The sequence below is a fragment of the Pseudomonas sp. BSw22131 genome, assembly GCF_026810445.1.
Taxonomy (GTDB): Bacteria; Pseudomonadota; Gammaproteobacteria; order Pseudomonadales; family Pseudomonadaceae; genus Aquipseudomonas; species Aquipseudomonas huanghezhanensis.
The window spans coordinates 571,828-687,170 of the sequence record NZ_CP113949.1 but is presented as its reverse complement, the minus strand read 5'-3'; the positions used below and the strand labels follow the sequence as shown (position 1 = coordinate 687,170).

At 58.8% G+C, this 115,343-nt stretch carries 84 protein-coding genes and 3 pseudogenes (1 of these 87 running past the window's edge); 45 read left to right on the top strand and 42 right to left on the bottom strand.

Features of this window, described 5'->3' with window-relative positions; translation table 11 throughout:
- The 12 genes from OYW20_RS03035 to glnE form a co-directional block, all read right to left on the bottom strand.
- A protein-coding gene (locus OYW20_RS03035; RefSeq protein ID WP_268799265.1) for a PIG-L deacetylase family protein crosses the window boundary here: on the bottom strand, nucleotides 1-352 show its beginning. 1,058 nt of this gene lie to the left of the window's left edge; only the first 352 of its 1,410 coding nucleotides appear in the window; it begins with the start codon at nucleotides 350-352; the stop codon falls past the left edge of the window.
- Nucleotides 349-1,245 carry an antimicrobial resistance protein Mig-14 gene (locus tag OYW20_RS03030; RefSeq protein WP_268799264.1) on the bottom strand — a complete coding sequence of 299 codons (897 nt, stop codon included), beginning with the start codon at nucleotides 1,243-1,245 and terminating at the stop codon, nucleotides 349-351. Before OYW20_RS03030 ends, OYW20_RS03035 begins: the two co-directional genes overlap by 4 nt.
- Nucleotides 1,245-2,375 carry a glycosyltransferase gene (locus OYW20_RS03025; protein WP_268799263.1) on the bottom strand — a complete coding sequence of 377 codons (1,131 nt, stop codon included), beginning with the start codon at nucleotides 2,373-2,375 and terminating at the stop codon, nucleotides 1,245-1,247. The genes OYW20_RS03030 and OYW20_RS03025 overlap by 1 nt, the downstream gene beginning before the upstream one ends.
- Nucleotides 2,359-4,116 carry a carbamoyltransferase family protein gene (locus OYW20_RS03020; RefSeq protein WP_268799262.1) on the bottom strand — a complete coding sequence of 586 codons (1,758 nt, stop codon included), beginning with the start codon at nucleotides 4,114-4,116 and terminating at the stop codon, nucleotides 2,359-2,361. Before OYW20_RS03020 ends, OYW20_RS03025 begins: the two co-directional genes overlap by 17 nt.
- A gap of 243 nt (nucleotides 4,117-4,359) precedes the next feature.
- Complete coding sequence (locus OYW20_RS03015; RefSeq protein ID WP_268799260.1) at nucleotides 4,360-5,811, bottom strand: lipopolysaccharide kinase InaA family protein; 1,452 nt, start codon at nucleotides 5,809-5,811, stop codon at nucleotides 4,360-4,362.
- Nucleotides 5,812-5,986: 175 nt separating this feature from the next.
- Complete coding sequence (locus OYW20_RS03010) at nucleotides 5,987-6,739, bottom strand: lipopolysaccharide kinase InaA family protein (protein ID WP_268799259.1); 753 nt, start codon at nucleotides 6,737-6,739, stop codon at nucleotides 5,987-5,989.
- Entirely contained in the window at nucleotides 6,736-7,470 is a 735-nt protein-coding gene (locus OYW20_RS03005) for a lipopolysaccharide kinase InaA family protein (protein ID WP_268799258.1), read from the bottom strand. Before OYW20_RS03005 ends, OYW20_RS03010 begins: the two co-directional genes overlap by 4 nt.
- Nucleotides 7,470-8,276, bottom strand: coding sequence for a lipopolysaccharide core heptose(I) kinase RfaP (gene rfaP, locus OYW20_RS03000; RefSeq protein ID WP_268799257.1), 807 nt, complete (start codon nucleotides 8,274-8,276; stop codon nucleotides 7,470-7,472). The genes OYW20_RS03005 and rfaP overlap by 1 nt, the downstream gene beginning before the upstream one ends.
- On the bottom strand, nucleotides 8,273-9,397 hold the full coding sequence (locus tag OYW20_RS02995) for a glycosyltransferase family 4 protein (RefSeq protein ID WP_268799256.1): 1,125 nt from the start codon (nucleotides 9,395-9,397) through the stop codon (nucleotides 8,273-8,275). Before OYW20_RS02995 ends, rfaP begins: the two co-directional genes overlap by 4 nt.
- Nucleotides 9,397-10,461 (bottom strand): lipopolysaccharide heptosyltransferase I, encoded by a 1,065-nt coding sequence (waaC, locus tag OYW20_RS02990; RefSeq protein ID WP_268799255.1) that lies wholly within the window; start codon nucleotides 10,459-10,461, stop codon nucleotides 9,397-9,399. The genes OYW20_RS02995 and waaC overlap by 1 nt, the downstream gene beginning before the upstream one ends.
- A 1-nt stretch (nucleotide 10,462) precedes the next feature.
- Nucleotides 10,463-11,497 carry a lipopolysaccharide heptosyltransferase II gene (gene waaF / locus OYW20_RS02985; RefSeq protein WP_268799254.1) on the bottom strand — a complete coding sequence of 345 codons (1,035 nt, stop codon included), beginning with the start codon at nucleotides 11,495-11,497 and terminating at the stop codon, nucleotides 10,463-10,465.
- 288 nt (nucleotides 11,498-11,785) lie between these two features.
- Nucleotides 11,786-14,734, bottom strand: a complete 2,949-nt coding sequence (gene glnE, locus OYW20_RS02980) for a bifunctional [glutamate--ammonia ligase]-adenylyl-L-tyrosine phosphorylase/[glutamate--ammonia-ligase] adenylyltransferase (protein ID WP_268799253.1) — start codon at nucleotides 14,732-14,734, stop codon at nucleotides 11,786-11,788.
- A gap of 381 nt (nucleotides 14,735-15,115) precedes the next feature.
- On the opposite strand from glnE, the gene aceE reads away from it, so the two are divergent.
- The 4 genes from aceE to msrA all read left to right on the top strand — a co-directional run bounded on the left by aceE (nucleotide 15,116) and on the right by msrA (nucleotide 23,458).
- Nucleotides 15,116-17,761 carry a pyruvate dehydrogenase (acetyl-transferring), homodimeric type gene (aceE, locus tag OYW20_RS02975; RefSeq protein WP_268799252.1) on the top strand — a complete coding sequence of 882 codons (2,646 nt, stop codon included), beginning with the start codon at nucleotides 15,116-15,118 and terminating at the stop codon, nucleotides 17,759-17,761.
- 153 nt (nucleotides 17,762-17,914) lie between these two features.
- Nucleotides 17,915-19,582, top strand: coding sequence for a dihydrolipoyllysine-residue acetyltransferase (aceF, locus tag OYW20_RS02970; protein WP_268799251.1), 1,668 nt, complete (start codon nucleotides 17,915-17,917; stop codon nucleotides 19,580-19,582).
- 417 nt (nucleotides 19,583-19,999) lie between these two features.
- Entirely contained in the window at nucleotides 20,000-22,693 is a 2,694-nt protein-coding gene (locus OYW20_RS02965) for a sensor domain-containing phosphodiesterase (protein ID WP_268799250.1), read from the top strand.
- A gap of 105 nt (nucleotides 22,694-22,798) precedes the next feature.
- Nucleotides 22,799-23,458: a peptide-methionine (S)-S-oxide reductase MsrA gene (msrA, locus tag OYW20_RS02960; protein WP_268799248.1), complete on the top strand. Its 660-nt coding sequence runs from the start codon at nucleotides 22,799-22,801 to the stop codon at nucleotides 23,456-23,458.
- 195 nt (nucleotides 23,459-23,653) lie between these two features.
- On the opposite strand, the gene OYW20_RS02955 is transcribed toward msrA, so the two are convergent.
- Nucleotides 23,654-24,496, bottom strand: coding sequence for a 23S rRNA (adenine(2030)-N(6))-methyltransferase RlmJ (locus tag OYW20_RS02955; RefSeq protein ID WP_268799247.1), 843 nt, complete (start codon nucleotides 24,494-24,496; stop codon nucleotides 23,654-23,656).
- Between the two features lie 286 nt (nucleotides 24,497-24,782).
- On the opposite strand from OYW20_RS02955, the gene OYW20_RS02950 reads away from it, so the two are divergent.
- Nucleotides 24,783-25,046, top strand: coding sequence for a hypothetical protein (locus OYW20_RS02950; protein WP_268799246.1), 264 nt, complete (start codon nucleotides 24,783-24,785; stop codon nucleotides 25,044-25,046).
- Between the two features lie 112 nt (nucleotides 25,047-25,158).
- On the opposite strand, the gene gbdR is transcribed toward OYW20_RS02950, so the two are convergent.
- Together gbdR and OYW20_RS02940 are read right to left on the bottom strand one after the other, a co-directional pair.
- The gene (gene gbdR, locus OYW20_RS02945) at nucleotides 25,159-26,262 is read right to left on the bottom strand and encodes a choline metabolism transcriptional regulator GbdR (protein ID WP_268799245.1); all 1,104 of its coding nucleotides are present in this window, start codon (nucleotides 26,260-26,262) and stop codon (nucleotides 25,159-25,161) included.
- A 634-nt stretch (nucleotides 26,263-26,896) separates the two neighbouring features.
- Entirely contained in the window at nucleotides 26,897-28,273 is a 1,377-nt protein-coding gene (locus tag OYW20_RS02940; protein ID WP_268799244.1) for an L-serine ammonia-lyase, read from the bottom strand.
- Between the two features lie 485 nt (nucleotides 28,274-28,758).
- On the opposite strand from OYW20_RS02940, the gene OYW20_RS02935 reads away from it, so the two are divergent.
- The 13 genes from OYW20_RS02935 (at nucleotide 28,759) to yccS (ending at nucleotide 46,812) form a co-directional block, all read left to right on the top strand.
- The gene (locus tag OYW20_RS02935; protein WP_268799243.1) at nucleotides 28,759-29,706 is read left to right on the top strand and encodes a choline ABC transporter substrate-binding protein; all 948 of its coding nucleotides are present in this window, start codon (nucleotides 28,759-28,761) and stop codon (nucleotides 29,704-29,706) included.
- Nucleotides 29,707-29,774: 68 nt separating this feature from the next.
- Nucleotides 29,775-30,620 (top strand): choline ABC transporter permease subunit, encoded by an 846-nt coding sequence (gene choW, locus OYW20_RS02930; RefSeq protein ID WP_268799242.1) that lies wholly within the window; start codon nucleotides 29,775-29,777, stop codon nucleotides 30,618-30,620.
- Nucleotides 30,617-31,795: a choline ABC transporter ATP-binding protein gene (gene choV, locus OYW20_RS02925; protein ID WP_268799241.1), complete on the top strand. Its 1,179-nt coding sequence runs from the start codon at nucleotides 30,617-30,619 to the stop codon at nucleotides 31,793-31,795. The genes choW and choV overlap by 4 nt, the downstream gene beginning before the upstream one ends.
- Nucleotides 31,796-32,063: 268 nt before the next feature.
- On the top strand, nucleotides 32,064-32,657 hold the full coding sequence (gene betI / locus OYW20_RS02920; RefSeq protein WP_268799240.1) for a transcriptional regulator BetI: 594 nt from the start codon (nucleotides 32,064-32,066) through the stop codon (nucleotides 32,655-32,657).
- An 86-nt stretch (nucleotides 32,658-32,743) separates the two neighbouring features.
- Nucleotides 32,744-34,216 (top strand): betaine-aldehyde dehydrogenase, encoded by a 1,473-nt coding sequence (betB, locus tag OYW20_RS02915; protein WP_268799239.1) that lies wholly within the window; start codon nucleotides 32,744-32,746, stop codon nucleotides 34,214-34,216.
- Between the two features lie 145 nt (nucleotides 34,217-34,361).
- The gene (gene betA, locus OYW20_RS02910) at nucleotides 34,362-36,074 is read left to right on the top strand and encodes a choline dehydrogenase (RefSeq protein WP_268799238.1); all 1,713 of its coding nucleotides are present in this window, start codon (nucleotides 34,362-34,364) and stop codon (nucleotides 36,072-36,074) included.
- A 177-nt stretch (nucleotides 36,075-36,251) separates the two neighbouring features.
- On the top strand, nucleotides 36,252-36,947 hold the full coding sequence (locus tag OYW20_RS02905; protein ID WP_268799237.1) for an RraA family protein: 696 nt from the start codon (nucleotides 36,252-36,254) through the stop codon (nucleotides 36,945-36,947).
- A gap of 159 nt (nucleotides 36,948-37,106) precedes the next feature.
- On the top strand, nucleotides 37,107-38,549 hold the full coding sequence (locus OYW20_RS02900) for a TldD/PmbA family protein (RefSeq protein ID WP_268799236.1): 1,443 nt from the start codon (nucleotides 37,107-37,109) through the stop codon (nucleotides 38,547-38,549).
- Nucleotides 38,549-39,874 (top strand): TldD/PmbA family protein, encoded by a 1,326-nt coding sequence (locus tag OYW20_RS02895; protein WP_268799235.1) that lies wholly within the window; start codon nucleotides 38,549-38,551, stop codon nucleotides 39,872-39,874. Before OYW20_RS02900 ends, OYW20_RS02895 begins: the two co-directional genes overlap by 1 nt.
- 142 nt (nucleotides 39,875-40,016) lie before the next feature.
- Nucleotides 40,017-41,459 carry a multidrug transporter subunit MdtD gene (gene mdtD / locus OYW20_RS02890; RefSeq protein ID WP_268799234.1) on the top strand — a complete coding sequence of 481 codons (1,443 nt, stop codon included), beginning with the start codon at nucleotides 40,017-40,019 and terminating at the stop codon, nucleotides 41,457-41,459.
- A 200-nt stretch (nucleotides 41,460-41,659) separates the two neighbouring features.
- Nucleotides 41,660-43,039, top strand: coding sequence for an ATP-dependent RNA helicase DbpA (gene dbpA, locus OYW20_RS02885; RefSeq protein ID WP_268799233.1), 1,380 nt, complete (start codon nucleotides 41,660-41,662; stop codon nucleotides 43,037-43,039).
- A 150-nt stretch (nucleotides 43,040-43,189) separates the two neighbouring features.
- A complete protein-coding gene (locus OYW20_RS02880) occupies nucleotides 43,190-44,368 on the top strand; it encodes a BaiN/RdsA family NAD(P)/FAD-dependent oxidoreductase (protein WP_268799232.1) in 1,179 nt (392 codons plus the stop codon).
- Between the two features lie 227 nt (nucleotides 44,369-44,595).
- Nucleotides 44,596-46,812, top strand: a complete 2,217-nt coding sequence (gene yccS / locus OYW20_RS02875; RefSeq protein WP_268799231.1) for a YccS family putative transporter — start codon at nucleotides 44,596-44,598, stop codon at nucleotides 46,810-46,812.
- Here the strand turns inward: yccS and OYW20_RS02870 are convergent.
- A complete protein-coding gene (locus OYW20_RS02870; RefSeq protein WP_268799230.1) occupies nucleotides 46,793-47,530 on the bottom strand; it encodes a substrate-binding periplasmic protein in 738 nt (245 codons plus the stop codon). The genes yccS and OYW20_RS02870 overlap by 20 nt on opposite strands.
- 335 nt (nucleotides 47,531-47,865) lie before the next feature.
- Here OYW20_RS02870 and OYW20_RS02865 point away from each other — a divergent pair, with 335 nt between their 5' ends.
- On the top strand, nucleotides 47,866-48,324 hold the full coding sequence (locus tag OYW20_RS02865; RefSeq protein ID WP_268799229.1) for a GNAT family N-acetyltransferase: 459 nt from the start codon (nucleotides 47,866-47,868) through the stop codon (nucleotides 48,322-48,324).
- A gap of 18 nt (nucleotides 48,325-48,342) precedes the next feature.
- Here OYW20_RS02865 and OYW20_RS02860 read toward each other — a convergent pair whose 3' ends face one another.
- The 3 genes and pseudogenes from OYW20_RS02860 to OYW20_RS02850 form a co-directional block, all read right to left on the bottom strand.
- The gene (locus OYW20_RS02860; RefSeq protein ID WP_268799228.1) at nucleotides 48,343-48,639 is read right to left on the bottom strand and encodes a winged helix-turn-helix domain-containing protein; all 297 of its coding nucleotides are present in this window, start codon (nucleotides 48,637-48,639) and stop codon (nucleotides 48,343-48,345) included.
- A 30-nt stretch (nucleotides 48,640-48,669) separates the two neighbouring features.
- Nucleotides 48,670-49,173, bottom strand: a complete 504-nt coding sequence (locus tag OYW20_RS02855; protein ID WP_268801024.1) for a M48 metallopeptidase family protein — start codon at nucleotides 49,171-49,173, stop codon at nucleotides 48,670-48,672.
- Nucleotides 49,174-49,226: 53 nt separating this feature from the next.
- Nucleotides 49,227-51,364 (bottom strand): annotated as a pseudogene (locus OYW20_RS02850) (putative bifunctional diguanylate cyclase/phosphodiesterase).
- Between the two features lie 315 nt (nucleotides 51,365-51,679).
- Between OYW20_RS02850 and OYW20_RS02845 the strand changes: the two are divergent.
- Nucleotides 51,680-52,351 carry a polysaccharide lyase family 7 protein gene (locus tag OYW20_RS02845; RefSeq protein ID WP_268799227.1) on the top strand — a complete coding sequence of 224 codons (672 nt, stop codon included), beginning with the start codon at nucleotides 51,680-51,682 and terminating at the stop codon, nucleotides 52,349-52,351.
- 67 nt (nucleotides 52,352-52,418) lie between these two features.
- Here OYW20_RS02845 and putP read toward each other — a convergent pair whose 3' ends face one another.
- The gene (gene putP, locus OYW20_RS02840; RefSeq protein ID WP_268799226.1) at nucleotides 52,419-53,903 is read right to left on the bottom strand and encodes a sodium/proline symporter PutP; all 1,485 of its coding nucleotides are present in this window, start codon (nucleotides 53,901-53,903) and stop codon (nucleotides 52,419-52,421) included.
- A 341-nt stretch (nucleotides 53,904-54,244) separates the two neighbouring features.
- Here putP and putA point away from each other — a divergent pair, with 341 nt between their 5' ends.
- Together putA and OYW20_RS02830 are read left to right on the top strand one after the other, a co-directional pair.
- Complete coding sequence (gene putA, locus OYW20_RS02835; protein WP_268799225.1) at nucleotides 54,245-58,198, top strand: trifunctional transcriptional regulator/proline dehydrogenase/L-glutamate gamma-semialdehyde dehydrogenase; 3,954 nt, start codon at nucleotides 54,245-54,247, stop codon at nucleotides 58,196-58,198.
- Nucleotides 58,199-58,326: 128 nt separating this feature from the next.
- Nucleotides 58,327-60,129: an acyl-CoA dehydrogenase gene (locus OYW20_RS02830; protein ID WP_268799224.1), complete on the top strand. Its 1,803-nt coding sequence runs from the start codon at nucleotides 58,327-58,329 to the stop codon at nucleotides 60,127-60,129.
- 8 nt (nucleotides 60,130-60,137) lie between these two features.
- Here the strand turns inward: OYW20_RS02830 and OYW20_RS02825 are convergent, their stop codons facing one another.
- Nucleotides 60,138-63,548, bottom strand: a complete 3,411-nt coding sequence (locus OYW20_RS02825; RefSeq protein WP_268799223.1) for a dermonecrotic toxin domain-containing protein — start codon at nucleotides 63,546-63,548, stop codon at nucleotides 60,138-60,140.
- A 273-nt stretch (nucleotides 63,549-63,821) separates the two neighbouring features.
- Here OYW20_RS02825 and OYW20_RS02820 point away from each other — a divergent pair, with 273 nt between their 5' ends.
- From OYW20_RS02820 to selO, 3 genes are read left to right on the top strand one after another with little or no spacing between them, the layout of a single operon-like run.
- Nucleotides 63,822-65,564 carry a potassium/proton antiporter gene (locus OYW20_RS02820; RefSeq protein ID WP_268799222.1) on the top strand — a complete coding sequence of 581 codons (1,743 nt, stop codon included), beginning with the start codon at nucleotides 63,822-63,824 and terminating at the stop codon, nucleotides 65,562-65,564.
- Nucleotides 65,565-65,599: 35 nt separating this feature from the next.
- Nucleotides 65,600-68,989 (top strand): mechanosensitive channel MscK, encoded by a 3,390-nt coding sequence (mscK, locus tag OYW20_RS02815; protein ID WP_268801023.1) that lies wholly within the window; start codon nucleotides 65,600-65,602, stop codon nucleotides 68,987-68,989.
- A 48-nt stretch (nucleotides 68,990-69,037) separates the two neighbouring features.
- Nucleotides 69,038-70,501: a protein adenylyltransferase SelO gene (gene selO, locus OYW20_RS02810; protein WP_268799221.1), complete on the top strand. Its 1,464-nt coding sequence runs from the start codon at nucleotides 69,038-69,040 to the stop codon at nucleotides 70,499-70,501.
- A gap of 28 nt (nucleotides 70,502-70,529) precedes the next feature.
- On the opposite strand, the gene OYW20_RS02805 is transcribed toward selO, so the two are convergent.
- The 4 genes from OYW20_RS02805 to OYW20_RS02790 form a co-directional block, all read right to left on the bottom strand.
- Entirely contained in the window at nucleotides 70,530-71,417 is an 888-nt protein-coding gene (locus OYW20_RS02805) for a hypothetical protein (RefSeq protein WP_268799220.1), read from the bottom strand.
- Between the two features lie 27 nt (nucleotides 71,418-71,444).
- Nucleotides 71,445-72,272 carry a hypothetical protein gene (locus OYW20_RS02800; protein WP_268799219.1) on the bottom strand — a complete coding sequence of 276 codons (828 nt, stop codon included), beginning with the start codon at nucleotides 72,270-72,272 and terminating at the stop codon, nucleotides 71,445-71,447.
- Nucleotides 72,273-72,355: 83 nt separating this feature from the next.
- Nucleotides 72,356-72,796 (bottom strand): hypothetical protein, encoded by a 441-nt coding sequence (locus OYW20_RS02795; RefSeq protein WP_268799218.1) that lies wholly within the window; start codon nucleotides 72,794-72,796, stop codon nucleotides 72,356-72,358.
- 246 nt (nucleotides 72,797-73,042) lie between these two features.
- On the bottom strand, nucleotides 73,043-73,741 hold the full coding sequence (locus tag OYW20_RS02790) for an aspartate/glutamate racemase family protein (protein WP_268799217.1): 699 nt from the start codon (nucleotides 73,739-73,741) through the stop codon (nucleotides 73,043-73,045).
- Between the two features lie 160 nt (nucleotides 73,742-73,901).
- On the opposite strand from OYW20_RS02790, the gene trxC reads away from it, so the two are divergent.
- Nucleotides 73,902-74,336: a thioredoxin TrxC gene (trxC, locus tag OYW20_RS02785; RefSeq protein ID WP_268799216.1), complete on the top strand. Its 435-nt coding sequence runs from the start codon at nucleotides 73,902-73,904 to the stop codon at nucleotides 74,334-74,336.
- Nucleotides 74,337-74,482: 146 nt separating this feature from the next.
- On the top strand, nucleotides 74,483-74,866 hold the full coding sequence (locus tag OYW20_RS02780; protein WP_268799215.1) for a PAAR domain-containing protein: 384 nt from the start codon (nucleotides 74,483-74,485) through the stop codon (nucleotides 74,864-74,866).
- A gap of 19 nt (nucleotides 74,867-74,885) precedes the next feature.
- On the opposite strand, the gene OYW20_RS02775 is transcribed toward OYW20_RS02780, so the two are convergent.
- Together OYW20_RS02775 and OYW20_RS02770 are read right to left on the bottom strand one after the other, a co-directional pair.
- The gene (locus tag OYW20_RS02775; RefSeq protein WP_268799214.1) at nucleotides 74,886-75,662 is read right to left on the bottom strand and encodes a ParA family protein; all 777 of its coding nucleotides are present in this window, start codon (nucleotides 75,660-75,662) and stop codon (nucleotides 74,886-74,888) included.
- Nucleotides 75,663-75,852: 190 nt separating this feature from the next.
- Nucleotides 75,853-76,743 carry a LysR family transcriptional regulator gene (locus OYW20_RS02770; RefSeq protein WP_268799213.1) on the bottom strand — a complete coding sequence of 297 codons (891 nt, stop codon included), beginning with the start codon at nucleotides 76,741-76,743 and terminating at the stop codon, nucleotides 75,853-75,855.
- Nucleotides 76,744-76,859: 116 nt separating this feature from the next.
- Between OYW20_RS02770 and OYW20_RS02765 the strand changes: the two genes are divergently transcribed.
- Nucleotides 76,860-78,134, top strand: a complete 1,275-nt coding sequence (locus tag OYW20_RS02765) for an MFS transporter (RefSeq protein WP_268799212.1) — start codon at nucleotides 76,860-76,862, stop codon at nucleotides 78,132-78,134.
- Nucleotides 78,135-78,388: 254 nt separating this feature from the next.
- Here OYW20_RS02765 and hemE read toward each other — a convergent pair whose 3' ends face one another.
- The 11 genes from hemE to OYW20_RS02710 form a co-directional block, all read right to left on the bottom strand.
- Nucleotides 78,389-79,453, bottom strand: coding sequence for a uroporphyrinogen decarboxylase (gene hemE, locus OYW20_RS02760; RefSeq protein ID WP_268799211.1), 1,065 nt, complete (start codon nucleotides 79,451-79,453; stop codon nucleotides 78,389-78,391).
- Nucleotides 79,454-79,666: 213 nt separating this feature from the next.
- A complete protein-coding gene (locus tag OYW20_RS02755; RefSeq protein WP_268799210.1) occupies nucleotides 79,667-81,085 on the bottom strand; it encodes an FAD-dependent oxidoreductase in 1,419 nt (472 codons plus the stop codon).
- A gap of 119 nt (nucleotides 81,086-81,204) precedes the next feature.
- On the bottom strand, nucleotides 81,205-85,653 hold the full coding sequence (gene gltB / locus OYW20_RS02750; RefSeq protein WP_268799209.1) for a glutamate synthase large subunit: 4,449 nt from the start codon (nucleotides 85,651-85,653) through the stop codon (nucleotides 81,205-81,207).
- A 358-nt stretch (nucleotides 85,654-86,011) separates the two neighbouring features.
- Nucleotides 86,012-87,625 (bottom strand): SPOR domain-containing protein, encoded by a 1,614-nt coding sequence (locus OYW20_RS02745; RefSeq protein ID WP_268799208.1) that lies wholly within the window; start codon nucleotides 87,623-87,625, stop codon nucleotides 86,012-86,014.
- A gap of 10 nt (nucleotides 87,626-87,635) precedes the next feature.
- Nucleotides 87,636-88,739 (bottom strand): 3-dehydroquinate synthase, encoded by a 1,104-nt coding sequence (gene aroB, locus OYW20_RS02740; RefSeq protein WP_268799207.1) that lies wholly within the window; start codon nucleotides 88,737-88,739, stop codon nucleotides 87,636-87,638.
- Nucleotides 88,740-88,871: 132 nt separating this feature from the next.
- A complete protein-coding gene (aroK, locus tag OYW20_RS02735) occupies nucleotides 88,872-89,390 on the bottom strand; it encodes a shikimate kinase AroK (RefSeq protein WP_268799206.1) in 519 nt (172 codons plus the stop codon).
- Nucleotides 89,391-89,394: 4 nt separating this feature from the next.
- Nucleotides 89,395-91,476, bottom strand: coding sequence for a type IV pilus secretin PilQ (gene pilQ, locus OYW20_RS02730; RefSeq protein ID WP_268799205.1), 2,082 nt, complete (start codon nucleotides 91,474-91,476; stop codon nucleotides 89,395-89,397).
- Nucleotides 91,477-91,529: 53 nt separating this feature from the next.
- Nucleotides 91,530-92,057 (bottom strand): type 4a pilus biogenesis lipoprotein PilP, encoded by a 528-nt coding sequence (gene pilP / locus OYW20_RS02725; RefSeq protein WP_268799204.1) that lies wholly within the window; start codon nucleotides 92,055-92,057, stop codon nucleotides 91,530-91,532.
- A complete protein-coding gene (gene pilO / locus OYW20_RS02720) occupies nucleotides 92,054-92,677 on the bottom strand; it encodes a type 4a pilus biogenesis protein PilO (RefSeq protein ID WP_268799203.1) in 624 nt (207 codons plus the stop codon). Before pilO ends, pilP begins: the two co-directional genes overlap by 4 nt.
- Entirely contained in the window at nucleotides 92,674-93,240 is a 567-nt protein-coding gene (locus OYW20_RS02715) for a PilN domain-containing protein (protein ID WP_268799202.1), read from the bottom strand. The genes pilO and OYW20_RS02715 overlap by 4 nt, the downstream gene beginning before the upstream one ends.
- Nucleotides 93,240-94,304: a pilus assembly protein PilM gene (locus OYW20_RS02710; protein ID WP_268799201.1), complete on the bottom strand. Its 1,065-nt coding sequence runs from the start codon at nucleotides 94,302-94,304 to the stop codon at nucleotides 93,240-93,242. The genes OYW20_RS02715 and OYW20_RS02710 overlap by 1 nt, the downstream gene beginning before the upstream one ends.
- Before the next feature lie 209 nt (nucleotides 94,305-94,513).
- Between OYW20_RS02710 and OYW20_RS02705 the strand changes: the two genes are divergently transcribed.
- A complete protein-coding gene (locus tag OYW20_RS02705) occupies nucleotides 94,514-96,988 on the top strand; it encodes a penicillin-binding protein 1A (protein ID WP_408005496.1) in 2,475 nt (824 codons plus the stop codon).
- A gap of 135 nt (nucleotides 96,989-97,123) precedes the next feature.
- Here the strand turns inward: OYW20_RS02705 and OYW20_RS02700 are convergent, their stop codons facing one another.
- The 3 genes from OYW20_RS02700 to rpmE form a co-directional block, all read right to left on the bottom strand.
- The gene (locus OYW20_RS02700; protein WP_268799199.1) at nucleotides 97,124-98,392 is read right to left on the bottom strand and encodes a malic enzyme-like NAD(P)-binding protein; all 1,269 of its coding nucleotides are present in this window, start codon (nucleotides 98,390-98,392) and stop codon (nucleotides 97,124-97,126) included.
- A gap of 180 nt (nucleotides 98,393-98,572) precedes the next feature.
- The gene (locus tag OYW20_RS02695) at nucleotides 98,573-99,376 is read right to left on the bottom strand and encodes a thermonuclease family protein (RefSeq protein WP_268799198.1); all 804 of its coding nucleotides are present in this window, start codon (nucleotides 99,374-99,376) and stop codon (nucleotides 98,573-98,575) included.
- 23 nt (nucleotides 99,377-99,399) lie between these two features.
- Complete coding sequence (rpmE, locus tag OYW20_RS02690; RefSeq protein ID WP_268799197.1) at nucleotides 99,400-99,630, bottom strand: 50S ribosomal protein L31; 231 nt, start codon at nucleotides 99,628-99,630, stop codon at nucleotides 99,400-99,402.
- A 168-nt stretch (nucleotides 99,631-99,798) separates the two neighbouring features.
- On the opposite strand from rpmE, the gene OYW20_RS02685 reads away from it, so the two are divergent.
- The 6 genes from OYW20_RS02685 to OYW20_RS02660 all read left to right on the top strand — a co-directional run bounded on the left by OYW20_RS02685 (nucleotide 99,799) and on the right by OYW20_RS02660 (nucleotide 107,535).
- Complete coding sequence (locus OYW20_RS02685) at nucleotides 99,799-102,018, top strand: primosomal protein N' (protein WP_268799196.1); 2,220 nt, start codon at nucleotides 99,799-99,801, stop codon at nucleotides 102,016-102,018.
- Nucleotides 102,019-102,242: 224 nt separating this feature from the next.
- A complete protein-coding gene (gene argS / locus OYW20_RS02680; RefSeq protein WP_268799195.1) occupies nucleotides 102,243-103,979 on the top strand; it encodes an arginine--tRNA ligase in 1,737 nt (578 codons plus the stop codon).
- A 1-nt stretch (nucleotide 103,980) separates the two neighbouring features.
- On the top strand, nucleotides 103,981-104,670 hold the full coding sequence (locus tag OYW20_RS02675) for an SPOR domain-containing protein (protein ID WP_268799194.1): 690 nt from the start codon (nucleotides 103,981-103,983) through the stop codon (nucleotides 104,668-104,670).
- A gap of 451 nt (nucleotides 104,671-105,121) precedes the next feature.
- Nucleotides 105,122-105,652, top strand: a complete 531-nt coding sequence (gene hslV / locus OYW20_RS02670; RefSeq protein WP_268799193.1) for an ATP-dependent protease subunit HslV — start codon at nucleotides 105,122-105,124, stop codon at nucleotides 105,650-105,652.
- A gap of 69 nt (nucleotides 105,653-105,721) precedes the next feature.
- The gene (hslU, locus tag OYW20_RS02665; RefSeq protein WP_268799192.1) at nucleotides 105,722-107,053 is read left to right on the top strand and encodes an ATP-dependent protease ATPase subunit HslU; all 1,332 of its coding nucleotides are present in this window, start codon (nucleotides 105,722-105,724) and stop codon (nucleotides 107,051-107,053) included.
- Nucleotides 107,054-107,157: 104 nt separating this feature from the next.
- Nucleotides 107,158-107,535 (top strand): DUF971 domain-containing protein, encoded by a 378-nt coding sequence (locus OYW20_RS02660; protein WP_268799191.1) that lies wholly within the window; start codon nucleotides 107,158-107,160, stop codon nucleotides 107,533-107,535.
- A gap of 112 nt (nucleotides 107,536-107,647) precedes the next feature.
- Here OYW20_RS02660 and OYW20_RS02655 read toward each other — a convergent pair whose 3' ends face one another.
- A complete protein-coding gene (locus OYW20_RS02655; protein ID WP_268799190.1) occupies nucleotides 107,648-107,926 on the bottom strand; it encodes a polyhydroxyalkanoic acid system family protein in 279 nt (92 codons plus the stop codon).
- 143 nt (nucleotides 107,927-108,069) lie between these two features.
- Between OYW20_RS02655 and ubiE the strand changes: the two genes are divergently transcribed.
- The 10 genes and pseudogenes from ubiE to OYW20_RS26425 form a co-directional block, all read left to right on the top strand.
- Entirely contained in the window at nucleotides 108,070-108,840 is a 771-nt protein-coding gene (ubiE, locus tag OYW20_RS02650; protein ID WP_268801022.1) for a bifunctional demethylmenaquinone methyltransferase/2-methoxy-6-polyprenyl-1,4-benzoquinol methylase UbiE, read from the top strand.
- Nucleotides 108,840-109,463 (top strand): ubiquinone biosynthesis accessory factor UbiJ, encoded by a 624-nt coding sequence (locus tag OYW20_RS02645; RefSeq protein WP_268799189.1) that lies wholly within the window; start codon nucleotides 108,840-108,842, stop codon nucleotides 109,461-109,463. Before ubiE ends, OYW20_RS02645 begins: the two co-directional genes overlap by 1 nt.
- A complete protein-coding gene (gene ubiB / locus OYW20_RS02640; protein ID WP_268799188.1) occupies nucleotides 109,460-111,079 on the top strand; it encodes a ubiquinone biosynthesis regulatory protein kinase UbiB in 1,620 nt (539 codons plus the stop codon). The genes OYW20_RS02645 and ubiB overlap by 4 nt, the downstream gene beginning before the upstream one ends.
- Before the next feature lie 56 nt (nucleotides 111,080-111,135).
- Nucleotides 111,136-111,528: a phosphoribosyl-AMP cyclohydrolase gene (gene hisI / locus OYW20_RS02635; RefSeq protein WP_268799187.1), complete on the top strand. Its 393-nt coding sequence runs from the start codon at nucleotides 111,136-111,138 to the stop codon at nucleotides 111,526-111,528.
- A gap of 2 nt (nucleotides 111,529-111,530) precedes the next feature.
- The gene (locus OYW20_RS02630) at nucleotides 111,531-111,863 is read left to right on the top strand and encodes a phosphoribosyl-ATP diphosphatase (RefSeq protein WP_268799186.1); all 333 of its coding nucleotides are present in this window, start codon (nucleotides 111,531-111,533) and stop codon (nucleotides 111,861-111,863) included.
- A 44-nt stretch (nucleotides 111,864-111,907) separates the two neighbouring features.
- Nucleotides 111,908-112,183 carry a twin-arginine translocase TatA/TatE family subunit gene (locus OYW20_RS02625; protein WP_268799185.1) on the top strand — a complete coding sequence of 92 codons (276 nt, stop codon included), beginning with the start codon at nucleotides 111,908-111,910 and terminating at the stop codon, nucleotides 112,181-112,183.
- A 10-nt stretch (nucleotides 112,184-112,193) separates the two neighbouring features.
- A pseudogene (gene tatB, locus OYW20_RS02620) lies at nucleotides 112,194-112,607 on the top strand (Sec-independent protein translocase protein TatB); the annotation flags it as partial.
- A 98-nt stretch (nucleotides 112,608-112,705) separates the two neighbouring features.
- Entirely contained in the window at nucleotides 112,706-113,500 is a 795-nt protein-coding gene (tatC, locus tag OYW20_RS02615; protein ID WP_268799183.1) for a twin-arginine translocase subunit TatC, read from the top strand.
- Nucleotides 113,497-114,204, top strand: coding sequence for a 16S rRNA (uracil(1498)-N(3))-methyltransferase (locus tag OYW20_RS02610; protein WP_268799182.1), 708 nt, complete (start codon nucleotides 113,497-113,499; stop codon nucleotides 114,202-114,204). The genes tatC and OYW20_RS02610 overlap by 4 nt, the downstream gene beginning before the upstream one ends.
- A 106-nt stretch (nucleotides 114,205-114,310) precedes the next feature.
- Nucleotides 114,311-115,324: pseudogene (locus tag OYW20_RS26425) on the top strand (methyl-accepting chemotaxis protein); the annotation flags it as partial.
- Nucleotides 115,325-115,343 lie beyond the last annotated feature (19 nt).

Sequence of the window (115,343 nt, the reverse complement as noted above, 5' to 3'; positions counted from 1 at the left end):
TCTCCGGGTCGAGAAAACGCCCCAGCCATGTGCTTTTGATCGGCAGCGACAATACCAAGGTCTCGCCGCCGGCCAGCAACAAAGGAGCGTCCAGCCGCAGTGCTTCCCCGTCCAGACGGACACCGGCGACTTCGTTGTCGGCCGGGAAACGATACAGATAGTCGTCGGCAGGGGAGTAAAACAGGTGGTCGGAAAACCAGGCTTCATGCGCGATCCAGGCCAGTACAGCCAGCGGCAAGGGCAACCACCACGCGACCAGAACGCCAATGAGCATCAGCAACAACAGCCCGGCCAGCAGCGCCATCCGCTTGTTGCGACGATGGCGTTTGAGCAACGCTTGTTTGCGGCTCAAAGCTGGAATACCGGCACAGGGTTGCACCAGCGGTCTTTGTACTCACGATCCGCACGACCGAAGGAAAACCGCAGCGGCTTGCCCAGCCCACGGGCGTGTTCCCAAGCGCTTTGTGTGTTGAGAAAACTCAGCACACTGCCGGGGCTGAACTCGCGGGTCTGCGGGTCGACGCCACCGTTGATGTACTCGACACTGATCCATTCAGGTGCTTCGACGCGGTACACCAGCTGTATTGCGATGGGTGCGTCGTTGAGAAAGATCACCGAGCCGATGAGCAGATCGCGTAGCAACTCGACCACCTCCGCCATGCGCTCGGCGCCGGTGGCAGGGAAATCCCAGCGTCGTTGAAAAAGATCACAGTAAATCGTCGCCAGCTCGGCGCTTGAAAAGTCGCTCACCGGGCGTACCACGCCGCCCGCCTCTTCCAGAAGACGCAATTCCCGGCGCTGGTTGTAGCGAAACTTCTTCGACCATTCTTCGGGCGTGCGGGCCATGGCCAGCGACTCAGTCTGCGGCTTGAGGGTCGACACACGTCCCTCGTTAAGTGCAGACAGGTAGCGTCCACGATGGCGAACCGGGACCTGAACATCAGCGGCGACCGGCAGGATCAGCTCGGCATTACCCAGATCGAACAGCCCCTTCTTGCCGTGGTTTTTCAATACGTCCTTGGACAGCGCGAGTGATCGGCCCCAGGTTGCAATGGCGGCTTTCACGTCGCCACCCTGCTCCCACGCCAGGTAGCGCACAGGAATACCCGCCAGTGCGGCCAGTCGCTCCACCACCAATGGATGGGTGGCAACACTGCCGCCGTAACGCTGCCAGGTCTGGCCGTAGACTGACGCGTCGATCTGCGTCCAGCCACGCTCACGAACGCTTTGAAATCGATTGAGCATCAAGACTCCGCAGTCAGGTCGGTCACTTGCGGTAAGCGCCAAAACACGTCACGCACCGCGGAGTCGGAGAACTTGTCGCTCAAGCGTTGCAGCATGAGGTCCGCGCACGCCTGACGCTGTTCCGCATCCAGCCCGGCCAAGTGTTTAAGCCCACCGGCCAGACGCGCATCATCGCCCAACGGGAACAACAGGCCGACGCCTTCAACCACTTCCTTCGCACCACCGCACGCAGTGGCCACCAGCGGCACGCCAGCGACCATGGCTTCAAGCAGCACCATGCCAAAGGGCTCATGGTCAGAGGTCAGCGCGAAGACGTCGAACGCTTTGAAGTAGCGACTGGCCTGGGCAATCTGGCCGAGCAACAGCACCTGGCCGCCAATCCCCAGCTCCATCGCCAACTCCTTGAGGTCTTGCTCCAAACGGCCTTTGCCGAGAATCACCAGTTGGCTGCTCTCGGGCAAATCTGGCAGGGCGAGGGCAAAACCGCGCAGCAACGTCGCCTGATCCTTGTCGGGATGCAGACGGCCGACATTGCCGACAACCCAGGCGTCTTGAGACAGGCCCAGCTCTTCGCGGGCCTGATCACGCGATAGCAGGCTGGACTGGATCTGATCGACGTCGATGCGGTTGTAAAGAGTTTGAATACGGCCGGTTGGCCATTTGGGCAGGCTTTTGCGCATGTCATCGCGCACGGCATCAGACACCCCCAACAGGCTCAGACGCCAGCGGAACAGGTGGGCGAAAAGCTTGCGGCTACGGCGCTGATAATCGCCAAACGCATGGTGCACACCGATCACTGGCAACTGCGTGGCGAGCAGCGCGATATACACCGGCTTGAAGCGATGGGCGATACAGAATGTGAAGTCACGCGATGCGGTGATTTTGCGCAGCTCACGGATGGCACCCAGCTTGAGCCCGCGAATGGCCTTGGAGCTGTACTCCATGAACAGCACCTCGTCCGAAGCACACCCTGCGGCGACGTCGGCGTCGGCGGCGCCGGTCAGAAATACCGTGGTGACGCGGTATCCCTTGCCGGCGAAGAGGCTGGCGTACTGACGGGCGCAGTCGAGAAACGGCCCGTCATAGCCGTGACAGAACTGCAACACATGGCGCTCAGCCGAGCGTGTCATAGGTGTCCGCGCCGTCTTTTACCACCAGGATGTCTTCCATGATCAGGTACTGCAGGTCGGAGCCGAAAAACATGTTCAGCGCGTCGGTCGGCGAGCAAATCATCGGCTCGCCCCGGCGGTTGAGCGAGGTATTCAGCGAGACGCCATTGCCCGTCAACTCTTCCAGCGCTTTCATCATGTCGTAGTAGCGCGGATTGTATTCGCGCTTGAGTACCTGGGCGCGAGACGTACCGTCTTCATGGACGACTTCCGGCACTCGGGTTTTCCACTCTTCGGCCACTTCAAAAGTAAAGGTCATGAAGGGTGCAGGATGGTCGATCTTGATCATCTGTGGCGCGACGGTGTCGAGCATCGACGGGCAGAAAGGCCTCCATCGCTCGCGGAACTTGATCTGATGGTTAATGCGATCAGCCACGCCAGGAATGCTCGGGCAGCCAATGATCGAACGACCGCCCAACGCGCGCGGGCCGAACTCCATACGGCCCTGAAACCAGGCCACGGGGTTGCCTTCGACCATGATTTTGGCGATGTGCTGCGGGGTGTTTTCGATTTTGCGCCACGCAGGCTTGCTCGGGTGACGGGCACATGCCGCGATCACGTCTTCGTTGCTGTACGAAGGGCCGAGGTAAACGTGCTCCATCTTCTCGACTGGCACGCCGCGCGCATGCGACACATATGCCGCCGCACCGACAGCTGTGCCCGCATCACCCGAGGCCGGCTGCACGAACAGCTCTTTGACGTGGGGAAGCGCGATGATTTTCTGGTTCAGCTTGACGTTCAGCGCACAACCGCCGGCGAAAGCGATCTTCCCGGTTTCCTTGAGGATGTCACCCAGGTAGTAATCCATCATTTGCAGCGCGAGTTTTTCAAACAGCGCTTGCATGCTGGCGGCGTAATGGATGTAGGGCTCGTCGGCGATGTCGCCTTCACGTTTCGGCCCCAGCCACTCGATCAGCTTCGGCGAGAAGTAGAACCCCTTGCCCTTCTCTTTGTAACGGCGGATGCCGATGACGTTGGCGTATTCGGTATTGATCACCAGCTCGCCATTTTCGAAGGTGGCCAGACGCGAAAAATCGTACTTGCTGGCATCGCCGTAAGGCGCCATGCCCATGACTTTGAATTCGCCATCGAGCATTTCAAACCCGAGAAACTCAGTGATCGCGCCGTACAGGCCGCCCAGTGAGTCGGGGTCGAAGAATTCTTTGATTTTGTGGATCTTGCCGTTCTCGCCGTAGCCGAAGAACGTGGTGGCGTACTCGCCTTTACCGTCGATGCCGAGGATCGCGGTTTTTTCTTTGAAACCGGAACAGTGGTAGGCACTGGAGGCGTGAGCCAGGTGGTGCTCGACCGGTTCGATCTTGATTTTTTTTGGATCGAAGCCCAGTTGCTCAAGGCACCAGACGATCTTGTTGCGATAGCGCTTGTAGCGGCGGTTGCCCATCAGGATGGCGTCGAGCGCACGGTCCGGGGCGTACCAGTAACGCTTGGCGTATTTCCAGCGGGCTTCACCGAACAGGCTGATCGGCGCAAATGGAATCGCGACCACGTCGACGTCTGAGGGCTTGATGCCGGCTTGCTCAAGACAGAACTTTGCCGACTCATAGGGCATGCGGTTCTTTGCGTGCTTGTCGCGAACGAAACGTTCTTCTTCGGCGGCCGCGACCAGTTTGCCGTCGATATACAGGGCCGCGGAAGGATCATGGCTAAGGGCGCCGGACAGGCCAAGGATCGTCAATGCCACTAGGGTCTAGCCTCTTTAGTCTGCATGCAGGCGGCGTGCGCCTGATAAAAAAGTGTGCCTCGCGCCGGGGCGGTGGGCAGCTAAAGGGCGGGATTATAGCGTAATGCGTTCGGATTTGGTCGGGTGGAAATGAAGGGGAGGAGAGACATTCCCAGGAATGAATCCGAATCTCGAACGCACCGAGGATCAGCTTCTGCCGCAGGCGTAGGAGCCTGCGGCCAGAATCAGAAGCACGCATGCTGACTAATCTGCTGACCTGGCAACCCTCGGAATGCGGGCATCCAGTAGCAGATACAACGCGCTGTCCATGGGCCAGTTGCGCATGAAGCGTGCGCGATCTTTGGCAAATGCGTCGACGAAGGATGCGAGTGAGCTGTGCTGACACATGGCGTCCAGGTCGATCAGCGCCCAGCGATCCCTATGCCAGAACACGTTATGCCCCTTCAGATCGCCGTGGCTGATGCGCTCGCGAACCAGTTGCGCGAACAACAGATCCAGCGCCTCCAGCTCCGCTTCGGGTACGTCCGCAGACGCCACATACGGGCTGAATCGCTCAATGATGTCGGGGCCGGGCAGGTACTCCGTCACCAGATAGGCTTTGCGACGCAGCCAGAAAAAACGTTGTTCCAGCAGGGCCAGCGGCTTGGGTGTGGCGATGCCGAGGAACATCAGGCGATTGCCCTCGCGCCACGAATGCCAGGCCCGGCTTGGGCGCCAGAAGCGTTTCAGCCAATGGGCAAAGTTCTTGATGTTGTAGCGTTTGATCACCAGCGGCCGACCCGCCACATCCACTTTCGCCACGCTTGCGGCACCGCCGGTCTTGTACAAATGCCCTTGATCGACCAGCACATCGGCGTTTGCCAGGACGGGAGTCATGGCCGCTTGCTCCTCGCGGCGAACGGCACTTAATGCAAACGCACTGTCCTTGACGCTGAACAGGCTGCAATCTCGCCCGACTTTTGCCAGGAAGTCCCTCAGCCGCCAGGCGCGCACTTTGTCGATCTGCTTCTGCAACGCTTCCATGGGCAAACCATGCTCGCCGTTGCTCAACAGATAATGCACCAGCAGCTCTTCAGTAAAAGCTTCGAGGGACTTGGGCAGTTGCGCGAAAAACACGCCCAGGTTTTCGAGCACCTTCTGACGTGACAGCGGCTTACCCGCCTGCTCTGCCCGAATCCCCGCACCGTCGATCAGGTACAGTTTGCCGCCGTGACGCAGCAGGTTGTCCAGGTGCAAGTCTTCCTGCCACAAGCCTTTGCTGTGCAGTTGAGCGATGGCCGCCAGCGCTTCGCCCAACACTGCCTGCTGCTCATCCGCCAGCGGAGCCAGATCAGACACCGCAGCCCAAGCATCGCCAAGGCTTTCAGCATTTTCGAGCAGCTCGAACAACAGCCAGCCACCCTCGCCTTCTTGCAGGCCATCGGCCAACAGCAGCGGTGTGGTCAGACCTTGCTCGGCAAGCAATCGCACCCCTGCCAACTCGCGCTGAAAATGGCGTGGTGCCTTTTGTCCGACCAGCAGTTTGGCCAGCACCGGACGCCCGCGCCAAATGCCCGCGCCCACGTAACGCTGCCCCGGCAGAACGCGCAGCAGGCTCAGCAACTGAAGCTCGGCAGGACCGGCTGAGTCGGCGAGCGCAATGTTCAGGGGTAACGTCGGTGCACGCCCGGCGTTTTTCAGTTCAGACAAACGCATCGATGCCCTCTTTATTCATCAGCCTTGAGTCAGACCCTTGATCCAACCCGCAACAAGTTACTTGTGGGAGGGAGCTTGCTCGCGAAGAGGGTATTACACCCAACAAACTTCTATGGTTTGTACCGGCGCATTCGCGAGCAAGCTCCCTCCCGCGGGTCCATGTTTGCAAAAACGCTTATCGACCGCGCTTATGGCTGCCGCGTCGAGCCAGCCGCTGCCACCAGGCATCAACGTGCGGCCCGTTGCTGTCGGCTTGCAGATAAGCGCCGAGCATTTCGCGTATTTCGGCCTCGTTCCAGGCGGGCGCCCGGCGCAGCAGCGGTTCCAGATCCTTGACGCGATCACGATCGCCAAACAGCGTTTTACGGGTCTTTTCCAGGTCAATCAGTTGAGCCTGCCAAGCCCCGGCGCGCGCCCGCAGAAAAATATGCTTTGGATAAAAACAGCCATGCACCTGCCCGGCCTGATGAAGGGTGCGGGCCAGTTCGCCGCACGCCTGCAGAATCGACAGCCGCTGAGTAGCCGACAGTTCGGGCCATTGCTGCAACAGCGTGTCCAGATCGGTCCAGCTATCCAGAGCGCGGGTCATCAGGATCGCGCGACGCTCGCCCTCGACCTTCTTTTCGCCGTAGAACACGGCATGCAGCGCCGGTATTCCAAGCTTCTGGTACAGGCTGATGTTGCGAAACTCCCGGGAAAACGAAGGTTCGCCCAGAGGATGGTGCAACGTGCGAGTCAGGTAGTTGCTCTGACGCTTGAGGTAATAGCCGGAGCCTTCCAGCTCCAGCCGGAACACACTGCTCCAGCCGCCGCGCCCGGTGTTGGGCTCGTCGACCGCATCAAGCTCAACCTCCCACAATGAATCGAAATCGGCCAAACCATGACGCTCAAGCAACGCCAGGTCGGCGTCTGCGATGAACACACTCATTCGCGCCCCTCAAAAAAGCTGACGATGTGACGGATGCGTTTCTTGTCGGAATCATTCAAGCGTTCACGCCCGCGATATTGCAGATAAAAGCGCAGTCGCTGGGTGGCTGACAGGTGGTATTTAGCGACCTTGTCCAGGCAGGCCAAATCCTTGGTGATCCGGTAACGCAGCATGAAACTGACCCAGAACGCACCATTGGGACAGTCAATGAAAAACAGCTTCGCTTGATCGTCAACCAAGAGGTTGCGCCACTTCAAATCGTTATGCGTGAAGTGATGGTCATGCATTGTGCGGGTATAGCGGGCGACCTGTCGGCTGATGCGGTCTACCCATGAGCGGTCGTTGAGACGCGCATCGTGGGCCAGGGCCAGCGCCGACAAATCCTCGGTGCGTGGTAGCTCGCGGGTAATCAACGCGCCACGATCATAGGTGGCGCCGTTGCGCTCAAGGCCCCAGGCAACAACTTCGGCGGTGGGAATTCCCCACTTGGCGAAACGCTTGAGGTTTTGCCACTCGGACTTCACCCTTGGCCGCCCGAGGTAACGACGCAGCCCCTTGCCGGCGCCGACGTAGCGCTTGACGTAGTAGTTCACCCCGTCGCGCTGCACGCGGATAACCTCGGACAGCGGGTCAAGTGTCAGCCGCTCGCCCTGCAAGGCAAAGACGGCTTCAAGACTGCCAAAGTCTTGCGCCAGCTCGGCGTAAGCCGGTTCGAGCTTCCAGCCCGGCATCAGAGCGCATCCCCGTAACGCAATTTGCGCTGATAGAGCTTCTCGGCACGCGCTTGCAGCCAGCTGAGCAGCGCCGATTCCTGCGCCAGAATCTGACGCAACGGCTGCTGAAAATAGTCTTTGAGAAAACGCAGTTTGTCGCGCCGCGTCAGGCCGATGTCCAGCGCCGAAAAGTACAGCGCGGCCAGGTCCTTGTTGCGCCAGCGTTGAGTAATCGCCGGCCGCACTTGAGCGCGATGCAGGTCGATCACCGACAACCGGAAATCATCAGCCGTGACCGGCTTATCGGTGTGCAGCAGGAAGTGGCAGATGTAGCAGTCGCGGTGATTGACGCCCGCACGGTGCATGCTCCCGATCATGCGCGCCACTTCAGCGATGAAGGCGCGCTTGAGGCGTGGGTCGGGCGGATCGTTGCGCCAGTTGATGCTGACGTCTTCCAGGCTCTCGGTCGGCGCCAGCTCTTCGGTGATGATGAATGAATGCTGCGCCGCAGGGTTATTGCCCCGCTCGCCGAATGCCACGGCGGTCATCGTTGCCACGCCGACCTCATGCAAACGGTTTACGGCGTCCCACTCCTGCCCGGCGCCGAGGACCGGCAGCTTGGCGGTCAGCAGGTTTTTAGCCACTTCCCCCCAGCCAATACCGCGATGGATCTTGACGAAGTAACCGCGTCCGCCGACTTCCGTACGCAACGTGCGCCGGCCTTCGAGTTCGCGATAAACCTGACCGTCCAGCGCCTCGACGGCCTCGAACGCATCGCGTCCGGCCCAGAGGGTTTTGAACGGTTCAGCGAGGATCAATTTCATCCGTGTTGCTCCGCCAGAATCACATCCGCAGCGTGTTGCGGCATGCTGTAAAGATCGGCCGCGTCGGCAAATGCCAACCCGTTTCGGCCCCAGGTGCTGCGTGCAGCATCGTCTTTTAGCATGCGTTCAAGACAGGCGTTGAGTTGCGACTGCTCGAAGGGCTCATCCAGCACCAGCCCGCTATCGGCCTCCGCGATGTAATGGGCGTATCCACACACCGCGCTGACCAACACCGGCAGGCCCGCGACCAGCGCTTCAAGCAACACTGTGCCGGTGTTTTCGTTGTACGCCGGATGGATCAACACATCAGCACCCAACAGAAAACGCGGAATATCACTGCGGCCCTTCATGAACGTCACGTGCTCGTTCAGACCCAACGCACTGCTTTGCAGCTGGAATACTTTGGGGTCGTCCTGACCGATGACAAACAGCCGGGTGCGTTTCTTGAGGTCGGGCGGGAGTGCCGCAAGGGCCTTCAGGCTGCGATCCACACCTTTGGTCTTGAAGCCCGAGCCGATCTGCACCAGCAGCAGGTCATCGTCAGCCAGCTTGAACTCGCGACGAAACCCGGCACGAATCTCAGCAGCGTTTTCAGGTGCGCGACGATCCTGGGAAATCCCCGGCGGCAGCAAATGAAAGCGCTCAAGTGGCGTGTGGTAATGCTTGATGAACAGCGGCTGCTGAACTTCAGAAATCATCAGCACTTCAGTTTTGGCGTCTTTGGCGAACACCGAACGCTCGTACTCGGCGAAGTGGCGATAGCGGCCCCAGTGCTTGTAAAGCGCGTGACGAAGAGTTTGCGCTTTGTCTTCAAAGCAACCGTCGGCGGCGTAGTAAACGTCCAGGCCGGGCATTTTGTTGAAACCGATCAGCCGATCAACCGGACGCTTGGCCAGGTCGGCGTTCATCCAGTCCGTGAGCTTTTCGTTGCGCCGGTGGTTGAAGACGGCCTTGACCGGTACGACATGCACTTCAAATCCTGGGGGCACGTCCCCTTCCCAGATCAGCGTGTAGACGCGGATGCTGTGGCCGCGCTGCTGGCACTCCAGCGCAATGCGCATGAAGTCGCGTTGCAGGCCGCCAAACGGGAAATATTTGTACAGCACGAATGCCAGTTGCATCAGTCGTGTTCCTTTGCCAGCGCAAGCGTGACCAGTTGGCCCGCCACCCGCTCGGGATTCAGGCGAGTGAAGCACAGCGGCCACTCGCGTTCGAGATCAAATTGACGCTGATCTTCAGGCGTCGGTTGGTACGTACATTTTTTCTGCAGGCACGGCGCACAGGCAGGATAGTCGCCTGCCATATGGATTTGCGACTTGCCATAAGCACCTGTAAGGCCGGGATTGGTCGGGCCGAACAGCGAAAGCGTCGGCACGTCCAGCGCGGCTGCCAGATGACCGAGCCCGGTGTCGACGGCGACGCAGGCCTGCGCGCTGGCCAACACTTTGGCGACGCCAGCAAGGTTCAGCTTTGGCAGCACGACGGCTTTATCCAGGCCTTGGGCGATACGCTCGGCGCGGGCTTTTTCTGCCGGGTTGCCCCACGGCAAACGTACTTCCAGCCCTTGCCCGATCATCCGTTCCGCCAGTTGCCGCCAGTACAGTTCGGGCCAGTGCTTGGTTGCCCACGTGGTGCCGTGCAGAAACAACACGAACGGCGCGCCATCTGAAGCATTCAGCAAACGGCTGCGGTCCAGGCCGTAATCACCCAACCCTTCAGGCACTTGATAGCCGAGCGCCTGAGCGAATAACTGGCGCAGACGCTCGACGGCATGCTGCCCACGCGCGACAGGGTAAGGACGGTCGTAAAAACGTGCGGCCAATGGCTCGCGTGCAGAGTCCTTGTCCAGCCCGACGACCGGCGCTTTGACGTAGCGAGTGAGCCAGGCGCTTTTGAGCAGGCCTTGGGCATCGATCACCAGATCGTAACGCCCCTCACGCAAACGCTGCTTGAACCCGCGCCACTCGCCATTTTTGAAGGTCTGCCACAGGTTTTTGCGCCAGCGACGAATCGCCACAGGAATCACACCGGCCACCGCCGGGTGCCAGGTCGGGATCTCGGCAAAGCCCTCTTCCACCACCCAGTCGAATTGAATGCCGGGCACGGCGCGAGCCGCATCGGTCAGCGCAGGCAGGGTGTGAATCACGTCCCCGAGAGACGAAGTCTTGATCAGCAGTACCCGCAAGTCAGGCGACCTCGACCGGCGTGGCGCCAAGACGACTCAGCGCATCGACCACCGGAGCTGGCTCAAGCAGGCGCAGGCAGTTGTAATGGCCAAAACGGCAGGTGCGCTCAAAGCATGGGCTGCACTCGATCCCCAACTGGACGATTTCTACGTGATCGGCCAGCGGCGGTGTGAAGCCTGGGGAAGTAGAGCCGTAGACCGCGACGAGCGGGCGATTGAGTGCGGCGGCAACGTGCATCAGCCCGGAATCGTTGGAGACCACAGCATCGGCGCACGACAGCAGATCAATCGCCTCGGCCAGCGATGTTTCGCCGCTGAGGTTGACGGACTCTTCGCGCAGCCCCGGGATCAGTCGTTCACGGATGCTTTCGCCCACCGGGTGATCGTTTTTCGAACCGAACAGCCAGACCTGCCAGCCTTCGCGAATCTTGGTTTCAGCGACTTTCGCGTAATGCTCGGCAGGCCAGCGCTTGGATTCACCAAACTCGGCGCCGGGGCAGAGCGCCAACACCGGACGATCCAGCGACAGGCCAAATTTGGCGAGCGCAGCGTCGCGGCTGGACGGTTCGATTTGCAGGCTGGGTTTTGGATAAGGACGTGATAGATCGGCGCCCTTGTCGTAGGCGAGGGCCATGAAGCGCTCGATCATCAGCGGGTAGCGCTGTTTATCCAGCGTGCGCACATCGTTGAGCAAGCCGTAACGAAACTCACCCCGCCAGCCGGTGCGCTTGGGTATGCCAGCGAAAAACGGCACCAGCGCTGACTTCAACGAATTGGGCAGCAGGATCGCCTGGTCGTATTGGCCCTTGAGCGACTTGCCGATACGGCGACGCGTCGCAAGCTCCAGCGCGCCATGGCCGAGCGGAAAGCTCAAGGCCGTGCGCACCTCGGGCATGCGCTCAAGAATCGGTCGGCTCCACTCGGGCGCCAGCACATCGATTTGGCATTGCGGGTGACGCTGCTTGAGGCACTGGAACAGCGTTTGCGCCATTACCATGTCACCGACCCAGCTGGGTCCAACGATCAGAATTCTCATGCTCAATCCAAAAACGACCAGAAACGAGCAGGGAGGCTTTCAGGCTGCGTGAAGCTTGCACACAACCTGACGCCTCCCTGTCATAGCTTTATATAAGTGCCCACAAAACCCTGGGCCTTTTGCGGCGTTATCCCCTAAGCCATCGCGGGCAAGCGCGCTCCTACAGAGGATGATTACCACTGCAGGAGCGAATTTATTCGCGAAGGGCCGCTTCAGACGACGAAGCATCGGCGGGCAATCCATCGCTCGCGAATAAATTCGCTCCTGCAGCGGGTAATACCGGTCAGATCAACTCAACCCCAACTCACCCCAGATCCGCATCACTTCACGCCTTTGCGCTTGAAACTGGTCGCCGCGCACCACGCCGGCGTCTTTCTGCAACGCCTGTCGGTGAGCGGCTGAGCGGTAGGCTTTGTACACTTCGCGTAGCAGGCTGGCATCGGCAGCCGGTATCAGGCCTACCTCTTCCAACCCTTCGAGAATCCGGATGTTATCGGTGTAACGCAGCAGTTCAGAATGCTTCCTGGACCACGCCAAGGCCGCGTATTGCACCATAAATTCAATATCGACGATACCTCCGGCGTCCTGCTTGAGGTCAAAGGGCGATGAGACTTCAAAGGCATTTGCGCCTTTCCCGGCACTGGTGATTCGGCTGCCGAGGTTGTCGCGCATCTTGGCGCGCATGTCGCTCACCTCTTGGCGCAACACCGTCAAATCGCGCTCATGCGCCAACACCGAGGCGCGCACGCCGGCAAAACCCGCGCCCACATCACGACTGCCCACCAGCACTCGCGCACGCACCAGGGCCTGATGCTCCCAGGTCCAGGCCTCGTTCTCCTGATAACGCGAAAACGCACCCAGCGAACTGACCAACAGCCCCGACGCACCCGACGGCCTCAGGCGCATGTCCACTTCATAAAGCTGACCCGAGTTGGTCTGCGTGGTCAGCAGATGAATGATGCGCTGCCCGAGCCGGGTGAAAAACTGCGCGCCATCGATGGGTCTGGGGCCATCGGTTTCCGCCTGCGGGTCGCCGTCGTGGATGAACACCAGGTCCAGGTCCGATCCATGACCCAGCTCGATGCCACCGACCTTTCCGTAACCGACGATCACAAAGCCCGGATCACACAAACTGCCGTCCGGACGTCTCGGCGCACCGTGACGCGCAACGGTGTGGCGCCACGCCAGCGCCAGCACTTGCTCCAGAATGGCCTCGGCCAGCCAGGTCAGGTAGTCACTGACTTTCATCAGCGGCAGGCTGCCGGTGATCTCTGACGCAGCGACACGCAGCCGGTGCGCCAGCTTGAAGTGGCGCAAGGCTTCCATCTGCTGCTCGAGATCGTCCTCGGGAATGCGCGTCAGGCGCTCACGCAGCTCAGCCGCCAGCTCCGGTGCCTGAGGCGGGCTGAACAGGCGGCCTTCGTTAAGCAACTCATCGAGCAACAACGGGAATTTGGCGATCTGTTCCGCAATCCAGGGGCTTGCCGCGCACAAGGTGAGCAAGCGACGCAAGGCATCCGGGTTCTCCGTGAGCAACACCAGATACGCCGAGCGACGCGCAACCGCCTCAACCAACGGCAACACGCGCTCAAGCACCAGATCGGGGTTTTCATGCTCCACCGCTTGTGCCAGCAAACGCGGGATGAAGGCATCAAGCCGTTCACGGCCCAGACGCTGCATCGAGCGCAGTTGGGAACTGTTACGCAGATCCGCCAGATGCTTCAGCGCTTTCTTGGCATCCGCGAAGCCACCTTCCATCAACTGACGGCAGGCGCTTTCTTCGTTTTGCGATTCCTCCCACAGCGGCAACCATTCACCGCCTACAGGTAAATCGGTCTCTTCCTGGCCCAGCTCTTCATCCGGATCGGCAATGACCTGACGGAAGTGCCAATCCACTCGCCCGCGCCAGTACATCAGTTTGCTGTGGAAGCTCGCCCAGCCTGCAAAGCCCATCATGAAAGCAATGCGCGCCTGATCCTGATCGCCATCCGGCAGCATCTGGGTCTGGCGGTCTGCGATGGCCTGAATGGCATGCTCGGTGTAACGCAAGAACTCGTAACCCTCGCGCAGTTCATCGGTCACTGCCGCTGGCAAGTAACCCTGCCCTTCCAGCGTGCGCAGCACCTTGAGCAATGGCCGCTGTTGCAAGCTGAGGTCGCGCCCGCCATGGATCAGTTGAAACGCCTGGGCAATGAACTCCACTTCACGAATCCCGCCGGAGCCCAGCTTGATGTTCTCGGCCATGCCCTTGCGCCGGACTTCCTGCTGGATCAGCTGTTTCATGGTCCGCAGCGCTTCGATGGCCGAGAAATCCAGATAACGGCGGTAGACAAAAGGCCGCAGCATTTCCAGCAATTCCTCGCCCTGACGCTGATCACCGCCCACCACCCGGGCCTTGATCATCGCGTAGCGCTCCCAGTCACGACCCTGGTCCTGATAATACTGCTCCAGCGCATTGAAGCTCAGGACCAGTGCGCCGGATGAGCCATAGGGCCGCAGGCGCATGTCAACGCGGAACACGAAACCATCAACGGTCACCGGGTCCAGCGCCTTGATCAGACGCTGACCAAGCCGGATGAAAAACTCCTGGTTATCCAGCGGGCGTTTGACACCTTGGGTTTCACCCCCTTCGGGGTAGGCAAAAATCAGATCGATATCAGATGAGAGGTTGAGCTCAACGGCGCCCAGCTTGCCCATGCCGAGGATGACCATCTGCTGCGGCAAGCCACTGCGACGCCCGGTCGGCGTGCCGAACTGCTGGCAATGGCGTTCGTACAACCATTGATAGGCAAGGTCGATACTGCCATCGGCCATGTCGGAAAGGTCGCGACAGGTTTCAACCAGATCTGCCTGGCGCGTGAGGTCGCGCCAGATAATTCGCACTTGCTGGCGCGTGCGTTGGCGACGTAGATTACGCCCCAGTTCTTCTTCGCTGGTTGCGCCGGACACCGCCAGTGCCATCTGCTCACGCAACTCGCCGGCCGCAAAACCACGCTCCAGCTCGCCACTTTCGGCCAGTTGGAGCAGCATTTCGGGATCACGGGAAACTTGCTGGGCAACAAAATCACTGGCAGCGCACACCCGGTCGAAGGCACTGAGGCGCGACGCAGGCCATGAGTCCATCGCCGCGGACGAACCGTCCGGCAGCGCAGCAAGGGATGCACGAAACGATTGTTGCGCGCGACTGACCAACGGCAGAAGGATGGCCGGCAGTTCAGCCAGCAAAGGTAGGCTCATGGTCTATCCTGATCGGCGTTCAAAAGACTACCTGCCCACGCATTGGAAGCACGCGACCGGACAGACTGTCGAACAAAGGTAAAAAATTGCTGGCGATCTTTGATTGTTGGCAGCCAGCTTGGCGTTTACGGCAATCCGTATAATTCCTAACCAAAATTAACGATTTACCTCACGACGCAACATCAGAGAAAAGCTCGCAAAACTGTAGTTTTACTACTGTATATACAAGTTGAAAAGCTGAAATGGCTCACGATTTGTAGTAAAACTACACGACCGGGTACATCACCGGTCATCCAAGAATTTTACGTCGTCTGCCCACAAGGCCAGTCGCAACAAACTCAGGCAACCGATTCTGGAAGCCTTTCCGCCCTGGAGCAAGCCATGCAAGACCTCGATCCCGTCGAAACCCAGGAATGGCTGGACGCCCTGGAATCGGTTCTCGACAAAGAAGGCGAAGACCGTGCTCACTACCTGATGACCCGTATGGGTGAGCTGGCCACACGAAGTGGTTCGCAGCTGCCTTACGCCATCACCACGCCTTACCGCAACACCATCCCCGTTACCCACGAAGCACGCATGCCTGGCGACCTGTTCATGGAACGCCGCATTCGCTCGTTGGTGCGTTGGAACGCGTTGGCCATGGTTGTCAAAACCAACATCGGCGACCCGGATCTGGGCGGTCACATCTCCAGCTTCGCCTCCAGTGCGACCCTGTATGACATAGGCTTCAACTACTTCTTCCAGGCCCCAACCGACGAGCACGGCGGCGACCTGATCTACTTCCAGGGTCATGCATCGCCGGGCGTTTACGCCCGTGCATTCATGGAAGGCCGCATCACCGAAGAGCAAATGAACAACTTCCGTCAGGAAGTAGACGGCAAAGGCCTGTCTTCTTATCCACACCCGTGGCTGATGAAAGACTTCTGGCAGTTCCCGACCGTTTCGATGGGTCTGGGTCCAATCCAGGCGATCTACCAGGCGCGTTTCATGAAGTACCTGGAACATCGCGGCTACATCCCGGAAGGCAAGCAGAAGGTCTGGTGCTTCCTGGGCGACGGCGAGACCGACGAGCCAGAATCCCTGGGCGCAATCGCCCTGGCCGGTCGCGAGAAGCTGGACAACCTGATCTTCGTGGTCAACTGCAACCTGCAACGTCTCGACGGTCCTGTTCGCGGCAACGCCAAGATCATCCAGGAACTCGAAGGCGTGTTCCGCGGTGCTCAATGGAATGTGACCAAAGTCATCTGGGGCCGTTTCTGGGACCCACTGCTGGCCAAGGACGTCGACGGCATACTGCAACGCCGCATGGACGAAGTCATCGACGGCGAGTACCAGAACTACAAAGCCAAAGACGGCGCGTTCGTGCGTGAACACTTCTTCAACTCGCCAGAACTCAAGGCGATGGTTGCTGATCTGTCCGACGACGAGATCTGGAAGCTCAACCGTGGTGGCCACGACCCGTACAAAATGTACGCGGCCTACCACCACGCGGTTAACCACAAAGGTCAACCGACTGTGGTACTTGCCAAGACCATCAAGGGTTATGGCACCGGCGCCGGTGAAGCGAAGAACACAGCCCACAACACCAAGAAAGTCGACGTGGACAGCCTGCGTCACTTCCGTGACCGCTTTGACATTCCGGTCAAAGACGACCAGCTCGAAAATCTGCCGTTCTTCAAACCCGAAGAAGGCAGCGCCGAAGCACGCTACCTGGCAGAGCGCCGTGCCGCACTGGGTGGTTTCGTGCCTCAGCGTCGCGCCCAAAGCTTCAGCCTGCCGACCCCGCCACTGGAAACCCTCAAGGCCATTCTCGACGGTTCCGGTGATCGCGAAATTTCCACCACCATGGCTTTCGTGCGCATCCTGGCGCAGTTGGTCAAGGACAAGGAAGTCGGTCAGCGCATCGTGCCGATCATCCCGGACGAAGCCCGTACCTTCGGTATGGAAGGCATGTTCCGTCAGTTGGGCATTTACTCTTCTGTCGGCCAGCTTTACGAGCCAGTCGATAAAGAACAAGTGATGTTCTACCGCGAGGACAAGAAAGGTCAGATCCTCGAGGAAGGCATCAACGAAGCAGGCGCCATGTCCTCCTTCATCGCGGCCGGTACGTCGTACAGCAGCCATAACCAGCCGATGATTCCGTTCTACATCTTCTACTCGATGTTCGGCTTCCAACGCATCGGCGACCTGGCATGGGCCGCAGGCGACAGTCGCACCCGTGGCTTCCTGATCGGCGGCACCGCCGGTCGGACCACGCTGAACGGCGAAGGCCTGCAGCACGAAGACGGTCACAGCCATATCCTGGCCTCGACCATCCCTAACTGCCGCACCTTCGACCCGACTTACGGGTACGAGCTGGCTGTGATCATTCAGGACGGCATGCGCCGCATGTTTGAAGAACAGCAGGACGTTTTCTACTACCTGACCGTGATGAACGAATCCTACGTGCAGCCAGCCATGCCGGCCGGTGCCGAGGAAGGCATCATCAAGGGCATGTACCTGCTGGAAGAAGACACCAAGGAAGCGGCGCATCACGTGCAGCTCCTGGGTTCGGGAACCATCCTGCGTGAAGTACGTGAAGCGGCGAAGATCCTGCGCGATGAGTTCAACATCGGTGCTGACGTCTGGAGCGTCACCAGCTTCAACGAACTGCGTCGCGATGGCCTGGCCGTCGAGCGTAGCAACCGCATGAAGCCGGGCCAGAAGCCACAACTGAGCTACGTTGAAGAGTGCCTGAGCGGTCGCAAAGGTCCGGTCATCGCTTCGACCGACTACATGAAACTGTTCGCTGACCAGATTCGTCAGTGGGTTCCGACCAAGGAATACAAAGTACTGGGCACTGATGGCTTCGGCCGCAGTGACAGCCGCAAGAAGCTGCGTCACTTCTTCGAGGTGGATCGTCACTTCGTCGTGCTGGCAGCGCTGGAAGCCTTGGCCGATCGCGGCGATATCGAACCAAAAGTCGTGGCGGAAGCCATCGTCAAGTTCGGCATCGACCCTGAAAAACGCAACCCACTGGACTGTTAAGAGTCTGCGTCGAGATCGCATAGAGCGCTGACCGACTGCGCGAAACAACCGAGGATGCGGAATTTACGTCTGTAAATGAGCATCCGACGTTGTTTTCGTGGCAGCGAAGGCAGCGCAATCGAGAAAGAACAGGTTCTCCGAAGGAGAGACATTGTGAGTGAGCTAATTCGTGTACCCGACATCGGCAGCGGTGAAGGTGAAGTCATTGAGTTGATGGTCAAGGAAGGCGATCGTATCGAAGCCGACCAGAGCATCCTGACGCTGGAATCCGACAAGGCGAGCATGGAAATACCTGCGCCAAAGGCCGGCGTTATCAAAACCATGAAAGTGAAGCTGGGCGACCGCCTGAAAGAAGGCGACGAACTGTTCGAGCTGGAAATCGAAGGCGATGCGCCGGCTGCTGAAGCTGCGCCTGCCGCCGCCGCACCTGCCGCCGCTGCTGCTGAAAAGCCTGCGGCCGAGAAGCCGGCCGCCGAGGCAGCTCCTGCTCCAGCGGCTGCACCTGCCGCCACTGCTGAGACTGTCCAGGATATTCATGTCCCTGACATCGGCTCTTCGGGCAAAGCCAAGATCATCGAGCTGATGGTCAAGGTTGGCGACAGCATCGAAGCTGATCAATCTTTGATCACCCTCGAATCCGACAAAGCCAGTATGGAAATCCCGTCTCCTGCAGCAGGCGTCGTCGAAAGCATCAGCGTCAAGCTGGACGACGAAGTGGGCACGGGCGATCTGATTCTGAAGCTGAAAATAGCAGGCGCTGCGCCTGCTGCTGCCCCGGCTCAAGCTGCCGCGCCGGCCAAGGCTGATGCGCCTGCCGCTGCTGCCCCCGCCGCAGCCCCCGCTCCGAAAGCGGAAGCTGCACCGGCGCCTGCTGCCGCTGAACCAGCGCCTGTCAAAGACGGCGCCAAAGTCCACGCAGGCCCGGCCGTGCGTCAACTGGCCCGCGAGTTCGGCGTCGAGCTGAGCGCTGTTTCGGCCACCGGCCCACATGGTCGCGTGCTAAAAGAAGACGTCCAGGTTTACGTCAAAGCCATGATGAACAAGGCCAAGGAAGCGCCAGCATCAGGCGGCGCTTCTGGCGGCATGGGCATCCAGCCGATCCCGGAAGTCGATTTCAGCCGTTTCGGCGAAATCGAAGAAGTACCGATGACCCGCCTCATGCAATTGGGCGCCACCGGTCTGCATCGCAGCTGGCTGAATATTCCGCACGTCACGCAATTCGACCAGGCCGACATCACCGACCTGGAGGCTTTCCGCGTCGCACAGAAAGCGGTGGCCGAGAAGGCTGGCGTCAAGCTGACCATCTTGCCGCTGCTGCTGAAATCTTGCGCCTTCCTGCTCAAGGAACTGCCGGACTTCAACGCATCGCTGGCGCCAAGTGGCAAAGCGATCATCCGCAAGAAGTACGTGAACATCGGCTTTGCCGTGGACACTCCGGACGGTCTGCTGGTCCCTGTGATCAAGGACGTCGACAAGAAAAGCTTGCTGCAACTCGCCGCCGAAGCCGCTGTACTGGCCGAGAAAGCGCGCACCAAGAAGCTATCGGCCAATGAAATGCAGGGCGCTTGCTTCACGATTTCAAGCCTTGGCCACATTGGCGGCACCGGCTTTACGCCCATCGTCAACGCGCCGGAAGTGGCCATCCTTGGCGTGTCCAAGGCGACCATGCAACCGGTTTGGGATGGCAAAGCGTTCCAGCCGAAACTGATGCTGCCATTGTCTCTTTCCTACGATCACCGCGTGATCAACGGCGCTGCCGCTGCTCGCTTCACCAAGCGCCTGAGCGACTTGTTGGCGGACATCCGTACCATCCTGCTGTGAGGCAAAAAGGGGGCTGATCTTATTTACAGCGTTTCACCGTAAATGAATCTGTCCCCTTTCAAGCTCCCCCAGCGACGCTTCACGAGTGACCTGTTTCTCGAGCTGCCACGCTCGTACCTCAACCCCGCCCTCTGGCGGGGCTTTTTTTGCCTGCCATTCATGCAACTTCGAGGGCTTGAAACTTCGTCGAATTGGATCCAACTCGTCCGCAAAACGGCCAATTACAACCACTTAGCAGTGATTGTCGATAAAATCGACCAGCCACCTTCAGTTAGTGCCTCTTTTGCCGACAGATTTGTAGCACTAAGCCATCGCGTTCACTTGTCAGTGCGCGCTGCATGATGCAACCTTGCGACACGCGATTTAACGATGGGCTTTTTGCCCATGCGCAATCAGTACTCTGGAAGTAGGTCCTTCATGAAAAGCCAGCCTGATGCTGCCGGTAGACCGGCGGCCGAGGTAGTCACGCAATTGCCGGTGCCGTCGCGGCTCGGCATGCTGCGTTTCGAGCGGCTTAACGAACCCAATTGGGCGCTTCTGTACCTGGACCCCAATTGCGAGAAGCAATTTGGCATGGCCGCCGTCGAGCTTTGCGCTCTGGTGGGCTCGCCGTATGCCAGCCTGATGGAACCAGAGGCGCGCTATCAGTTGCACGATGCTGTGCAGGCGCAACTGATCGGCAGCCCGCATTACCTGATCCGCTACACCCTTCATACCGCTCGCGGCCCAATGGGGTTAGTGGAGGTGGGCGAAGGTTACAAACAGCATAATCGCCACCTGCTGCGTGGTTACTTGATGATTGTCGACGACGCTCTCCAAGAGACCGACATCGGCCTGACCCCTGATCTGGAAACCCAGAACAGCCGGTTGCAGATCGCGCTTGAGTTGAATCAACGCGCTCAGTCCGAACAGTTGCGACATCTTGAGCGTGTCCGGGCACAGCAAAGCCTGATTCTGCGATTGGCGCGTCATCGCTACAGCTCAAGCAATTCACTGCAGGAAGCGGCCGAACTGATCACCCAGAGTGCCTGCGAGATCTATGACATCTCTTGCGCAAGCATCTGTAACCTCAACAACAAAACGCTCGAGCCGATTGCCGAGTATCGCCGTTGCACCGACGTGTATCAAAAACGCGGGCCTATCGACATCAGCTGTTTCCCCAGCTACCTCGAAGCGCTGCACACAAGCAGGGCCATTGATGCCAGCGACGTGGCCCGCGACCCACGCACCCGAGAGCTGGCAGAAAGCCTGCGCGCTCGGAACGTCAACGCCATTCTCGACGCCAGTGTGCGTATCGACGGGCAGGTCGTGGGTGTGCTGTGCCTTGAACAATCAGGCACGCCGCGTGAGTGGCAGTCCGATGAAATCGCTTTTGCCGGCGAGCTTGCGGACCAGTTTGCGCAAGCGATCAACAACCACAACCGCCGTACCGCCACAAACGCGCTGCATCTGTTCCAGCGGGCCGTCGAGCAGAGCGCTAACGCATTCCTGCTGGTCAACTGTGATGGTGTGGTCGAGTACGTCAACCCTAGCTTCACCGAGATCACCCAGTATTGCGCTGAAGAAGTTCATGGCCGCAAGCTGTCCGAACTGCCAGCGCTGGAGAATCTCAATGCGCTGCTGCTCGATGCCAATTCCAGCCTGGTCAGCGGCAACAGCTGGCAGGGCGAATTCAAGAGTCGTCGCAAGAACCTGGAACCATACTGGGGCCAGCTGTCCATTTCCAAGGTCTACAGCGACGACCGCGAACTGACACATTACATCGGCATTTACGAAGACATCACTCAGGCCAAGATGTCGCAACAGCGCATCGAGCGCCTGGCTTACACCGACAACCTGACCAATCTGGGCAACCGACCAGCGTTCATTCGCACCCTTGACGAGCATTTCGCCAGAGACGTCGAAACGCCGATCAGTCTACTGTTGGTGGACATCGACAATTTCAAGCGCATCAACGACAGCCTCGGCCATCAGACGGGCGACAAGTTGCTGATCAGCCTCGCACGTCGTTTGCGCAACAGCCTGAGCCCGACCGGGATTCTGGCGCGCTTTGCCAGTAATGAATTTGCGGTGCTGCTCGACGATACCAATCCCGAGGAAGGCCACCGGATCGCCACCCAAGTGCTGACGACCCTCGACAAGCCGATGTTCGTCGACAACCAGCTGATCAGCGTGACGGGTTCCGTGGGCCTGGCCTGCGCCCCGCTGCACGGCCGCGATCCGCAAACCCTGATGAAAAACGCAGGCCTGGCGCTGCACAAGGCCAAGGCCAACGGCAAACATCAGGTGCAAGTGTTTACCGAAGCACTGAACGCCGAAGCCAGCTACAAGCTGTTCGTCGAAAACAACCTGCGCCGCGCGCTGACTCAAAACGAACTTGAAGTCTTCTATCAGCCCAAGCTGTGCCTGCGCACGGGCCGGCTGATAGGCATGGAGGCCTTACTGCGCTGGAACCATCCGGAAAAAGGCATGATTCGCCCGGATCAATTCATCAGCGTGGCGGAAGAAACCGGCCTGATCATTCCGATCGGTAAGTGGGTAGCGCGACAGTCATGCCGGATGAGCAAACAACTGACGGCCGCCGGTTACGGCAAGCTGCACGTGGCGATAAACGTTTCTCCCAAGCAGTTCTCGGACCCGGAACTGGTCGGCTCCATCGCGACCATCCTGAAGGAGGAGAATCTTGACGCATCGCTACTGGAGCTTGAGCTGACCGAAGGCTTGTTGCTGGAAGCCACCGAAGACACTCGCCAGCAACTGGACTCGCTGAAAATGCTGGGTCTGACACTGGCGATGGACGACTTCGGCACGGGGTATTCGTCATTCAGTTACCTGAAAAAATTCCCCATCGATGTGATCAAGATCGACCGCAGTTTCATCCGTGACATTCCGGATGATCAGGACGACATGGAGATCACTTCGGCCGTGATCGCAATGGCTCACAACCTCAAGCTCACTGTAGTGGCCGAAGGCATCGAGACTGCTGCGCAACTGGCATTCCTGCGACGTCACCGATGCGATGTTGGCCAAGGCTATCTGTTCGACAAGCCCATTCCCGGCGAAGAGCTGATCGACAAACTGCGTCGTTACCCCCGCGGCACCCTCGCGTAAGTTATCTTCGCGTTCTCCGCCCTTGCGGCTGATTTTTCTGACCCCATATACAGACTCTTACTGACAACACCTGTCGGTTGTCCTGCCCTCTGGAGGATTTGCCCCATGGTTTTGCGCTCGGAAATTCTTGTGCACAAAAACGTTCTTCCTACTGCCCAGCAAGCACTGCCCGGTCGCGAAACGCCGATGCAACTGCCGGAGCAGCACTTCGTCAACGGCAGTCCGCTGCTGGGCCCGTTCGTCACTAACGTAGATTTTGCGATCTTCGGCCTCGGTTGCTTCTGGGGTGCCGAGCGGCGTTTCTGGCAAAAGGAAGGTGTGGTCAGCACTGTTGTGGGTTACGCAGGCGGCTTCACGCCTAACCCGACTTACGAAGAGGTGTGTTCGGGCCTGACCGGCCACAGCGAAGTGGTGCTGGTCGTCTATGAACCCGAGAAGGTGAGTTACAACCAATTGCTGTCGATGTTCTGGGAGCTGCACAACCCGACGCAAGGCATGCGTCAGGGCGGCGACCTCGGCACTCAGTATCGTTCGGTGATTTACGCCACCAACCCCGAACAACTCGCCGCGGCCAAAGCGAGCGCAGCGGTTTACCAGTCGGAGCTGACCAAAGCGGGGATGGGTGAAATCACTACAGAAATCGACGAAGCGCCAACGGTGTATTTCGCCGAGGCCTATCACCAGCAGTACCTGGCCAAAAACCCTGAAGGTTATTGCGGGATCGGCGGGACTGGGGTTTGTATGCCGGCGAGCCTGGCAGGCTGATGACGCATTTGTAGGAGCGCGCTTGCCCGCGCTGGAGCGGTGCCAGCAGGATCGCTTCGCAGCCTCGCGCTGCTCGTCAGCGCCTACAGGATCATCGGTGTTTTCGCAAAACCTGTAGGAACTGACGAGGCGCCAAAGGCTTCGAAGCGGCCTTCCTGACACGCCGCCAACGCAATCGCGCCCCGTCAGGGCCTATCAGGACTCGGCAATCAACCAATCCATCTTCCAGTCACCCTGGGTCTGGCCCAGCGTCTTGGCCAGCCATGGCATCAACTCGCGCAGCTCTTCTTCCAGGCCCCACGGCGGGTTGGCGATGGCCAAGCCTGAGCCGTTGAGGCTGTTCGGCGTGTCCAACGGGTGCACCAGCAACTCAACGCGAAGCAGTTTAGGCGCGCCGGTTTCGGCCAGATCCTGATAGAAACGCTTGAGCAAACGTTGATCCTTGATCGGGTACCAGATAGCCGCAACGGTCTGGCGCATGCGGCTGATGGCTTCTTTGAGCGCAATCGAACAGCGCTTCATTTCGTCAAGCTGTTCGAAAGGCGGGTCAATCAACATGACGGCGCGCTTTTCATGCACCGGCAGCAGCGCCCGGGGAACGTGCCAGCCTTCGCCCAGATGTACAGCGACCCGACGGTCAAATTTCATGTTGTCTTTGAGCAGCGCGCCGTCTTCCGGGTGCTTCTCGTTAAGCAGTACCCGGTCTCGCTCGCAGGTGGAGCGGCGGGCCAACTCCGGGGAGCCTGGGTAATAACGCAGCTCGCCGGTCTTGCGGTTCATATGCTTGAGGACGTCCATGTAGTCTGACGCCAGCTCGGGCACATCGGTTGCGTCCCACAAACGGCCGACCCCTTCGATCCATTCCCCGGTGCGCGTGGCCTGATCGCCCTGCAGGTCGTACAGACCAATGCCCGCATGCGTATCGAGGTAGGCGAACGGCTGCTCTTTGCGCGACATCAGGGCGAGGATGCGAGTCAGGACGATATGTTTGAAGACGTCGGCGTGGTTGCCGGCGTGGAAGGCGTGACGGTAATTCATGGCAGCTCCTGGAAGGCTGCCGAGTTTAGCAAAACAGACAGCCTTTGGCAGACCGCTTGATAGGCGAGCGCAAGGCAGTGCTTACTTAACCGAAAACGACCTGCTCATAGGCATGCCAGCCATTGGCGACAAGAGCGCTTGCCGAGGTCGACGGGCGATACGAGAATCGAATCAACAGTAGAAACGGAACTGGAAACGGGGACAGATTGATTTACGGTGAGGCGTCGTAAATAAATCAGTCCCTTGCGCAGTTCCCTTGCGCACAGCCAGTAAAGGAGCGAGCGTCATGATGCATGCGGACCTGATTGACCAGGAAGACCTGCTCGGCCAACTCAGATCACTGGGTTTTGAAATGCCAGCCGGCGCCACCGCCGAACAAGCCTGCGCACATGCGGTCTGCGGCCTGAACGACGACCGCGCCCGGGCGCTACGACAGTTGGTCGAGAAGATGCTGATGGGCAGCGCGACAATCCTACCCGCCGTGCGCCAGGCGATTGACCAGCAGTTGTTGCCGGCTCTGGCAGCTTACAAACAGAGCCGTAGTGCGTAACCCATTGTGCGGCCTGTAGGAGCGCGCTTGTACGCGATTGCGGTGTGTCAGCAAACAGCTTTGTCGCTGACAGACTCCTATCGCGGGCAAGCGCGCGCCTACAAATAACGATCTACAACCGCACACTCGCAAACGTCGATTCATTACGAGCTTGGCTGAGCGCGGACAGCGGCCCAGACAACGGCGCCAAGACCAACGCCTGTGGAATCGGCATCATCGCCACTTGTTGCGCCGTGTTGGACCCGACGCGCTCATCGCGTGGCGGAATGCCGAAATATTCCCGATAGCACTTGGAGAAGTGCGGGGTGGAAACAAAGCCGCAAACCGAAGCGACTTCGATAATCGACATCGGCGTCTGCTTGAGCAACTGACGCGCGCGAATAAGACGCAGCTTGAGGTAGTAGCGCGACGGCGAGCAGTGCAGGTATTTCTGAAACAGCCGCTCCAGCTGACGCCGGGAGACCGCGACGTAGACGGCCAGCTCATCCAGATCAATCGGCTCTTCGAGGTTGGCCTCCATCAGCGCCACGATTTCCTGAAGCTTGGGCTGGTTGGTGCCGAGCATGTGTTTGAGCGGCACACGCTGGTGATCCTGCTCATTGCGGATACGCTCGTAGACGAACATTTCCGAGATGGCAGCAGACAGTTCGCGTCCGTGATCGCGGCTGATCAGGTGCAACATCATGTCCAGAGGCGCCGTGCCGCCGGAGCTGGTGAAACGGTTACGGTCGAGGGTGAAGAGGCGCGTGCTCATGGCTACGCGGGGGAATGCTTCCTGCATCGCGGCCAGACACTCCCAATGCACGCTGCAATCGAAACCATCGAGCAAACCGGCGCAGGCCAGCGCCCAACTGCCAGTACACACCGCGCCCAAGCGACGCGACTGACGCGCTTGGCTTTGCAGCCAGCTGACGTGTTCGCGGGTAACGGTGCGTTGAATGCCGACACCGCCACAGACGATAACGGTGTCCAGCACCGGAGCCTTGTGCATGGCAGCATCAGGCGTGATTTGCAGACCGTCGCTGGCCCAGACCTGCCCGCCATCGACACTCAGTGTGGTCCAGCGGTACAGCTCACGGCCCGACAGCTGGTTAGCCATGCGCAGTGGCTCAACCGCCGACGCGAGGGATATCAGCGTGAAATTATCCAACAGCAAAAAGCCGATGGATTGCGGCGTACGGTTCTGGGGTTGAGCCCCGGAGTTGAACGAAGTCATCACGGTATCTCCTCTCGAAAAGCGGTTGATGGCCCCACACGAGGCTCTTGTTGTTTGCTCTCATTCGAGTGGAGAGCTTTGTCATTGCAACGCAAATGCCATGCCTAAAGTTGAATGAGCATTCAATAAACCCTGATTGCGACGTCGCGATGCGTCTAGGCGGTCGCGACACGACCATTCGATTAGCGACTTTATGTGCGCCACGCACCGCGACTGGCGGGAGGGATGAGCAATTCGGTAGCACTTTGTATAGGCAGGAATGTGGCGCAGAAACAGCGTGTCACCCCACGCACAGGGAGACCAGCGGTGGGCGGTGTGAGGCCCGATTTATATGGCGTTGCGCCATATTTCGGGATGTCGCGCGCTAAAAAGTTGCGGCAAATAGATAACGTGTTCGAAAAGCGAGCAGGCAAGGCATAGCCTTTGATTCTGGCCGGTGGCCGTAGGAGCCTGGCTTGCCGACGATAGGCTGCGCAGCAGTCCTGAAATCAGGCGGTGAGGGATATCAGGTGGATCGTGAGCACAGGTTTTACTGCCACTACGTGCCAGATCGTTGGCAAGCCAGCCTCCTACGCCTTCGGCAGAAACATTGACACCGCATCAACCGCCTTCGGCAGAAGCAGGTGAGCCGTCTTCAGCACTCAACCGCGCTGACCGCCAACCCACCCCGCGAAGTCTCTTTGTACTTGTCGTGCATGTCGGCGCCGGTGTCGCGCATGGTACGGATGACCCGGTCCAGGGAGATAAAGTGTTTGCCGTCGCCACGCAGCGCCATCTGCGCAGCGTTGATCGCTTTCACGGCGGCGATGGCGTTGCGCTCAATGCAAGGCACCTGGACCAGCCCGCCCACCGGATCGCAGGTCAGGCCAAGGTTATGTTCAAGCCCTATTTCCGCGGCATTGCATAGCTGTTCGGGCGTGGCACCCAGAATGTCCGCCAGCCCTGCCGCCGCCATGGCACACGCCGAGCCCACCTCACCCTGGCAGCCCACTTCAGCGCCTGAAATCGATGCGTTTTTCTTGCATAAAATGCCGATGGCAGCCGCTGCCAGCAAGTAATCCACGACGTTGGCCTCGCTCACCTCATCGCTGAATTTCACGAAGTAGTGCAGCACCGCGGGAATGATCCCGGCAGCGCCATTGGTGGGTGCGGTCACCATGCGTCCGCCTGCTGCGTTTTCTTCGTTGACCGCCAAGGCAAACAGGTTGACCCACTCCATGGCGCTCAAGGTGGAGCCAATCACATTGGGCTTGCCCAACTCCTGCAAACTGCGATGCAAACGTGCCGCCCGACGACGGACATTCAAGCCGCCCGGCAAGATCCCCTCATGCTTCAGGCCCTGCTCAACGCAGTCCTGCATCGCACGCCACAACGTCATCAGGCTTGCACGGATTTCCTCTTCGCTGCGCCAGACCTTCTCGTTGGCCATCATCAATTCGGAAACCCGCAGGCCATTCTTTTTACACAGCATTAACAACTCGTCGGCGCTGGAAAAATCGTATGGCAAAACGGTGCTGTCCATGTCCCGCATACCGCTGGCGGCTTGAGCCTGATCAACGACGAAACCGCCGCCGACCGAGTAATAAGTGTCGCGGTGGAATTCGCCGCCTGCATGGTGAGCAATCAGCGTCATGGCATTGGGGTGAAACGGCAGGTTCTCGTCGATCAACTGCATGTCCCGCTGCCACACAAACGGGATCGAACGCTCACCGTTCAGTTTCAACAGGTCGGTTTCTTTCAGCTCAGCGATACGCAGGCCGATCACAGATGGATCAATTGCATCCGGCCATTCGCCCATCAGCCCCATAATCACGGCGTTATCGCTGCCGTGACCGATCCCGGTGGCCGAGAGTGAGCCGTACAAACGAACTTCCAGGCGTGTTACCTGCTCCAAGTGCTCGCGTTCGTTCAAACACTGGACGAATAACGCGGCGGCGCGCATGGGGCCGACGGTGTGTGAACTGGAAGGTCCGATACCGACTTTGAACAGGTCGAACACACTGATAGCCATGAACCGCAAACCTCCGAAGGCAGGACTTCCGGCGCGCAAAACGGCCGGTGACGGAGCTGCTACGCTCAAGCTGCTAGCCGTCGAGACAGCGGCATCATCAGTCTTTTACCTCGGGGGACGGCGTCTCACACCGACGTACCCATGCCCACGAACGTCGCTTAGGCGAGCGAGCCTGCGCAATCCACTCAGCTTGCGGCTTTATGAAGGTTTGCGGCGCTTTTCGCTTCGTCAGCGCCTGAAAATAGCTTCAGAAGGCGCTGAAAAATCTGTAAACGACGTCACTGATACTGGATGCGACCCTCTATGTACTGGTTACGACGCGCCCTGTAGGCGTTTGTTTTCCCCTGTTACATGATCAGTCCCGACTCGATCGCCACACGCAGTGATAGAGCGTTGCGCAACTTGACTCGCCAACACCAAAAAAGGCATCTGCCTGGCTGACAATGAGCAGCGGATACCCAAAAAAACACCTAAGGAGTCCAACCATGAAAGGTTCACAAAAGTTGTTGCTGGGCGTTGTGATGAGTTTGCCGTTGCTGGCTCAAGCGGCAGAACCCGCCCAATGCGCGACGGTTAATTTTTCCGATGTAGGCTGGACCGACATCACAGTCACCACCGCCGTCACCAGCGCAGTCCTTCAGTCCCTGGGCTACAAAACCAAAACCACCATGATCTCCGTGCCCGTGACCTACAAGTCGCTGGCCGACGGCAAGAACATGGACGTCTTCCTCGGCAACTGGATGCCGACCATGGAAAACGACATCAAGGCCTACCGTGACGCTGGCACTGTCGAAACCGTTCGCGCCAACCTTGAGAACGCCAAGTACACCCTGGCCGTGCCTCAGGCGCTATACGACAAAGGCCTCCATGACTTCGCCGACATCGTCAAATTCAAGAAAGAACTCGACGGCAAAATCTACGGCATCGAGCCAGGCAACGACGGCAACCGCCTGATTCAAAGCATGATCGACAAGAACGCCTTTGGCTTGAAAGACGCAGGCTTCAAGGTTGTCGAATCAAGCGAAGCCGGCATGCTCTCGCAGGTTGATCGCGCAGCACGGCGCAACACCGATGTGGTGTTCCTGGGCTGGGAACCGCACCCGATGAACACCCGTTTCAAACTCAAATACCTGACTGGCGGCGATGACTATTTCGGCCCCAATTTCGGTCAGGCCACCATCTACACCAACACCCGCAAGGGCTACACCCAAGAGTGCAGCAACGTCGGCCAACTGCTGAAAAATCTGGCATTCACCCTGCCAATGGAAAGCTCGCTGATGGGCAACGTGCTGGATGACAAGATGAAGCCCGACGCCGCCGCCAAAGCCTGGATCAAGAGCAACCCGCAAGTGCTCGACACCTGGCTGGCTGGCGTGACCACCGTGGACGGTAAACCAGGCCTGGAGGCCGCCAAAGCCCAGCTGACGAAGTAAGCCGACACGCAGGCGGGTTCGCCCGCCTGTTGTCCTGAATTTCCTACCGTATGCGGACAATCGATACCATGCTGACTGATCACAAAATCCCCTTGGGCCAGTACATCGCGGCCTTCGTCGAATGGCTGACCCAACATGGCGCCAGCACCTTCGACGCAATCGCGTTGTCGCTGGAAACCATGATTCATGGCCTGACCTTCGGCTTGACGTGGTTCAACCCCTTTGTATTGATCGGCCTGATCGCTCTGCTCGCTCACTTTATCCAGCGCAAATGGGGCTTGACGGTGTTCGTCATCGCCTCCTTCCTGCTGATCCTGAACCTGGGCTACTGGGTGGAGACCATGGAAACGCTGGCGCAGGTGCTGTTCGCCACCGCGGTGTGCGTGGTGATCGGCGTACCGCTGGGCATCATTGCCGCGCACAAGCCGATGTTCTACACAATCATGCGTCCGGTTCTCGACCTGATGCAGACCGTTCCTACTTTCGTTTACCTGATTCCGACCCTGACCCTCTTTGGTCTGGGCGTAGTACCGGGTCTGATTTCGACAGTCGTGTTTGCGATTGCTGCACCCATTCGCCTGACCTACCTGGGCATCCGCGACGTGCCCCAAGAATTACTCGACGCCGGCAAAGCATTCGGCTGCTCGCGTCGTCAGTTGCTCTCACGCATCGAACTGCCCCACGCCATGCCGAGCATCGCCGCCGGCATCACCCAATGCATCATGTTGTCGTTGTCGATGGTCGTGATCGCAGCACTGGTCGGCGCCGACGGCCTGGGCAAACCCGTGGTCAACGCACTGAACACTGCTGATATCGCCCTGGGCTTTGAAGCAGGCCTTGCGATCGTATTGCTGGCAATCATGCTCGACCGTATCTGCAAACAACCTGACGCACAGGTCAAGGGGGACGCATGAGCATTATCAATTTTGAAAACGTCGACGTTATTTTCTCCAAAGACCCTCGCGAAGCCCTCAAGCTGCTGGATCAAGGTCTTAACCGCGAACAGATCCTGAAGAAAACCGGCCAGATCGTCGGTGTCGAGAAAGCCTCGCTCACCGTTGAAAAAGGTGAGATCTGCGTTCTGATGGGCTTGTCCGGTTCGGGCAAATCAAGCCTTCTGCGCTGCATCAACGGCCTTAACACCGTGAGCCGGGGTTCGCTGTTCGTCGAGCATGAAGGCTCGCAGATCAACATCGCCAACTGCACACCCGCCGAACTGAAGATGATGCGCACCAAGCGCATCGCAATGGTGTTCCAGAAGTTCGCACTGATGCCTTGGCTGACGGTGCGCGAGAACATCAGTTTCGGCCTGGAAATGCAGGGCCGTCCCGAGAAGGAACGGCGCAGGCTGGTGGACGAGAAGCTGGAGCTGGTGGGCCTGACCCAATGGCGCAACAAGAAACCCGATGAGCTGTCCGGCGGCATGCAGCAGCGTGTGGGTCTGGCGCGAGCGCTGGCCATGGATGCTGACATTCTGTTGATGGATGAGCCGTTTTCCGCGCTCGATCCGCTGATTCGTCAAGGGCTTCAGGACGAATTGCTCGACCTGCAAAAGAAGCTCGCCAAAACCATCGTCTTCGTCAGCCACGACCTCGACGAAGCCCTCAAGCTCGGCAGTCGTATTGCGATTATGAAAGACGGCCGGATCATTCAGTACAGCGTGCCTGAGGAGATCGTGCTTAACCCGGCGGACGATTACGTGCGCACCTTCGTCGCGCACACCAACCCGCTGAACGTACTCTGCGGGCGCAGCCTGATGCGCACGGTCGACAACTGCACGCGGGTCAACGGCTCGGTGTGCCTGGACCCGGGCGGCGACTCCTGGCTGGACCTCGCCGAGGGTAATACGATCACTGGCGCACGGCAGAACGGCGCACAGTTCGATTTGCAGAACTGGGCACCTGGCCAGGCGATGGACACCCTTGATCGCCGTCCGACGGTGGTGCATTCCGACATCGGTATGCGTGACGCTTTGCAGATTCGTTACCAGACCGGCCACAAGCTGGTGTTGCAGGAAGACAACCGCGTTGTCGGGATTCTGGGCGACAGCGAGCTGTATCACGCGTTGCTCGGCAAGAATTTAGGGTAAACGGTGCAGGAGCGCGCTTGCCCGCGATTGCCGTTTTTCAGTGACGAATTCGCCGGCTGACACAACGTTATCGCGGGCAAGCGCGCTCCTACAGTTCCTCAATTACCTAAAATACCTCGCCGTTTCTTGGGTCTTAAAGCTTGAAGCTTTCAGCTGCAGTTCATCGCCTTTAGGCTTTTGTTGATTGATCGTTCAATAAAAAATTGTTAGGGTGTTTGTCGTTTTTCAGTCGTCATAGAACATCCCCGACGAGACCAGGAGTCGATCAATGCCCAAAGTCGGTATGCAACCCATCCGTCGTCAACAGCTGATCCACGCGACGCTTTCAGCCGTCGATCAGGTTGGGATGGGAGATGCAAGTATTGCTCTGATTGCAAAGCTGGCGGGCGTCTCAAACGGCATCATCAGTCACTATTTCCAGGACAAAAACGGCCTGATTGCAGCGACGATGCGGCACCTGATGAACGTATTGATCGTCAACGTTGCCAAACGCAGGCAGGCACTGACAGATGACAGCCCACGGGCGCATTTGAAAGTGATCATCGAGGGCAACTTCGACGCCAGCCAGGTCAATGGCCCGGCAATGAAAACCTGGTTGGCCTTCTGGGCTAGCAGCATGCATCAGCCTTCATTGCACAGGCTGCAACGTATAAACGATCACCGCCTGTATTCGAACCTGTGCTGCCATTTTCGCCGCGTGCTCACCTTGGACGAAGCCCGAAATGCAGCGCGCGGCATGGCTGCCCTGATCGACGGTTTGTGGTTGCGGGGCGCCTTGTCAGGCGATGCGTTCGACACTGAACAAGCGCAACAGATTGCATACGAATACATGGATTTCCAACTGGCGAAAGCAGCGCGCTGAAGCGCTCACGCCACATGCTGGAGACTGATCGACACCGCGCGCAGCGCAGTCGAATCCAGCCCACATCAAAGATTACCGAGGATTTTATGGCCCGTTTCGAACTGCAAAAACTCTACATTGACGGTGGTTACGTCGACGCCAGCAGCGATGCCACTTTCGAAGCCATCAACCCGGCGAACGGTGAAGTACTCGCCCACATCCAGCGTGCTACTCAAGAAGACGTCGAACGCGCCGTCACCAGTGCTGAAAAAGGCCAGAAAGTCTGGGCTGCCATGACCGCCATGGAGCGTTCACGCATCCTGCGCCGCGCCGTCGACATCCTGCGCGAGCGCAACGATGAGCTGGCTGCGCTGGAAACTCTGGACACCGGCAAATCCATTTCCGAAACCAAATACGTCGACATCGTTACCGGCGCAGACGTACTTGAGTATTACGCAGGCCTGGTGCCTGCCATCGAAGGCGAGCAGATTCCGCTGCGCACTTCATCGTTCGTGTACACCCGCCGCGAGCCTTTGGGCGTGACCGTCGGCATCGGCGCGTGGAACTATCCGATCCAGATCGCTTTGTGGAAATCAGCGCCAGCACTCGCTGCGGGCAACGCGATGATTTTCAAACCGAGCGAAGTCACCTCCCTGACCACCTTGAAACTGGCTGAAATCTACACTGAGGCCGGCCTGCCGGATGGCGTGTTCAATGTGTTGACCGGTGCTGGCAGCGAAGTCGGCAGCTGGCTGACCGAGCACCCACGCATCGAGAAGATCTCGTTCACAGGTGGCGTCAACACCGGTAAGAAAGTGATGGCCAGCGCCTCCAGTTCCTCGCTCAAAGAAGTGACCATGGAGCTGGGCGGCAAGTCACCGCTGATCATTTTTGACGACGCCGATCTGGATCGCGCCGCCGACATCGCGATGATGGCCAACTTCTACAGCTCGGGCCAGGTGTGCACCAACGGCACCCGCGTGTTCATCCCAAGCGCATTGAAAGCCGAGTTCGAAGCCAAAATCGTCGAGCGCGTAAAGCGCATTCGTGCAGGCAACCCGGAAGATGAAAACATCAACTTCGGCCCGCTGGTGAGCTTCGCGCACATGGAAAGCGTCCTGGGCTATATCGCCAAGGGCAAGGAAGAAGGCGCCCGCGTACTGATCGGCGGAGAACGCCTGACCGAAGGCGAATTCGCAAAAGGCGCTTTCGTCGCTCCGACCGTCTTCACCGACTGCACCGATGAGATGACCATCGTCAAAGAAGAGATCTTTGGCCCGGTCATGAGCATTCTCAGCTACGACAGCGAAGAAGAAGTGATCCGCCGCGCCAACGACACCGAAATGGGTCTGGCCGCTGGCGTGGTGACCAAAGACCTCAACCGCGCTCACCGTGTAATCCATCAACTGGAAGCTGGCATTTGCTGGATCAATGCCTGGGGCGAGTCGGCCGCAGAAATGCCTGTCGGCGGTTACAAGCAGTCAGGTGTAGGACGTGAAAACGGCATCAGCTCACTGGCGCAATACACCCGGATCAAGTCCGTACAGGTTGAGCTGGGTGAATACGCGTCAGTTTTCTGAAGAGATACAAGCGGCAAGCTGCAAGCTTCAAGTAGAAGCCAGAGCAACAGCAGTTTGCCGCCACAAACCCATTCCGCAAACGCCACTTCGCCGCTCTTACTTGCAGCTTGAAGCCTGGAGCTTGCCGCTTTAAAAGGAGCTCTCCATGAGCACCACGAATTCGACTTACGACTACATCATCATCGGCGCAGGTTCGGCCGGTAATACCCTGGCAGCCCGTCTCACCGAAGACGCAGGCGTCACCGTGCTGTTGCTTGAAGCCGGCGGCCCGGACTATCGCGCAGACTTCCGCACCCAAATGCCTGCTGCCCTGGCATTTCCGCTGCAAGGCCGCCGCTACAACTGGGCCTATGAAACAGAGCCTGAACCACACATGAACAACCGTCGCATGGAATGTGGTCGCGGCAAGGGCCTGGGTGGCTCATCGCTGATCAACGGCATGTGCTACATCCGTGGCAACGCAATGGACTACGACGGCTGGGCAAAAAATCCTGGCCTGGAAGACTGGGGCTACCTCGATTGCCTGCCGTATTTCCGCAAAGCTGAAATCCGTGACATCGGCGCCAACGACTACCACGGCGGCGAAGGTCCGGTCAGCGTGACCACGCCTAAAGCGGGTAACAATCCGCTGTTCGCAGCGATGGTTGAAGCCGGCGTACAGGCTGGCTACCCGCGCACCGACGACCTGAACGGCTACCAGCAAGAAGGCTTCGGCCCTATGGACCGAACTGTCACGCCGTTTGGCCGCCGCGCCAGCACCGCGCGTGGTTATCTGGATGAGGCCAAAAAGCGCACGACGCTGACTATCGTCACCCATGCTTTGACCGACCGCATTCTGTTCGACGGCAAGCGCGCAGTCGGCGTCGCTTATATGGTCGGCGACAGCGACGCACGCATCGAAGCCAAGGCGCGCAAGGAAGTCCTGCTGTGCGGTGGTGCAATCGCCTCGCCACAGATCCTGCAACGCTCCGGCGTCGGCCCGGCCGAAGTCCTGAAAAAACTGGATATCCCGGTGGTTCACGACCTGCCAGGTGTGGGCGAAAACCTTCAGGACCACCTTGAGATGTACTTGCAGTACGCCTGCAAGGAGCCGATCTCGCTGTACCCATCGCTGCTGTGGTGGAACCAGCCTGCCATCGGCGCAGAGTGGATGTTCCTCGGCAAAGGCATTGGCGCCAGCAATCAGTTCGAAGCCGGCGGTTTTATCCGTTCACGCGAAGAGTTCGAGTGGCCGAACATTCAGTACCATTTCCTGCCGGTTGCGATTAATTACAACGGCAGCAAAGGCGTGCAGGAACATGGTTTTCAGGCGCACGTGGGTTCCATGCGTTCGCCAAGCCGTGGTCGCGTGCAGGTCAAATCGAAGAACCCGCGCGAGTACCCGAGCATCCTCTTCAACTACATGGCCAGCGAGCAGGATTGGCAGGAGTTTCGCGACGGCATCCGCCTGACCCGCGAGATCATGCAACAGCCGGCGCTGGACAAGTACCGCGGTCGTGAAATCAGCCCGGGTATCGACGTGCAGTCTGACGAGCAACTGGACAAGTTCGTGCGTGAACATGCCGAGACGGCTTATCACCCGTCGTGCTCGTGCAAGATGGGCACCGACGAGATGTCTGTAGTCGATGGTCAGGGTCGTGTGCATGGCATTCACAGCCTGCGTGTGATCGATGCCTCGATCATGCCGCTGATCACGACGGGCAACCTCAATGCGCCAACGATCATGATTGCCGAGAAAATCGCCGACAAGATCCGTGGCCGCGCACCGCTGCCACGCAGCACGGCCGACTACTTCGTAGCGGGTGACAAACCTGCGCGCAGCAAGCCGATGCGTGAAGTCAGCCGTACCGCACAGTAAAAGCCATACGAACCGCCTCGCCCTGTTGGCGAGGCGGCTTGCGTATCACCTTCCCCCCGTCTCCCCTGCTGGAAGCTTGCCGCTGTTCGGGCGCAGGCCTAATCTAGCGCCCAGCACAATCGTTTAACCTCCCCGTTCCATCGACACGCCGGTACTGACTGGCCACGAGGCTTTTCCATGTTTGATGTCGTTTCTTCGAGCAAATGGCCCACCGGGTACCTGATCAACCCTAACGCAGAGCTTCTGGACCCGAAGTGGTTAAAGGAATTCAGCAAAATCCCCGCCGCCGCAGTCAGCGATTGTCTGGGCCGAAACGTCGGCGGTCTGGGCCTCAAATCATTCCACGGCAACGCCCCGATGCTCGGCAGCGCGCTGACTGTCCGCGTGCGTCCGGGCGACAATCTGATGATCCTCAAAGCCATGCAAATGGCCCGTCCAGGTGATGTGCTGGTCATTGACGGCAGTGCCGACCTGACGCGCGCCGTGTTCGGCGGCATCATGCGCGCCATGGCCCTGAAAGCCGGTATCGTCGGCATCGTCATCAACGGCGCGATCCGCGACCTGGACGAGTGGCTGACCGGTGAACTGCCGGTTTATGCCATCGGCGGCGTACACCGTGGCCCGAGCACCGACGGCGGTGGCGAGATCAACGTGCCGATTTCGTGTGCTGGCATGCTGGTAATGCCGGGCGACCTGATGATCGGTGACGGCGACGGCGTCGTTGCAGCCGCACGCTCGGAGCTGCCTGAACTGCTGATCCGCTGCCATGACCTGCTGGCCCGCGAAAAAGCCACGCTGGCCGGGATTGAAGCTGGCACGCTGGACTCGGATCGTTTCGACGCCATCCTGCGCGCCAAGGGTTGCCCACTCTAAAAGCCGCACCACACTATTCGCGAGTAACACCCTCACACGGCCGTCTTCATCTGCCTATGCCCCAAGCAACGAAGATTTCCTGTGGGAGGGAGCATGCTCGCGCTGACGTCAGCTCAGCCAACGCCGAGCTGACCGCCCCCTGATAAGGAGCCGCTCTGCATGTTCGATTTTTCCGCTCAACTCAAGCAGCGGTTCGCCGCGCTGCAGAGCAGTGCCCAGTTTTTCTCGCTGCGTTACGTCAAACAAACCAGCCAGCATCTGTCAGTGCGCAAAAACATTGCCGCGCCGCCTCACTTGAGCATCGACGAAGGCGCAATGCTCACCGTGCGCATAAATGGCGTCGAGACGTACGCCGCCACTCACGATATTTCCCAGCGCGGCCTGCAGGCGGCACTGGAACACGCAGAAACCCAGGCTCGCCTGTTGGCACCTCACGCCTTGCTCGACCTCAGTGAACAACGCGTCTCCGAGGGTCGCGCCGATTACCTCTCACCCAACATGACCCAAGCCTTCCCGTCGCTGAGCGATTGCTACGCCCTGCTCGGCGCCGAATCGGCAGCCGTGCCCAAGGACGAGCGTCTGGTCAACTGGCAAGTCAGCCTGGGCCTGGAAAGCGTCGAACAGATTTACCTGAACAGCGCGGGGGCCGAGATTCGACAGGCGCAGCGCTATGTGTTCCCGGACCTCAGCGTCACCGCCTACGACGGCCACGACAGTCAGACGCGCAGCCTGGGCCGTGAAAACTTCGGCCAGCAAGGCGGCGCAGAAGTCATCGCCAACTGTGGGATCGTCGGCGCTGCGGCAATGGTCGCCGATCAGGCGCTGCAACTGATCATGGCGCCCAACACGCCCTCCGGCCCGCGCGACCTGCTGCTGACGCCCGACCAGATGACCCTGCAAATCCATGAGTCCATCGGCCACCCGCTGGAGCTGGACCGCATTCTTGGCGACGAGCGCAATTACGCGGGCACCAGCTTCGTCAAAGCCAGCGACTTCGGCACGCTGCAATACGGCTCGAAGCTCCTGAACGTGACCTTCGACCCGGACATCCCCGAGCAGCTGGCAAGTTACGGCTACGACGACGATGGCACCGAAGCCAGCAAGCAATTTCTGATCAGGGAGGGCGTGCTGGTCCGGCCACTGGGCGGTGCGCTGTCGCAATTTCGCGCCGGCATGGACGGTGTCGCCAACAGCCGGGCGTGCAGCTGGAACCGGGCACCGATTGATCGCATGGCCAATCTCAACATCGAGCCTGGCGACCAGTCGATGGATCAACTGATCGGCCGCATCGAACACGGCATCCTGATGAGCACCAACAGCTCATGGTCCATTGATGACGCACGCAACAAATTCCAGTTCGGCTGCGAATGGGGTCAGTTGATCGAGAACGGCGAGCTTAAAGGCGTGGTGAAAAACCCGAACTACCGCGCCATCTCGGCGCAGTTCTGGCGCAACCTCAGTGCCGTCGGCGATGCCAGCACGTTCAAAGTGCTGGGCACGCCGAACTGCGGCAAAGGCGAACCCAATCAGGTAGTGCGCGTCGGGCATGCATCGCCCGCCTGCGTGTTCTCCCATGTCGATGTATTCGGAGGTGACGCCTGATGTCTCATCACGCTCAATTCAAAGCACTGGTTGACTGGCTGCATAGTGCAATCTCGCCGCAGGAACGCTTCACCCTGAGCTACAACGCCGAAGAGTCGGACTTCATCCGTTTCAATCACGCCAAAGTTCGCCAGGCCGGGCACGTGCAGCAGGCGAGTGTAAATTTCAAGCTGATCGATGACGGAAGGCACGCCAATCTCAACCTGACGCTATCAGGGGACGAAGAGGTAGATCGACAGCGCGTGTCCGAAGCCCTGAATCAACTGCGTGAAACCCTGACATTGCTGCCGGAAGATCCTTACCTGCTGCTCAATGAGGACGACTGGCAGAGCACGCACGTTCAGGACCAGGCTTTGCCGGACAGCGACCACGTGGTGCAGCAAATCGCTCAACTGGGCGCAGGGCTGGACCTGGTCGGCATTTACGCTGCTGGGCCGTTGTACCGAGGGTTTGCGAGTTCCAACGGTGCGCTGGGCTGGCATCAGGCCAACAGTTTCAACGTCGACTGGAGCCTGTTTCACGAGAACGGTCAGGCCGTTAAAGCCAACTACGCCGGACACGACTGGAGCGACGAAGGCTTCGCGCGGCGTTTCAAGCTGGCCCGGGAGCAACTGGCTTTCCTCGGACGTCCCGCCCACACGTTGGCGCCAGGGCAATACCGCGCTTATCTGGCGCCCTCGGCGCTGGAGGAAATCATCGGCATGCTGGGTTGGGGTGGTTTTTCGGCGCAGTCGCTGGCCGACAAGACCAGCCCGCTTCAGCGGCTGTACAGCGGTGAGATGCAGCTGAGCCCGCAGGTGAGCCTGGACGAGCAAGTGAGCGGTTCGTTGTCACCGGCGTTCTCTGGCGAGGGCTATCCGCGCTCGGACCTGTCGATGGTGGTTGAAGGCGCGGCCCGCGATCAGTTGGTGGGATCACGCAGCGCTGCGGAATACGGACTCGCGGCCAACGGCGCAGGTTGGGGGGAATCACCGAGTGCACTGAGCATGAAGGCGGGTTCGCTGGCACTGAACGATGTGCTGCAACGGCTGGGCACCGGCCTGTACATCAGCAATCTGTGGTACCTCAATTTCTCCGACCGCAGCGCGGGCCGCATGACCGGGATGACCCGCTTTGCGACATTCTGGGTTGAAGACGGCAAGATCATCGCGCCCGTCAGCACCATGCGTTTCGACGACAGCGTGTTCAGTCTGCTGGGCAGCGCGCTGGAAGAATTGACGACAGAGAGGGAACTGATTCTGTCGACAAGTACCTACAGTCAGCGCGACACGAGTTCCAACCTGTTGCCCGGCGCGTTGATCAGCAAACTGACGTTGACGCTGTAACGCCTGCCCTTGTTGGAGCGAGGCTTGCCCGCGAAGGCTTTCGGTCAGACGCCCCCTGTGTCGGATGTACGGGCCTATTCGCGGGCAAGCGCGCTCCTACACATCGCATCATCCTGTTAAATCAAAAGGACCCACGCCGCACATGCCGACCACAGCGCCGCAGCTGGACGCCAAAACCCTGCGCTGGATGCCTTGGGTCATCGCCATCGCGTTTTTCATGCAGAGCCTGGACGGCACGATCCTCAACACCGCCCTACCCTCCATGGCACGTTCGTTGTCCGAAGACCCACTGCGCATGCAGTCGGTAATCATCGCCTACATGCTGACCATCGCTTTGCTGATTCCGGCATCCGGCTGGATTTCCGACCGTTTCGGGATCAAACGCATCTTCTTCAGCGCCATCCTCCTGTTCAGCTTTGGCTCGTTGCTGTGCGCGCTGGCCAACTCATTGAGCATGCTGGTGGCGGCGCGGGTAATACAAGGTCTGGGCGGCGCCTTGATGATGCCCGTCGGACGCCTGATCGTCCTGCGTGCTTACCCGCGAACCGAGCTGGTACGTACCTTGAGTTTCATCACCATGCCCGCGCTGCTGGGGCCTTTGATGGGGCCGACGGTGGGCGGCTGGCTGGTGGAATACCTGAGCTGGCACTGGATTTTCCTGATCAATATTCCGGTCGGGGTTCTGGGTTGTTTTGCCGTGCGCAAATTCATCCCGGATTTGCAGGGCGGCGGGCATACGCGCTTCGATAGGGTAGGCTTCCTGCTGTTCGGCGCATCTTTGGTGCTGATTACCATTGCCCTTGAGGGCTTGGGCGAGCTGCACCTGCCGCACCTGCGCGTGGTGATGCTGTTGTTCGGCGGCCTGGCGTGCCTCGCCGCGTACTGGTTACGGGCCAGCCATGTGGATCACCCCCTGTTCTCGGCCTCGTTGTTCAAGACCCGCAGCTTTGCCGTAGGCATCATGGGCAACCTGTTCGCCCGTCTGGGCAGTGGCGCGTTGCCGTTTTTGGTGCCGTTGATGCTGCAAGTGGCGCTGGGTTATTCCCCGTCCCACGCAGGGATGAGCATGATCCCGCTAGCGCTGGCGGCCATGTTCGCCAAGCCGCTGGCCACTCGCGCCATCGAGCGTCTGGGTTATCGGGTGGTGCTGACGGGCAATACGCTGCTGCTGGGGATATTGCTGGCGAGCATGGCGCTGGTAAGTGCCGAGACGCCGTACTGGATGCTACTGATCCATCTGGCGCTGCTGGGCGGCGTCAACTCGTTGCAGTTTTCGGCGATGAACGCCGTGACGCTGATCGATCTCGACGACGCCAGCGCGGCCAGTGGCAACAGCCTGTTGTCGGTGGTGGCGCAGTTGTCGCTAAGCCTGGGCGTCGCGTGCGCAGCGGCGCTGCTCGGCGGCTTCACCGACGACGTGGCGACGGGGGAAGTCAGCAGTCTGTTGGGCGCGTTTCAACTGACGTTCCTGTGCGTGGGTGTACTGGCGATGCTCGCGGCGACGATCTTCTTGCAACTGTCGCCTCGGGTCACGCCTGAGAACCCACCGCGCAAACCGCAGCCGGAGCCTGAAGTCGAGGCCTGATCGGAAATCTGCAGGAGCGAATTCCTTCGCGAGGGGCCATTAAGGACGATCCACCTCTATCGCCCATGCAGAGGTCTCGCGAATAAATTCGCTCCTACAGAGGTTCTCTGCGTGACACGTGCCATTTATCGCCAGCGGTCCCAAGGCAGGGGCCCTGACCTGATACACTGCGCGACATTTTGTTTTGCAGGCTCACTCTTGTGACTAACACCGCGTTCAATACCTTGCCCCTTTCCGCCGCCATGCTGGCTAACCTGGAGTCCCTTGGTTATGCCGAGATGACGCCGATTCAGGCGCAGAGCCTGCCGGTGATTCTCAAGGGCATGGACCTGATCGCTCAGGCCAAGACCGGCAGCGGCAAGACCGCAGCGTTCGGCATCGGCCTGCTCAACCCCATCAACCCTCGCTATTTCGGCTGTCAGGCGCTGGTCCTTTGCCCAACCCGCGAACTGGCTGACCAGGTGGCCAAGGAAATCCGCCGTCTGGCGCGTTCCGAAGACAATATCAAAGTCCTGACCCTGTGCGGCGGCGTGTCTTTCGGCCCACAGATCGGCTCACTGGAGCACGGCGCACACGTCATCGTCGGCACACCGGGCCGGATCCAGCAACACCTGCGCAAGGGTTCGCTGGTACTGGATGGCTTGAACACGCTGGTGCTGGACGAAGCGGACCGCATGCTCGACATGGGTTTTTACGACTCCATCGCCGACATCATCGAGCAGACCCCGACACGCCGTCAGACCCTGCTGTTCTCGGCTACCTACCCGGTCGGCATCAAGCAGCTGTCGTCCAAGTTCATGCGCGACCCGCAGACCGTCAAGGTCGAGGCGCTGCACGCTGACAGCCAGATCGAACAGATCTTCTACGAAATCTCCCCTGAGCAACGCCTCGAAGCCGTGGTGAAAGTGCTCGATCACTTCCGCCCGCAATCGTGTGTGGCGTTCTGCTTTACCAAACAGCAGGTGCAGGAAGTGGTCGATCACCTGACTGCCAAAGGCATGTCGGCCGTCGGCCTGCATGGCGACCTCGAACAGCGTGATCGCGATCAAGTGCTGGCGATGTTTGCCAACCGCAGCACCTCGGTGCTGGTGGCGACTGACGTAGCCGCTCGCGGCCTGGACATCGACGCGCTGGATATGGTGCTCAACGTCGAACTGGCGCGGGACTCGGAAATCCACATCCACCGCGTGGGCCGTACCGGTCGCGCAGGGGAAACCGGCATCGCTGTCAGCCTGGTGGCGCCGTCCGAAAGCCAGCGCGCGCGCGCGGTCGAAGAATTGCAAAAGGCCCCGCTCAACTGGCAGCAATACGACAACCTCACGCGCACCGAGGGCGGCAAGTTGCTGCCACCGATGACCACCTTGTGCATCGGTTCGGGCCGCAAGGACAAACTGCGCCCTGGCGACATTCTGGGTGCGTTGACCGGTGAGGCGGGCATTCCTGGCACTCAAGTGGGCAAGATCGCGATCTTCGACTTCCAGGCGTACGTCGCCGTCGAACGCAGCATGGCCAAACAGGCGCTTGAGCGTTTGAACAACGGCAAGATCAAGGGCAAGTCGCTGCGCGTGCGGATTCTCTAAAACCCGCCGCTGCCTCTGTAGGCGCGCGCTTGTCCGCGAGGGCGGTGTGTCAGGGGATGAATGTCTTACTGAACCACCGCAATCGCGGGCAAGCGCGCTCATACAGGTTCATCGCCACCCCCTGGACTGTTTATACCCGAGGACACCGCTTTGCCCGTTACTGACGTTGTGATCATTGGCGCAGGCGCCGCAGGTTTGATGTGTGCCTTCACCGCCGCCAATCGTGGCCGCAGGGTGATGTTGATCGATCACGCGAACAAGCCCGGCAAGAAGATACTCATGTCCGGTGGCGGGCGCTGCAACTTCACCAACATGTACAGCGAGCCGGGCAACTTCCTTTCGCAGAACCCGCACTTCTGCAAATCGGCCCTGGCGCGTTACACCCAGTGGGATTTCATCGAGCTGGTGGCCAAACACGGCGTGCCGTATCACGAGAAAAAACTCGGCCAACTGTTCTGCGACAAAAAGTCCAGCGACATTCTCGGACTGCTGCTCGACGAGTGCGAACAGGCTGGCGTGCAACTGCACATGGACACCTCCGTCCAGCACATCGAGAAAGTCGACACGGGCTATCAGTTGCAGACCACCCTGGGCAGCATCCGTTGTGAATCGCTGGTGATCGCCACCGGCGGTCTTTCAATCCCGACCTTGGGGGCAACCGGCTTCGGTTATCAAGTAGGCAAGCAGTTCGGTCACGCCTTGCTGCCAACACGGGCGGGGCTGGTGCCGTTTACCATCACCGACCAGCTCAAGGAACTGTGCACGGAGTTGTCCGGCACATCGGTGGATTGCCTGGTCAGCTGCAACGACGAAAGCTTCCGGGAAAACATCCTGTTCACCCATCGCGGTCTCAGTGGCCCGGCCATTCTGCAGATCTCATCGTTCTGGCAACCTGGCGACGCGGTTGAAATCAACCTGATGCCGGACCATGACGTGCCGGGCTGGCTCGCCGAGCAACAGAGCGAACGGCCAAACAGCGAACTGAAAACCCTGCTGGGGGAAATCTTCACCAAGAAGATGGCCAACCTGATTGCCGAGCACTGGTTCGTTTCAAAACCCATGAAGCAGTACACCCACGCTGAACTCGCCGATATCACTGACGCGCTGGCGAGCTGGAAGGTTGTACCGGCGGGGACTGAAGGCTATCGCACCGCAGAAGTAACCCTCGGCGGCATCGATACGCGGGAAGTTTCTTCCAAGACCATGGAGTCGCTGAAATCGCCAGGCCTGTATTTCGTGGGAGAAGTGCTGGACGTCAGCGGGCATCTGGGCGGTTTCAATTTTCAGTGGGCCTGGGCCTCGGGCTATGCGGCTGCTCAGTTCGTGTGACACGACAAAAATCTGTAGGAGCGAATTTATTCGCGATACGTAGCCATGGCCGAAAAAAAGGCGTCTGACTCACCGGCCTCTCGCGAATAAATTCGCTCCTACAGGAGTTGTGCGTTAGCCGCAGTTACGGAATAAATTTCACCTGCCGGATGTACAGCCCCCGTTGATCGCTGTACATATCCGTCAGTGCAAATCGTTTAATCGCGAACAAGGCCGTCAGCGCTCACATGGCATCGAAATCTAAATCGTTGCGTAATTCCTTCCGCCGTCTATGGGCGCTGGACAAGTTCAGCTACAGCGTAAGGGTGTTTATCGCGCTGACCGGCAGCATGGCGCTGTGCTGGTATCAGGGCGAGATGAAGCAATTGATCCCGCTGTTCCTCGGGATTATCGCCTGTGCGCTTTCTGAAACCGATGACAGCTGGCAGGGTCGCCTCAATGCCCTGGCCGTGACCCTGGTGTGTTTCAGCATCGCTGCAATGTCAGTCGAATTGTTGTTCCCCTACCCCGTTCTATTTGTCTGTTCGCTGGCCATGGCAGCCTTTTGCCTGACGATGCTCGGCGCGCTGGGCGAACGCTACGGCGCCATTGCCTACGGCACGTTGATCCTGTCGGTCTACACCATGATCGGGGTCGATCAGCGCGGCGGCGAAGTCACTGACTTCTGGCACGAACCCATGCTGCTGGTGGCAGGGGCGGCCTGGTACGGCCTGCTGTCGGTGCTGTGGCAAATGCTGTTTTCCAACCAGCCGGTGCAGCAAGCCCTCGCCCGTTTGTTCCGCGAGTTGGGCTTGTACCTGAAGATAAAGTCCGAACTGTTCGAACCGATCCGCACACTGGACGTGGAAGCGCGCCGCCTGGATTTGGCCAAGCAAAACGGCAAGGTCGTGGCCGCGCTGAACTCCACCAAGGAAATCATCCTTAACCGCGTAGGCAATGGCCGACCGGGCTCGAAAGTCAGTCGCTACCTCAAGCTGTACTTTCTGGCACAGGACGTTCACGAGCGCGCAAGCTCCTCGCACTATCCTTACAACTCGCTGGCCGAAGCGTTTTTCCACAGCGACGTGCTGTTCCGTTGTCAGCGCCTGCTGCGCCAGCAGGGCACGGCCTGTCGCGATTTATCGGTCTCGATTCAGTTGCGTCAGCCGTTTATCTACGACGACAGCTTTGCCCATGCACTCAATGACCTGCATGCCTCACTCGAGCACCTGCGCATCCAGAGCAATCCGGCATGGCGGGGGTTGCTGCGTTCACTGCGCGCACTGGCGAACAACCTCGGCACGCTGGACCGGCTACTCAGTGACGCCAGTAACCCCGACGCCCTGGCCGACGCCAGCGACAGCAGTCTGCTGGATCGCTCGCCGCGCAACTTCAAGGACGTCTGGACCCGATTGCGTTTGCAACTGACGCCGACCTCGCTGCTGTTTCGCCATGCCTTGCGCCTGCCGCTGGCGTTGGTCATCGGCTACCTCACCGTGCACCTGATTCACCCGTCGCAGGGTTATTGGATCATCCTCACCACGGTCTTTGTCTGCCAGCCAAGCTACGGCGCGACGCGGCGCAAACTGGGTCAGCGCATTATCGGTACAGCCATCGGCCTGACCATTGGCTGGGTGCTGTTCGATGTGGTCACATCGCCCATTCTGCAGTCGATGTGTGCGGTGATCGCAGGCGTTGTGTTCTTCGTCAATCGCACCACGCGCTACACGCTCTCGACAGCGGCGATCACGGTCATGATTCTGTTCTGCTTCAATCAGGTGGGCGACGGTTATGGCTTGTTCCTGCCGCGCCTGCTGGACACCTTGCTGGGCAGTTTGATTGCGGGCCTGGCGGTGTTCCTGTTCCTGCCGGATTGGCAGGGCCGGCGCCTGAACAAGGTGCTGGCCAATACGCTGACCTGCAACAGCATTTACCTGCGCCAGATCATGCAGCAATACGCGCAAGGCAAAAGCGATGACCTCGCGTATCGCCTTGCCCGCCGTAACGCTCACAACGCAGACGCTGCGCTGTCGACCACACTGGCGAACATGCTGATGGAGCCGGGGCATTTCCGTAAAGAAGCAGACGTGGGTTTCCGTTTTCTGGTGTTGTCGCACACGCTGCTCAGCTACCTGTCCGGCTTGGGCGCACACCGCGAAGCGTCATTGCCCGCCGAAGTGCGTGAGCAGTTGATTGAGGGCGCGGGGGCCAGTCTTGCCCGCAGCATCGATGAAATTGCGCAGAGTCTGGCGAGCCGGCAGCCGGTGGCCATTCAAAGCGATGCCGAAGAAGCCCTCGCAGCCGAACTCGAGCAAATGCCAGAAGAGCTCGACGAAGGTCAGCGGCTGGTTCAGACGCAACTGGCGCTGATCTGTCGCCAACTCGGACCGCTGCGCACCCTCGCGGCGCATTTGATCAAAGCTCCTGAAAAGGTGCCGACCGACCTCACAGACCGTGCAACTTAAAGAGTGCGGCGTAGGTGCCGTCAGCCTTCATCGCGGCGATTTCCTGATCGAAACGGGCGACGATCTTGTCGTGCTCAGGGTTCTTCAGGCTGACCAGAATATGCAGCGTGTTCTCGGCTAACGAGGTCGGCAGAAATTCCACATTGTCCTGTACATCCGGGGACTCGTGGCTCAGGGCAAACCGTGCGGCATATTCATCCTCCACGGTCAGCTCAACACGGCCCGCAGCCAACATGCGCACGGCAGTGGAGAAGTTCGCCACGGGGATTTTTTTCAATTCAGGGTCGTTATCGAAAGCGGGGGAATACGCGTAGCCGCGCACGACTGCGATGGAATGCGAATGCAGTTGAGGGAGGTTCTGGAAATCGAGCGTTGAGTTTTTGCGCTTGATGAATCGAAGTCTGTTGATCAGGTAATCGGCAGAAAACTGGCCAATGCGGGTGCGATCATCGCTGTACCACGCGTTGATCAGAATGTCGTACCGGCCTTCGCTCAACCCGTGAACGGCGCGCGCCCACGGGACTTGCTCATATTCGGTGGCATAGCCTGCGCGGCTGAGCGCAGTGCTGATCAAATCCGTTGCCAATCCCCCCTTGAGAAGAGATACATCTGCATAAGGCGCCCAGGCATCGCCAGCCATGCGCAACTTATCTACTGCCCCTGCGTGGGCTACCCACATTAAGCCCAGCAACCCAATGGCTCGAAGCAAACGCGGCATGCTCAAGCTCCTAAGGCAAACAACAGCCCGTTATTATTGCGACGCCTGATTGCGTGGCGTCGTGTCCCTGGTTCGAGCGTAGAGCGATCCCGGTTTCGCAGAGCGGTCAGCGTAGGGTTCTGTCGACATGCGCAGATATCAAGCCACTTTCATTGAAGACCCATTCCGCCCTTTGCACAATCGATAAGAATCCAATGTTTTGTGGAGCCGTTCACTAAAATGAGCGCCCCTGATTTCCGCTCGCGAGCCAATGCTGGGCGTCTCGAATACCCGCTTGGGCTCAACGGCATTAAGCGTTTAGTATCCGGCATGGATTTCTATTACGAGCCCGCGTCATGTCAATCAACTGGATTTGCAAACACCATACCGAACTCAATAAAGAGCAGCTCTACGCCATTCTGCAATTGCGTGCGCAGGTATTCGTGGTGGAGCAGAAGTGCTGGTATCTGGATGTGGATGGTCAGGATTTGCAGGGCGACACTTGCCATTTGATGGCCTGGCAAAACGATCAGCTGGTCGCCTATTTACGTCTGCTCGATCCGATCCAGCAAAACGGCGATGTCACCATTGGCCGCGTTGTGACTGCGCCATCAATGCGCAACAAAGGCATGGGGCACGAGTTGATGGTGCAGGCAATGGATCACGCCGAGCGCAAATGGCCCGATCAACCGATGTATCTCTCGGCTCAGGCACATTTGCAGGGCTATTACAGCCGTTACGGCTTTAACGCGGTGGGGGATATCTACGTCGAAGACGGCATCGAACACATTGGCATGCGCCGTGATCTGGATTGACTCGGCGGGCCTGCGGGCTCAGGGATAGCCCAGGACAGTCTTGATCTGCGCAAGATTAGCGGCTATCCAATGCTTGTCTATCGCGCCCCAATCACGAATCTGATAACAGCCGGCATGGTTACGCGCGCCATCGAGTTGTTCGAACTCACAGACAATATCCAGATCCCCGAGCGCGGCGATGGTGTCCTGTGCGGTACGGCGCGGCATACCGGTGACATCCGTCAGGGCTGGCACACTGCTCGCAAGTTGACTGTCGATCAAATACGCCACGTACAGTCGGCGGTAAAAACTGCTTTTGGTCTTGCTGACGTCCATCGTCACGATCCTTGTCTGTCAGTTTTTTCGTTATTTGCCCGATGCCTGCATATCCCGCCACGTCAGATAGACGCGCAGATCAAACTCAAGCTGGTGATAACCAGGCTGCATGTGCTCGCAGAGGTTGTAGAACGCTTTATTGTGATCCGATTCCTTGAAATGGGCCAGCTCGTGCACGACGATCATCTTCAAAAACTCGGGCGCCGCGTCCTTGAACAACGAGGCGACTCGAATCTCTTTCTTGGCCTTGAGCTTGCCGCCCTGAATGCGTGAAATCGTCGTATGCAGGCCGAGCGCCCGATGAGTGAGATCCAGACGGTTATCAAACAGCACTTTGTCGATAGGTGGCGCGTTGCGAAGAAACTCCTGCTTGAGAGACAACGCGTACGCGTAAAGAGCCTTGTCGCTTTGCACTTCATGACGGCCCGGATAGCGCTGCTCCAGGTAATCGCCCAGCTTGTCCTGCGCAATCATCTGCCGCACTTGCTCTTGCAGGCCAGGCGGGTAGGCCTGCAAGTATTTCAGGGGGATCAGGGTGGGTGAGCTCATGTGGGTATCAGATAACCGAAAACACCGAGTTTACAGGGTTAGGTACGGCTGATCAGCAGCGGATCCACGGGCATGACCACCGCATCGACAAAGCGCAGCGCATCGTCCGGCGTCATCGGGTGGCCGAGCAGAAAGCCCTGAATCACCTGACACCCGTTGTCGACCAGCCAGCAATACTGCTCGATGGTTTCCACGCCTTCGGCGATCACCTCGATATCCAGCTGACGACACAACTCGATAATACTGCGGGCGACGGCCATTTCGCGGGTTGAACCCAGCAGCCCGGCGATAAAATGGCGATCAAGTTTGAGGGTGTCCAGATCCAGATTACGCAGGTGAGTAAGCGAACACTCGCCGGAGCCAAAATCGTCCAGCGACACCCGCACGCCAATGTCGTGCAGGCTCTGCAACTGTTTGCGACTGTGAGCAAGATTGTGAACCAGCGACGGCTCGGTGATTTCGATCTCAAGCTGACGCGGATGCAACCCATGATTATGAATCGCACGCTGCAGTTCAGCCGCCAGGTTAGGCATGCTGAACTGCGCGGGGCTGATGCTGATGCTCACCACCAGCGTGTCCCCAAACGCCTCGCTCCAGCGCTGACGCTGGGCGGCGCTCTGGTCGAAAATCCAGCCGCCCAGCTTGTTGATCAGGCGGGTTTCTTCGAGCAACGGGATGAACACGCCTGGCGGCACATCGCCGGCAGCCGGATGCTGCCAGCGCAGCAGCGCCTCGAAGCCGCGGATACTGCCATCAACGCGAACCTGAGGCTGATAGACCATCGTGAAGTCTTTGCCATCGATGGCCGTACGCACGCTCTCTTCAAGCATCAGCCGTGAGCGTGCGCGCCCGTTCATGTCCTGGTCGTAAAAACGATACTGCTGACGGCCTGCGCGCTTGGCCTCGTACATCGCGATGTCTGCCGCACGCAGCAGCGCATCGAGGTTCAGCCCGCAATCAGGGTGAACGGCTATCCCGATGCTCGCACCCAAGGTGGCCTCCATGCCCTCTATCTGCCGACGCACCGAAATCCGTTCAATCAACTTTTCAGCCACTTTGGCTGCGTGTTCGGGATAATCGAGACCGTCGATCACTACCACAAACTCATCGCCGCCCATGCGCGCAAGCACATCGTAAGGGCGAAGGCTGTCTTTCAACTGTTCGGCGACCCATAGCAACACCTGATCCCCGGCATCGTGGCCGAGGGAGTCGTTGACGTGCTTGAAGCCGTCGAGGTCCAGGTACAACACCACGAGGTACTTGCCGGGGTGCTCTTTTCGCAGGAGCATGCCTTCGACCGCCTGATAAAAACCACGGCGATTGAGCAGCCCGGTCAGTGCGTCCGTGACGGCCTGCTTTTCGAGCTGTCGATACAGATCACGCACCACCGACATGTCGAGGATGCTCAGCACCATGGCTTTCTGCTCGCCGGGTAATGGCGCGCAGGAAAGCGCAACAGGCACTTGGCGCCCCTCTGCCGAGCGCATGATCGCGTCGTGAACCCGGTACGTATCTGACCGACGATAGTGATGATAAAACCCGGAGTCAGTCCATTCAGCGAAGCTTGGCTCTTGCAGGTAACCGATCAACTGAGTTCCGCGCAACTCGCCATCCGTCATCCCAGCAGACGACAGACTGCCGGGTTGGCGAAACTGATCAAGCCGCCCTCATCGACCACCAGAATGCCTTCCGCAACATTGGCCAGCACCGAGGCGTTGAACGCGCGGGCGGCTTCAAGCTCACGTCCGAGTTTCTGCAACGCACGGCGGTTGGCCTGATGCTCAAGGAGCGCCTGCACTTTAGGCTTCAGAACATGGGGGTCGAACGGCTTGAAAAGGTAATCCACCGCACCATTGGCATAACCCTTGTGGACGGCGTCCCGGGAATGCTCGTTGGCAGTGAGGAAAATGATAGGAGTGAGGCGGGTCCGCTGGCTGCCGCGCATCAAGCGCGCCACTTCGAATCCATCCATGCCGGGCATTTGCACGTCGAGCAGGACCAGATCTATCTCGACGTCAAGGAGCAGGCCTAGCGCTTCCATTCCCGAACTGGCCGTTACGATTTCCCAGTCCTGGCGCTGCAGTACTGCGCGCATGGTGACCAGGTTTTCTGGATAGTCATCGACGACCAACAAAACAGACTTGCCAGCCACTGGCTGTGATTGCACGCGTTCCATGCTGCTACTCATTCGTTACTGATGCCCGGGAACGGGCTCCACCCATGATCCGAATGGCTTTCACTCTAGTCCTCTCTGGAGAAAAGAGAAGGCAGGTATCGTTAGGCCATCAAGAAATATCTAACGGCCCGACTAACGGTCAGTAGCCTACAGACGCCGGTCAGACAGTTCGCGAGGTAGAGCGTTGGCTGTGTGACTGCATTCACCGGACGGAATTCCATTAACAAAGTCGTTCATGAATCGTATAAGAAACGCCCCTCAAACCCTTGCGCCAGACGCGATTGCTGGCAATGAGACATATCGGACGCATAAAACATGATTGATTTAGGATCCTGGAATTTGAGTATTCCCGTGGGCTCGCCCCCCGCGACAGTCGAAACAAAGCAACTTCTGAAAGGCTACGACGGCAAGTATTTCAAATCCGGATCGTCTTCGATTGTCTTCTGGTCGCCGGTGACGGGCAGCAAAACCGCTAACGCCATTTACCCCCGAAGCGAGCTTCGGGAAACCTGGTCCAACGGTGAACTGCACAACTGGTTCTACCCGGATGCCGACAACTACCTGAACGCCAAGCTTCAGGTCAATCAGGTGCCCTCTTCAGGGAAAGTCGTGATTGGGCAGATCCACGCCTACGAGAGTACTCAACCGCTGCTCAAAGTGGAGTATCAGTACAAGAACGCTACCGGGTCCGGGAACATCGTCGCCAAGGTGCGTTTCCATCCCAACGACAAAAAAAGCCGCGTCTTCACCGTCGCCGAAGATATACCGCTCAACGAGACTTTCAACTACATCATCCGCCTGAGCCCTGGCGGCATGTTGAATGTGACTGCGCACAACATGAACTGGCATGAGCGGATCAGCGAAACCTGGCAGGTCAAGCCGCTGTACTTCAAAGCTGGCGTCTACACCCAGGACAACACCGGCTACACCAGCGAAGGCGGCAAAGCGACGTTCTTCAATCTGGACATCGACCACAATAAGACATGACACAAGAAGGCCCGCACCTCTTGCGAGGGCGGGCCTTCTTGATTTGCAGCCTGGGCGACGCCAAGGGTTAAGCCGCTTTGTACTCTTTCTCTGCGGCTTCGAACCTCGCATGCATATCAGCCGAAGGGCGCTTGCCCATCACGCTGAACACTACGATGGCGATGCTGGCGAAGATAAAGCCAGGGATGATTTCGTAAAGCCCCATGACCTCGAAATGCTTCCACACCACCACGGTGATGGCACCCACCAGAATGCCCGCCAGGGCGCCGTTGCGAGTCATGCCTTTCCAGAGCACTGAAATCAGAACCACCGGACCGAAAGCTGCACCGAAACCCGCCCAGGCGTAACTTACGAGGCCCAACACACGATTTTCCGGGTTGGCGGCGAGCGCAATTGCGATCAACGCCACCAGCAAGACCATCGCACGACCGACCCACACCAGCTCGCGCTGAGAGGCGCCCTTGCGCAGGAAAGCCTTGTAGAAGTCTTCGGTCAGCGCACTGGAGCAGACCAGCAACTGGCAACTCAGGGTACTCATCACGGCTGCCAGAATGGCCGACAGCAACACGCCCGCAATCCAGGGGTTGAACAGGATTTTCGCCAGCTCAATGAACACTCGTTCGTGGTTCTCAGTCACCGGCGCTGCCAGCTCCGGGTGCGCCGAAAAGTAGGCAATCCCGAAAAAGCCAACGGCGACTGTCCCGCCAAGGCAGAGGATCATCCAGGCCATGGAAATGCGCCGTGCCTTGGCAATGGACCTTACCGAGTCGGCGGCCATGAAACGCGCCAGAATGTGCGGCTGACCAAAGTATCCCAAGCCCCAGCCCAGCAGGGACACAATGCCAATGAAGCTAGTGTTCTTGAGCATGTCGAAGTTGGATGGGTCGTTGGCCTCAATGGCCAGGAAGGTTGTGTCGATGCCGCCGGTTGCCAGCAGCACAATGATGGGCGTAAGGATCAGCGCGAAGATCATCAGCGTGGCCTGTACGGTATCGGTCCAGCTGACTGCCAGAAAACCACCAATGAATGTGTAGGCAATGGTCGCTGCAGCACCGGCCCACAAGGCTGTTTCATAGGACATGCCGAAGGTGCTTTCGAACAGTCGCGCGCCGGCGACAATCCCGGACGCACAATAAATGGTGAAGAACACCAGAATAACGATGGCCGATATGACCCGAAGCAAGCCGCTGGTGTCTTCAAAGCGGCTGGAGAAATAGTCCGGCAATGTCAGAGCGTCGCCATTGTGCTCGGTCTGCACTCGCAACCGACCCGCAACGAACAGCCAGTTCAGATAGGCGCCGACGATCAACCCGATGGCGATCCAGCTTTCCGACAGACCCGAGAGATAAATCGCGCCGGGCAAGCCCATCAACAGCCAGCCGCTCATGTCCGAAGCGCCTGCCGACAGTGCGGTGACGACGCTGCCAAGGCTGCGGCCGCCAAGAATGTAATCCGAGAGATTGTTTGTAGAGCGATAGGCCATAAGTCCGATCAGGACCATCGCCGCGATATAGATCACAAAGGTGATCAATGTGGGGTTACTGACACTCATTGCTTACGCCTTTGGCTTGTTGTTATGGGATGCCCGATTCTGTGCAGACCGAGGCCGCGCATCCTAGTCAACTACCCAAAGCAGGTGCAACCTTTCGCTCAAAATTAGTTGCACCTCATGCTTTTTAAAATGTAACCAGCCATAAGCAATGCGCTGTTTTAGGGCGCCGACGGCCGCATGCTGGGTAATTGGCACCCCTAACGTGCAAGGCATTTGGCCAACCTGCAACAAGGCTGAAATATCCTGAAAAACCGGTTGCACCCGGTTGCACCCGACTGTGAGCAAGGCTAATCTCTGCGACAGCTGAAGCCACAGAACCGTGGCTGAAAAGAGGACAAGACATGGCGACCACCACTCTGGGTGTCAAACTCGACGACCCGACCCGCGAGCGATTGAAGGCAGCTGCGCACTCCATCGACCGCACTCCGCACTGGCTCATCAAACAGGCAATTTTCAATTACCTGGAAAAGCTCGAGAGTGGCGCAACCCTGACTGAACTCAATGGCCTGAGCAGCAAGGATTCCGACGAACAAGGCGACATACCTTCAGAGACTGCGCATCAAGCCTTTCTGGAGTTCGCCGAAAGCATCCTGCCTCAATCGGTTCTACGCGCCGCCATTACCTCGGCCTACCGCCGCCCGGAACCCGAAGTCGTTCCGATGCTGCTGGAGCAGGCGCGCCTCCCTGTACCGATGGCGGAAGCCACCCACAAGCTCGCCTGCATGATTGCCGAAAAACTGCGCAACCAGAAAAGCGCTGGCGGCCGCGCAGGCATTGTCCAGGGTCTGCTGCAGGAGTTTTCCCTGTCCTCTCAGGAAGGCGTTGCGCTGATGTGCCTGGCCGAGGCCTTGCTGCGCATTCCCGACAAGGGCACCCGCGACGCGTTGATTCGCGACAAGATCAGCACCGGCAACTGGCACCCTCACCTGGGCAATAGCCCATCGCTGTTCGTCAATGCCGCGACGTGGGGGCTGTTGCTGACAGGCAAGCTGGTCAGCACTCACAACGAAGCCGGCCTGACGTCATCCCTGAGCCGTATCATCGGCAAAAGCGGCGAGCCGATGATTCGCAAAGGCGTCGACATGGCCATGCGCCTGATGGGCGAGCAGTTCGTCACAGGCGAAACCATCGGTGAGGCGCTGGCCAATGCCAGCCGCTTCGAAGCCAAGGGCTTCCGTTATTCCTACGACATGCTGGGTGAAGCGGCGCTGACCGAACACGACGCACAGAAATACCTGGCCTCGTACGAGCAGGCCATTCACTCCATCGGCAAGGCTTCCCACGGGCGCGGCATCTACGAAGGCCCCGGCATCTCGATCAAACTGTCCGCCCTGCACCCGCGCTACAGCCGCGCCCAGTACGAACGCGTGATGGAAGAGCTGTACCCGCGCTTGCTGTCTCTGACCCTGCTCGCCAAGCAATACGACATCGGCCTGAACATCGACGCCGAAGAAGCCGACCGCCTCGAACTGTCCCTCGATCTGCTTGAGCGTCTTTGCTTCGAGCCGCAGCTAACCGGCTGGAACGGCATCGGCTTCGTGATCCAGGCCTACCAGAAGCGCTGTCCGTACGTCATCGACTACGTGATCGATCTGGCCCGTCGCAGCCGTCACCGCCTGATGATTCGTCTGGTGAAAGGCGCCTACTGGGACAGCGAGATCAAGCGCGCCCAGGTGGAAGGCCTTGAGGGCTATCCGGTGTACACCCGCAAGGTCTACACCGACGTTTCCTACATCGCTTGCGCACGCAAGTTGCTCTCGGTGCCAGAAGTCATTTACCCACAGTTCGCGACGCACAACGCCCACACCCTGGCGGCGATCTACCACATTGCCGGTCAGAACTATTACCCTGGCCAGTACGAGTTCCAGTGCCTGCACGGCATGGGCGAGCCGCTGTACGAGCAAGTCGTTGGCAAAGTGTCCGACGGCAAGCTGAACCGCCCTTGCCGCGTATACGCCCCGGTCGGCACCCATGAGACATTGCTGGCCTATCTGGTCCGCCGCCTGCTGGAAAACGGTGCCAACACTTCCTTCGTCAACCGGATTGCCGATCAGTCCATCTCGATTCAGGAACTGGTTGCCGACCCGGTGAACAGCATCGAGCGCATGGCGACGCAGGAAGGCGGCTTTGGCCTGGCGCACCCGCGCATCCCGCTGCCTCGCGATCTGTACGGCCCCGACCGGGCGAACTCCGCAGGCATCGACCTGGCCAACGAGCATCGTCTGGCCTCGCTTTCGTCCGCACTGCTGGCAACCGCTCACAACGACTGGAAAGCAGCACCCATGCTGGGCAGCCCGGTCAGCGCGGGAGCGTCGGTCCCGGTGCTTAACCCGGCCGACCTGCGTGACGTGGTCGGTCATGTTCAGGACGCCACACTGGAAGATGTCGACAGCGCGCTGCTCAGCGCCATGAGTGCCGGGCCGATCTGGCAGGCAACGCCACCTGTCGAACGCGCTGCAATTCTTGAGCGCGCGGCAGATTTGATGGAGGCTGAGATTCAGCCGCTGATGGGGCTGCTGGCCCGCGAAGCAGGCAAGACCTTCGCCAATGCCATCGCCGAAGTACGCGAGGCCGTGGATTTTCTGCGCTACTACGCCGTTCAGGCGCGCAACGATTTCACCAATGACGCACACCGCCCGCTCGGCCCAGTGGTCTGCATCAGCCCGTGGAACTTCCCGCTGGCGATTTTCAGCGGTCAGGTCGCAGCGGCGCTGGCCGCTGGCAATCCGGTACTGGCCAAGCCCGCAGAACAAACACCGCTCGTTGCCGCTCAAGCCGTGCGTCTGCTGCTGGAAGCCGGCATTCCGGAAGGCGTCGTGCAACTGCTGCCCGGCCCAGGCGAGACAGTCGGCGCCCGACTGGTCGGTGACGACCGGGTCAAAGGCGTCATGTTCACAGGTTCCACAGAGGTCGCCCGGCTGTTGCAACGCAACATAGCCGGCCGGCTGGATGCTCAAGGTCGTCCGATCCCGCTGATCGCTGAGACGGGCGGTCAGAACGCGATGATCGTTGACTCGTCAGCGCTCACCGAACAAGTTGTCATCGATGTCGTATCCTCGGCATTCGATAGCGCGGGCCAGCGCTGCTCAGCCTTGCGCGTGCTGTGCCTGCAGGAAGATTCGGCCGACCGCGTGATTGAAATGCTTAAAGGTGCAATGGCCGAAAGCCGTCTTGGCAACCCCGAGCGTCTGTCAGTCGATATTGGCCCGGTGATCGACGCCGAAGCGAAAGCCGGCATCGAGAAGCACATTCAAGGCATGCGAGACAAAGGCCGCTCGGTGTATCAGGTTGCCATTGCCGACAAGGATGAAATCAAGCGCGGCACGTACGTGATGCCCACCCTGATCGAGCTGGAAAGCTTCGACGAGCTGCAGCGCGAAATCTTCGGTCCGGTGCTGCACGTCGTGCGCTACAAGCGCAAGGAACTCGACCAGCTGATCGCCCAGATCAATGCCTCCGGCTATGGACTCACACTCGGCGTGCATACGCGCATCGATGAAACCATCGCCAAGGTCGTCGACAACGTCCACGCCGGCAATCTTTACATCAACCGCAACATTGTCGGTGCAGTGGTCGGTGTTCAGCCATTTGGGGGTGAAGGCCTGTCCGGCACCGGTCCCAAGGCTGGCGGCCCGCTGTACTTATATCGCCTGCTATCGACCCGACCCGTCGATGCCATCGAGAAATCGTTCCAGCGGGGCGATGCGCTAACGGCTCCCGACACGCGCCTGCGTGAGGCCATGAGCAAACCGCTGACGGCCTTGAAAACCTGGGCAGCAAGCAACCAACACCCCGAACTGGCCACTCTGTGCAGCCAGTTCGCCGAGCAGTCGCAAAGCGGCGTCTCGCGTTTACTCGTAGGCCCTACCGGGGAGCGCAACAGCTACAGCATCCTGCCGCGTGAGCACGTGCTGTGTCTGGCAGAAGACGAGACCGATTTGCTCGTCCAGCTAGCCGCAGTCATGGCCGTAGGCAGCACTGCGATCTGGCCAGAGAGCGAGCTGAGCAAGCCGTTGCGCAGCAAGCTGCCGAAGGAAGTTCAGGCCCGCATCAAGCTTGTAGCGCACTGGAGCAAAGAAGATCTGGTGATTGATGCGGTCCTGCATCATGGCGACTCGGATCAACTGCGCTCGGTCTGCGAACAGGTCGCCAAACGTGCGGGCGCGATTGTCGGTGTTCACGGTCTGTCGAAAGGCGAAACCAGCATTGCGCTGGAACGTCTGGTGATCGAACGGGCATTGAGCGTCAACACCGCGGCTGCCGGAGGCAACGCGAGTCTGATGACGATTGGCTGATGCGACAGAAGGGCAAAGGACATCTGATCCCAGCCCTTTCTAGCCCTCCATCACCCATATCAATCTTGCTGTTCACCCCTTCCCCTCGTCTCTAGACTCGGCGGCATTCCAACAAAAGGTATGCCGCCATGTCGGAGACACTGCTCAGCTCACGCAACCTGGCTTTCGAGCTGTATGAAGTGCTGGATGCCGAGGCACTCACGCAGCGCGAAAGGTTTGCCGAGCACAATCGCGAGACGTTCGATGCCGCCATCGGCACAGCCCGGACAATCGCCGAGAAGTACTTCGCTCCACACAACCGCAAAGCCGACGAAAACGAGCCGCGCTTTGAGAACGGTGAGGCCATCCTTATTCCTGAAGTGAAGCCGGCGGTGGATGCGTTTCTTCAAGCCGGCTTTCTCAACGCCGCACGTAGCTTCGAAGCGGGCGGTATGCAATTGCCCACTCTTTTATCCCAAGCCTGTTTTGCACATTTCCAAGCGGCTAATGCAAGCTCTACAGCGTACCCATTCCTGACGATGGGGGCGGCCAACCTGATCGAGAGCTTCGGCAGCGAAGAACAGAAGCAACGCTTCTTGCAGCCGATGATCGATGGCCGCTTCTTTGGCACCATGGCGTTGACCGAGCCGCACGCCGGTTCTTCCTTGTCGGACATTCGCACTCGGGCCGAGCCAGCGGCAGACGGCAGTTACCGATTGCGCGGCAACAAGATCTTTATCTCCGGCGGTGATCACTCCCTCTCGGAAAACATCGTGCACATGGTGCTTGCCAAGCTGCCGGATGCCCCGAGCGGCGTTAAGGGCATTTCACTGTTCATCGTGCCAAAGTTTTTGGTCAACGATGACGGCAGTCTGGGCAAACGTAATGATGTGGTGCTCGCCGGGCTGTTCCACAAGATGGGTTGGCGCGGCACGACCTCAACCGCGCTCAACTTTGGCGACAACGGCGAGTGCGTCGGTTATCTGGTCGGTAAACCGCATCACGGGTTGAGCTGCATGTTCCAGATGATGAACGAGGCGCGGATCGGTGTCGGCATGGGCGCTGTGATGCTGGGCTATGCCGGTTATCTGTACTCGCTGGAGTACGCCCGCGGGCGTCCGCAGGGTCGGCTGCCAGACAGTAAAAGCCCTGACAGCTTACCGGTGTCGATCATTCAGCATGCCGATGTGAAGCGCATGCTGCTGACCCAGAAATCCTACGTGGAAGGCGCCTTTGACTTGGGACTTTACGCAGCGCGGCTGTTCGATGACACGCAAACCGGTGACACCGACGAGACGCGCAAACAAGCTCTGGAGCTGCTTGACCTGCTAACGCCCATCGTTAAATCCTGGCCATCGGAGTTTTGCCTGAAGGCTAACGAGCTGGCTATACAGATCCTGGGCGGCCACGGCTACACCCGCGACTACCCTGTCGAGCAGTACTACCGCGATAACCGCCTGAACCCGATTCATGAAGGTACCCACGGCATTCAGTCTCTGGATTTACTGGGACGAAAGCTTGCCCAAAATGGCGGCGCCGGTCTCAAGCAATTGATTCGTCTGATCGCCGCCACCTGCGAGCGTGCACAAACCCATGAGTCACTGACAATCTTGCGTCAGCCGCTGGAACAGTTAGTGGCTCGCCTGCAAACGGTGACGATCGGCCTGCTGACCGACCTCGCTCAAGGCAAGGTCAACAGCTCGCTAGCCAACTCTGCGCTGTACCTGAAAGTCTTCGGCCATGCGGTCATCGGCTGGCGCTGGCTGGAACAGTCGATTCACGCAGAGCAGGGTTTGAGTAAAGGCAATGCTGCGGACGCCGATTTTTACAACGGCAAACTTCAAGCTGCCCGGTACTTCCTGACGTGGGAAGTACCGGGCTGCCATCACGAACTGGCGATACTGGAACGCCGCGACGATGTATGCGTTTCAATGGAAGATGGCTGGTTCTGACACTCGACTCAGCCAGGAGGCGTCACCCAGGAATTTTCCCTGCCTGCGGCTATTTTCAACCGGCGAGCGAAGGGCGCGTAAAAGTCATATGCCTTTTCAACCTGCTGCGAGTACGGCAATGACAAGACTCCGGACCTTGGTTTGATCTGCAAATCCAAGAGATCTGCATAATCAACCCGCGTTTTTTTGAGCACGTCGACAAATAAACGTGGCCCGGTCACCTCGGAGATTTTCGCCATGTAGGGATTCAATTTACCGAACGTTTGAGCTCTCAGATTCGATAGATCGCTGAGGGTGTCATATTGATTTCTGAAACGGGTATACAGCTCTTTTTGCATTTCCTGCAGGACAGGATTGCCGGGGCGGCTTGCGAAATGACTGTTGCCAGGGCCAAAGAACGCCATCGAATCCGATGTGAGTGGCTCCCCCACCATCACATCGGCTGGCCCGGCATTGAGTTCATGCCCTGAGAACGAGAGTTTGAGTACATCGTCGCAATCCATGTAGATTCCGCCGTACTCCCAAATCAGCCGATATCGCAGAACGTCTGACGCGGCGGCGAGGTTTTCACCATGACCACGCCGGAAGTAGTGAAAAGGCTCGGCAGTCTCTGGATGGGTGATGAATTCATCGAAGAACGGCTCATCCATCAGGTTCGAGATGGTCATGTTCGGAAATTCAGCGAACTGCGCCTGTAGCTGTGCCTGAGGCGTCAGACCGTTGCTGATGGCGACATCGTCAATATCGATGTGCAAAGTGAACTTCAGATCGGGGCTTATTTTCATGTTGGCTTTGATGTTGTCGATTAGCCTAGCGCTTGGTAGCTTTCGCCCAACCCACACTTGATGAATCAATCGATCAATAGCCATCTGTTTGGATGGGAAACCCGGTATGCGGGGGAATGTATAAATCTCGCTGCGTACGCCGTAGCGCAGTTTTCCCCTTACTCGCAAGAAGGCTTCTTCACTGCCTTCCCTCCACGTGCCTCTGTTATCCAGCCAGAGCAACTCAGCCGCGTTTTTCCTCCAGCACGCTAGATCCGCGTCGTACTGGACAGGCGTACCGCCTGGCACATTCTGAGCAAAACATTTCCGAGATTGTTTGCCCCACTTGTCTATGCCTGCCCTCACTTCAATTCCATCCATGGGGATCTCGATATGCACCGGGGGTTGAGCGCGAACCAGCACAATTTCGCTCGCGGGGACTTGCTGCACCGTTTCGGTCGCAGGCAGCACCTCGATGTAACTGTCGCCACCACGCAATCCGCTTCGAAGATCGATATCAGAATAAAAACCCTTCACTCTTTTGATGTAAGGGCCTTTCACACTTGGCTCGCCAAGCGAAAAGATCCGGTACTGCCCGGCAGCTTCCACACGTTCGACACAGTAGATCTTTGAATGTACCCGGGCGAAATAGCTAAAGGTGCCGCTCTCTGTGTGGCTGACCTTGAACACCGCGCCAAAACTATCGGTAGTCCATGCTCCCGAGAGGTCGAGCGGCGCGGTGTACTCAAATCGCTCAAGCGCAGCCTTGAGACCCGCGGGCAATGAACGAAGCCCCTCCGGCTCTACACCGAAGGCAGCGACGGCGTCGAAGCTGGCGTTTCGCTGGGTTTTCATTGCCAGCTTTTGCTGCTCCTCCCCAAGCAACCGGTCCTGCCGCTGGCTCGCTGATTCGCCGGCTCGTTCCAGGGCTTGCTCAGCAGATTGCGCTTGGGCCTCATGCTGTTTTGCAAGGGCGACACTGCGTTGCTCCGTGCTGCGTCGAGCGATCATCTGACCAACGTCATCTGCAGCACCGGGTGTGATTTCCTGTCCTGCACGTGCAGCTGCGCCCGCCAGCGTACTAGCAGCCACGGCGCCTTCGACAAAGGCGGGCACTGCGTTCAGTACGCCAAAGACGATTCGGCCAACACCGGTTTTCCTTTCCTCAAGCGATCTGCCCTCCACCACCTCATCGATCCCTAAACCGATGAGTGCCAGAGACATCGCGGCCAACGGCAGCCACAAATAAGGCACTGCCATGGCAATCGCGCCTGTAGCGACAATCGCGTTGGACAGCGCCATGGATGCGGCTTCCTTGCTGTAATCGGCACGACTGCGGATGAGTTGCGACCCATCGGAAACCATTCGCTCCTGCAGACTCTGCCGAAAATGGGAAAACGGCCATGGGGAAAGTGCATCACCCAAGTGGATTTCACTGGAGGGGCTCCAGGTGCCCGTAGCTTGATTCAGGAAGTGCGGGTACGCGGCCAGACCGGCCAATGTAGTCTGAATCCCGCTCTTGAAGGATCCATCAGGTCGATCTTCGATCCTGAAATGGCTCTCCAGCGCTTTGCGCCTGCGTGGACCTTTGCACTGCAGGGCAATCCAGTTCCGGAGGTCTGTCAGGTCCTTGAATCCATGCAGTGGAGAGGAGTTGCCTGGGATATACATCACCAACCTGTCAGTTTTCTCGCTCCTGATCACGATGATGTCAGTGGCCACATACCGATAAAGAATCAGCTCGCGGAAGGTGATGGTGTGAGGCAACGGAGCGTCAGCGAACGCCCTGAAAGTCAGCGTTTCCCAAGGTTGATCAGGGTCCAGGCCGACCGATTGCAGGACCAATGCTTTGTCTTCTGCGCTTAGTGAACCTTCTACGCGTTGCACATAGGCCGACTTGAGCAGTGCCGCTTTGATCAGCAGGTTGTAATTATCCCCGTGGCTTCGCCAAAATTGAGTCAATGAAGATTGGTAATGCGCCTGCAGATCGGCGTCCCATGCGAATTGTTTGAATATCTTCGGATCCAGCGCCAGATGCGTCGAGCGGTCAAAGCGCTGCGGACTGGTTTTGCGATAAATCGCTTCATACGCAAAACAGTCCCAAAGCCCCAGCGGCGTCGGGGATACGCGAACGGGGTAGCCGCCGTCTCGATAGTCACGCAGAACCGACAAGTGCTCAAGAAACTGCCCATTACCGCTTTGCTGCCAATTGCGCATCAGCGCCTCGGTCAACGTCATTGAATACGCGATGTTTGCCCGCTGCGGCTCTCGACCAACCTTGTCGATGTAGAGCGTAGTGATCAAGACCTCATCCGGGTCGAGGTCTTCGTGCAGCAGATGCTGCATGAGGAAGTCTTTGGCGTGGGCATGTGCATATTCATGCGGTGGCTCAAAAAGAACGTTCTGTGCGCCAATGAAGTCATCCAGAAGTTGCTCTCTACTCGGGACAGGACTGGCGTCTTCACGATGCACGGGCTCGATCAACCATCCGTCTTCATCCCGTTCCTCCAGATCAGGCCCTTGGGGATCGGGACCAAAATTTCCTTGGTTCCATCCTTTAACGTCTTCCTCCTTCGCAAAGGACCTCTTGTATCGTGCTAGCGGCTTTTCACCCTGGTGGTCCTGAGCCGCAACATCATCATTTATACCTTTCATCGTCGTGACATCCTGTCAGTGAGTGAGCCCCTATAGTGCCCCCTGCCTACAGCGCAATGCGGTACATATTGCTTACAACGTTCGTTCCCCCACCGTGTTGGCTATCGGTCAGACACCTGTATGACGTAAGCAACCCACACAGGGCCTGCACTGGGAGATAAGGAATTACGCTTTGACAGCCAACCAATTCAACAGGTTAAATCGATTGGCACGCTGACTGCATGGTCAGGACGTGTATGCTTTCTTCATTTGCTTTCGTCTGGAGTACCGCGCTTGGATGCGACAACCATCAACAGCCTGTTCCTGATCGGCGCGTTGCTGGTGGCTGCGAGCATCCTGGTGAGCTCGCTGTCATCGCGGCTTGGTATTCCGATTCTGGTGATCATCCTTGCCGTTGGCATGACTGCAGGCGTGGACGGCGGCGGCATAATCTTCGACAACTACCCCACTGCGTATCTGGTCGGCAACCTGGCCCTCGCGGTCATCTTGCTCGACGGAGGTCTGCGCACGCGGGTGAGCAGTTTCCGGGTAGCGTTGTGGCCGGCCCTGTCGCTGGCGACAATCGGCGTGCTGATCACCACCGGCCTGACCGGCATGATGGCCGCATGGTTATTCGACCTGAACATCATTCAAGGCTTGCTCATCGGCGCGATCGTCGGCTCGACAGACGCCGCGGCGGTCTTCTCGCTACTGGGCGGCAAGGGCCTCAACGAACGGGTAACCGCCAGCCTGGAAATCGAATCCGGCAGCAACGACCCCATGGCTGTGTTTCTCACAGTCACCCTCATCGGCATGATTTCCAGCGGCGAAACCGGACTGCACTGGGCGCTGCTGGGCCACTTGATTCAAGAGTTCGGCATTGGCGCCATCATCGGCCTGGGCGGCGGCTGGCTGATGCTGCAAATGGTCAACCGCATTCATCTGGCCAACGGGCTGTACCCGATTCTGGTAGTGGCAGGCGGTCTCTTTGTATTCGCCCTGACCAACGCTATTCATGGCAGCGGCTTCCTGGCCGTTTATCTCTGCGGCCTGGTGCTGGGCAACAAACCTATTCGCAGCCGCCACGGTATCTTGCACATGCTCGATGGCATGGCCTGGCTGGCGCAAATCGGCATGTTCCTGGTGCTGGGGCTGCTGGTGACACCACACGACCTGCTGCCAATCGCGCTGCCTGCGCTGGGTCTGGCGCTGTGGATGATTCTCGTGGCGCGGCCGCTCTCAGTGCTCGCAGGCCTGCTGCCGTTCAAGGTGTTTCACACCCGGGAAAAGGCCTTCATTGCGTGGGTCGGCCTGCGTGGCGCTGTCCCGATCATTCTTGCGGTGTTCCCGCTGATGGCCGGTTTACCGCAGGCCCAGCTGTATTTCAATCTCGCGTTCTTTATCGTCCTTGTGTCGCTGTTGGTGCAGGGCACAAGCCTGCCGTGGGTTGCCAGACTGCTGAAAGTCACGGTCCCGCCCGAGCCTGCGCCTATCTCACGCGCAGCGCTGGAAGTCCATGTCACCAGCGAGTGGGAGTTGTTCGTTTATCGCCTTGGTGCGGAAAAATGGTGTATCGGCGCAGCGCTTCGTGAGCTGAAAATGCCGGAAGGCACGCGCATCGCGGCGCTGTTTCGCGGTCAGCAACTGCTCCATCCGTCGGGTAGTACAGTGCTGGAAGTGGGCGATCTGCTCTGCGTGATCGGTCACGAACACAACCTTGCCGCACTCGGAAAGCTGTTCAGTCAGGCACCACAGCGCGGTCTGGATTTGCGTTTCTTTGGCGACTTCGTGCTCGAGGGAGACGCTCAGCTCGGGGCTGTCGCGGCGTTGTACGGTTTGAAACTCGATGGCCTGGATTCAAACATGCCGCTGAGCCAGTTCATCATTCAGAAAAACCGCGGCGCGCCGATTGTCGGTGACCAGATTGAATGGAATGGAACTATTTGGACGGTTGCGGTTATGGACGGGAACAAGATCCTCAAAGTGGGCGTCAGATTCCCCGAAGGAAGCCGCCCGGGGCCCGGGTTGTTCCTTTAAACTGCCCGCAATTCCAACTGTGTGACCCGGTGTCTATGTTCTCGCTGCGTACTTTCATTGCCTCGACCCTGCTTGGGTTTTGCCTGTCATCTTTTCCGGCGCTGGCTGCCGACAAGCCGCCACCTACACCGGAGTCGGTCCAGCAAAGCCTGGACAAGATCGCTGATCGCAAACTGCCAGACGCGGAGCAGAAAGCGCTGCAACAGGTGCTTGAGCAAACACTCACGTTTCTGACCAGCCAGAAAGACAACCAGAAAAAACTCGAAGCCCTGAAGCGTCAGTTGGCCGACGCGCCGAAGCAGACTACCGATAATCAGAAACAGCTGGCCACGCTGAAAGGTATTCGGCTCATTCCGATCGCCCAGCGCTACGCCAATCTGGACGTGCCGGCGCTGGAGCAGATGCTCAGCCAGCGAAGCACCCAACAGGCTGATCTGCAAAGCGCGCTGAACGACGCCAACAGCCTGACCATCACCGCCCAGACCCGGCCAGAACGCGCGCAAGCCGAAATCAGCGCCAGCCAGACGCGTATCCAGCAGATCAGCGCCACGCTCAAGTCGGGTAAAGACGCGGGCAAGACCATCAGCGCCGACCAGCGCAATGAGCTGAACGCCGAACTGGCCTCGATCAATTCGCTGATCGCCTTGCGCCGTCAGGAGCTTGCCGGCAACAGCCAATTGCAGGACCTGGGCGGCAGTCAACGCGACTTGCTGACGGAGAAGGTCACGCGTCAGGAGCAGGAAATTCAGGACCTGCAAACCCTGATCAACGACAAGCGCCGCGCACAATCCCAGGAAACCGTAACGCAGCTGTCGATTGAAGCGCAGAAAGCCGGTGGCAGCAGCCTGCTCGCCACCGAAAGCGCGGCCAACCTCAAGCTGTCCGATTATCTGCTGCGCGGCACCGACCGGCTCAACGAGCTCACCCAGCAGAACCTCAAGACCAAGACACAGCTGGACGCGACCACCCAGACCGATCAGGCGCTGGATGAACAGATCAACGTGCTCAGTGGCAGCCTGCTGTTATCGAAAATTCTCTATAAACAGAAACAGGCGCTGCCCCACCTGAAGCTCGACAGCGGACTGGCAGACGAAATCGCTGATATTCGTCTGTATCAGTTTGAGGTCAACCAGCAACGCGAACAGATGAGCAGCCCAAGCGCCTATGTCGAAACCCTCCTGGCGACGCAAAAGCCCGAAGACATCACGCCCGCACTGCGAAAAACCCTGTTGGACCTGGCTACCACTCGCAGCGACCTGCTGGAGCGCCTGAACCGTGAGCTGAGTTCGCTGCTCAATGAATCCATCACCTTGCAGCTCAATCAAAAACAACTGGTCAGCACCGCGACAAGCCTGCGCGAGACGCTGGACGAGCAGATGTTCTGGATTCCCAGCAACAAGCCGCTGGATATCGAGTGGTTCGAGCGCGTCCCTGCACGCTTGATGAAGCAGGTCACCACGCTGCCATGGACATCAAGCATCAGCGAACTGTCGGACGGCCTGACCCAGCGCCCGTATATCTTCCTGCCGCTGCTGTTGGTGATTGGCGTGCTGATGTGGAAGCGCAAAGCGCTGTACGACAAGCTCAATCGCCTGCACGCCGACATCGGCCACTTCAAGCGCGACCGGCAGTGGCAAACGCCACTGGCTATCTTTATCAATGTCCTGCTCGCCACACCATTTTCGCTGGCGATGGCGCTGTGTGCGTACGCGCTGCAAATCGATGCACGCGGGCAAAACGTCAACCTCGGCGCGGCTCTGTTGCAAATCGCCCTGGCGTGGCTGGTGTTCTACACCGCTTACCGCATCCTCGCGCCGGGCGGCGTGGCGCAATTGCATTTCCGCTGGGAAAAGCCCCAGGTTGAATTTCTGCGCGGCTGGATCCGGCGTCTGGGGCTGGTCGTCCTCGCGCTGGTGACAGTGGTTGCCGTTGCAGAACATGAACCTGCGGCGTTGGCCGACGATGTCATCGGTATCGCAGTCGTCCTGACTTGTTACGCGATGATGACCTGGTTGCTGTCACGCCTGCTGTTGACCAGCCCGACCCACCACAACGCCTCGCTGTTCCGCCGCGCACTGGGTCTGGCGTTTACGGCACTGCCGGTGGCGCTGTTTCTGGCAGTGTGTTTCGGCTACTACTACACCGCCCTGAAGCTCAGCGATCGACTGATCGACACCCTGTATCTGGTGATGTTGTGGCTGGTGATTGAAGCCGCGTTCGTGCGCGGTCTCAGCGTGGCGGCACGGCGCCTGGCCTATCAGCGTGCCTTGAGCAAACGCCAGGCAGCGAAGGAATCGGGCGATGGCGAAGGCGCGCTCATTGAAGAGCCCACGCTGGACATCGAACAGGTCAACCAACAATCGCTGCGCCTGATTCGTCTGGCCTTGCTGGCAGGTTTCATCGGCGCGCTCTACTGGGTGTGGGCCGACCTGATCACGGTGTTCTCGTACCTCGACAACATCACCCTGTACGAATACACCAGTGGCACCGGCGCTACGATGAGCATGGTCCCAATCAGCCTGGGCGACTTGATCGGCGCACTGGTGATCATCGGTATCACCTTTGTGCTGGCGGGCAACTTGCCAGGCCTGCTGGAAGTGCTGGTGCTGTCGCGTCTGAATCTGGCGCAAGGCAGTGCTTACGCGACCACCACATTGCTGTCATACACCATCGCCGGCGTGGGCTTCGTTTCTACCTTGTCGGCCTTGGGCGTCAGCTGGGACAAGCTGCAGTGGCTAGTGGCAGCGCTGTCGGTGGGTCTGGGTTTCGGGATGCAGGAGATTTTTGCGAACTTCATCTCCGGCATCATGATTCTGTTTGAGCGCCCTGTGCGTATCGGCGACACCATCACCATCGGCAACCTGTCCGGAACGGTCAGCAAGATCCGTATCCGGGCCACGACCATTACAGATTTCGACCGCAAGGACATCATTGTCCCGAACAAGACCTTCATCACCGGACAACTGATCAACTGGTCGCTGACCGACACCATTACCCGGGTGACATTGAAACTGGGCGTCGATTACGGTTCGGACCTGGATCTGGTGCGCAACCTGCTGCTCAAGGCCGCACGGGATAACCCCAGAGTGTTGAAAGAACCCGAGCCTATCGTGTACTTCCTGAGCTTCGGCGAAAGCACGCTGGATCACGAACTGCGCATGCACGTTCGCGACCTGGGCGACCGCAACCCGGTGCTCGACGAGATCAATCGCTACATCAACAAAGAATTCAAGGCGCAGCACATCAACATCTCGTTCCGGCAGATGGAGGTGTATCTCAAGAACATGCAGGGCCAGGAATACAAGATGGTGCCCATTGAGCAGGAAGCGAAAACCATCGCCCCCCCTCCAAGCGTGCCCGCCGCGCCCAAAGATGTACCCGAGCCGCCGCAAGCACCTGAGCCGCCCGAAGCCAAACTCGACTGACCGGGGAAATCCCAGCAGAATGCTCGGACATTCTGCTGGAGGCATCCCTTGAAAGCCCTCGACGAACTGACCTTCGACAACCGCTTCGCCCGCCTCGGCGATGCGTTTTCCACCTCCGTCCTGCCTGAACCCATCGCCGCGCCCCGCCTTGTCGTGGCGAGCGATGCCGCGCTGGCGTTGCTGGATCTGGACCGCGAGCAAGCGCAAACCCCTGTCTTCGCCGAGTTGTTCAGTGGCCATAAGCTGTGGGCTGAGGCCGATCCGAGGGCGATGGTGTACTCAGGTCATCAGTTCGGCTCCTACAACCCACGCCTGGGCGATGGCCGCGGGCTGCTGCTGGGCGAGGTTTACAACGATGCCGGCGAGCATTGGGATTTACACCTCAAGGGCGCCGGGCAGACGCCTTACTCGCGCATGGGCGACGGGCGTGCAGTGCTGCGTTCATCCATTCGCGAATTTCTGGCTTCAGAGGCGCTGCATGCGCTGGGTATCCCAAGCAGTCGTGCGGCCTGCGTCATTGGTTCGACGACCCCGGTCTGGCGAGAAACCCAAGAGCGCGCAGCGATGGTGCTGCGTCTGGCGAAGAGTCATATTCGCTTCGGCAGCTTTGAGTACTTCTTCTACACCAAGCAGCCGGAAGAACTGAAACAGCTGGCCGATCACGTTCTGGCGCTGCATTACCCGCAAGCGCTGGAAACGGAAGAGCCGCATCTGGCGATGTTCACCGAAATCGTCGAACGCAATGCCGAGTTGATCGCCAAATGGCAGGCGTATGGCTTCTGTCATGGGGTGATGAACACCGACAACATGTCGATTCTGGGCATCACGTTCGACTTTGGGCCGTTCGCCTTTCTTGACGATTTCGACCAGAAATTCATCTGCAACCACTCCGATCATGAAGGGCGTTATTCCTTCAGCAATCAGGTGCCCATTGCGCAGTGGAACCTCAGCGCGCTGGCGCAGGCGCTCACGCCCTTCATCACCGTGGAGGCGCTGCGCGAGGCAATCGGACTGTTCCTGCCGCTGTATCAGGCGCACTACCTGGATTTGATGCGACGCCGGTTAGGGCTGACAACCGCCGAAGACGGCGACAGCGAACTCGTTTCGCGGCTGCTGCAATTGATGCAAAACAGCGGGGTTGATTACACGTTGTTTTTCCGGCGCCTGGGCGATCAGCCCGCGGAGATCGCCGTCAGCCACCTGCGTGATGACTTCGTCGATCTGGCGGGTTTAGACGCTTGGGCAGCATCCTACAAGGCGCGTGTTGCTCGCGAAGATACTGGTGACGAAGCAGAGCGACGTGCACGCATGCACGCGGTCAATCCGCTGTACATCCTGCGCAACTACCTCGCTCAACGCGCCATTGAGGCCGCCGAGCAAGGCGACTACCAGGAAGTTCGCCGGCTGCACGAGGTGTTGTGCAATCCCTTCGAGGAACAGCCCGGCATGGAAAGCTACGCGCAGCGTCCGCCCGATTGGGGCAAGCATCTGGAGATCAGTTGCTCGTCGTGAGCGCGGCTTGAAACGCTGAAGCCCATTCTCATGAAGGACGTTTGCGCGTCGGCTCATCAACCAACTTTTCAAAGGCCGCTTCAGCCGCGATTGCAGACGTGCGAGCCGAGAACTTTTGGTTGTGGGACGGGTGCAGCGGGTCATTGCTTCGAGGCCGATCGGGCAACGTGATGCCTGCCAGCACTTCGTATAAGTTGATCGTGCGCCGCGCCACCTCACGTTCTGGCATGCCAGGACCGAAGTGCTCGTTGTAGATGCGGTCCTCCAGAACAGCGACAGTGGCTTTCGGGTAGCTAAGGGCCTTCTCGATGGCCGGCAAGGATTTGTAGTGGTCAAGCACATCAGCGAAGAACTGCGGCGACCTGCCGATTCTCGCTTGCTCAGCGTTGCCCCGCTCGACCGTCTCCTGACGCCATCGCTGTTCGAGGTCGCCGATTCCCTCGTAAGCCGCACGCCGTTCGTTAAGCGTGAAATTGCCTTTATCGTCGTAGGCAATCAATGTCAGCTCATCGCGTGAAAGACGCTCGAACGGGTTACGCGCTCCTGTGTCCCCAGCCACCAGACGCGTGATGTAATCCGTCGCGTTGCGCGCCCGACTCACTGATTCGTGATCATCGTTCACAGGTATTTCCCGCGCACGGCTCGCGTCGTTCAACTCTTTGTTATTACCTGAAAACTTGTCTACCTGTTGCAGCGCAAACGCGTTCAACTCTTCATAGCTCATCGTCTTTTCACGCAGCTCGGCACGCATTGCACTGCCGCCTAGTTGACGGGCGAACGTTGAGAAGGCCGCGTTATCGGACTTATCGACTACTGCTGTAGTTTTATCGGCGCGATTCTGGGTTGAAGTGTCGGCTTCAGCTTCAGTGAGACGACGGGGAGCAGATAAAGCAGATGCTGAAATATTAGTGATCATCTAGGTTTCATCCTTGAATCAGGAGTATCAGGAAGCGGTAGTAGAGCCAGCGCCCGCGGGATTAGTAATAACAGGAGACTTTTCACCCTCTTCGCCCTCTCCTATTTTTTTGCGCTTGAGCATGATTGCCAATATTTCAAAAAGGGTCAGCAGTTTGGGCTCTCGCGTTTTAATGGGATTATTAGCCTGATCAATGTGAGCCTGTGTTTTAGCGACGTAGTCGTCAGGGTACTGAACTTGCTCTATTAGCGGGAGGGCGTTGTAGTGAGCAATAACTTCTGCGTAGAACCTGGGTGTTTGACCGGCGTTATTGGCGGACTCAATTTTTGCGTCTCGCATTAATTGCTGCCTCCATTGCCACTCGTATTGGTTAACCCCTATAAAAGCAGCACGCCGTTCATTTATTGTGTAAGAGCCACTTTCATCGTACACAATCAAGTTCAACAGCTCTCTGGAAAGCCCCGCAAATGGGCTGATAACGCCCCGATCATGCTGCTCGTGCCGCACAACGTATTCAGTGGCGAGCCTTGCTCGTTCCAAAAGCACATCGTCGTCAGTTACAGGGGACACGGCATTGTGTGACTCTTTGTTCGCCTGATAAGCATCACCGGATATCTGGTCCAGAAGCCTCTCAGCCTCTCTGCCAAGCTCGCGGCGATCAAGATTTTCATGCCTGGCACCAGCAAGTGCAGCACTTTCACCCAGCTGCCGGGCGAGTGATGATATTTTTAGCCTACCCAACGCCGGATCAATTGATAATGTTTGTTTTGGCTGGACGACGACTACAGGATTTTCACTACTGACTACAGCTGAGACACTGATGAAGGCACCACCATTTTGAATACTGCTAATCATATGTGACCCCCTTACCGCAAGGCGAACAGCCCGAAACGCATCTCTCTTAAACAAGAGAGCGATTCAGGCTATTCCGCAGCTGATTATCGCATTGTAAACTCGACAGCCCAGGCGTGCGTTGCAACATTGGCGGACGTTACTTTCACGTCACATCTTGCACCGCCGCTGGCTTCAGCGCTTTTATTCCACTTCGGGGGAACTCCACGGCCCGGTAGTTTTACGTAGCTGGTTTTAAACTTACATACCTTTGAACCCATTCTGTACTGAAACGATGCAGTAGTGACATCAGGAGAGAGCGAACCGGCCACACTATATGTATCGAACGCTCCCGCATTCACCTTTGGCAAAGGTTTAGGCTTCGCTTCAGAATAGCTGTAAGCACTACTCCTCGCGACATCATAAACAGCATCCATATTCCCTTTATTGTTGAAAACAATCTGAACCGGCGGCCCCGCTTGCGCCATATTGATGTTTGAAAATGCAGACACAGCTATGAAGCTGGCCGTACAGCATTTAATATTCATTGAAGAACTCTTGTTTGCTAATAGAAATCCTAAGTCTTCACAAAATACAAATCGCCCGACACTGCTGAAGCGTTGCTAGCGCGCAAAAGAATTGACCACCTTCAGATGTATAGGAAGTAAACACGGGCTTGGTGAAAGACTTACCATGGAAAAAAGGTTATGCCCAACACCGGATACGCGCAACTATCCGAAAGAGCAGTGCTTTCGGATAGTTCGCGGCGGATTCAAGGCTGAATCGCCAGCCCCTCAGATATCACTCAGCAACCAGCCCAACCCCATCGCAACATGCTCTTGTGTGCTGTCCACCAGGGGCAGAGGGCTGTCGACGCCTTCCAGCAACAGGCCAATTTCTGTGCAGCCCAGAATGGCCGCGTCGGCGCCCTGATCACGCAGGGTTTCAAGCACGCCCAGATAGAAATCTCGGGCGGGCCGAAGAAACTCGCCGCGGCACAGCTCTGCAAAGATGATCCGGTCGATTTCGGTCATATCGTCAGCGTTCGGCAACAACGTCTGAATGCCGAAGCGCTCGGCCAGGCGACGTGTGTAGAAGTCTCCCTGCATGGTGAAGCGTGTGCCCAGCAATGCAGCCTTGGAAACGCCGCGCTGACGCAAGGCGTGGCCAACTGCATCGCCGATGTGCAACAGCGGGATGCTGACCGCCGACTCAATGGCGCCAGCGACTTTGTGCATCGTATTGGTTGCCAGCAACAACGCGCCTGCACCCGCACGCTGCAGCCCGCGTGCAGCGTCGGCGAGTTGCTCGCCAGCCCGGTCCCATTCACCGGCCTTCTGCAGTGCCGCAATCGCAGCGAAGTCCACCGAGTGCAGCAGAATGGGCGCTGAATGCAGACCGCCCAAACTGTCTCGCACGCCCTCATTCAGCCATTTGTAATAAGTCGCGGTGGATTCCCAACTCATGCCGCCTAATACGCCGAGGGTTTGCATGCCGCTCTCCGTGTCTCAATCAGGTTTGAAGGCTAGGCGCATCCTTCGGCAACGGACAGAGACAGACGCGCCTTAACAGGCCGATACAGTCAGTACCTCTGTTGATAAAGGCCGAAGACGCCACCATCTAAACGCCATAGCCATGAATGGAACCTATGCCATGTCAGAACCTGTGATGATTCCCTGTCCGCATTGCAACGGGCTGAACCGAATACCCGCCGATCGCCTTGGCGACCAACCCAAGTGCGGGCGCTGTAAAGAGCAGGTGTTGCCGGGCACGGCGTTCAAGCTCACTCAAGGCGAATACGCCAGTCAGATCAAAGGCGACCTGCCGTTGTTGGTGGATGTGTGGGCCGAATGGTGTGGGCCGTGCAAATCCTTTGCGCCGACTTTCGAGCAGGCCGCAGCGCAATTGTCCGGGCGATGCCGGTTGGCCAAACTGGACAGCGAAGCCAATCCGCAACTGTCGGCGCAGCTCGGCATTCGTTCGATTCCGAGCCTGATCCTGTTTAAAAATGGCCGCGAAGTCGCGCGACAAAGCGGGGCCATGCCGCTTCAGCAACTGATCGCATGGCTGGGAAGTCAAGGCATCTGAAATATGCGAAGTCATCCGAAGCAACCGTGTGCGGGCGCCGTTCGCCAAATGTTGTAGGAGCGGTCTGAAAGCCACTCCATAGGCCATCACCAGTCTGTTTAGCGTCTAAGGTTTGTTCTTCGCAGACAATCCAGGAGCAGGCAGCGATGACGTTCGTAGTCAGGGAAGGCGATTTAACGAGTACCGGTGGTTTCGTGCTTAAAGCATCTGGCCGACAGGTGTGTGATGAGCGTCGGCTGGCGCGTATGGGGGATCCGGTGTGGTGCGCCGCGTGCCAGCGCGTCGGATTTATCGCACAAGGCAACCCAACCTATATCGATGACCTCGTCGCCGTTGCCACCCACGGGCATACCGTGCGCTGCGACTGCCCCGCCGACAACCACCGGCTGATCTCAAGCCAGAAAACGGTGACAGCCGACATGCAAGCCACCATCTCGATCCCGCGCGAGCTTGCGAAAACCGCGCAAAAACTCGCCAGAAAAATGACCAACGCCATCAGTGCGGGCTCGCTGCAACTCGAACGCGGCTGATACAGGGCGCGAGCTGACCTCAGGCCGCGTTGTTTTCCAGATACTGATGCAGCTCCATGAATTGCTGCGTCAGTTTATGGCGGGGATCAAGATGAATGAGCGGCGTATTAGCCTGATGCGACTCACGCATTTTGACTGAGCTGTTGAGGTAGACCGGCAGCACCGGCAGCCCTTCGGCAATCAACTCGTCCAGTATCTGCTGCGGCAGGCTGGCACGGGGCTGGAACTGGTTAACGATGATGCCTTCTACTTCAAGCGCCTCGTTGTGGTCTTCTTTGAGCTCTTCTATTTCCTTTAACAAGCCGTAGAGCGCCTGCCGGGAGAAGCTGTCGCAGTCAAAAGGGATCAACACCTTGTCGGCCGCGATCAATGCCGAAACCGCGTAGAAATTAAGCGCTGGAGGCGTGTCGATGTAGATTCTTTCGTAATCCTCATCCAGCTCGTCCAGCAGTTTGCGCAGCTTGTTTATCTTGTGTTTCGCCTCAAGCTTTGGCTGCAGGTCGGCCAGCTCGGCGGAGGCCGTCACCACATGCAGGTTGTCGAAGGGCGTTTCGTAGATATCGACCTTGTTCTTTTTGGCAAAAGGTCCGGAAGACAGCGTTTGCTTGAAGAAGTCGGCAATCCCCATCGGAATGTCGTTACCGGTGAGCCCCGTCAGGTACTGAGTGGAATTTGCCTGCGCATCAAGGTCGATCAATAACGTCCGATAGCCCTCAAAAGCGCTGACGGCTGCCAAATTGCAGGCGATGCTCGATTTACCGACGCCACCCTTCTGATTGAAAACCACTCGCCGCATGTACGACCCCTTGGTTGCTGAGTGCTGGTAAGGCCGCATATGGCCGATGAAGGGTATCGAGTCTATGCAATACACATGACGAGGGCGAGTCCTGGTAACCATTCAGACAATCCCTTCGGAATCTCCTGACTTAAAACAACACTTTAACCGCTACCGGCAACGAGCCAGCGAAGAAAGCTCGATACCTCTTTCATCCCGCCTTGCGCGTCACCAGCTCGATAAATGCTTTGGCCATCGGAGATTTCTGGTCTCTGCGCTGCACCAGCCACACCGCTGAGGTGGCATCAGCGTCAAGCACGGTCCGATACACCACTCCGTCGATCCGCATTCGCTGGTAAGACGCCGGCAACACCGTGACCCCCAACCCTGCCGCGACCAATCCGATGATAGTCATGGCCTCGCCCGCTTCCTGCGTGATCAAAGGGCTGAATCCGGCCGCCCTCGCCAGGTCAATCAATTGCGCATACAAACCGCTGCCGTAGCTGCGCGGGAAAAACACGAAGGGCTCGGTGGCCAGCGCGCTCAGGTACAGGCCCTTTTCGCTGCCGGCCGCCAGCGGGTGATCCGACCGGATCACCGCCACCAGAGGCTCGCGCAGGAGTTCAAATGCCACCAACGAATCAGGCAGTGGCAGCGGGCGCATGATGCCCACTTGCATTGCTTGCTCCTCAAGGCGCTCGGCGACCTCTTTGCTGCTCATCTCCTGCAACGCCAGGTGAACCGATGGAAATGCCTGGCGGAAGGCGAAAATCGCCTGAGGGATGCTAGAGGTGAACGGCGCCGAGGCCGTAAAGCCGATTTTCAGCTCGCCTATCTCACCCAACTGCGCGCGGCGCGCCACATCAGAAGCCTTGTGCACCTGAGCGAGGACCAGTCGTGCTTCATCGAGAAACAGCCTGCCGGCCTCGCTGAGCTCGACCCTACGATTGGTGCGTTCAAGCAACCGTGCGCCCAGCTCTTGCTCGAGTGCCTGGATCTGCTGGCTCAAGGGCGGTTGCGATATGCCGAGCAATTGCGCGGCCCGCCCGAAATGTAACTCTTCGGCAACCGCAATGAAGTACCGCAAATGACGTAATTCCACGCTCACCCCATCAGGTCGTAAAACCTATCAAACAGGTCGAACAATATATTGGAAAGAATCATTAGCCAGCGATATTCTTTTTCCCTCAAATGCTCAGTCACGCGTGAGGTTTCACTGTGAAAACCGCTGTAACCCCTGCCTCACAAGACTCGGCGCCCGACGTCGCCACCGCCTCCATACCACTGGGCGATACGTACATCGAAAAAGACACTCCCGCTTTCATGCGCACCGTACTTGCCCTTTTCTCGGGCGGCTTTGCGACCTTCGCGCTGCTTTACTGCGTGCAGCCCATGATGCCGCTGCTGTCACGCGAGTTTTCCATCAACGCCGCTCAGAGCAGCATGATCCTGTCGGTTTCGACGGCGATGCTGGCCATTGGGCTGCTGATCACCGGGCCGATTTCCGACCGCCTGGGGCGCAAGCCCATCATGGTGCTCTCACTGTTCAGCGCCGCTATTTTCACCATCGTCAGCGCGCTGATGCCGACTTGGGAAGGCGTGTTGATCGCACGAGCATTCGTCGGCCTTTCTCTTAGCGGGCTGGCAGCGGTCGGCATGACGTATTTGAGTGAAGAGATTCACCCACAGCACATTGGCCTGGCAATGGGCTTGTACATCGGCGGCAATGCGATTGGTGGAATGAGCGGACGCGTGATCACCGGTGTACTGAGCGATTACGTCAGTTGGCACACCGCGTTGCTGATCATGGGACTGATCGCGACGGGCGCTGCGACCATCTTCTGGAAAATCCTGCCACCCTCACGCAACTTCAGGGCAAGACCGCTGAACGGTCGAAGTCTGCTTGAAGGCTTCGTCCTGCAGTTTCGCGACGCGGGCTTGCCGTTGTTGTTTCTCGAGGGTTTCTTGCTGATGGGCGCTTTCGTCACGCTGTTCAATTACATCGGCTATCGCTTGCTGGCCGACCCTTACAACCTGAGCCAAGCCGTGGTGGGCCTGTTCTCGGTGGTGTACCTGTCAGGCATCTACAGCTCGGCGAAGATCGGTGCGCTGGCAGATCAATTGGGACGCCGCAATGTACTGTGGGCGGTGATTGGATTGATGCTCGCGGGTGTCGCGTTGACGATGTTCTCACCACTGATCGTGGTCATCATCGGCGTGCTGATGTTCACCTTCGGCTTCTTCGGCGCTCATTCTGTCGCCAGCAGCTGGATTGGTCGCCGGGCCATCAAAGCCAAGGGCCAGGCATCCTCGCTCTACTTGTTCAGCTATTACGTCGGCTCAAGCGTCGCGGGCACCGGCGGTGGCGTGTTCTGGCACTACGCAGGCTGGAACGGCATCGGCATCTTCATCGGTGTGCTGCTGCTCATCGCGCTCGGCGCTGCGCTGAAACTGGCCAAAGTGCCGCCGTTGGCGGTGAATATGCAGGTTTGATATAGCGTTTGTGATTCTGCCCGAAGGGCGTGGGAGTTGGGCTTGCAGACGATCTGTCGGGAACCGACAGCCATCCTGAGAATGCCATAGGCCTGACACAGCCAAGGCAGCCTGAATTCACGACCGGTTCCCGGCCGATCGTCAGCAAGCTGGACGCCTGCGCCCTGCGGGCAGAAGCGAATGTGCTCGAAACCCACCAGCACAAACAAAAACGCCCGGCATAACCGGGCGTTTGTGCATCTGCGCTTAAGCGCTTACTGGTGATACTGCGCCGACAGTTCGTGCACCGCTTCAATGAAGGCACCCGCGTGGGCAGGGTCGACTTCCGGCGTGATGCCATGGCCGAGATTGAAGACGTGGCCGGTGCCGCTGCCGTAGCTCTTGAGGATACGTGCCACCTCGGCACGAATCGCTAGCGGGCTGGCGTACAGGACGGAGGGGTCCATGTTGCCTTGCAGCGCGACTTGGTTGCCGACACGACGGCGAGCGTCGCCAATCGGCGTGGTCCAGTCCAGGCCCAGCGCGTCGGCGCCGGTATCGGCCATGCTTTCCAGCCACTGACCGCCGCCCTTGGTAAACAAGATGACCGGCACTTTGCGGCCATCGTTCTCGCGGATCAGGCCGTTGACGATCTTCTGCATGTAAGCCAGCGAGAATTCCTGGTAAGCCGCGTCAGAGAGACTGCCGCCCCAACTGTCGAAAATCTGCACAGCCTGAGCGCCTGCGAGGATCTGCCCGTTAAGGTAGGCAATCACCGACAACGCCAGCTTATCCAGCAGCAAGTGCATGGCTTGAGGGTTTTCATACAGCATGGCTTTGGATTTGCGATGGTCTTTGGAAGACCCGCCTTCGACCATGTAAGTGGCCAGCGTCCACGGGCTCCCGGAGAAACCAATGAGGGGTACGCGGCCATTGAGCTCACGACGAATCGTGCTGACCGCATCCATCACGTAACCGAGATCGTTGCGAGCGTCAGGAATCGGCAGCGCTTCGATTTCAGCCAGGGTATTCACGGTTTTCCTGAAACGCGGGCCTTCGCCTGTTTCAAAGTACAGGCCCAAACCCATGGCGTCGGGAATGGTAAGAATGTCGGAGAATAGAATCGCGGCATCCAGTGGATAACGCTCAAGGGGTTGCAGCGTGACTTCGCAGGCGAACTCCGGGTTCATGCACAGGCTCATGAAGTCTCCCGCCTTGGCGCGACTGGCGCGGTACTCCGGCAAATAGCGTCCGGCCTGACGCATCATCCATACAGGCGTTACGTCGACGGGCTGCTTTTGCAGGGCTCGGAGGAAACGGTCGTTCTTCAGGGCGGTCATGGCGGCATCCGGAAAAAAAGTGCGGGCATTTTCTCAGACACCAAAGCAAAAGGCACGGTCGGTGCCGTGCCTTTTATTTATCGGGTCGATTTGTCGCAGCAGATCGATGCAATCTGTAGGAGCGCGCTTGCCCGCGAATACGCCATTCCAGACGCTAAAACATTTACTGACCTAACGCATCGCGGGCAAGCGCGCTCCTACAAATTCGCGTGTTTACACGCCCAGATAATCCAGAATCCCCTCAGCCGCATTGCGGCCTTCGAAGATCGCTGTCACCACCAAGTCAGAACCGCGAACCATATCGCCACCGGCGAAGATTTTCGGGTTGCTGGTCTGGTGTTTGAACTGGCCTTGCTCTGGTGCAACGACGCGCCCCTGGCTGTCGGTCTGGATACCCTGCGGATCGAACCACGACGCCGGGCTTGGCCGGAAACCGAAGGCGATGACCACGGCATCCGCCGGGATGATTTCTTCGGAACCCGGAATCGGCTCGGGGCTGCGGCGGCCTCGCGCATCGGGCTCGCCCAGACGCGTCTCGACCACTTTCACGCCTTCAACCCGGTCCTCGCCCACGATGGCAATCGGCTGGCGGTTGTAGAGGAACTTCACACCCTCTTCCTTGGCGTTCTTCACTTCCTTGCGTGAGCCGGGCATGTTTTCTTCGTCGCGACGGTACGCACAGGTCACGGTACGAGCGCCTTGACGGATGGAGGTGCGGTTGCAGTCCATCGCCGTATCACCACCGCCGAGCACTACGACCTTCTTGCCCTTCATGTCGACGAAGTCTTCCGGCGCCTTTTCAAAACCCATGTTGCGGTTGACGTTGGCGATGAGGAAATCCAGCGCATCGTGCACGCCCGGCAAGTCTTCGCCAGGGAAGCCACCCTTCATGTACGTGTAAGTGCCCATGCCCATGAACACGGCATCGAACTCTTCCAGCAACTGATCGACGCTGATGTCTCTGCCGATTTCGGTATTGAGGCGGAATTCAATGCCCATGCCGGTGAAGACTTCGCGGCGGTTACTCAGTACGGTTTTTTCGAGCTTGAACTCGGGGATACCGAAGGTCAGCAAGCCACCGATTTCAGGGTTCTTGTCGAACACCACCGGCTTCACGCCGCCACGCACCAGCACGTCAGCGCAGCCGAGGCCAGCAGGTCCAGCGCCGATGATCGCTACACGTTTACCGTTAGGCACCACGCGTGACATGTCCGGACGCCAGCCCATGGCGAACGCGGTGTCGGTGATGTACTTCTCGACGGAGCCAATGGTCACTGCGCCAAAGCCATCGTTGAGCGTACACGCGCCCTCACAAAGACGGTCTTGCGGGCAGACCCGACCGCACACTTCCGGCAGCGTGTTGGTCTGATGCGACAGCTCGGCGGCAGCGAGGATGTTGCCCTCGGCCACGAGCTTCAGCCAGTTGGGAATGAAGTTGTGCACAGGGCACTTCCACTCACAGTACGGGTTGCCGCAACCCAGGCAGCGATGAGCCTGATCAGCCGAATGCTGAGGCTTGAAGGGTTCGTAGATCTCCACGAACTCCTTCTTGCGTTGGCGCAGCAGCTTCTTCTTCGGGTCTTTACGCCCGACATCAAGGAATTGAAAGTCGTTATTGAGACGTTCGGCCATTCTCTAGAACCTCTAACAGCAGCCTCAAGCTTCAAGCTTCAAGCTGCAAGAATCGTATTCGCAGGCACTCGCGCACTGCCTTTAGCTTGCGGCTTGAAACTTGCCGCTTGTAGCTGCTTTTACTGCGGATTCGCGCGGGTACTCGATAGCAAAGATTTGAGGCTTGCGGCCTTTGGCTTGACCAGCCAGAAGCGGCGCAGGTAGTCATCCAGGTTTTCCCAGAGGTTGCGGCCCCACTCACTGTCGGTCTCTTCAACGTATTCGGCGAGCACGTGTTCCAAGTGGTTGCGATACGACTCCATCGCCTCACCGCTGATGCGCTGGATCTCAACCAGCTCATGATTGACCCGGTCAACGAAGCTGTTGTCCTGGTCAAGCACGTAGGCGAAACCACCGGTCATGCCGGAACCGAAGTTGTATCCGGTTTTGCCCAATACACAGACGAAACCGCCGGTCATGTATTCGCAGCAGTGATCGCCCGTGCCTTCCACAACGGTGTGAGCACCCGAGTTACGCACCGCAAAACGCTCGCCCGCCGTGCCCGCTGCAAACAGCTTGCCGCCGGTCGCGCCGTACAGACAGGTGTTGCCGATGATCGCGCTGTCCTGGGTTTTGAACGGGCTGCCTTTAGGCGGCACGATCACCAGCTTGCCAGCGGTCATGCCCTTGCCGACGTAATCGTTGGCGTCGCCTTCGAGGTACATGTTCAAGCCGCCGGCGTTCCATACGCCAAAGCTCTGGCCTGCAGTGCCCTTGAAGCGGAATGTCACCGGTGCATCGTTCATGCCCTGGTTGCCATGGAGCTTGGCAATTTCGCCGGAGATCCGGGCGCCAATCGAGCGGTCGCAGTTGCAGATGTTCATCGAGTAATCGCCGCCACTCTTGGCGACGATAGAAGGCTTGGCCAGTTCGACCATCTTCTCGGCCAGCAGGCCCTTGTCGAACGGAGGGTTGCGCTCAACCTGGCTGAACTGGGGTTTGTCAGCCGGGATGTGATCGCTGCCCAACAGCGGCGTCAGGTCCAGGTGCTGCTGCTTGGCGGTTTCGCCCGGCAGGATTTCCAGCAGATCAGTACGACCGATCAACTCCTCCAGAGAGCGCACGCCCAAGCGGGCAAGCCACTCGCGGGTTTCTTCGGCCACGTAGGTGAAGAAGTTGATCACCATATCGACAGTACCGATGTAGTGGTCCTTGCGCAGCTTCTCGTTCTGGGTGGCGACGCCGGTTGCGCAGTTGTTCAAATGACAGATACGCAGGTATTTGCAGCCCAGCGCGATCATTGGCGCGGTGCCGAAGCCGAAGCTTTCAGCGCCGAGAATGGCTGCTTTGATGACGTCCAGGCCGGTTTTCAGACCACCGTCGGTCTGCACCCGCACCTTGCCGCGCAGGTCGTTGCCACGCAGGGTCTGGTGGGTTTCGGCCAGACCGATTTCCCACGGCGAGCCCGCGTATTTGATCGAGGACAGCGGCGATGCGCCGGTGCCGCCGTCGTAGCCGGAAATGGTGATCAGGTCGGCGTAGGCCTTGGCCACACCGGCCGCAATCGTGCCGACGCCCGCTTCTGCCACCAGCTTCACCGAGACCAGCGCTTCTGGATTGACCTGCTTGAGGTCGAAAATCAGCTGCGACAAGTCTTCGATCGAGTAGATGTCGTGGTGCGGCGGAGGCGAGATCAGCGTCACGCCCGGCACTGCATAGCGCAGCTTGGCGATCAGGCCGTTGACCTTGCCACCTGGCAATTGACCGCCCTCGCCCGGTTTTGCGCCTTGCGCGACTTTGATCTGCAGTACGTCCGCGTTGACCAGGTACTCCGGCGTCACGCCGAAACGACCCGTTGCGATCTGCTTGATCTTGGAGCTGCGGATGGTGCCGTAGCGCGCAGGGTCTTCGCCGCCCTCGCCAGAGTTGGAACGCGCACCCAGGCGGTTCATCGCCTCGGCCAACGCTTCGTGTGCCTCAGGCGACAGTGCGCCGAGCGAGATACCCGCCGAGTCAAAGCGCTTGAGGATCATCTCCAGCGGCTCGATTTCGTCAATCGGCAGCGCCGTGTCGAGCTCCTTGACCTTGAGCAGGTCACGAATCATCGACACCGGACGGTTGTCTACCAGCGCGGTGTATTCCTTGAATTTGCTGTAGTCGCCCTGCTGTACAGCGGCTTGCAACGTTGCAACGACGTCAGGGTTGTAGGCGTGGTACTCGCCGCCGTAGACAAACTTCAGCAGGCCACCTTGCTGGATCGGCTTGCGCGGGCTCCAGGCCTCAGCAGCCAAAGCCTTCTGCTCGGCTTCGATGTCGACGAAACGCGCGCCCTTGATCCGGCTCGGGACACCCCGAAAGCTCAGGTCGCAGACTTCTTCGGACAGGCCAATGGCCTCGAACAGCTGCGCGCCGCGGTACGAAGCGATGGTTGAAATGCCCATCTTCGACAGGATCTTCAGCAGGCCTTTGGTGATGCCCTTGCGGTAGTTCTTGAAGACCTCGTACAGGTCACCCAGCACTTCGCCGGTGCGGATCAAATCACCCAGCACTTCGTAGGCCAGGAACGGATAGACCGCCGAGGCGCCGAAACCGATCAATACGGCAAAGTGGTGCGGGTCGCGTGCTGTAGCGGTCTCAACCAGGATGTTGCTGTCGCAACGCAGGCCTTTTTCGGTCAGGCGGTGATGCACGGCGCCGGTCGCCAGCGATGCGTGTACCGGCAGTTTGCCGGGCGCTATGTGGCGGTCGGTCAACACGATCTGAGTCTTGCCGGAGCGCGCAGCTTCTTCAGCCTGATCGGCAATGTTGCGCACTGCCGCTTCCAGGCCGACGTTTTCGTCGTAGTTCAGGTCGATGATCTGACGATCAAAACCCGGACGCTCCAGCGTCATCAGCGAGCGCCACTTGGCCGGAGAGATGACCGGCGAGCTGAGGATCACGCGGGAAGCGTGCTCAGGCGACTCCTGGAAAATATTGCGCTCGGCACCGAGGCAGATCTCCAGCGACATGACGATGGCTTCACGCAGCGGGTCAATCGGCGGGTTGGTGACCTGCGCAAACTGCTGGCGGAAATAGTCGTACGGCGTGCGCACACGGCGCGACAGCACAGCCATTGGCGTGTCGTCGCCCATGGAACCCACGGCTTCCTGACCTTGCTCGCCCAGCGGACGCAATATCTGATCGCGCTCTTCGAAGGTGACCTGATACATCTTCATGTATTGCTTGAGCTGCTCGACGTTATAAAACGCCGAACCGTGGTCGCTGTCTTCCAGGGTAGCCTGAATGCGCAGGGCGTTTTTGCGCAGCCATTGCTTGTACGGATGACGGGATTTCAGGCGGCTGTCGATGGCGTCGGTGTCGAGAATCTGGCCGGTTTCGGTGTCCACGGCGAAGATCTGACCCGGTCCGACACGGCCTTTGGCAATGACGTCTTCGGGCTGGTAGTTCCAGACGCCGATTTCCGACGCCAGGGTGATATAGCCGTTTTTGGTCGTGACCCAACGCGCCGGGCGCAGACCGTTACGGTCGAGCAGGCAGACGGCGTGGCGACCTTCGGTCATCACGATACCGGCCGGGCCGTCCCACGGCTCCATGTGCATGGAGTTGAATTCATAAAACGCCCGCAGATCCGGGTCCATGGTCTCGACGTTCTGCCATGCAGGCGGTACGAGCATGCGCACGCCACGGAACAGATCAATGCCGCCGGTGACCATCAACTCGAGCATGTTATCCATGCTCGATGAGTCCGAACCTACGCGGTTGACCAGCGGGCCGAGCTCTTCCAGATCCGGAATCAATTCGTTGGCGAACTTGGTGCTACGGGCCTGAGCCCAGTTGCGGTTGCCGGTGATGGTGTTGATTTCGCCGTTGTGGGCAAGCAAGCGGAAAGGCTGAGCCAACGGCCATTTCGGCAAAGTATTGGTGGAGAAGCGCTGGTGGAACACGCAGATCGCGGTTTGCAGGCGTTCGTCGCTCAGGTCCGGGAAGAAGGCCGTGAGGTCGGCCGGCATCATCAGACCTTTGTAGATGATGGTCTTGTGCGAAAAGCTGCAGATGTAGTGGTCGCTGTCAGCGGCGTTGGCCACTGACGAACGGCGACGCGCACTGAACAGCTTGATGGCGAATTGCTGATCGCTCAGGCCTTCGCCGCCTACGAAAACTTGCTCGATTTTCGGCAAGCGCTCAAGCGCCAGACGGCCGAGGACGCTGGTGTTGATCGGGACCTGACGCCAGCCGATCAGAGTCAGGCCGGCGGCGAGGATTTCACGGTTCATGTTTTCACGCGCAGCTTCAGCGCGGGCGTCGTCCTGATTGAGGAAGACCATGCCTACACAATACTGACGCGGAAGTTCGCTGCCGAAATGCTCTTGGGCAATGGCGCGCAGGAAGGTGTCAGGTTTTTGCATCAAAAGCCCGCAACCGTCACCGGTCTTGCCGTCAGCGTTGATCCCACCACGGTGGGTCATGCAGGTCAGGGCTTCGATAGCCGTCTGCAACAGGTGATGACTCGGTTCGCCCTGCATGTGGGCGATCAGGCCAAAACCACAGTTATCCTTGAACTCTTCTGGATGGTACAGACCTGCTTTCATAGACACATTCTCACCAGGCTGCCCCTTTTCAGAGGCAAATTTCTTTTCAATTCAACCTGTTACCTTCCACGCTGGACGTTCGCCAGCTTTGCGGGAGCAAAAGGGAGGTCATTGTACACACCGACACAAAAGCTCACAAATTTGGCGACGAAACGTCGCAAATTTATGTCGCATTTGTGAAAGGTTTTATAGCGATTCTCGTGCTAGTCAGAGCTTTGTTGCGAGTCTGACTGGAGCGAACCCGAAGTTCAATGGCCGTCTGGAAAGCAGACACCACAAGGCGCGCTGCTCAATAGCAGCACGCTTGCGTGAATATCAGGGGAGCCATGCGAGCGACCCGGATAGGGTCGCTGCGTCATTAGCGAGCTGTGGCGAGTTCCTGTTGGATACTGCCGACAGTACGAGGCCAAGGTTTACCAGCCTGAACCTTCTCTGGCAAGGCCTTGATCGCGGCGAGCGCCGCATTGCGATCAGCGAAACTGCCGTAGGTCACGACATACAACGGCTTACCTTGCAGACTCTTCTTGAAATAACGGTACTCACCGCCCTGCTCTTTCACGTAGTTCTGCGCGGTGGCTTCTGAACTGGTACCCAGAATCTGCACAACGTAGTGAGCCGCTGCCTGACCGGCGTACCAGCCACTGCCAACACCGGCCGCTGCTGCGGCTGGCTTTTCGGCAGGCTTGGGTGCTGGTTTTGCAGTCGCGACCTGGGTCGGTGCCGGGGCAGGCTTGGCAACAGGTGAGGCAGGTGCTGGCGTTGCAGGTTTAGCGGTAGTCGTTGGAGCAGGACGCGGCGCCGGGGTTGGCGCCGGGCTGGCCACTGCGCCCGCCGGCGGCGCGGTGGTGGTGACGGTCGGTGGCTGCAGCGGCTGATTGGACATAGCGCCGCCGTCTTCACCATCGCCTTCGCCAGACCCGGCAGCTTCGGCCAGAGGCCCACGCATCACCGGTTGCGAGTTGCCGCCAAGCGGCAGCGGCATCGGCTGGGAGTTACCAGCGAATTCAATGGCCGGTCCGCCATTATTGGATTGCTGGGCAGGTGCCTGACCCTGTCCCAACGGCAGCTGCGCCTGGGAATTGGCCGGAGCCGTGGTCGGCGTGGTGCTGCGACCCGGAATCAGCCATGCAGCGAGCAACGCCGCTACCACGACGCCCCCTAAAGCCAACACGTGTTTCTTAGGCATTTTGAACCCCATACTTGGACGCTTGACCGCAGAGCGGCTGGCGATCATGGCTTCGATCATCGAATCGCGGGCGACCTGGTTGATCGCGCCCGGCCATCCACCGGACTGTTCGTGAATATCGGTAATCTGCGCGGCACTGAATACTTCGATGCCTTGTCCGGCTCCGTCCAGGCGCTGAGCCAGATACTCACGGGTTTCTTCTTCGGTATACGGCGCTAGCTCGATAACGTGGAAGCGTTCTTCTTCGGTGCCCGTTTCAGCGCACAGCTGATCCAGACGATCAATGATCGATGCCTCGCCGAACAGGAAGACATGCGGACGCCCTTCCGGAGTGCCCGCAGCCAATCCCAACAACGCTTCGAGTGCGGATTCGCCGAGTTGTTCGGCATCGTCCACCAGGATGTAAACCTCTTGGCCTGTAAGCGCCAGTTGGACGACCTGCGACAGGATCGGATGCATCTCAGGCTGAGCAACGTTCAGCGCCTGAGCCACTTGACGCAGTACGCCCGACGCATCACCTGCGCCGCGCGCTGAAACCACGACGCTCTGCACTGATTGCTTGTTGGTGCTGGCAACCAGCGCCTGACGCAGCAAGGTCTTGCCGCTGCCATGCGGGCCCGTCACGACGAGCAGCAATTGGCTGTAGCGAGCGAGGTGGTGAAGCTGACCCAGCACCGGTTTACGCTGGGCCGGGAAGAACTTGAAGCCCGGAACCCGAGTGGCAAAGGGGTCATGACTCAACTGGTAATGACCGAGGAAGGCCTCATCGGCGTGCAAACTAGTCATGGATTTTTCATTAACCTCTGAGCTGATCCACCAAGCTGCGGTAGTCCGCAGCCAGTGTTGCCTGTAGTACTTCTTTTGGATATTCGTCAGTGATAACCGCTTCGCCCATCCGGCGCAGCAGAACCAGACGCAGGCGGCCGTCGATCACTTTCTTGTCGATCGCCATGTGTTCGATGAACTGCTCGGGCGTCATTTCTTCAGGCGGCACTACGGGCAACCCGGCGCGCATGAAAAGGCGAATCCCGCGATCACGCTCCAGCTCGGTAATCCAGCCCATACGCGCCGACATCTCAAGCGCCATGACCGTACCCGCTGCAACTGCTTCACCGTGCAGCCAGACGCCATAGCCCATCTGGGTTTCGATGGCGTGGCCGAACGTGTGACCGAGATTGAGAGTGGCCCGCACGCCAGATTCACGCTCATCGGCGCCGACCACGTCAGCTTTTGCTGCACAGGACCGCTCGATAGCCGTGGTGAGTGTCGCCTGATCGAGGCCGCGCAGCTTGTCGACGTTTTCTTCCAGCCAGGTCAGAAACGGCTCGTCGCAGATCAAGCCATATTTGATGACCTCGGCCAGACCCGCAGACAGCTCGCGTGCAGGCAGCGTATTGAGCGTCTGGGTGTCGATCAGCACCGCCTGCGGCTGATAAAAAGCACCGACCATGTTCTTGCCGAGCGGGTGATTGATGCCGGTTTTACCGCCCACCGAAGAGTCCACCTGGGACAACAGTGTGGTGGGCACCTGAATGAAATCCACACCTCGCTGATAACAGGCCGCCGCAAAACCGGCCATATCGCCAATCACCCCGCCGCCCAAGGCGATAACGGTGGTGCGCCGATCATGCCGAGCGGTTAGCAGAGCGTCGAAAATAAGCTGGAGCGTTTCCCAATTTTTGAACGCCTCACCGTCGGGCAGCACGACAGGGAGGACGTTGTAACCTTCGAGCGTTTTGGTCAGGCGCTCCATGTACAGCGGCGCGACAGTTGCGTTTGATACGATCGCAACCTGCCTGCCGGCAATGTACGGCTTGAGCAACTCTGGCCGGTCCAACAAGCCTTCGCCAATATGAATCGGGTAGCTGCGCTCGCCGAGCTCGACTGTAAGTGTCTGCATGTGTCCCCACACTGTTCAACGATTTGGACGCTTGGATGCACTGAGTGGTGCATCGATACAAGCGATGGCGCAGAGCCATATCACGACCCTGCTTTTTATGGTCGCCGAGGATAGCGCATTTCCGTCTGCGCTTTAACGGGGAGGAAGCTCGGCCAACAGGGCGAGAATATCAAGAACGACCATTCGCGGCGGCCGCTCATCGGTTTCGATGATGATGTCGGCGATCTCGCGATAGAGCGGATCGCGGATTGTCAGCAGCTCGCGCAGCACCCTGCCAGGGTCCGCGGTACGCAATAACGGCCGGTTACGGTCCCTGGAAGTGCGACCAACCTGTTGCTCGACCGAGGCGTGCAGATACACCACCCGACCGCCCGCATGCAGCGAGCGGCGGTTCTCCTCACGCATCACCGCGCCACCGCCGGTTGCCAGCACCACGCCATCGCAAGCGCAGAGCTCGGCAATCATCGCTTGTTCCCGCTCACGAAAGCCTGCCTCGCCTTCCTTGTCGAAAATCCAGGGGATATTGGCACCCGTGCGCAGTTCGATTTCCTTGTCGGAATCCTTGAACGGCAGTCGAAGCTCTTTGGCCAGCAAGCGGCCGATGGTGCTTTTGCCAGCACCCATCGGCCCCACAAGTATTAAATTTCGCACAGAATCAACGACTCACAGCAATCGCCTGGTTGTTCATGATACGCGGAGTGAGGAACACCAACAGCTCGGATTTTTTCTCCGAAACCACATCCCGCCGGAAGAGGCGGCCAAGATACGGCACATCGCCGAGAAATGGCACTTTGTCGACGACTTTACTCTGCGTATTGGAGAACACACCACCAATCACGATGGTTTCACCGTCGGCAACCAGCACCTTGGCGTTGACTTCGTTTTTCTTGATGGGCGGCACGCCGAGCACGGTGTTGATGTAGTCCGGCTCATCCTTGGTGACTTTGACTTCCATGATGATGCGGTTGTCAGGCGTGATCTGCGGAGTGACCTCCAGCGACAACGATGCTTCTTTAAACGAAACCGACGTCGCACCGCTCGAACTGGCCTCTTGATACGGCACTTCCGTACCTTTGAGGATCTTGGCGGTCTCCTTGTCCGAGGTCACGACCTTGGGTTGCGAGACGATTTCTCCGTTGCCGGATTTCTCCATGGCACTCAGTTCAAGGTCCAGCACCGTGTTGTTGGTGATGAAGCCCAAGCCAATCGAGGAACTCGGACTGGCCACGCCCAAGTCAACATAGGGTGCGTTGGTGACAGTGCCCGCCGCACTGGTCACCGTACCGCCACCGCCCGCGGTGAAGTTGCCCCGGTTGGCGGATCCACCCCAGCTCACACCCAACGCCTTGTCGTAGTCGACGTTAGCCTCGACGATGCGCGCCTCGATCATCACCTGACGGACCGGGATGTCGAGTTGCGACACGATACGGCGCAGCTCATCCAGGCGATCCTGGGTCTGGTAGGCAATGATGTTGTTGGTGCGGTCGTCGACGGTGATCGAGCCACGCTCATCGGACTTGGCCTCTGCGCTGGTCACCGACTGGAACAGCTTCGCGATGTCCGCAGCCTTGGCGTAGTTCACTTGCAGCAATTCACGGCGCAGCGGCGCCAGCTCGGCAATCTGCTTGAGCGACTCCAGTTCCTGACGCTCGCGTGCGGCGATTTCATCTGCCGGCGCGACCAGCAACACGTTACCGATCTTGCGCTTGTCCAGACCTTTGGTCTTGAGCACCAGGTCCAGCGCCTGATCCCACGGCACGTTTTGCAGACGCAGGGTAATTCCACCCTGAACCGTATCACTGGCCACCAGATTGAGGTTGGTGAAATCGGCGATCAGTTGCAGAACCGAGCGCACATCAATGTCCTGAAAATTCAGCGAGAGTTTTTCGCCGGTGTAGACCAGCTTCTCGGCGTTGCGGCGGTCAAGGTCTTCATTGGTCAGAGGGCGCACGCTGATGGTGAGCTTGTTCTCGGTTTGAAAGGCTGAATAATCAAACGCACCGGAGGGCTCGATCAGGATGCTTGCCTTGTCACCGCTGACGCTGGAATTCACATATTGAACCGGGGTCGCGAAATCCTTTACGTCCAGGCGAACGCGCAGCTTTTCCGGCAGTTGGGTCTTGGCGAAATCGACCCGGATCTTGCCACCGCTTTCCTGAATATCCGGTGCAATACCGGCATCGCTCAACTCGATGACAACGTTGCCTTCACCCAGCTCGCCGCGTTGAAAATCTACGTTCCTGACAGACTTGCCCACGGGGGCATAGGGCTTGGGAGCAGGCTTTGCCAACGCGGGCGCGGTGCCAACACGCGGTGCGCCCAAGGCAGTGCTCGGCTGAGAGCCCTGAGCCGCCGAAGCGCCCTGGCCGATCACCACGAACAGGTTATTGCCTTCCACCCTTGAGCTGTAGGGCGCCAACACCGTCATGTTGATGACCACACGCGTGCGATCCTTGGCCTCGACGACCACGACGCTGTGCGCGTTGCCTGAGCCCAGGTCACGACTCTTGATTGCCAACTGACTCGTCACCCCGGGCAGGTCCAGCGCAATACGCGCCGGCTGTTCGGTCGTGTAGGCGCGCGGCGCAGCCACGGGACCGTCGAAGGACAGTTTTAATTCGACCCGATCCCCCGGCAATGCAGCGACGTCCAGGGTTTTGAGATTGGCCGCCTGGAGAATCGGCGAAACCATCGCCATCCATAGCGATACGCCGATAATCGAAAGAATCCTGTTCATGATCAAATTCCACCACTGTGCAGACCCGAAGGCGTTTCGCTTGCTTGCCATTGTCATGAGCGCTCTTTCAGGGAAATGCTGCGCGGCCGCTCAAGCCACGCTCCCTCTCCATCAGGAACGATTTCTATTACTTCTACTGCGGAGTCGGTAATCGCGACGATCCGGCCATCGTTGCGCCCCAGATAGTCACCCACCTTGACCCGATGCACACCGCCAGCGCCACGCAGCAGCGCAAACGTGCCGGATGGATTGCTGATTGTGCCGACCATCTCGAAGATTTCGATGTTGAAGCCTTCGAGGAACTGCTTGACCCGCGTCAGATCGGGCTGAACCAGTAGCGAGCCTTTTTGACGCTTGGTCAGATCGATCTTGACCGGCGGCTGGAACGGGCTGCGCAAGCTGGAGGCCGCGTAAGTAAATGCTTCATAAGGACGAAATTTCGGCAGTGGCTCGATCGTCCCCACTGGCCGTGCGCGAACGTCGTTCATGAACTGGGTCAGATCGCTAAACTCGCTTTCGTTATTGCAGCCTGCAAGCCCCATGAGCGCCACACTGACGCACAACCATCGCGCCGCCCTCATTTCTGCAGTCCTTTATCGTTGTAGCGGTAGGTCTTGGCCAGAATGCTCATGCGTAGCTTGTTCGGCGTCTTGGGATCAACCGGTTTGATGTCGAAGTCGTGCAAAGTGACGATACGCGGCAGGCTGGCCACGCCGCTCACGAACGTTGCGAGGTCGTGGTAATTACCGACCACCGTGATCTGTATCGGCAGTTCGATATAAAACTGCTGCGCCGCCTCCGGCAGCAACTTGATCTCTTCGAACTCCAACCCACTGCCCAAGCCGGTGCGAGTGATGTCTTCGAGTAATCCTGGCACCTCAGTGTCGCTGGGCAATTGCCGGAGCAGCGCGCCGAAAGTGTTTTCCATCTCGGTCATCTGGGTTTTGTACGCGGGCAGGTTGGCGGCCTGAAACGCCTTGCTTGAGAACTGCTCTTTGAGCGTGACCTCACTGGCACGCGCCTGATCCAGCTGAGCCTGCATGTCCTGAATATAAAAGAAGTAGCCGCCGGACAGCACCAGCACCAACAGCAGCACGCCGGCAATGGTTTTGACTGCTGCTGGCCAGGAGCCCAGATTGTTGAGGTCCAGGTCGCCGATGTCGATCTTGCGCAGGCTTTCCAGCCATTCGGGAGCACTCATGGCTTGACCCCCTCAATGGCAGGCTGCGTCTGGCGCACGGTCAGCTGAAAGGTGTTGGCCTGATCCACGGCACCGGCCGTCGTCGCTTTGACTTCAGTGAGGCTCGGCGCCTCCAGCCAGTCAGACGCATCCAGATTGCGCAGCAGGTCGGAGACGCGATTGTTTGATTCTGCCGAGCCGGCAATGCTGATGAGTTGGTCGGTCATCTTCACTTCACTGAAATACACGCCGTCGGGCAGCGTGCGTGCCAGTTGGTCAAAAATGCGCCCGATGATGGGCCGATTTCCTTGCAGGTCTTGAATGATCTTCATGCGTTCCAGCAATTGCTTACGGCGCGCCTTCAGCTCGCTGATCTCTTTGATGCGCGCATCGAGCTGGACGATTTCAGTGGTGATGAACTGGTTACGCGCGTTCTGGTGAGCAATCGCGCTGCTGATGTACTGGTCGGCCAGCAACACGGCGCCAATGCCCAGCACCAACACGCCCGCCAAGGCCGTGAGAAAACGCTTTTTGCGCTCTTCGCGAAGCTGCTCGCGCCACGGCAAAAGGTTGATCCGAGCCATTAGTCGAAGCTCCTCAACGCCAATCCGCAGGCGATCATCAATGCAGGCGCGTCACTGGCCAGAGCACCGGCGTTGACCTTTGCACTGAGCGCCATGTCGGCAAAGGGGTTGGCAACCATCGTCGGGGTGCCGATGCGCTGTTGAATCAAGTGATCCAGCCCGGAAATGGAGGCCGTACCGCCGGCCAGCATGATGTAGTCGACGCTGTTGTACTGGCCAGCAGCGAAGAAGAATTGCAGCGAGCGGGAAACCTGTTGCACCACGGCATCCTTGAACGGTTGCAGCACTTCCATGGTGTAGTCGTCGGGCAAGCCACCCTGCTTCTTCGCAAGACCGGCCTCGTTCACCGACAGCCCGTAGCGACGCTGGATTTCTTCGGTCAACTGGCGGCCGCCAAATAATTGTTCACGCGTATAAATGATGCGCCCGTTGTGCAGCACGCTGAGGGTGGTCATGGTGGCGCCGATGTCGATCACGGCCACAGTCAACTGCTCGTGATCATGGCCAAGCTGCGCCGACAACAAACCGAACGAGCGCTCCAGCGCATAGGCTTCAACATCGACGACCTTGGCGGTCAGGCCGGCAAGCGCCAGAGCGGCTTCGCGCACCTCGACGTTTTCTTTGCGGCAGGCGGCAAGCAGCACTTCGACACGCTCAGGGTTGCGGGGCGAATAGCCCTGAACCTCGAAATCGATAGCCACTTCTTCCAGCGGATAGGGAATGTATTGGTCGGCTTCGATCTTGAGCTGGTTTTCCATCTCATCGTCAGAAAGACCGGCATCCATCTCGATAGTCTTGGTAATAACGGCGGAACCTGCGACTGCAACCGCCGTGTTTTTGACATTTGTCTTGGCTTTTACCAGCAAGCGCGTCAAAGCACTGCCGACTCCTTCGAGCTCGGCAATATTTTTTTCCACCACCGCATTGGCTGGCAGAGGCTCGACCGCGTAGGACTCGACTTTGTAACGAGTGCCGGAACGACTCAATTCAAGGAGTTTTACCGAGGTGGAGCTAATATCGATCCCTAGAAGGGTGTTGGCCTTCTTACTGAAGAGTTCGAACACAACCGATTCCCTATGAGATTCCGTCACTTACGGACGCTTTGTTAAGCCGTGCCACTGCGAGCTGCCTTGACAGTAGCGCAAATAACGCTCGACGACGAAAAATGCTTATAATGCCGAGCGTTTTTTTCGTGTAATGAAGCTTCAAGGCGTGTTCATTTGTAAATGCCTGCGCTTAACCCATTCTTTTTTCTGGAAATCCAAACGCCTTGATACGCCTGCTGAAGTTTTTCTGGTGGTCATTCGTCGCTATCGTTTGCGGGCTGCTGCTCGGTCTGAGCGGTGCCTTCCTTTACCTGGCCCCGACCCTGCCCTCTGTCGATACGCTGAAGAATATCCAGCTGCAAATCCCACTGCGGGTGTTCAGCAGTGACGGAAAACTGATTGCCGAGTTTGGCGAAATGCGCCGCTCTCCGATCCGTTTCGCCGATATTCCGCCCAATTTCATTCATGCCCTGTTGTCCGCCGAGGATGACAACTTCGCCAATCACTATGGCGTCGACCCCAGCAGCCTGATGCGCGCTGCCAGCCAACTGGTTAAGAGTGGCCATATTCAATCAGGCGGCTCGACGATCACCATGCAGGTCGCCAAAAACTACTTCTTGACGAGCGAGCGCAGTTTTTCTCGCAAAACCACCGAGATTCTTCTCGCCTTGCAAATCGAGCGCCAACTTACCAAGGACGAGATCCTTGAGTTGTACGTCAACAAGATTTACCTCGGCAATCGCGCCTATGGCATCGAAGCCGCGGCACAGGTCTATTACGGCAAATCGATTCGCGACTTGAGCGTCGCACAGATGGCCATGATCGCAGGCTTGCCCAAAGCGCCATCACGCTTTAACCCACTGGCCAACCCGACGCGAGCAAAAGAGCGCCGCGACTGGATTCTGGGGCGCATGTTCAAGCTCGGCAAAATTGACGAAAACACCTATAAAGTGGCTTTGGCTGAACCGATCAACGCCAGCTACCACGTGCAGAGCCCTGAAGTTAACGCCCCGTACATCGCCGAGATGGCGCGCGCGGAGATGGTAGGTCGGTACGGCAGCGAGGCCTATACCGAAGGCTTCCGCGTCACTACCACCATTCCGAGTACGCTCCAGGAAGACGCCAATACCGCCGTGCAGAACGGCTTGATCGAATACGACCAGCGCCACGGTTATCGTGGCCCCGAGAGCCGCTTCCCCGGCCTGACGCGTGATGCCTGGGTGCAGGAGCTGACCAAGCAACGCACCATCAGCACGCTGGAGCCTGCGATTGTCAGCCAGGTCGACAAGACTGGTATCCGCGTCCTGACCCGCGACGGTACGAAAGAAGAAACCGTTGCCTGGGACAGCATGAAGTGGGCGCGCAGCTACCTGAACACCAACAGCGTCGGCGCCAATCCCAAAGGCCCAGCCGACGTGGCGCACGTGGGCGACTTGATTCGAGTACAGCGCCAGGCCGACGGCTCACTGAAATTCAGCCAGATGCCTGTCGCGCAAAGCGCGCTCGTGTCGCTGGACCCGCAAAACGGTGCCATTCGCGCCCTGGTCGGCGGATTTGCCTTCGAACAGAGCAACTACAACCGTGCGATGCAGGCCAAGCGTCAGCCAGGTTCCAGCTTTAAACCCTTCCTGTACTCGGCGGCACTGGATAACGGCTATACCGCTGCCAGCCTGGTGAACGACGCGCCTATCGTGTTCGTCGATCAGTATCAGGACAAAGAGTGGCGTCCGAAGAACGATAACGGCACCTTCCTTGGCCCGATTCGCCTGCGCGAAGCGCTCTACAAGTCACGCAACCTAGTGTCGATCCGCCTCTTGCAAAGCCTGGGCATCGACACGGCTATCAACTACATCACACGCTTTGGCTTTAACAAGCAGGACCTGCCGCGCAACCTGTCGCTGGCACTGGGCACCGCGACGCTGACACCGATGGAAGTCGTCGGGGGATGGAGCGCGTTCGCCAATGGCGGCTACAAGGTCACGCCGTACCTGATTCAGAAAATCGACGATCGCGAAGGCAAGACGCTGTTCGTTGCCAACCCGCCGACCGTTCCCGCCGTGCCTGCTGATCCAAAAGCGGTCAGCGCGACCGCCACCGGTGACACTGCAACATTCGCAGCGCCGCAGACGCCTGCACTGACTGCCAATGTGGTGCCCAATGCGGTCACAGACACGGGTGAGGCGCCAGCGCCGGTAGTCGCCGAACGCATCGTCGATGGCCGAACCACTTACATCCTCAACAGCATGTTGCAGGATGTGATCAAGCGCGGCACAGGGCGCCGTGCGCTGTCGATGAACCGTCCGGACATCGCCGGTAAAACCGGTACAACCAACGACTCGAAAGACGCGTGGTTCACGGGTTACAACGCGGATTACGTGACTACGGTATGGACCGGCTTCGATCAACCGGAGAGCCTGGGCCGTCATGAATTTGGCGGCACCGTCGCCCTGCCAATCTGGATGAGCTACATGAGCGCCGCGCTGAAAGACAAGCCGCCGCATGTCCAGGCCGAACCGGATGGCATCCTTAGCCTGCGCGTTGATCCGATCAGCGGCCGCGCAGCGACGCCGAGTACACCGAATGCATTCTTCGAGCTGTTCAAAAGCGAAGACACGCCACCTAGCGTGAATGAGATGGGCGGCGCACCGGCACCGGGCAGCCCATTGCCGGCGGACGAAGGGGCGCCGATAGATCTTTTCTAAAAGCAGCTGCAAGCTTGAAGCCTCAAGCTGCAAGCAGGAGCGCAGTCAGGCTTATCACTTGAAGCTTGAAGCTTGAAGCTTTGAGCCCATAAAAAAACCCAGCGCAAGGCTGGGTTTTTTATGGGCAACTGCTTTTTAGCCGTTGAACACTTCATCCACGCTATTGAGCGGGTAGTGCTTCGGATAAGGCAGGGTTGCCACGCCGGTCTTGATAGCAGCCTTGGCGACGGCATCGGAGATCAGGCCCAGCAGGCGGCTGTCCATGGGCTTCGGAATGATGTACTCACGACCGAACTCCAGCTTGATGCCACCATAGGCGTCGCAGACTTCCTGAGGCACCGGCAGCTTCGCCAGTTCGCGCAGGGCGTTAGCGGCGGCGATCTTCATTTCTTCGTTAATGCGCTTGGCACGAACGTCCAGTGCACCACGGAAAATGAACGGGAAGCCCAATACGTTGTTGACCTGGTTCGGGTAGTCCGAGCGACCGGTCGCCATGATCACGTCGTTACGGGTAGCGTGCGCCAGTTCCGGGGAGATTTCCGGATCAGGGTTCGAGCAGGCAAACACGATCGGGTTGGCAGCCATGGACTTGAGGCCATCAGCGCTCAACAGGTTAGGGCCCGACAGGCCCACGAACACGTCAGCGCCATCAAGGGCATCAGCCAATGTGCGTTTTTCGGTCGAATGCGCGAACTGAGCCTTGTACTGGTTCAGGTCGGTGCGACCGTCATGAACCACACCACTGCGGTCGACCATGAAGATGTTTTCGATCTTCGCCCCCATGCTCACCAGCAACTTCATGCAGGAGATGGCAGCAGCGCCAGCGCCCAGGCAGACGATCTTTGCCGACTCCAGGTTTTTACCGGCGATTTCAAGTGCGTTGATCATGCCGGCCGCAGTAACAATCGCGGTGCCGTGCTGGTCATCGTGGAACACAGGAATGTCGCACTGCTCGATCAGGGCTTTTTCGATCTCAAAGCACTCAGGTGCCTTGATGTCTTCCAGGTTGATACCGCCGAAAGTGATGGAGATCCGCTTGACGGTGTCGATGAAGGCTTGTGGGCTTTCGGAGTCGACTTCGATGTCGAATACGTCGATGCCGGCAAAGCGCTTGAACAGCACGCCCTTGCCTTCCATGACAGGTTTGGAAGCCAACGGGCCGAGGTTGCCCAGGCCGAGAATAGCAGTGCCGTCGGAGATGACCGCAACCAGATTTCCCTTGCCGGTGTATTTGTAGGCCAGTTCAGGGTCACGAGCGATTTCGCGGACCGGCTCGGCAACACCCGGGCTGTAAGCCAACGACAGATCGCGTGCGGTCGCGGTGGCTTTGGTGAGTTCGACGCTCAGCTTCCCCGGACGAGGAAGGGCGTGGTATTCGAGAGCGGCAGTTTTCAAATCTGACATGGGGGGCATTCCGCTTTTTTGCTGTTGGACAGACGGACCGAGGAGCATACGCAAGTCAGAAAGTCCTAACAAGACTGGCGAGTCACTCGTGTCAAGCTCCGGAATATACGACTTTCAGCGTAGAGCCGCGAGCTACGCGGACTGGCTTGCTCACAATATGAAGCGAGCGATGTATACGATTTATCGAGAAATTGTATTCAGCATGACTGGATGAGTAATAGGCATCATCCATCGCGGCTGACCCGGCCTGAGACCGCCACGCCTTGAGCGGTCGACCACCCAGCCGCGGACTTCAACCTGCTGGCCTTTGAGCCGTGCAAGCATGGCGTTATCGAATTGGCTGGCAAGCTCGGGCGCAATGCGCAACACGAGGGCGTCGCCAAATTCGATCCAGGTTCCGCCTTTATTGCGCTGCACATCGGTGACCCGCCCCGAGATCAGTGCAAAACCGCCGGTGGCGATCTGATCAGGCGATTGCACCTGGGCGTTGCGCCACAGCCCAAGCCCGGCGCGGCGGGCTACTTGCTCAGCCGACTGCTGGCAATCGACGAGCGCAACATTGGGCGAGACTGCAACCAGAAACCCTAGGCCTTCGGCCAACAACTGAGCCTCAAGATTGGCACCGTCGCGGCCAAATACGTTCGCGAGCGTGCGCCCGTAATGATCTGTGGCTTGCTCGCCCACCCGCACACTGACCTGGCCGTCGCCCTGATCGACCAGCGCTTGCAGGCGCCGCTTGGCAGCATCGGCAAACGGCTGGGAAGTTTGACCCTTCTTGCCGGTTTCCGGCGTGTTGATGCCGATCATCCGTACGCTGCGCCCGTCAACCAGACGCAACGTATCGCCATCCACCACGCGCTGTACTTGCGCTGTCGGCAGCGAGGCCGGCGCCGGGCAAAGCGCGCTGGCGGCAGGCAGCCAAATCGCGGACATAAAAAAGGCGCCCGTGAGGGACGCCTTTTTAAGCAGCCTGGAGAAACCCATTGGAAACCCCAGAACGACCAACCTTACTCTGCAGCAGGAGCTTTGGTTGCGCCGAACGCACCGAAACGCGACTTGAACTTGTCGACACGACCGCCGATGTCCAGAGTCTTTTGCTTGCCGGTGTAGAACGGGTGGCACTCGTTGCACACGTCCAGGCTCAAAGGCTTGGCCAGTGTGGAACGGGTTTTGATGACATTGCCGCAGCTGCAGGTTGCGTCAATGGCTTCGTAAACTGGATGGATATCAGCTTTCATGGATACTTCCTCAGGCTAGCGTGCCGCCACCCAACACTATTGTTGAATACCGCACGGAATTAGGCCGCGCATAGTACCAGACATTGCAAACCACGCAAGCCGACGTTCACACCGGTCGTCTGCTAAGATCGCGCCCTTCGTCATACTCCGTAACAGGAAACCCTCCGCGTGCCCGACGCCATTCTGCGCCTCGCCCTGCCCTCGCCATTGCGCCGCCTGTTCGACTATCTGGCACCCGCTGGCGTGGCAGGCAGCGACCTGCAGCCCGGCATGCGTGTGAGAGTGCCGTTTGGGCGCAGAGAAATGATCGGCATTCTGGTGGAAGTTGCCGACCAGAGTGACGTCCCGGCCGACAAGCTAAGGCACGCAATTGCGGTGCTGGACGGCGAAGCGCCGCTGCCGCCTGCGCTGTTCAAGCTGTGTTTGTGGACGGCGCAGTATTACCAGCACAGCCTGGGTGACACGTTGAGCTGGGCGTTGCCGGTGCTGTTGCGTCAAGGGGAGCCGGCAGAGTCACGCCAGGAGCGGTTCTGGCAGATCGCGCCCAACGCCAGCGTCGATGATCCGCGCATCGCCCGCGCACCTCGGCAGAAGGAAGCGCTGACCACGCTGGCGCAACACCCGCACGGCGTGGCCCATCAACTGCTGAGCAAGCTGATGCTCAACCGCGAAAGCCTCAATCTGCTGCTGGCCAAAGAGTTGGTGCAGGTCGAGGTGCGCTGCCACAAGCCGGTGGAACGCCATGAACATTGGCTGGCGCAACCGGAACTCCCGCTAAACCCCGAGCAGCGTGCAGCGTATGAAGCGATTCGCGCAGGCTTCGGCGGCTTTCATGCCTCATTACTGGCGGGCGTCACTGGCAGCGGCAAAACCGAAGTCTATTTGCAACTGATCCGCGAGACCCTCGAAGCGGGCAAGCAGGCGCTTGTGCTGATCCCCGAGATCAACCTCGGCCCTCAGACCCTGGCGCGCTTTGAACAGCGCTTCAACGCACGCATCGCGCTGGTCCATTCGGCGGTCAATGATCGCGACCGTCTCGACGCGTGGCTTGCGGCGCGCGACGGCGAGGCGGACATCATTATCGGTACGCGATCCGCCCTGTTCACGCCGATGAAAAACCCGGGGCTGATCATCATCGACGAAGAGCACGACGGCTCCTATAAACAGCAGGAAGGCCTGCGCTATCACGCGCGGGATCTGGCGCTGGTGCGGGCGCGCCAGGAAGATATCCCCATCGTACTGGGCTCGGCGACTCCCTCGCTGGAGAGCCTGCATAACGCCTACACCGGCCGTTATGCGCTCTTGCGACTGAATCAGCGGGCCGGTGGTGCACAACAACCACGCTTCCTGCGCCTGGACGTAAAAAGCCGTCCACTGGACAGCGGAATTTCCGGGCCGATGCAGCAAGCCATCGGACAAACCCTGGCGGCAGGCCAACAGGTACTGGTGTTTCTCAACCGTCGCGGCTTTGCGCCCACGCTGCTCTGCCATGACTGCGGCTGGCTGTCGGAATGCACCCGCTGTGATGCGCGCATGACCGTGCATCAACGTTCAGGCGAGCTGCGCTGCCACCACTGCGGCCATGTTGAACGTGTGCCGCGTAATTGCCCGTCGTGCGGCAAGGTCGATTTGCGTCCCGTTGGCGCAGGCACCGAACGCGCTGAGGAACGGCTGGCGATCTTGTTTCCGGACTATCCGGTGTTGCGCGTCGACCGCGACAGCACATCGCGAAAGGACGCGATGAACCAACTGTTCACCACCATTCAAAAGGGCAACCCGTGCATTTTGGTCGGCACGCAAATGCTCGCCAAAGGGCATCACTTTCCTCGCGTGACACTGGTGTCGATTCTCGATGCAGACGGCGGGTTGTTTTCCGGCGACTTCCGCGCCAGCGAACGCATGGCGCAGTTGATCGTTCAGGTCGCGGGACGGGCGGGACGCGCCGAAGAGCCAGGCCGGGTAATTATCCAGACGCATCTGGCTGAACATCCCTTGCTGATTCAGCTGACGGAACAAGGGTATTTCGCTTTCGCGGAGCAAGCTTTGAGCGAGCGTCGGGCTGCGGGGCTACCGCCCTTTTCCCACTTGGCGCTTTTGCGGGCCGAAGCGCACAAACCCAATCAGGCCGAAGAGTTTCTCGACGAAGCCTGCACCCACGCGGAGCAACTGCTGGCAGACATGAAGCTGGGCGGCATCGAACTGCTGGGCCCGGTGCCAGCGCCCATGGAACGTCGAGCCGGTCGCTACCGTGCACAGTTACTGGTCCAGGCCAATGCGCGGGCGCCGCTGCACAAATTGCTGGCAACGTGGATGCTGGCGCTGGAAAACATGCCCAGCGGCAGGCAAGTCAGGTGGTCTCTGGACGTGGACCCCGTGGATTTGTATTAAACGAAAAATCTGTAGGAGCGCGCTTGCCCGCGAATGCGTCGTCACATTCACTATTTCTGGTGGCTGACACACCGCTATCGCGGGCAAGCGCACTCCTGCAATTGATACCGTACGCCCAACCGCGCATCCAATGCGGTTGGCAAGGCGGCTCCGGAAACGGATAATGCCCAGTTTTTCCACCCGCGCATCCAGGCGCTGCCGCGCTTGCGGTCGAAGAGAGCATCATGAAAGACACCATTCGCCAGCTGATTCAACAGGCCCTTAGTCAACTCGTCCTTGATGGCGTTTTGCCGGAAGGACTGACGCCAGCGATTCAGGTGGAGAACGCCCGAGACAAGAAAAACGGCGATTTCGCCAGCAACATCGCCATGATGCTGGCCAAGCCTGCGGGCATGAAACCTCGTGATCTGGCCGAGAAGCTCATTACTGCGCTGCCTGCCGACGAGCAAATCACCAAAGTCGAAATCGCAGGCCCTGGTTTCCTCAACTTCTTCCAGAATACCCAAGCGCTCGCCACTCGACTGGACACCGCGCTTGCCGATGCAACGCTGTCGGTGCGCAGAGCCAGCCCGGCCCAGCGCGTCGTCGTCGATCTGTCCGCACCCAATCTCGCCAAAGAAATGCACGTTGGCCATTTGCGTTCAACGATCATTGGCGACGGCGTCGCCAACGTATTGGAATTCCTGGGTGACACCGTGATTCGTCAGAACCACGTCGGCGATTGGGGCACCCAATTTGGCATGCTGCTGGCCTATCTTCAGGAAACCCCTGCTACCAGCGACGAACTGTCGGACCTTGAAAACTTCTACCGCGCTGCCAAAGGCCGTTTTGACGAGTCCGTGGAGTTCGCAGAGCGAGCACGCGGCCTTGTGGTCAAGCTGCAAGCCGGTGACGCCGAATGCCTGAGCCTGTGGACCCGGTTCAAGGATATTTCCCTGTCGCACTGCCAGGAAGTCTACGAGCGCCTCAACGTCAAACTCACGCCCAAAGACGTGATGGGCGAAAGCGCTTACAACGATGACCTGGCCAATGTGGTTGCCGACCTGAAGAAAACCGGCTTGCTGGTCGAGAGCAACGGCGCTCAGTGCGTATTCCTCGAAGAATTCAGAACAGCCGAAGACACGCCGCTGCCCGTGATTGTGCAAAAGGCCGGCGGCGGCTACCTGTACGCCACCACTGACCTGGCTGCCATCCGCTATCGCAGCAACGCATTGAAAGCCGATCGCGTCTTGTACTTCGTCGATCAGCGTCAGGCCCTGCATTTCCAGCAGGTGTTTGAAGTCGCACGCCGCGCAGGCTTCGTGAGCAACGGCATGCAAATGGAGCACATGGGCTTCGGCACGATGAACGGCGCCGATGGCCGACCGTTCAAGACCCGCGATGGCGGCACCGTGAAGCTGGTCGATCTGCTCGACGAAGCCGAGGAGCGCGCTTACGCCCTGGTCAAAGAGAAAAACCCGGAAGTCGCCGAAGACGAACTGCGCAGCATCGCCAAAGCCGTGGGCATCAGCGCCGTGAAGTACGCGGATCTATCCAAGCACCGCGCCAGCGACTACAGCTTCAACTTCGACCAGATGCTCAGCTTTGAAGGCAACACCGCGCCTTATCTGCTTTACGCATACACCCGCGTGGTCGGCGTGTTCCGCAAACTCGGCACGCCTTTCGATGAAAGCAAAGGTCAGATCATTCTCGATGCACCGCAGGAACAGGAGCTCGCGGCGCGCCTGGCGCAGTTCGGCGAAACCCTGAACAACGTCGCCGAGAAAGGCACCCCGCACGTGCTGTGTGCCTATCTTTACGATCTTGCGGGCCTGTTCTCCAGCTTCTACGAGAATTGCCCGATCCTCGGCGCTGAAAACCCCGAGCAACAGCAAAGTCGTCTGCGCCTCGCGGCCCTGACCGGCCGCACCCTCAAGCAAGGCCTGGAACTCTTGGGTCTGGAAACTCTGGAGCGTATGTAAGTTGGCTGCCAAAAAGAAACCTGCTCCCAAGCGCGGCGCCAGCCGTTATCAAGCACCCGCCAAGAAGCCGATTCCGGGATGGTTGTGGATGGCGATTGGCCTGACGGTTGGCGCCTTCGTCGTTTTCCTGATGAAGCTCGAACCCGGTGGCGACGACATCAAGCGCGTGAAGGCTGATGCCAAGGCCGCGAAGATAGCCGAAGCGAACAAGACGCCGCCAAGCCCTACGGCGCCGGTCAAGCCCAAGTACGACTTCTATACGCTGCTGCCCGAATCCGAAGTAATCGTGCCCAACGAAGCGGTGCCTGAAAAGACGCCACCACCCGTCGTTGCGCCATCCACGCCGGTCTCACCGGAGCAGGCAGCGAAGATCGACACCGCGCGCGCTCAGGCCGCACTCAGTGGCCTGACGCCTCCGCCAGCGCCGCCCGTGGCCAAACCGGCACCTGTGACGACATTCTTCCTGCAGGCGGGCTCGTTCCGCAAACAGGCTGATGCGGACAAGGTACGAGCGCAGATCATTCTGCTTGGACAGACCTCGACGGTTGAGTCCGGCACGGTGAAGGACGAGACTTGGTACCGCGTATTGGTCGGCCCGTTCAGCAACCGCGAACAACTGACCACTGCCCAGAAACAACTGGCAAGCGGCGGTTTCAGCAACCTGCTGCTGCAACAGCGCCAGAGCCGCTAAAAACCAGTAACTGTAGGAGCGAGTTCATTCGCGCGCACGTCGGCCCATCCAACTCCACTGGAGTCTGACAAACCGCTTCGCGAATAAATTCGCTCCTACAGAACCTCCGCGCACTGCCCCACCATTCATTCCTCATTGCCTCTCGGCACGCCGCATTTGCTTTCTCCTGATTCTGCCCGGAGGGCGTGGGAGTCCAGCTTGCTGACGATCAACCGGGAACCGGTCGTAATACCCGTCACCACGATTAACCTGAAGTTTTACGGTTAGAGGATTTACTGCCGCTGCGCGCCAGATCGTCGGCAAGCCAGACTTCTACGCCTGCGGCGGAAGCGTAACTAGGCAGGTCACAACCGCTCATCCCTCATTCCCCCTCGCAGTTGAAAAACCCGCCCCCACCCCCATATGAGTTTGCATCAGGGCATTTTCGCCCCGCAGCGTGGAGACTCTCCCCTTGACCACCATCGTTTCAGTGCGCCGCCACGGCAAAGTCGTCATGGCGGGTGACGGCCAGGTTTCCCTCGGCAACACCGTCATGAAAGGCAACGCCAAGAAAGTCCGCCGCCTGTACCACGGAGAAGTGATCGCCGGGTTCGCCGGCGCCACTGCCGACGCTTTCACCTTGTTCGAGCGCTTTGAAGGTCAGCTCGAAAAACACCAGGGCCATCTGATTCGTGCCGCCGTCGAACTCGCCAAAGAATGGCGCACCGACCGTTCGCTGAGTCGCCTGGAAGCCATGCTCGCCGTCGCCAACAAAGACGCTTCGTTGATCATCACCGGCAACGGCGACGTGGTTGAGCCTGAAGACGGGTTGATCGCCATGGGTTCCGGCGGTGCATTCGCCCAGGCCGCCGCGCGCGCCCTGCTGCTGAAGACCGAACTGTCCGCCCGCGAAATCGCCGAAACCGCGCTGCACATCGCTGGCGACATCTGCGTATTCACCAACCACAACATCACCATTGAGGAGCAGGACCTCGCCGAATAAGCGCTTGGCAATGGCTGCGTTCAATCGCGGCCTGCCGAGCCTGTTCGAACCAGAGGACCGTTGAAAATCATGTCCATGACTCCCCGTGAAATCGTCCACGAACTCAATCGCCATATCATCGGCCAGGACGATGCCAAACGCGCCGTCGCCATCGCGCTGCGTAATCGCTGGCGCCGGATGCAGCTGCCTGAAGAGCTGCGCGTCGAAGTCACCCCCAAGAACATCCTGATGATCGGCCCGACCGGCGTCGGTAAAACCGAAATCGCCCGTCGCCTGGCCAAGCTTGCCAACGCGCCGTTCATCAAGGTTGAAGCAACCAAGTTCACCGAAGTCGGCTACGTCGGCCGCGACGTTGAGTCGATCATTCGCGACCTCGCTGACGCCGCCATGAAGCTGCTGCGCGAACAGGAAATGGTCAAAGTCCGTCATCGCGCCGAAGACGCCGCCGAAGATCGCATCCTCGATGCGCTGCTACCACCGGCTCGCGGTTTCCAGGACGAAGCGTCACCCAGTGATACCAACACTCGTCAGCTGTTCCGCAAGCGCCTGCGCGAAGGTCAACTGGACGACAAGGAAATCGAAATCGAAGTGGCTGAAATGAGCGGCGTCGATATTTCTGCGCCGCCAGGCATGGAAGAGATGACCAACCAGCTGCAAAGCCTGTTTGCCAACATGGGCAAAGGCAAAAAGAAAAGCCGCAAGCTGAAAGTCAAAGACGCGCTGAAGATGGTCCGCGACGAAGAAGCAGGCCGTCTGGTCAACGATGAAGAACTCAAAGCCCAGGCGCTTGAGGCAGTCGAGCAGCATGGCATCGTGTTCATCGACGAGATCGACAAAGTCGCCAAGCGAGGCAATGTTGGCGGCGCTGACGTTTCGCGTGAGGGCGTGCAGCGCGATTTGCTGCCGCTGATCGAAGGCTGCACGGTCAACACCAAGCTGGGCATGGTCAAGACTGACCACATTCTGTTCATTGCTTCAGGCGCGTTCCACCTGAGCAAGCCGAGCGATCTGGTGCCTGAACTGCAAGGTCGTCTGCCGATCCGGGTCGAGCTCAAGGCACTGAGCCCGCAGGACTTCGAGCGCATTCTCAGCGAGCCACACGCGTCGCTGACTGAGCAATATCGCGAGTTGCTGAAGACCGAAGGCCTGAACATCGAGTTCTTGCCTGAAGGCATCAAGCGTCTGGCGGAGATTGCCTGGCAGGTCAACGAGAAGACCGAAAACATCGGGGCTCGTCGGCTGCACACGCTGCTCGAGCGTCTTCTGGAAGAGGTGTCTTTCAGCGCCGGAGACCTTGCCAGCGCGCAGGGTGCCGAGACCATCAAGATCGACGCCGAATACGTCAATAGCCACTTGGGCGAACTGGCGGCGGATGAAGATTTGTCCAGGTACATCCTCTGACAGCAGCTATAAGCTGCAAGCCTCAAGCCTCAAGCTCCAAGCAGAAGCAGATGCCGTTCGCTTGTAGCTTGTAGCTTGTAGCTTGTAGCTTGAGACTCTCCCCCATGACCAAACTCCCCACCGCCATCCAGCTGCACAAAGCCTCCAAAACCCTCACGCTGAAATACGGCGAGGGCGAGGAGTATCATCTGCCCGCCGAGCTTCTGCGCGTGCACTCGCCTTCGGCTGAGGTGCAAGGGCACGGTAATCCGATTCTGCAGTTCGGCAAGTTGGGAGTTGGCCTGATCAAGGTCGAACCGGCCGGTCAGTACGCGCTGAAACTAACCTTCGATGACGGTCATGACAGCGGATTGTTCACGTGGGATTACCTCTATCAACTGGCGCAACGCCAAGAGGCACTGTGGGACGATTATCTCGCCGAGTTGAAGGCCGCTGGCAAAACCCGGGACCCTTCAGAGCAGGTCATCAAACTGATGTTATGAGCGGAGCGGGCGGCGAGCGCCAATCGGAGCCAACTTGTTGGCGAAAAGGTGGACGCGCCGTGTCAGCTATTACGCTTCGCGAACAAGTTCGCCCCTACAGGGAATGCGTCGATCAAGCGGTCAGCACTTTATCCAGCTGCTTCTCGACTTCTGACTTGATCGAACCGCTCATGGCGGACAGGAAGAAATTCAGCTCGATATTGACGCGCACCAGATCGTCCTCAACATCCACAGTGCCTTTCGCACCCTTGCCTTCCAGCTCGACGGTGTCGCCGGCCCACTCGTGGGCGATGCCATACTTGTCCGACAGCTTTTGCAGCATGACCTCAGCCTTTTCCCGGGCTTTCTCCTTGCCCAGGGAATGAGCGCGTTCGACGGTAATACGGGACATTCAAAGACTCCTTCATCAAGGGGTAAATCGTCGGCGCACTATAACAGCGGGTCGCAGCGAAGAAACTGTTGGCGGCAAGCCTTGTCAAGACAAAGCCAGCCCCGGCGATTAGAATGGCCGCACTTTATTCCGGTGACAGCGATATGAATGATCCGCGCAAAGGCAGCGATGCCGAACCCACCACCCACTTCGGCTACAAAAACGTGCCTGAAAGCCAGAAGGCTGACAAAGTCGCCGAGGTTTTTCACTCCGTTGCAGCCAAGTATGACCTGATGAACGACGTGCTTTCAGGTGGCATGCATCGCCTGTGGAAGCGCTTCACCATCGAGCTGTCCGGCGTGCGCGTCGGTAATCGCGTACTCGATATAGCCGGTGGCACGGGCGATCTGGCGAAGAAGTTTTCACACCTCGTCGGCCCGACCGGCGAAGTCGTCCTCGCCGATATCAACGAATCCATGCTGCGCGTCGGTCGTGACCGCCTGCTGGACCGTGGCGTGGCCGGCAACATGAGCTTTGTCCAGGCCGACGCCGAAAAACTGCCCTTCCCCGATAACTACTTCGACTGCGTGACCATCGCGTTCGGCCTGCGCAACGTCACTCACAAAGAGGACGCCATCGCCTCGATGCTGCGCGTTCTCAAACCGGGTGGCCGCTTGCTGGTGCTTGAGTTTTCCAAACCGACCAATCCGGTTATGTCCAAGATCTACGACGCGTACTCCTTCGCGTTCATGCCGCTGGCCGGCAAGTTGATCACCAATGATTCCGAAAGCTACCGCTACCTGGCTGAATCGATCCGCATGCACCCGGATCAGGAAACCCTCAAGGCGATGATGGTAAAAGCCGGTTTCGACCGAGTGACCTACCACAACATGACTTCTGGCATCGTCGCCCTGCACCGTGGCATCAAGCCCTGATGCTGGTCCGCGGCCTGCTTGCAAGTGCCGAACACGGCATCAACCGCGTGCTGCGTCTGGACAGCACCGCGCTGCCGCGCCTTGACCGGCTGAGCGGTAAAGTCATCGCCGTCGAATGCACCAGCCCGGTTTTTCACGTGTTCATTCTGCCGAGCGACGAAGGCTTGATGCTTGCTTCCCATTGGGATGCGGGCGCCGATTGCACGCTGCGGGCACCGGCTGCGAGCCTGGCGCGCCTGGCGCTGAGCAAGGACAAAACCGCTGTGCTACACGGCCCGGACGTTGAGCTGGACGGCGAAAGCGGCGTCTTGCTCGACCTGGTTGGCGTACTTCAAGACCTGGACCTGGACTGGGAATACGAGCTGTCGCGCTGGCTCGGGCCTGTTGCCAGCCCGCTGATTGGCGCTCATCTGCGCAGCGGCGCCAGTTGGACCCGCGACACCGCCTCAAGCCTGAGCCACAACCTCGCCGAGTACCTGAGCGAGGAATCGCGCGCTCTGGTCGGCAAGCGCGAAGCAGAAGCCCGCTTTGCCGAACTAGACCAGGCAAAACAAGACCTCGACCGCCTCGAAGCCCGCTTCGAACGCCTCGCCCACTCCCTCAAATCCAGCGATAACGCATGAGCCTGCTTGCCGTCCGCCGTCTGTTTCGCATCCAGCGCGTCGTAATCCGATACCGCCTCGATGACTTGCTTTTCGCCCTGCCCCTGCCGTGGTGGATGCTGGCCGTGCGCTTCGTACTGCCGTGGCGCTGGCTGCCACGCCGCAAGAGCGAACTCACGCGCGGCGCACGTTTGCGCTTGGCGTTGCAGGACCTAGGGCCGATCTTCATCAAGTTCGGGCAATTGCTCTCAACCCGCCGCGACTTGTTGCCCGAGGACATCGCCGATGAGCTGATGGGCCTGCAAGACCGTGTGCCACCGTTCGAATCGCAAAAGGCAATTGACCTCATCGAGTCTCAGTTGGGCGCGAAGATCAGTCAGGTATTCAGCCGTTTTGACGTTAAGCCGCTGGCCTCGGCGTCGGTGGCGCAGGTGCATGCCGCGCAGCTGAAGACGGGCGAAGAAGTGGTGGTCAAGGTCGTGCGTCCGGGCCTCAAGGCGATCATCGGTTCAGACCTGGCGTGGCTGTTCATTCTTGCGCGCATCGCCGAGCGCATGTCTGCCGACGCCCGCTTGCTGCATCCGGTGGACGTGGTCAGCGATTACGAGAAGACCATCTACGACGAACTCGACCTGTTGCGTGAGGCGGCCAACTCCAGCCAGTTACGCCGCAACTTCGAAGGCTCGGAGATGCTCTATGTGCCTCAGGTCTATTGGGACTGGTGCCGGCCTAAAGTACTGGTGATGGAGCGCATATACGGCGTTCAGGTCACGGATCTGGCCACTCTCGCCGATCAGCGTACCGACATGAAGATGCTCGCCGAGCGCGGCGTCGAGCTGTTCTTCACCCAAGTGTTTCGCGACAGTTTCTTTCACGCTGACATGCATCCCGGCAACATTTTCGTCAGCACCGTGAAGCCCTGGAGCCCACAGTACATTGCCATCGACTGCGGCATCGTCGGCAGCCTGACACCCGAAGACCAGGACTATCTGGCGCGCAACCTGTTTGCGTTCTTCAAGCGTGATTACCGTCGCGTTGCGCAGCTGCACATCGACTCGGGCTGGGTGCCGGCAGAAACCAAACTCAATGAATTCGAGGCCGCAATCCGCACGGTCTGCGAACCCATTTTCGAAAAGCCGCTCAAGGACATCTCCTTCGGACAAGTATTGATGCGTCTGTTCCAGACGGCCCGGCGCTTCAACATGGAAGTCCAGCCGCAACTGGTACTGCTGCAAAAAACCCTGCTGAACATCGAGGGCCTCGGGCGTCAGTTGTACCCGGAGCTGGATTTGTGGACCACCGCGCAGCCGTTTCTGGAGCGCTGGATGCGCGAACGCGTCAGCCCCAAGACGCTGCTTGGCAACCTGCAATCCCAAGTCGAGCAGATCCCGCATCTGGCCGGCATGACCCGTGACCTGCTTGAACGCATGTCGCAGCCGCACCGCAAGGATCCACCCCCGCCCTGGCGTGATCGCGGCGATCATTGGGCGTTGCGACTGATTGGCGCTGCGCTGCTGGCGGGCGGTGCAGTACTGGCGTCGGCGCATGTGCAATCGGGAGCGGACTGGGCGGCGATGAACGCGCTGCCAACCTGGATCATGCTGGTGGCAGGTCTGTATCTGGTCGTTCGCCGATAGCCATGGGCGCAGGCCGCTGGCACACTAACCCTTCCACAGAGCGGCCGGAGCCGACGATGAAAGACTGGCTGGACGAGATTCACTGGAACAGCGACGGTTTGGTCCCTGCAATCGCTCAGGACCACAAAACCGGGCGCGTACTGATGATGGCCTGGATGAACCGCGAAGCCCTGAGCCTGACCGCAGCTGAAAACCGCGCTATCTATTGGTCCCGTTCCCGCGGCAAGCTCTGGCGCAAAGGCGAGGAGTCGGGCCACGTGCAGAAGCTGCACGAACTGCGTCTGGACTGCGACGCCGACGTGATCATTCTCATGGTCGAGCAAATCGGCGGCATCGCTTGCCACACTGGCCGTGAAAGCTGCTTCTACCGCGTATACGATGACGCCGGCTGGAAGACCGTGGACCCGGTACTCAAAGATCCGGACGCCATTTATCAAGCAGGACACTGAACATGACTGATACCTTGTCGCGCCTTGCGCAGGTGCTCGAAGAACGCAAAGGTGCGGCTGCCGACAGCTCTTATGTCGCAAGTCTGTATCACAAGGGATTGAACAAGATTCTGGAAAAAGTTGGCGAAGAGTCGGTCGAAACCATCATCGCCGCCAAGGACGCTGCCATCAGCGGCGATTGCAGCGATGTGATCTACGAAACCGCCGACCTGTGGTTCCATAGCATGGTGATGCTGGCCCAGTTGGGACAACACCCACAGGCCGTACTGGATGAACTGGACCGCCGTTTCGGGTTGTCCGGTCATGACGAAAAAGCTGCTCGCCCGGCTCAATGAACACGCAAGCTTACGGGCTCTGAATTTCTTACGAGGAACGCGTCATGGGTATTTTTGACTGGAAACACTGGATCGTCATTCTGATCGTGGTCGTGCTGGTATTCGGCACCAAGAAGCTCAAAGGCCTCGGCACCGACGTTGGCGAATCGATCAAAGGCTTTCGCAAAGCCATGAGCGATGAAGAAAAGACTCCGGAACAACCACCGGTTCAGCCACAACCGCAAGCGCAGCCGCACACGACTCAGTCGTCGCCGCTGAACCAGCCGCACACCATCGACGCGCAAGCACACAAAGTCGAAGATCCCATCCGTAAAGACTAGGTCGTGACGCATGTTTGGTATCAGCTTCTCTGAACTGCTGCTCGTCGGACTCGTCGCCCTGCTGGTACTGGGCCCCGAGCGTCTGCCGGGCGCAGCACGCACCGCCGGGCTTTGGGTCGGGCGGCTGAAACGCAGCTTCAATGCGATCAAACAGGAAGTTGAACGCGAGATCGGCGCTGACGAGATCCGCCGTCAGTTGCATAACGAGCACATTCTTTCCATGGAGCAGGAGGCGCGCAAGATTCTCTCGCCGCAACAGCCTCCGGTAGAGCCCGCTTCCCCTGCACCCACAGTGGCAGCGCCGGCCACGCCTGCGCCTGGTTCTATACCGCCTGCTCCTACACCTGTGGTCCCGGCACCTCAAAGCGCCGACATCGGCCCTGCAGCACCTGCTGAAAGCGCGTCTGTCAGCACCGAGCCGCCGCATGTGCCGGCGACTACTGAACCCGCGTCAGCCAACCACACCGCTGCAGTGCAGACTGCGCCGTCCGCCAACGATTCGTCATTGCCACCGCGAGCGCCATGAGCAATATCCCGGAAAACGACCAGCAAATGCCGCTGGTCTCGCACCTCACAGAACTGCGCTCGCGCCTGCTGCGCTGCGTGTTGGCGATATTCGTAATCTTCGGCTGCCTGTTTTACTTCACGCAGAAGATTTACACCTTCGTCTCAGCGCCGCTGCGGGTGTTCCTGCCTGAAGGGGCGACGATGATCGCCACCGACGTCGCCTCGCCGTTCATCACGCCGTTCAAGCTGACCATGATGGTCGCCCTGTTTCTGGCGATGCCGGTAATCCTGCACCAGATCTGGGGCTTCATTGCGCCAGGTCTGTACAAGCATGAAAAGCGCGTTGCGGTGCCACTGCTGGTATCGAGTATCGTGTTGTTCTATGCCGGTATGGCCTTCGCGTATTACCTGGTGTTCCCGCTGATCTTCCACTTCTTCGCCAGCGTGACCCCGGAAGGGGTCTCGATGATGACCGACATCGCCAGCTACCTTGATTTCGTCATGACGCTGTTTTTCGCTTTTGGCGTGGCTTTCGAGATTCCGGTGGCAGTGGTACTGCTGGTGTGGATCGGCATTGTCGATGTCAAATACCTGAAGAAGATCCGCCCGTACGTGGTGATAGGCTGCTTCGTGGTCGGAATGATCCTGACGCCGCCTGACATCTTCTCTCAGACGCTTCTGGCCGTGCCGATGTGGTTGCTCTTCGAGATCGGGGTGTTGTGCAGCTCGCTGATTACCAAACGTGGCGATCATGAGGCAGAAGAGTCTGCCGAAGACCGTCAGGACCAGCCGCCAGCCGCTCAGCCGTGAATTTGCTGCTGCTCGAAGAGGCTGATTTCATTGCGGCAGACCGTGTCGTTCTGCGTGACCGTCGCCTCAAGCACATGCAGGAAGTCCACCGTGCAGTGATCGGTGACACTCTGCGCATCGGACGTCTGGGCGGGCAATTGGGCAGTGCCGAACTGCTGCGCCTTGAGCCCCACGAAGCCGAGTTGTCGGTCAGTTTCGACCTCCAACCACCCGCCAAGCTGCCGCTGACGCTGTTATTGGCGCTGCCACGTCCCAAGATGCTCCGTCGTGTGTTTCAGACGATCGCTACCATGGGCGTTCAGAAGGTCATCCTGCTCAACAGCTATCGCGTAGAGAAAAGCTTTTGGCAGACGCCATTCCTTGAGCCTGAGGCCATCAGGGAGCAACTCATTCTCGGACTGGAACAAGCCCGGGACAGCGTGCTGCCAGTCATCATCATCGAAAAGCGCTTCAAGCCGTTTGTAGAGGATCGCTTGCCCGCGCTGGTCGAAGGTACGCTCGGCCTGGTGGGGCACCCGGGTGATTTTCCGGCCTGCCCCCGCGCAGTCGAACAGCCGGTGACGCTGGCCATTGGGCCTGAAGGCGGCTGGATTCCTTACGAGGTCGATCTGCTACGCCAATCAGGCCTGCAGCCGGTGCAACTCGGCGAGCGCATTCTGCGCGTTGAAACCGCTGTCACCGCCCTGCTCGCACGCCTGTTCTGATCCACCTCCGCAAGCGCACTCCCTCAGCAGACAGAACCATTCCTCCAGTTTTTCCGCGAGCTGCCGATGTACAGGCGTCAACAATGACAACGCTCAAGGAATCGCCATGACTCGCTGGTTTGCACAAAGCCTCGCCAATATAAGTGTCAGTCTGAAGCTCGGTATCGGCTTTGGCCTGGTGCTGCTGCTGACCGTGTTCACCATGCTGGCAGGCTGGTCTGGCGTCTCTTCCATCATTGAGCGCGGCGACAAGCTGGGTAACATTTCGCTGGTCAACGAAAACACCCTGGCGCTGCGCATCGCGCGAATAAACTACGAGCAGAAATTTACGCCGGAAAACGCGGCCGAAGTCATCAAGGGTCTCGACAAGCTTGAAACCTCGGTGAAAACAGCCAGGGCGAAGATCGTCGGAATTTCAGACCTCAAGTTGCTGGACGAGCAGACTCAAGCCGCGATCGATTATCGCCGCGCATTCGACGACATGACCAAAGCCATTCAGACCCGTGAAGCCAGCCGCACTAACCTCGGCGCAACGGCCGATGCTGCCGTGGAGGAGGTCAACACGATCGAACAAGCGCTGTTGCAACACGACAACATTCTGCAGTTCAACAGTGCGGTAGGCGTCAGCAAGCAGATTCAGCAGGCACGTTTCCAGGTGCGCGGCTACACGTACAGCGGCAATCCGGATTTCGAGAAAAACGCGACGGGAGCCATTGACGATGCGATGGGCGGGATCAATGCATTGGCTGGCGATATTCCTTCCAGCTACATCCCGCAGCTGCAACGAGCCAGCGCAGCACTCAAAGGTTATCGCGATGCGGTGGCCGTTTACCGTGACGCGCAATTGGCCAGCCGCCAAGCCGTCGAGAAGATGGGCGTACACGGTCAGCAATTACTTGATCTGAGCGGCAAGCTCAGCGTCTCACAAAATGCCAAGCGCGAAATAGACAGCAAAAACGCCACCCAAACCCTCGGCATCGTCACTGCTTTGGCGCTGCTACTGGGCGTTCTTGCAGCCTGGGTAATCACTCGGCAGATCATTCGCCCGCTGCGTGAAACACTGGACGTGGTAGAGCGTGTGTCGTCCGGCGACCTGACCCATAACCTGATCGTGACCCGTCGCGATGAGCTGGGCCAGC

Excerpts from the sequence above, each read along its gene's own strand:
- OYW20_RS03030 (WP_268799264.1), bottom strand. The coding sequence starts at position 1,245 with ATGCTCAATCGATTTCAAAGCGTTCGTGAGCGTGGCTGGACGCAGATC.
- OYW20_RS03025 (WP_268799263.1), bottom strand. The coding sequence starts at position 2,375 with ATGACACGCTCGGCTGAGCGCCATGTGTTGCAGTTCTGTCACGGCTAT.
- OYW20_RS03015 (WP_268799260.1), bottom strand. The coding sequence starts at position 5,811 with ATGCGTTTGTCTGAACTGAAAAACGCCGGGCGTGCACCGACGTTACCC.
- OYW20_RS03010 (WP_268799259.1), bottom strand. The coding sequence starts at position 6,739 with ATGAGTGTGTTCATCGCAGACGCCGACCTGGCGTTGCTTGAGCGTCAT.
- OYW20_RS03005 (WP_268799258.1), bottom strand. The coding sequence starts at position 7,470 with ATGCCGGGCTGGAAGCTCGAACCGGCTTACGCCGAGCTGGCGCAAGAC.
- rfaP (WP_268799257.1), bottom strand. The coding sequence starts at position 8,276 with ATGAAATTGATCCTCGCTGAACCGTTCAAAACCCTCTGGGCCGGACGC.
- OYW20_RS02995 (WP_268799256.1), bottom strand. The coding sequence starts at position 9,397 with ATGCAACTGGCATTCGTGCTGTACAAATATTTCCCGTTTGGCGGCCTG.
- waaF (WP_268799254.1), bottom strand. The coding sequence starts at position 11,497 with ATGAGAATTCTGATCGTTGGACCCAGCTGGGTCGGTGACATGGTAATG.
- glnE (WP_268799253.1), bottom strand. The coding sequence starts at position 14,734 with ATGAGCCTACCTTTGCTGGCTGAACTGCCGGCCATCCTTCTGCCGTTG.
- aceE (WP_268799252.1), top strand. The coding sequence starts at position 15,116 with ATGCAAGACCTCGATCCCGTCGAAACCCAGGAATGGCTGGACGCCCTG.
- OYW20_RS02965 (WP_268799250.1), top strand. The coding sequence starts at position 20,000 with ATGAAAAGCCAGCCTGATGCTGCCGGTAGACCGGCGGCCGAGGTAGTC.
- msrA (WP_268799248.1), top strand. The coding sequence starts at position 22,799 with ATGGTTTTGCGCTCGGAAATTCTTGTGCACAAAAACGTTCTTCCTACT.
- OYW20_RS02955 (WP_268799247.1), bottom strand. The coding sequence starts at position 24,496 with ATGAATTACCGTCACGCCTTCCACGCCGGCAACCACGCCGACGTCTTC.
- OYW20_RS02950 (WP_268799246.1), top strand. The coding sequence starts at position 24,783 with ATGATGCATGCGGACCTGATTGACCAGGAAGACCTGCTCGGCCAACTC.
- gbdR (WP_268799245.1), bottom strand. The coding sequence starts at position 26,262 with ATGACTTCGTTCAACTCCGGGGCTCAACCCCAGAACCGTACGCCGCAA.
- OYW20_RS02940 (WP_268799244.1), bottom strand. The coding sequence starts at position 28,273 with ATGGCTATCAGTGTGTTCGACCTGTTCAAAGTCGGTATCGGACCTTCC.
- OYW20_RS02935 (WP_268799243.1), top strand. The coding sequence starts at position 28,759 with ATGAAAGGTTCACAAAAGTTGTTGCTGGGCGTTGTGATGAGTTTGCCG.
- choW (WP_268799242.1), top strand. The coding sequence starts at position 29,775 with ATGCTGACTGATCACAAAATCCCCTTGGGCCAGTACATCGCGGCCTTC.
- choV (WP_268799241.1), top strand. The coding sequence starts at position 30,617 with ATGAGCATTATCAATTTTGAAAACGTCGACGTTATTTTCTCCAAAGAC.
- betI (WP_268799240.1), top strand. The coding sequence starts at position 32,064 with ATGCCCAAAGTCGGTATGCAACCCATCCGTCGTCAACAGCTGATCCAC.
- betB (WP_268799239.1), top strand. The coding sequence starts at position 32,744 with ATGGCCCGTTTCGAACTGCAAAAACTCTACATTGACGGTGGTTACGTC.
- betA (WP_268799238.1), top strand. The coding sequence starts at position 34,362 with ATGAGCACCACGAATTCGACTTACGACTACATCATCATCGGCGCAGGT.
- OYW20_RS02905 (WP_268799237.1), top strand. The coding sequence starts at position 36,252 with ATGTTTGATGTCGTTTCTTCGAGCAAATGGCCCACCGGGTACCTGATC.
- OYW20_RS02900 (WP_268799236.1), top strand. The coding sequence starts at position 37,107 with ATGTTCGATTTTTCCGCTCAACTCAAGCAGCGGTTCGCCGCGCTGCAG.
- OYW20_RS02895 (WP_268799235.1), top strand. The coding sequence starts at position 38,549 with ATGTCTCATCACGCTCAATTCAAAGCACTGGTTGACTGGCTGCATAGT.
- mdtD (WP_268799234.1), top strand. The coding sequence starts at position 40,017 with ATGCCGACCACAGCGCCGCAGCTGGACGCCAAAACCCTGCGCTGGATG.
- yccS (WP_268799231.1), top strand. The coding sequence starts at position 44,596 with ATGGCATCGAAATCTAAATCGTTGCGTAATTCCTTCCGCCGTCTATGG.
- OYW20_RS02870 (WP_268799230.1), bottom strand. The coding sequence starts at position 47,530 with ATGCCGCGTTTGCTTCGAGCCATTGGGTTGCTGGGCTTAATGTGGGTA.
- OYW20_RS02865 (WP_268799229.1), top strand. The coding sequence starts at position 47,866 with ATGTCAATCAACTGGATTTGCAAACACCATACCGAACTCAATAAAGAG.
- OYW20_RS02860 (WP_268799228.1), bottom strand. The coding sequence starts at position 48,639 with ATGGACGTCAGCAAGACCAAAAGCAGTTTTTACCGCCGACTGTACGTG.
- OYW20_RS02845 (WP_268799227.1), top strand. The coding sequence starts at position 51,680 with ATGATTGATTTAGGATCCTGGAATTTGAGTATTCCCGTGGGCTCGCCC.
- putP (WP_268799226.1), bottom strand. The coding sequence starts at position 53,903 with ATGAGTGTCAGTAACCCCACATTGATCACCTTTGTGATCTATATCGCG.
- putA (WP_268799225.1), top strand. The coding sequence starts at position 54,245 with ATGGCGACCACCACTCTGGGTGTCAAACTCGACGACCCGACCCGCGAG.
- OYW20_RS02830 (WP_268799224.1), top strand. The coding sequence starts at position 58,327 with ATGTCGGAGACACTGCTCAGCTCACGCAACCTGGCTTTCGAGCTGTAT.
- OYW20_RS02825 (WP_268799223.1), bottom strand. The coding sequence starts at position 63,548 with ATGAAAGGTATAAATGATGATGTTGCGGCTCAGGACCACCAGGGTGAA.
- mscK (WP_268801023.1), top strand. The coding sequence starts at position 65,600 with ATGTTCTCGCTGCGTACTTTCATTGCCTCGACCCTGCTTGGGTTTTGC.
- OYW20_RS02805 (WP_268799220.1), bottom strand. The coding sequence starts at position 71,417 with ATGATCACTAATATTTCAGCATCTGCTTTATCTGCTCCCCGTCGTCTC.
- OYW20_RS02800 (WP_268799219.1), bottom strand. The coding sequence starts at position 72,272 with ATGATTAGCAGTATTCAAAATGGTGGTGCCTTCATCAGTGTCTCAGCT.
- OYW20_RS02795 (WP_268799218.1), bottom strand. The coding sequence starts at position 72,796 with ATGAATATTAAATGCTGTACGGCCAGCTTCATAGCTGTGTCTGCATTT.
- OYW20_RS02790 (WP_268799217.1), bottom strand. The coding sequence starts at position 73,741 with ATGCAAACCCTCGGCGTATTAGGCGGCATGAGTTGGGAATCCACCGCG.
- trxC (WP_268799216.1), top strand. The coding sequence starts at position 73,902 with ATGTCAGAACCTGTGATGATTCCCTGTCCGCATTGCAACGGGCTGAAC.
- OYW20_RS02780 (WP_268799215.1), top strand. The coding sequence starts at position 74,483 with ATGACGTTCGTAGTCAGGGAAGGCGATTTAACGAGTACCGGTGGTTTC.
- OYW20_RS02775 (WP_268799214.1), bottom strand. The coding sequence starts at position 75,662 with ATGCGGCGAGTGGTTTTCAATCAGAAGGGTGGCGTCGGTAAATCGAGC.
- hemE (WP_268799211.1), bottom strand. The coding sequence starts at position 79,453 with ATGACCGCCCTGAAGAACGACCGTTTCCTCCGAGCCCTGCAAAAGCAG.
- OYW20_RS02755 (WP_268799210.1), bottom strand. The coding sequence starts at position 81,085 with ATGGCCGAACGTCTCAATAACGACTTTCAATTCCTTGATGTCGGGCGT.
- gltB (WP_268799209.1), bottom strand. The coding sequence starts at position 85,653 with ATGAAAGCAGGTCTGTACCATCCAGAAGAGTTCAAGGATAACTGTGGT.
- OYW20_RS02745 (WP_268799208.1), bottom strand. The coding sequence starts at position 87,625 with ATGACTAGTTTGCACGCCGATGAGGCCTTCCTCGGTCATTACCAGTTG.
- aroB (WP_268799207.1), bottom strand. The coding sequence starts at position 88,739 with ATGCAGACACTTACAGTCGAGCTCGGCGAGCGCAGCTACCCGATTCAT.
- pilQ (WP_268799205.1), bottom strand. The coding sequence starts at position 91,476 with ATGAACAGGATTCTTTCGATTATCGGCGTATCGCTATGGATGGCGATG.
- pilP (WP_268799204.1), bottom strand. The coding sequence starts at position 92,057 with ATGAGGGCGGCGCGATGGTTGTGCGTCAGTGTGGCGCTCATGGGGCTT.
- pilO (WP_268799203.1), bottom strand. The coding sequence starts at position 92,677 with ATGAGTGCTCCCGAATGGCTGGAAAGCCTGCGCAAGATCGACATCGGC.
- OYW20_RS02715 (WP_268799202.1), bottom strand. The coding sequence starts at position 93,240 with ATGGCTCGGATCAACCTTTTGCCGTGGCGCGAGCAGCTTCGCGAAGAG.
- OYW20_RS02700 (WP_268799199.1), bottom strand. The coding sequence starts at position 98,392 with ATGTCAGATTTGAAAACTGCCGCTCTCGAATACCACGCCCTTCCTCGT.
- OYW20_RS02695 (WP_268799198.1), bottom strand. The coding sequence starts at position 99,376 with ATGGGTTTCTCCAGGCTGCTTAAAAAGGCGTCCCTCACGGGCGCCTTT.
- rpmE (WP_268799197.1), bottom strand. The coding sequence starts at position 99,630 with ATGAAAGCTGATATCCATCCAGTTTACGAAGCCATTGACGCAACCTGC.
- argS (WP_268799195.1), top strand. The coding sequence starts at position 102,243 with ATGAAAGACACCATTCGCCAGCTGATTCAACAGGCCCTTAGTCAACTC.
- hslU (WP_268799192.1), top strand. The coding sequence starts at position 105,722 with ATGTCCATGACTCCCCGTGAAATCGTCCACGAACTCAATCGCCATATC.
- OYW20_RS02660 (WP_268799191.1), top strand. The coding sequence starts at position 107,158 with ATGACCAAACTCCCCACCGCCATCCAGCTGCACAAAGCCTCCAAAACC.
- OYW20_RS02655 (WP_268799190.1), bottom strand. The coding sequence starts at position 107,926 with ATGTCCCGTATTACCGTCGAACGCGCTCATTCCCTGGGCAAGGAGAAA.
- ubiE (WP_268801022.1), top strand. The coding sequence starts at position 108,070 with ATGAATGATCCGCGCAAAGGCAGCGATGCCGAACCCACCACCCACTTC.
- OYW20_RS02645 (WP_268799189.1), top strand. The coding sequence starts at position 108,840 with ATGCTGGTCCGCGGCCTGCTTGCAAGTGCCGAACACGGCATCAACCGC.
- ubiB (WP_268799188.1), top strand. The coding sequence starts at position 109,460 with ATGAGCCTGCTTGCCGTCCGCCGTCTGTTTCGCATCCAGCGCGTCGTA.
- hisI (WP_268799187.1), top strand. The coding sequence starts at position 111,136 with ATGAAAGACTGGCTGGACGAGATTCACTGGAACAGCGACGGTTTGGTC.
- OYW20_RS02630 (WP_268799186.1), top strand. The coding sequence starts at position 111,531 with ATGACTGATACCTTGTCGCGCCTTGCGCAGGTGCTCGAAGAACGCAAA.
- OYW20_RS02625 (WP_268799185.1), top strand. The coding sequence starts at position 111,908 with ATGGGTATTTTTGACTGGAAACACTGGATCGTCATTCTGATCGTGGTC.
- tatC (WP_268799183.1), top strand. The coding sequence starts at position 112,706 with ATGAGCAATATCCCGGAAAACGACCAGCAAATGCCGCTGGTCTCGCAC.